Source organism: Verrucosispora sp. NA02020, assembly GCF_013364215.1.
Classification (GTDB): Bacteria; Actinomycetota; Actinomycetes; order Mycobacteriales; family Micromonosporaceae; genus Micromonospora.
The window spans coordinates 3,959,323-4,074,122 of sequence record NZ_CP054923.1; the positions used below are offsets into that span (position 1 = coordinate 3,959,323).

The 114,800-nt window shown below is 72.4% G+C and carries 103 protein-coding genes and 1 pseudogene (2 of these 104 only partly in view); 71 read left to right on the plus strand and 33 right to left on the minus strand.

From position 1 onward, the window contains the following. Both HUT12_RS17100 and HUT12_RS17105 read left to right on the plus strand, forming a co-directional pair. Positions 1-624, plus strand: partial view of a diacylglycerol kinase gene (locus HUT12_RS17100; RefSeq protein WP_176094017.1) — the 3' portion only. Its footprint begins 321 nt before the window's first position; 624 of the gene's 945 nt are visible here — the last part of the coding sequence; the start codon falls outside the window, past its left edge; the stop codon is at positions 622-624. Positions 625-1,094: 470 nt separating this feature from the next. Next, positions 1,095-2,456, plus strand: coding sequence for an IS4 family transposase (locus HUT12_RS17105; RefSeq protein ID WP_176092250.1), 1,362 nt, complete (start codon positions 1,095-1,097; stop codon positions 2,454-2,456). 118 nt (positions 2,457-2,574) lie between these two features. On the opposite strand, the gene HUT12_RS17110 is transcribed toward HUT12_RS17105, so the two are convergent. The 3 genes from HUT12_RS17110 to HUT12_RS17120 all read right to left on the minus strand — a co-directional run bounded on the left by HUT12_RS17110 (position 2,575) and on the right by HUT12_RS17120 (position 10,519). Then, positions 2,575-4,980 (minus strand): family 43 glycosylhydrolase, encoded by a 2,406-nt coding sequence (locus HUT12_RS17110; RefSeq protein WP_236145670.1) that lies wholly within the window; start codon positions 4,978-4,980, stop codon positions 2,575-2,577. 95 nt (positions 4,981-5,075) lie between these two features. Further along, positions 5,076-7,526 (minus strand): glycoside hydrolase 43 family protein, encoded by a 2,451-nt coding sequence (locus HUT12_RS17115; protein ID WP_176094018.1) that lies wholly within the window; start codon positions 7,524-7,526, stop codon positions 5,076-5,078. Positions 7,527-7,777: 251 nt separating this feature from the next. After that, positions 7,778-10,519: a beta-L-arabinofuranosidase domain-containing protein gene (locus HUT12_RS17120; RefSeq protein ID WP_176094019.1), complete on the minus strand. Its 2,742-nt coding sequence runs from the start codon at positions 10,517-10,519 to the stop codon at positions 7,778-7,780. 454 nt (positions 10,520-10,973) lie between these two features. On the opposite strand from HUT12_RS17120, the gene HUT12_RS17125 reads away from it, so the two are divergent. The 17 genes from HUT12_RS17125 to HUT12_RS17205 all read left to right on the plus strand — a co-directional run bounded on the left by HUT12_RS17125 (position 10,974) and on the right by HUT12_RS17205 (position 31,441). Continuing rightward, positions 10,974-12,182: an MFS transporter gene (locus tag HUT12_RS17125; RefSeq protein WP_254876858.1), complete on the plus strand. Its 1,209-nt coding sequence runs from the start codon at positions 10,974-10,976 to the stop codon at positions 12,180-12,182. 49 nt (positions 12,183-12,231) lie between these two features. Next, positions 12,232-13,122, plus strand: a complete 891-nt coding sequence (locus HUT12_RS17130) for a bifunctional helix-turn-helix transcriptional regulator/GNAT family N-acetyltransferase (protein ID WP_176094020.1) — start codon at positions 12,232-12,234, stop codon at positions 13,120-13,122. A gap of 62 nt (positions 13,123-13,184) precedes the next feature. Then, positions 13,185-14,813: an acyl-CoA dehydrogenase family protein gene (locus HUT12_RS17135; protein ID WP_131052924.1), complete on the plus strand. Its 1,629-nt coding sequence runs from the start codon at positions 13,185-13,187 to the stop codon at positions 14,811-14,813. 245 nt (positions 14,814-15,058) lie between these two features. Beyond that, positions 15,059-17,170, plus strand: a complete 2,112-nt coding sequence (locus tag HUT12_RS17140) for a cellulose binding domain-containing protein (RefSeq protein ID WP_176094021.1) — start codon at positions 15,059-15,061, stop codon at positions 17,168-17,170. Between the two features lie 133 nt (positions 17,171-17,303). Next, complete coding sequence (locus HUT12_RS17145; RefSeq protein WP_176094022.1) at positions 17,304-18,197, plus strand: dienelactone hydrolase family protein; 894 nt, start codon at positions 17,304-17,306, stop codon at positions 18,195-18,197. A 234-nt stretch (positions 18,198-18,431) separates the two neighbouring features. Continuing rightward, positions 18,432-19,259 (plus strand): ABC transporter ATP-binding protein, encoded by an 828-nt coding sequence (locus HUT12_RS17150; protein ID WP_131052921.1) that lies wholly within the window; start codon positions 18,432-18,434, stop codon positions 19,257-19,259. After that, complete coding sequence (locus HUT12_RS17155) at positions 19,256-19,981, plus strand: ABC transporter ATP-binding protein (protein ID WP_176094023.1); 726 nt, start codon at positions 19,256-19,258, stop codon at positions 19,979-19,981. The genes HUT12_RS17150 and HUT12_RS17155 overlap by 4 nt, the downstream gene beginning before the upstream one ends. A 16-nt stretch (positions 19,982-19,997) precedes the next feature. Beyond that, complete coding sequence (locus tag HUT12_RS17160) at positions 19,998-20,876, plus strand: branched-chain amino acid ABC transporter permease (protein WP_176094024.1); 879 nt, start codon at positions 19,998-20,000, stop codon at positions 20,874-20,876. After that, positions 20,873-21,997 carry a branched-chain amino acid ABC transporter permease gene (locus HUT12_RS17165; protein ID WP_176094025.1) on the plus strand — a complete coding sequence of 375 codons (1,125 nt, stop codon included), beginning with the start codon at positions 20,873-20,875 and terminating at the stop codon, positions 21,995-21,997. The genes HUT12_RS17160 and HUT12_RS17165 overlap by 4 nt, the downstream gene beginning before the upstream one ends. Positions 21,998-22,011: 14 nt before the next feature. After that, positions 22,012-23,283, plus strand: coding sequence for an ABC transporter substrate-binding protein (locus HUT12_RS17170; RefSeq protein ID WP_176094026.1), 1,272 nt, complete (start codon positions 22,012-22,014; stop codon positions 23,281-23,283). Between the two features lie 120 nt (positions 23,284-23,403). After that, positions 23,404-24,051 (plus strand): TetR/AcrR family transcriptional regulator, encoded by a 648-nt coding sequence (locus HUT12_RS17175; protein ID WP_176094027.1) that lies wholly within the window; start codon positions 23,404-23,406, stop codon positions 24,049-24,051. A gap of 58 nt (positions 24,052-24,109) precedes the next feature. Further along, a complete protein-coding gene (locus HUT12_RS17180) occupies positions 24,110-26,911 on the plus strand; it encodes a LuxR family transcriptional regulator (protein ID WP_254876859.1) in 2,802 nt (933 codons plus the stop codon). Positions 26,912-27,064: 153 nt separating this feature from the next. Next, positions 27,065-28,036: an ABC transporter substrate-binding protein gene (locus HUT12_RS17185; RefSeq protein WP_131054560.1), complete on the plus strand. Its 972-nt coding sequence runs from the start codon at positions 27,065-27,067 to the stop codon at positions 28,034-28,036. A gap of 66 nt (positions 28,037-28,102) precedes the next feature. Continuing rightward, positions 28,103-28,903, plus strand: coding sequence for an ABC transporter permease (locus tag HUT12_RS17190; protein ID WP_176094029.1), 801 nt, complete (start codon positions 28,103-28,105; stop codon positions 28,901-28,903). Beyond that, positions 28,900-29,724 (plus strand): ABC transporter permease, encoded by an 825-nt coding sequence (locus HUT12_RS17195; RefSeq protein ID WP_176094030.1) that lies wholly within the window; start codon positions 28,900-28,902, stop codon positions 29,722-29,724. The genes HUT12_RS17190 and HUT12_RS17195 overlap by 4 nt, the downstream gene beginning before the upstream one ends. Next, positions 29,717-30,517, plus strand: coding sequence for an ABC transporter ATP-binding protein (locus tag HUT12_RS17200; protein ID WP_201272434.1), 801 nt, complete (start codon positions 29,717-29,719; stop codon positions 30,515-30,517). The genes HUT12_RS17195 and HUT12_RS17200 overlap by 8 nt, the downstream gene beginning before the upstream one ends. Positions 30,518-30,553: 36 nt before the next feature. Further along, positions 30,554-31,441, plus strand: a complete 888-nt coding sequence (locus tag HUT12_RS17205) for a PaaX family transcriptional regulator C-terminal domain-containing protein (protein ID WP_176094031.1) — start codon at positions 30,554-30,556, stop codon at positions 31,439-31,441. Here the strand turns inward: HUT12_RS17205 and HUT12_RS17210 are convergent. Genes HUT12_RS17210 through HUT12_RS17225 form a run of 4 tightly spaced genes read right to left on the minus strand, consistent with a single transcriptional unit; the run spans position 31,347 to position 35,244 of the window. Beyond that, on the minus strand, positions 31,347-32,888 hold the full coding sequence (locus HUT12_RS17210) for a long-chain fatty acid--CoA ligase (protein ID WP_131054556.1): 1,542 nt from the start codon (positions 32,886-32,888) through the stop codon (positions 31,347-31,349). The genes HUT12_RS17205 and HUT12_RS17210 overlap by 95 nt on opposite strands. 54 nt (positions 32,889-32,942) lie before the next feature. Next, positions 32,943-33,395 carry a MaoC family dehydratase gene (locus tag HUT12_RS17215; RefSeq protein ID WP_131054555.1) on the minus strand — a complete coding sequence of 151 codons (453 nt, stop codon included), beginning with the start codon at positions 33,393-33,395 and terminating at the stop codon, positions 32,943-32,945. 16 nt (positions 33,396-33,411) lie between these two features. Beyond that, positions 33,412-34,293, minus strand: a complete 882-nt coding sequence (locus HUT12_RS17220) for an amidohydrolase family protein (RefSeq protein WP_131054554.1) — start codon at positions 34,291-34,293, stop codon at positions 33,412-33,414. A 24-nt stretch (positions 34,294-34,317) separates the two neighbouring features. Beyond that, on the minus strand, positions 34,318-35,244 hold the full coding sequence (locus HUT12_RS17225; protein WP_176094032.1) for an SDR family NAD(P)-dependent oxidoreductase: 927 nt from the start codon (positions 35,242-35,244) through the stop codon (positions 34,318-34,320). 83 nt (positions 35,245-35,327) lie between these two features. On the opposite strand from HUT12_RS17225, the gene HUT12_RS17230 reads away from it, so the two are divergent. After that, positions 35,328-35,789, plus strand: coding sequence for a MarR family winged helix-turn-helix transcriptional regulator (locus HUT12_RS17230; protein ID WP_176094033.1), 462 nt, complete (start codon positions 35,328-35,330; stop codon positions 35,787-35,789). A 77-nt stretch (positions 35,790-35,866) separates the two neighbouring features. On the opposite strand, the gene HUT12_RS17235 is transcribed toward HUT12_RS17230, so the two are convergent. The 7 genes from HUT12_RS17235 to HUT12_RS17265 form a co-directional block, all read right to left on the minus strand. Beyond that, positions 35,867-37,963 (minus strand): DUF6351 family protein, encoded by a 2,097-nt coding sequence (locus HUT12_RS17235; protein ID WP_176094034.1) that lies wholly within the window; start codon positions 37,961-37,963, stop codon positions 35,867-35,869. A gap of 204 nt (positions 37,964-38,167) precedes the next feature. Continuing rightward, complete coding sequence (locus HUT12_RS17240; RefSeq protein WP_176094035.1) at positions 38,168-39,052, minus strand: PaaX family transcriptional regulator C-terminal domain-containing protein; 885 nt, start codon at positions 39,050-39,052, stop codon at positions 38,168-38,170. Between the two features lie 68 nt (positions 39,053-39,120). Next, positions 39,121-39,915, minus strand: a complete 795-nt coding sequence (locus tag HUT12_RS17245; RefSeq protein WP_176094036.1) for an IclR family transcriptional regulator — start codon at positions 39,913-39,915, stop codon at positions 39,121-39,123. A gap of 24 nt (positions 39,916-39,939) precedes the next feature. Beyond that, positions 39,940-40,884: a PDR/VanB family oxidoreductase gene (locus HUT12_RS17250; protein ID WP_131052763.1), complete on the minus strand. Its 945-nt coding sequence runs from the start codon at positions 40,882-40,884 to the stop codon at positions 39,940-39,942. After that, complete coding sequence (locus HUT12_RS17255) at positions 40,881-41,099, minus strand: hypothetical protein (RefSeq protein ID WP_131052764.1); 219 nt, start codon at positions 41,097-41,099, stop codon at positions 40,881-40,883. The genes HUT12_RS17250 and HUT12_RS17255 overlap by 4 nt, the downstream gene beginning before the upstream one ends. After that, positions 41,096-42,139 carry an aromatic ring-hydroxylating dioxygenase subunit alpha gene (locus tag HUT12_RS17260; RefSeq protein ID WP_176094037.1) on the minus strand — a complete coding sequence of 348 codons (1,044 nt, stop codon included), beginning with the start codon at positions 42,137-42,139 and terminating at the stop codon, positions 41,096-41,098. The genes HUT12_RS17255 and HUT12_RS17260 overlap by 4 nt, the downstream gene beginning before the upstream one ends. A gap of 77 nt (positions 42,140-42,216) precedes the next feature. Next, entirely contained in the window at positions 42,217-42,960 is a 744-nt protein-coding gene (locus HUT12_RS17265; RefSeq protein ID WP_176094038.1) for a FadR/GntR family transcriptional regulator, read from the minus strand. 357 nt (positions 42,961-43,317) lie between these two features. Between HUT12_RS17265 and HUT12_RS17270 the strand changes: the two genes are divergently transcribed. After that, positions 43,318-44,904: an alpha/beta hydrolase-fold protein gene (locus HUT12_RS17270; protein ID WP_176094039.1), complete on the plus strand. Its 1,587-nt coding sequence runs from the start codon at positions 43,318-43,320 to the stop codon at positions 44,902-44,904. An 83-nt stretch (positions 44,905-44,987) separates the two neighbouring features. On the opposite strand, the gene HUT12_RS17275 is transcribed toward HUT12_RS17270, so the two are convergent. The 3 genes from HUT12_RS17275 to HUT12_RS17285 are packed head-to-tail and all read right to left on the minus strand — an operon-like array spanning position 44,988 to position 48,182. Continuing rightward, positions 44,988-46,064: a zinc-binding dehydrogenase gene (locus tag HUT12_RS17275; protein WP_176094040.1), complete on the minus strand. Its 1,077-nt coding sequence runs from the start codon at positions 46,062-46,064 to the stop codon at positions 44,988-44,990. After that, positions 46,061-47,479 (minus strand): aldehyde dehydrogenase family protein, encoded by a 1,419-nt coding sequence (locus HUT12_RS17280; protein ID WP_176094041.1) that lies wholly within the window; start codon positions 47,477-47,479, stop codon positions 46,061-46,063. Before HUT12_RS17280 ends, HUT12_RS17275 begins: the two co-directional genes overlap by 4 nt. 37 nt (positions 47,480-47,516) lie before the next feature. Further along, positions 47,517-48,182 carry a TetR/AcrR family transcriptional regulator gene (locus HUT12_RS17285; protein WP_131052770.1) on the minus strand — a complete coding sequence of 222 codons (666 nt, stop codon included), beginning with the start codon at positions 48,180-48,182 and terminating at the stop codon, positions 47,517-47,519. A 129-nt stretch (positions 48,183-48,311) separates the two neighbouring features. On the opposite strand from HUT12_RS17285, the gene HUT12_RS17290 reads away from it, so the two are divergent. The 3 genes from HUT12_RS17290 (at position 48,312) to HUT12_RS17300 (ending at position 51,339) form a co-directional block, all read left to right on the plus strand. Beyond that, entirely contained in the window at positions 48,312-49,487 is a 1,176-nt protein-coding gene (locus HUT12_RS17290) for an acyl-CoA dehydrogenase family protein (RefSeq protein WP_131052771.1), read from the plus strand. 17 nt (positions 49,488-49,504) lie between these two features. Then, a complete protein-coding gene (locus HUT12_RS17295) occupies positions 49,505-50,701 on the plus strand; it encodes a macrolide family glycosyltransferase (RefSeq protein ID WP_254876860.1) in 1,197 nt (398 codons plus the stop codon). 140 nt (positions 50,702-50,841) lie between these two features. Beyond that, positions 50,842-51,339: a GNAT family N-acetyltransferase gene (locus HUT12_RS17300; RefSeq protein WP_176094042.1), complete on the plus strand. Its 498-nt coding sequence runs from the start codon at positions 50,842-50,844 to the stop codon at positions 51,337-51,339. Between the two features lie 54 nt (positions 51,340-51,393). Here the strand turns inward: HUT12_RS17300 and HUT12_RS17305 are convergent, their stop codons facing one another. From HUT12_RS17305 to HUT12_RS17315, 3 genes are all read right to left on the minus strand, one after another. Continuing rightward, complete coding sequence (locus HUT12_RS17305; RefSeq protein ID WP_176094043.1) at positions 51,394-53,256, minus strand: adenylyl cyclase; 1,863 nt, start codon at positions 53,254-53,256, stop codon at positions 51,394-51,396. Positions 53,257-53,516: 260 nt separating this feature from the next. Beyond that, positions 53,517-54,974, minus strand: coding sequence for a PepSY domain-containing protein (locus tag HUT12_RS17310; RefSeq protein ID WP_176094044.1), 1,458 nt, complete (start codon positions 54,972-54,974; stop codon positions 53,517-53,519). Positions 54,975-55,071: 97 nt separating this feature from the next. Continuing rightward, entirely contained in the window at positions 55,072-56,070 is a 999-nt protein-coding gene (locus tag HUT12_RS17315) for a YafY family protein (RefSeq protein ID WP_162520281.1), read from the minus strand. A 63-nt stretch (positions 56,071-56,133) separates the two neighbouring features. On the opposite strand from HUT12_RS17315, the gene HUT12_RS17320 reads away from it, so the two are divergent. Beyond that, on the plus strand, positions 56,134-57,315 hold the full coding sequence (locus HUT12_RS17320; RefSeq protein ID WP_131054904.1) for an epoxide hydrolase family protein: 1,182 nt from the start codon (positions 56,134-56,136) through the stop codon (positions 57,313-57,315). Positions 57,316-57,318: 3 nt separating this feature from the next. Here HUT12_RS17320 and pobA read toward each other — a convergent pair whose 3' ends face one another. Further along, positions 57,319-58,488 carry a 4-hydroxybenzoate 3-monooxygenase gene (pobA, locus tag HUT12_RS17325; RefSeq protein ID WP_176094045.1) on the minus strand — a complete coding sequence of 390 codons (1,170 nt, stop codon included), beginning with the start codon at positions 58,486-58,488 and terminating at the stop codon, positions 57,319-57,321. A 320-nt stretch (positions 58,489-58,808) separates the two neighbouring features. Between pobA and HUT12_RS17330 the strand changes: the two genes are divergently transcribed. The 9 genes from HUT12_RS17330 to HUT12_RS17370 all read left to right on the plus strand — a co-directional run bounded on the left by HUT12_RS17330 (position 58,809) and on the right by HUT12_RS17370 (position 66,660). Continuing rightward, complete coding sequence (locus HUT12_RS17330; RefSeq protein ID WP_131054906.1) at positions 58,809-59,627, plus strand: CoA transferase subunit A; 819 nt, start codon at positions 58,809-58,811, stop codon at positions 59,625-59,627. After that, positions 59,624-60,391: a CoA-transferase subunit beta gene (locus HUT12_RS17335; protein ID WP_176094046.1), complete on the plus strand. Its 768-nt coding sequence runs from the start codon at positions 59,624-59,626 to the stop codon at positions 60,389-60,391. Before HUT12_RS17330 ends, HUT12_RS17335 begins: the two co-directional genes overlap by 4 nt. Positions 60,392-60,441: 50 nt before the next feature. Beyond that, on the plus strand, positions 60,442-61,185 hold the full coding sequence (pcaH, locus tag HUT12_RS17340; protein ID WP_131054908.1) for a protocatechuate 3,4-dioxygenase subunit beta: 744 nt from the start codon (positions 60,442-60,444) through the stop codon (positions 61,183-61,185). After that, entirely contained in the window at positions 61,178-61,747 is a 570-nt protein-coding gene (gene pcaG, locus HUT12_RS17345) for a protocatechuate 3,4-dioxygenase subunit alpha (protein ID WP_131054909.1), read from the plus strand. The genes pcaH and pcaG overlap by 8 nt, the downstream gene beginning before the upstream one ends. Next, positions 61,722-63,059 (plus strand): 3-carboxy-cis,cis-muconate cycloisomerase, encoded by a 1,338-nt coding sequence (pcaB, locus tag HUT12_RS17350; RefSeq protein WP_176094047.1) that lies wholly within the window; start codon positions 61,722-61,724, stop codon positions 63,057-63,059. The genes pcaG and pcaB overlap by 26 nt, the downstream gene beginning before the upstream one ends. Further along, the gene (pcaD, locus tag HUT12_RS17355) at positions 63,056-63,838 is read left to right on the plus strand and encodes a 3-oxoadipate enol-lactonase (RefSeq protein ID WP_176094048.1); all 783 of its coding nucleotides are present in this window, start codon (positions 63,056-63,058) and stop codon (positions 63,836-63,838) included. The genes pcaB and pcaD overlap by 4 nt, the downstream gene beginning before the upstream one ends. Beyond that, positions 63,835-64,215: a 4-carboxymuconolactone decarboxylase gene (pcaC, locus tag HUT12_RS17360; protein WP_176094049.1), complete on the plus strand. Its 381-nt coding sequence runs from the start codon at positions 63,835-63,837 to the stop codon at positions 64,213-64,215. The genes pcaD and pcaC overlap by 4 nt, the downstream gene beginning before the upstream one ends. After that, positions 64,212-65,000, plus strand: coding sequence for an IclR family transcriptional regulator (locus HUT12_RS17365; RefSeq protein WP_176094050.1), 789 nt, complete (start codon positions 64,212-64,214; stop codon positions 64,998-65,000). The genes pcaC and HUT12_RS17365 overlap by 4 nt, the downstream gene beginning before the upstream one ends. A gap of 88 nt (positions 65,001-65,088) precedes the next feature. Beyond that, positions 65,089-66,660, plus strand: coding sequence for a Na+/H+ antiporter (locus HUT12_RS17370; RefSeq protein ID WP_217706020.1), 1,572 nt, complete (start codon positions 65,089-65,091; stop codon positions 66,658-66,660). 120 nt (positions 66,661-66,780) lie between these two features. Here HUT12_RS17370 and HUT12_RS17375 read toward each other — a convergent pair whose 3' ends face one another. Beyond that, positions 66,781-68,016 carry a CdaR family transcriptional regulator gene (locus HUT12_RS17375; protein WP_176094052.1) on the minus strand — a complete coding sequence of 412 codons (1,236 nt, stop codon included), beginning with the start codon at positions 68,014-68,016 and terminating at the stop codon, positions 66,781-66,783. 84 nt (positions 68,017-68,100) lie between these two features. On the opposite strand from HUT12_RS17375, the gene HUT12_RS17380 reads away from it, so the two are divergent. Both HUT12_RS17380 and HUT12_RS17385 read left to right on the plus strand, forming a co-directional pair. Then, a complete protein-coding gene (locus HUT12_RS17380; RefSeq protein ID WP_131052816.1) occupies positions 68,101-69,192 on the plus strand; it encodes a ferredoxin reductase in 1,092 nt (363 codons plus the stop codon). A 17-nt stretch (positions 69,193-69,209) separates the two neighbouring features. Continuing rightward, the gene (locus HUT12_RS17385; protein ID WP_131052815.1) at positions 69,210-70,361 is read left to right on the plus strand and encodes an acyl-CoA desaturase; all 1,152 of its coding nucleotides are present in this window, start codon (positions 69,210-69,212) and stop codon (positions 70,359-70,361) included. Between the two features lie 24 nt (positions 70,362-70,385). Here HUT12_RS17385 and HUT12_RS17390 read toward each other — a convergent pair whose 3' ends face one another. Then, positions 70,386-70,562 (minus strand): hypothetical protein, encoded by a 177-nt coding sequence (locus HUT12_RS17390; protein WP_162854349.1) that lies wholly within the window; start codon positions 70,560-70,562, stop codon positions 70,386-70,388. A 72-nt stretch (positions 70,563-70,634) separates the two neighbouring features. After that, entirely contained in the window at positions 70,635-71,378 is a 744-nt protein-coding gene (locus HUT12_RS17395; RefSeq protein ID WP_176094053.1) for a spermidine synthase, read from the minus strand. 104 nt (positions 71,379-71,482) lie between these two features. On the opposite strand from HUT12_RS17395, the gene eccB reads away from it, so the two are divergent. Continuing rightward, the gene (gene eccB, locus HUT12_RS17400) at positions 71,483-72,859 is read left to right on the plus strand and encodes a type VII secretion protein EccB (RefSeq protein ID WP_176094054.1); all 1,377 of its coding nucleotides are present in this window, start codon (positions 71,483-71,485) and stop codon (positions 72,857-72,859) included. A 78-nt stretch (positions 72,860-72,937) separates the two neighbouring features. Here the strand turns inward: eccB and HUT12_RS17405 are convergent, their stop codons facing one another. Then, the gene (locus HUT12_RS17405; RefSeq protein WP_176094055.1) at positions 72,938-73,543 is read right to left on the minus strand and encodes a bifunctional 2-polyprenyl-6-hydroxyphenol methylase/3-demethylubiquinol 3-O-methyltransferase UbiG; all 606 of its coding nucleotides are present in this window, start codon (positions 73,541-73,543) and stop codon (positions 72,938-72,940) included. A gap of 23 nt (positions 73,544-73,566) precedes the next feature. Next, the gene (locus HUT12_RS17410) at positions 73,567-74,169 is read right to left on the minus strand and encodes a bifunctional 2-polyprenyl-6-hydroxyphenol methylase/3-demethylubiquinol 3-O-methyltransferase UbiG (protein ID WP_176094056.1); all 603 of its coding nucleotides are present in this window, start codon (positions 74,167-74,169) and stop codon (positions 73,567-73,569) included. Between the two features lie 104 nt (positions 74,170-74,273). Between HUT12_RS17410 and HUT12_RS17415 the strand changes: the two genes are divergently transcribed. The 10 genes from HUT12_RS17415 (at position 74,274) to HUT12_RS17460 (ending at position 83,132) form a co-directional block, all read left to right on the plus strand. Continuing rightward, the gene (locus HUT12_RS17415) at positions 74,274-75,635 is read left to right on the plus strand and encodes a hypothetical protein (protein ID WP_254876861.1); all 1,362 of its coding nucleotides are present in this window, start codon (positions 74,274-74,276) and stop codon (positions 75,633-75,635) included. Positions 75,636-75,759: 124 nt separating this feature from the next. Then, positions 75,760-76,404: a phosphate signaling complex protein PhoU gene (gene phoU, locus HUT12_RS17420; RefSeq protein ID WP_131052810.1), complete on the plus strand. Its 645-nt coding sequence runs from the start codon at positions 75,760-75,762 to the stop codon at positions 76,402-76,404. Between the two features lie 192 nt (positions 76,405-76,596). Next, positions 76,597-77,673 (plus strand): phosphate ABC transporter substrate-binding protein PstS, encoded by a 1,077-nt coding sequence (gene pstS / locus HUT12_RS17425; protein ID WP_131052809.1) that lies wholly within the window; start codon positions 76,597-76,599, stop codon positions 77,671-77,673. A gap of 85 nt (positions 77,674-77,758) precedes the next feature. Then, on the plus strand, positions 77,759-78,748 hold the full coding sequence (gene pstC / locus HUT12_RS17430) for a phosphate ABC transporter permease subunit PstC (RefSeq protein WP_236145691.1): 990 nt from the start codon (positions 77,759-77,761) through the stop codon (positions 78,746-78,748). Then, positions 78,748-79,662: a phosphate ABC transporter permease PstA gene (gene pstA, locus HUT12_RS17435; protein WP_131052807.1), complete on the plus strand. Its 915-nt coding sequence runs from the start codon at positions 78,748-78,750 to the stop codon at positions 79,660-79,662. Before pstC ends, pstA begins: the two co-directional genes overlap by 1 nt. A 1-nt stretch (position 79,663) precedes the next feature. Then, complete coding sequence (pstB, locus tag HUT12_RS17440) at positions 79,664-80,527, plus strand: phosphate ABC transporter ATP-binding protein PstB (RefSeq protein WP_131052806.1); 864 nt, start codon at positions 79,664-79,666, stop codon at positions 80,525-80,527. A gap of 113 nt (positions 80,528-80,640) precedes the next feature. Beyond that, the gene (locus HUT12_RS17445; RefSeq protein ID WP_176094057.1) at positions 80,641-81,390 is read left to right on the plus strand and encodes a response regulator transcription factor; all 750 of its coding nucleotides are present in this window, start codon (positions 80,641-80,643) and stop codon (positions 81,388-81,390) included. Then, positions 81,387-81,992, plus strand: coding sequence for a hypothetical protein (locus tag HUT12_RS17450; RefSeq protein ID WP_176094058.1), 606 nt, complete (start codon positions 81,387-81,389; stop codon positions 81,990-81,992). The genes HUT12_RS17445 and HUT12_RS17450 overlap by 4 nt, the downstream gene beginning before the upstream one ends. 144 nt (positions 81,993-82,136) lie before the next feature. Then, complete coding sequence (locus HUT12_RS17455; protein WP_131055936.1) at positions 82,137-82,520, plus strand: DUF2267 domain-containing protein; 384 nt, start codon at positions 82,137-82,139, stop codon at positions 82,518-82,520. Positions 82,521-82,649: 129 nt separating this feature from the next. Next, entirely contained in the window at positions 82,650-83,132 is a 483-nt protein-coding gene (locus HUT12_RS17460) for a type II toxin-antitoxin system PemK/MazF family toxin (protein ID WP_131055938.1), read from the plus strand. Positions 83,133-83,147: 15 nt separating this feature from the next. Here HUT12_RS17460 and HUT12_RS17465 read toward each other — a convergent pair whose 3' ends face one another. Further along, a complete protein-coding gene (locus HUT12_RS17465; protein ID WP_176094059.1) occupies positions 83,148-83,792 on the minus strand; it encodes a flavodoxin family protein in 645 nt (214 codons plus the stop codon). Positions 83,793-83,875: 83 nt separating this feature from the next. Further along, a complete protein-coding gene (locus HUT12_RS17470) occupies positions 83,876-84,523 on the minus strand; it encodes a GGDEF domain-containing protein (RefSeq protein WP_176094060.1) in 648 nt (215 codons plus the stop codon). A 254-nt stretch (positions 84,524-84,777) separates the two neighbouring features. Here HUT12_RS17470 and HUT12_RS17475 point away from each other — a divergent pair, with 254 nt between their 5' ends. From HUT12_RS17475 to HUT12_RS17495, 5 genes are all read left to right on the plus strand, one after another. Beyond that, positions 84,778-85,017, plus strand: coding sequence for a DUF397 domain-containing protein (locus HUT12_RS17475; RefSeq protein ID WP_131055942.1), 240 nt, complete (start codon positions 84,778-84,780; stop codon positions 85,015-85,017). 134 nt (positions 85,018-85,151) lie between these two features. After that, a complete protein-coding gene (locus HUT12_RS17480) occupies positions 85,152-86,039 on the plus strand; it encodes a helix-turn-helix transcriptional regulator (RefSeq protein ID WP_176094061.1) in 888 nt (295 codons plus the stop codon). A gap of 98 nt (positions 86,040-86,137) precedes the next feature. Then, positions 86,138-87,193, plus strand: a complete 1,056-nt coding sequence (locus tag HUT12_RS17485) for a LacI family DNA-binding transcriptional regulator (protein ID WP_131055946.1) — start codon at positions 86,138-86,140, stop codon at positions 87,191-87,193. 3 nt (positions 87,194-87,196) lie between these two features. Continuing rightward, positions 87,197-87,403, plus strand: coding sequence for a hypothetical protein (locus HUT12_RS17490; protein WP_176094062.1), 207 nt, complete (start codon positions 87,197-87,199; stop codon positions 87,401-87,403). Positions 87,404-87,515: 112 nt separating this feature from the next. Next, on the plus strand, positions 87,516-89,048 hold the full coding sequence (locus tag HUT12_RS17495; protein ID WP_176094063.1) for a serine/threonine-protein kinase: 1,533 nt from the start codon (positions 87,516-87,518) through the stop codon (positions 89,046-89,048). 6 nt (positions 89,049-89,054) lie between these two features. On the opposite strand, the gene HUT12_RS17500 is transcribed toward HUT12_RS17495, so the two are convergent. Next, positions 89,055-89,762, minus strand: a complete 708-nt coding sequence (locus tag HUT12_RS17500) for a carbon-nitrogen hydrolase family protein (RefSeq protein ID WP_176094064.1) — start codon at positions 89,760-89,762, stop codon at positions 89,055-89,057. A gap of 137 nt (positions 89,763-89,899) precedes the next feature. On the opposite strand from HUT12_RS17500, the pseudogene HUT12_RS17505 reads away from it, so the two are divergent. Beyond that, positions 89,900-90,676 (plus strand): annotated as a pseudogene (locus tag HUT12_RS17505) (DedA family protein); the annotation flags it as partial. A 377-nt stretch (positions 90,677-91,053) separates the two neighbouring features. Then, positions 91,054-91,476, plus strand: coding sequence for a protein-tyrosine phosphatase family protein (locus tag HUT12_RS17510; protein ID WP_131054944.1), 423 nt, complete (start codon positions 91,054-91,056; stop codon positions 91,474-91,476). Between the two features lie 77 nt (positions 91,477-91,553). On the opposite strand, the gene HUT12_RS17515 is transcribed toward HUT12_RS17510, so the two are convergent. Beyond that, positions 91,554-93,827: an excinuclease ABC subunit UvrA gene (locus HUT12_RS17515; RefSeq protein ID WP_131054943.1), complete on the minus strand. Its 2,274-nt coding sequence runs from the start codon at positions 93,825-93,827 to the stop codon at positions 91,554-91,556. A 180-nt stretch (positions 93,828-94,007) separates the two neighbouring features. Here HUT12_RS17515 and HUT12_RS17520 point away from each other — a divergent pair, with 180 nt between their 5' ends. Beyond that, a complete protein-coding gene (locus HUT12_RS17520) occupies positions 94,008-94,736 on the plus strand; it encodes a MerR family DNA-binding transcriptional regulator (RefSeq protein ID WP_131054942.1) in 729 nt (242 codons plus the stop codon). Between the two features lie 17 nt (positions 94,737-94,753). Here HUT12_RS17520 and HUT12_RS17525 read toward each other — a convergent pair whose 3' ends face one another. Then, complete coding sequence (locus HUT12_RS17525; protein WP_131054941.1) at positions 94,754-95,485, minus strand: class I SAM-dependent methyltransferase; 732 nt, start codon at positions 95,483-95,485, stop codon at positions 94,754-94,756. 159 nt (positions 95,486-95,644) lie between these two features. After that, a complete protein-coding gene (locus tag HUT12_RS17530) occupies positions 95,645-96,886 on the minus strand; it encodes a hypothetical protein (protein ID WP_254876862.1) in 1,242 nt (413 codons plus the stop codon). A 314-nt stretch (positions 96,887-97,200) separates the two neighbouring features. Here HUT12_RS17530 and HUT12_RS17535 point away from each other — a divergent pair, with 314 nt between their 5' ends. The 3 genes from HUT12_RS17535 to HUT12_RS17545 all read left to right on the plus strand — a co-directional run bounded on the left by HUT12_RS17535 (position 97,201) and on the right by HUT12_RS17545 (position 100,681). Then, on the plus strand, positions 97,201-98,487 hold the full coding sequence (locus tag HUT12_RS17535) for a D-alanyl-D-alanine carboxypeptidase family protein (protein WP_176094065.1): 1,287 nt from the start codon (positions 97,201-97,203) through the stop codon (positions 98,485-98,487). A 144-nt stretch (positions 98,488-98,631) separates the two neighbouring features. After that, positions 98,632-99,810 (plus strand): D-alanyl-D-alanine carboxypeptidase family protein, encoded by a 1,179-nt coding sequence (locus HUT12_RS17540; RefSeq protein ID WP_176095833.1) that lies wholly within the window; start codon positions 98,632-98,634, stop codon positions 99,808-99,810. Between the two features lie 190 nt (positions 99,811-100,000). Beyond that, positions 100,001-100,681 (plus strand): M15 family metallopeptidase, encoded by a 681-nt coding sequence (locus tag HUT12_RS17545; RefSeq protein ID WP_254876863.1) that lies wholly within the window; start codon positions 100,001-100,003, stop codon positions 100,679-100,681. On the opposite strand, the gene HUT12_RS17550 is transcribed toward HUT12_RS17545, so the two are convergent. After that, positions 100,659-101,480 carry a helix-turn-helix domain-containing protein gene (locus tag HUT12_RS17550; RefSeq protein ID WP_176094066.1) on the minus strand — a complete coding sequence of 274 codons (822 nt, stop codon included), beginning with the start codon at positions 101,478-101,480 and terminating at the stop codon, positions 100,659-100,661. The genes HUT12_RS17545 and HUT12_RS17550 overlap by 23 nt on opposite strands. 130 nt (positions 101,481-101,610) lie before the next feature. Here HUT12_RS17550 and HUT12_RS17555 point away from each other — a divergent pair, with 130 nt between their 5' ends. From HUT12_RS17555 to HUT12_RS17610, 13 genes are all read left to right on the plus strand, one after another. Then, entirely contained in the window at positions 101,611-101,979 is a 369-nt protein-coding gene (locus tag HUT12_RS17555) for a nuclear transport factor 2 family protein (RefSeq protein ID WP_176094067.1), read from the plus strand. A gap of 211 nt (positions 101,980-102,190) precedes the next feature. Beyond that, a complete protein-coding gene (locus HUT12_RS17560) occupies positions 102,191-103,120 on the plus strand; it encodes an ion transporter (RefSeq protein WP_254876864.1) in 930 nt (309 codons plus the stop codon). A 202-nt stretch (positions 103,121-103,322) separates the two neighbouring features. Continuing rightward, the gene (locus HUT12_RS17565; protein WP_176094068.1) at positions 103,323-106,145 is read left to right on the plus strand and encodes a Na+/H+ antiporter subunit A; all 2,823 of its coding nucleotides are present in this window, start codon (positions 103,323-103,325) and stop codon (positions 106,143-106,145) included. Further along, positions 106,142-106,615 carry a Na(+)/H(+) antiporter subunit C gene (locus HUT12_RS17570; RefSeq protein ID WP_131053580.1) on the plus strand — a complete coding sequence of 158 codons (474 nt, stop codon included), beginning with the start codon at positions 106,142-106,144 and terminating at the stop codon, positions 106,613-106,615. Before HUT12_RS17565 ends, HUT12_RS17570 begins: the two co-directional genes overlap by 4 nt. Continuing rightward, positions 106,612-108,186 (plus strand): Na+/H+ antiporter subunit D, encoded by a 1,575-nt coding sequence (locus HUT12_RS17575; RefSeq protein ID WP_176094069.1) that lies wholly within the window; start codon positions 106,612-106,614, stop codon positions 108,184-108,186. Before HUT12_RS17570 ends, HUT12_RS17575 begins: the two co-directional genes overlap by 4 nt. An 11-nt stretch (positions 108,187-108,197) precedes the next feature. After that, the gene (locus HUT12_RS17580) at positions 108,198-108,812 is read left to right on the plus strand and encodes a Na+/H+ antiporter subunit E (RefSeq protein WP_176094070.1); all 615 of its coding nucleotides are present in this window, start codon (positions 108,198-108,200) and stop codon (positions 108,810-108,812) included. Next, positions 108,809-109,072: a monovalent cation/H+ antiporter complex subunit F gene (locus HUT12_RS17585; RefSeq protein ID WP_176094071.1), complete on the plus strand. Its 264-nt coding sequence runs from the start codon at positions 108,809-108,811 to the stop codon at positions 109,070-109,072. Before HUT12_RS17580 ends, HUT12_RS17585 begins: the two co-directional genes overlap by 4 nt. Further along, positions 109,069-109,446 (plus strand): monovalent cation/H(+) antiporter subunit G, encoded by a 378-nt coding sequence (mnhG, locus tag HUT12_RS17590; protein WP_176094072.1) that lies wholly within the window; start codon positions 109,069-109,071, stop codon positions 109,444-109,446. Before HUT12_RS17585 ends, mnhG begins: the two co-directional genes overlap by 4 nt. Positions 109,447-109,845: 399 nt before the next feature. Next, complete coding sequence (locus HUT12_RS17595) at positions 109,846-111,045, plus strand: RtcB family protein (RefSeq protein WP_131053585.1); 1,200 nt, start codon at positions 109,846-109,848, stop codon at positions 111,043-111,045. A gap of 136 nt (positions 111,046-111,181) precedes the next feature. Continuing rightward, positions 111,182-112,408: a glycosyltransferase 87 family protein gene (locus HUT12_RS17600; protein WP_254876865.1), complete on the plus strand. Its 1,227-nt coding sequence runs from the start codon at positions 111,182-111,184 to the stop codon at positions 112,406-112,408. Next, positions 112,405-113,430: a glycosyltransferase family 2 protein gene (locus HUT12_RS32860; protein ID WP_254876866.1), complete on the plus strand. Its 1,026-nt coding sequence runs from the start codon at positions 112,405-112,407 to the stop codon at positions 113,428-113,430. Before HUT12_RS17600 ends, HUT12_RS32860 begins: the two co-directional genes overlap by 4 nt. Continuing rightward, complete coding sequence (locus tag HUT12_RS32865) at positions 113,427-114,422, plus strand: lysylphosphatidylglycerol synthase domain-containing protein (RefSeq protein WP_254876867.1); 996 nt, start codon at positions 113,427-113,429, stop codon at positions 114,420-114,422. Before HUT12_RS32860 ends, HUT12_RS32865 begins: the two co-directional genes overlap by 4 nt. A 55-nt stretch (positions 114,423-114,477) precedes the next feature. Then, on the plus strand, positions 114,478-114,800 hold the 5' portion of the coding sequence (locus HUT12_RS17610; protein ID WP_176094073.1) for a trans-aconitate 2-methyltransferase. 301 nt of this gene lie beyond the right edge of the window; 323 of the gene's 624 nt are visible here — the first part of the coding sequence; it begins with the start codon at positions 114,478-114,480; its stop codon lies off the right edge, out of view.

The window sequence follows — 114,800 nt, forward strand, 5'->3', positions numbered from 1 at the left end:
ACCGGCAACGACTTCGCGATCGAGACCGGATTCCCGAGCGATCCGCGCGCGGCGGCGGACGTGATCGCGGCGGCGCTGCGCGCGGGCCGCAGCCGTCCCGTCGACCTGGCCAGGATGACCGGGTACGACGACACGGTGCGCTGGTACGGAGCTGTGCTCGCGGCCGGTTTCGACGCGATCGTCAACGAGCGGGCCAACCGGATGCGCCGGCCGAAGGGCGCACGCCGCTACGATCTGGCGATCCTGGTGGAGTTGGCCCGGCTGCGCCCACGCCGGTACACGCTCACCCTCGACGGTGAGCGGGTCGACGTCGACGCGGTGCTGGTGGCGGTCGGCAACAGTGCCAGCTACGGCGGCGGGATGCGGATCTGCCCGGACGCGGACCCGACCGACGGGCTGCTCGACGTGGTGGTCGGTGGCCGGTTCGACCGTCGTACGCTGATCCGCGTCAAGCCGCGCATCTACGCCGGCACGCACGTGGACCACCCGCTGGTGCGCACCTACCGCGCCCGCACGGTCACGGTGGCCGCCGAGGGCATCACCACGTACGCCGACGGCGAGCGTTCGCTACCCCTCCCGGTCACCGTCACCGCCGTCCCCGCCGCCCTCCACCTCCTCCACTGACCCGCTCCCACCCCGCCTGCACTCCCCTGCACCCCCGCACTGCCCGCGTCACCCACCCCGCATCACCCTCCGCCCTCGCCAGCACACCCTCCCCGGCGCAAGCCAGCCCCCACACCCGCCCCGACGTTCCGCACCTCACGCTGACCCCGCCGATCATGGAGTCGCGGCGGCCGAGAATGCTGGCAAAAGCCGCGAACCAGCGACCACGACTCCATGATCGCGTGAGCCGCCCACGCCCGCCTCGTCGATCAAGAAGTTTGATCGCGCCCGGGGGCGGCGGGTGACGCAAACTCCTTGATCAACCGGACGGGGGGAGGCGGGGGGAGGGCGGGTGGGGGTGGGGGGTTAGGGGCAATGCCGCTCAGTTAGGGCGGTGTGGTGGATGTCAAGCGGGGTGTAGACGTGGACGGCGGGGTCTCGGTATAGAGGTTTGTCACTCCAAGACAGCCTCTGGACCGGGAGCCCCGCCGTTGGAACAGTCTGCCATCACGTCCACGATCAGGGTGGCTGCGGGGCGGTTCGCGCCGGGCCATCTGGGTGAGTTGACGCAGCAGGTGCCGTTCGAGATGGTCGATGCCGTTCTGGCTGAGGCCGGTGGTGTGCAGTCGCGGGTGCGGGATCTGCCGTCGCGGGTGGTGGTGTATCTGCTGCTCGCGGCGGGGCTGTTCGCTGAGGTCGGTTACCGGCAGGTGTGGGCTCGGTTGGTCGCTGGGCTGGACGGGTTGACGGTGGCGCTGCCGACGTCTTCGGCGTTGTCGCAGGCTCGCCGTCGGGTCGGGGACAAGCCGCTGGTGGCGTTGTTCCGGTTGCTGTCGGGTCCGCCGGCGGGGGCCGCCCGGTGGCGGGGTCTGCTGGTGTGCGCGATCGACGGCACCAGCATGTTCGTGCCCGATACGGCGGCTAACCTGACGGTCTATCCGCGTCAGGCGGGCAGCCACGGTGGGTCGGGGTATCCGATGCTGCGGCTGGTCGCCGTCGTGGCGTGCGGCACCCGCGCTGTCATCGACGCGGTGTTCACCCCCATCAGCACTGGCGAACTCACGTGTGCGGGGCGTCTGTTGGGCTGCCTGCGCCCAGGCATGCTGCTGCTGGCCGACCGTGGGTTCGCCGCCCGTCAGATGATCGAACAGTTCGCCAGCACCGGCGCTGACCTGCTCATCCGCGACAAGGACGACCGGCGGCTGCCCGTCATCCGCCGCCATCGCGACGGGTCCTGGCTGTCTGTCATCGGCACGATGACGGTCCGGGTCGTTGACGCCGAGATCGTCGTGAGCATGAACGGTAAACGCCACGTCGGCCGGTACCGGCTGATCACCACCCTCACCGACCAGCGCCGCTTCCCGGCCATGGACCTGGTCACCCTCTACCACCACCGCTGGGAGATCGAGACGACATATCTGGAGTTGAAGTCCACCCTGCGGGGCGGACGGGTCCTACGAGCCCGAACCCCGAACGGGATCAGTCAAGAGGTCCACGCCCTGCTCACCACCTACCAAGCGGTCCGGCTGGCAATGGCTGACGCCACCGCCAGCCGGCCCACGACCAACCCCGACCGGGCCAGCTTCACCATCGCCGTCCACGCCGCCCGAGACCAGATCACCCAAGCCGCTGGTGTCATCGCCGGCACCGTCATCGACCTCGTCGGCACCATCGGCCGCGCAATCCTGGCCGACCTGCTACCCCCACGCCGCACCCGAATCAGCCCCCGCGTGGTCAAACGCGCGATCTCCAAACACCGCGCCAAAGGCACCATCGACCGCACCAACTACCACGCCACCATCAACATCAACATCCTCGAAACAGCAGCATTGACAACCCGCCCACCGCCCTAACTGAGCGGCATTGCCGACCAGCAGGGCCCCGGCGGCACCCGCCGCCAACAGCCGCCTGCGATTGTCCGTTCTCATCTGCATCTCCGCGTCACTCGTGATCGACAGTGGGTAGGGATGATCAGCAGGTGGCAGCGGGGTGCTCGACGGTGCGTACCGTCGTCACGTCCCTGCCGTCGATCGACCCGGTCACCCGGACGGTCGCCGTGCCTGCCTGCGTCGCCGCCGTCCGGCTGTTGAACTGCTGGAACGCGCTCGCGCCCGGCGCCACGGCCGACACCGACCGCTGCCCGTACGCGCTCTCCAGCACCACGTCCACCGCAGCGTCGTGGTCGTTGCGCGCCTGCACCGCCACGTACGCCTTACCGCCGACACACCGCGTCTGCGCGCTGACCGTCACCGGCAGGTCGGCGGTGGCCGCCTCGAACGCCCAGGTGTCGATCTCGAACAGGTCGCCACCCGCCGGTCCGGCGTAGGTGAAGTACACGTCGTGCACGCCGGCCACGCCGTCGAGCTCGGTGCTGAGCTCCGTCCACTCGCCGATCGGCCCGTCGACCGGGATGGTCGCCACCACCGGGGCGGTCACGTCACCGAGCCGCAGTTGGATCGATCCGCCGGCCACCAGCGGCCGGACCTTGGCGGTCAGGCTCCTGGCCCCGGCCCCGAAGTCGACCGAGGAGAGCGCGGTCCAGTCGCCGTTGTCGATGTCACGGACGACCAGGTTGGGTGCCTCGTCGCCGAACTGGGCGGACCCGCCGTCGATCTTCACGGTCGCGATGCCCTTGCTCCAGCCGAAGGTCTCCGCCTCGAACACCCGGTACGGGTCGAAGTTCCGGACCTGGTCGACACCGGCGTAGTCGCCCACCACCTGCCGGATGGTGCCGTCCTCGTTGAAGCTGAGTTCCTGGATGTGCGGGCTGCGGTAGCCCTGGGTGGTGTTGCCGTTGATGCGCTTGTTCAGCGTCGGGCCGTGGTACGTGAAGTAGTACTTGCCCTCGTACTCGAAGGCGGACTGGTGGTTGTTGCCGCCGGTGCCGGTGCCGAAGAACTGCGACTGGTTCGGGAACAGCACGCCCGCGTAGGTCTCCTTCGGCCAGACCATCGGGTCGTCGGAGATCATGTAGCCGATCTGACCGCCGCCGGGGTACCCGGGCAGCGGCGTCTGGTTGCCACCGAAGTCGTTGCCGCCGAAGTGCGACGAGTACGACAGGTAGTACTTGCCGTCGCGCTTGAACACCTGGGCCGCCTCGAAGGCCACCGGGGCGTCCACGACCGCCGCCGTGCCCTCGGTCGACACCATGTCGTCACCGAGCTTGATCGACCGCAGGTTCTTCGGGTTGTTGAACCGCTCGGCCGCCGGCATGCTGGTCGCCGCCGGACCGCCGCCGAAGTAGAGGTACGCCTCGCCGTCGTCGTCCACGAACGGCGCCGGGTCGAACTTCCAGGCGACCGCCTCGGCACCCGGGGTGCGGCCGTCGATCAGCGTGCTGGTGCGCTCGCTGGTCCACGGGCCCACCGGCGACGCACCGGTGATCACGTTGCTGGAGCCGCCGCCGTTGGCGTAGTACAGGAAGAACTTCTCCTGCCCGTCGACGATCTTCTTGGCCATGCCCGGCGCCCACGAGTTGTTCGTGAACGGTGCCACGCCGTTCGGCCCGGCGACCTGGATCTCACCGTGGTCCGTCCAGTTGACCATGTCGGTCGTGGAGATCACCGTGATCTGGTTGATGTCGCCGTAGTTGATGCCCGGCGAGACACCGGTGGTCGGGTTCGGGGCGTACCCCTGGGTGTCGTTGGTCATGTACATGTAGACCCGGCCGTCGTGGACGAAGCCGTACCCGTCGGCGCCGAACTTGTGGCCGATCAACGGGTTGTGCTCACCGGGCAGCTTGCCGACCACCTCGATGGTCTTGGACGCGGGCGGCGGCGGCGCGGCGCCGACCACCGATACGTCGTCGAGCGTGAAGTCCATGAGGTGCAGGTTCGCATCGGCGCCCGGGTCACTCGTCCACGGGGTCTCGAAGAACAGGCGCGCGGTGCCGACGCCCTGGCTCGCCGGGATGGTGAACTGCCCGTTGACGTGCGCCCACTGTCCCCGGGTCGCCGTCACGCTCACCAGGTTGGTGTAGGTGGAGCCGCCGTAGTGCATGGTGGCGAAGAACTGCTTCGTCGCGGGCGAGGCCGCGTTCTCGTACTTGAGTCGGGCGCTCAACGTGTACGTCTGCCCGGCCTGGACCTTGCCGGAGAGGTCCTGCATCGGACCGGACCCGGTGGTCGTCCGGTTGGTGACCCGCACCGCGCTCGACCCGGAGTAGGCGTCGGTGGTGAGGGAGAGGGTCGCGCTGTCGGTGGCGTTGCCGTTGTTGACGAACCAGTTCGCCAGGCCGTTCTCGAACCCGCCGTTGACGACGAGATTCGTGTCGGCGGCCTGGACCGGTGCCGCCGCGACGAATCCGGCGAGCATCACGCCGGCCGTCGCGATGGCGGCGACCCGTCGGCGGGCCCCCGTTCGTGGACGCGGTGTCACGAGATGTCCTCCTTGAAGTGGAACGGGCAGGGGAGTTCATCGGCACCCCGGAACCGGCGTGGAACCGGCTCCGGGGCAGATCGGATGGGTGGGGATCAGCCGCCGCAGGTGGTGGCCGGGTACGCCGCGGTGCGGACGGTGGTCACGTCCCTGCCGTCGACCGTCCCGGTCACCCGGACGGTCGCCGTACCCGCCGGGGCGGCGGCGCCGCGGGCGGCGAACTGCTGGAACGCGTGGGCACCCGGTGCCACGTCCGGAACCGACCGCCGGCCGTACGCGCTCTCCAGCACCACGTCCACCGGAGCGTCGTGGTCGTTGCGGGCCTGCACCGCCACGTACGCCTTACCGCCGACGCACCGCGTCTGGGCGGTCACCGTGACCGGGAGTGTGGCACTGCGCAGCACCCCGAGCCGGGCCAACTGGTAGCTCAGCGCCCGTTCCGGCGCGTCGATCTGGTTCTGGGTGCCGAACGTGCCGGCCCGGGCCGTCGTGGCGGCGGCGAGCGTGGCACGCATGGCGGCCCAGGCGTCGGCCGGGTACGCCGACTCGTCGAGCGTGGCCGCGTACGCGATGGCCGCGTCCAGCGCGCCGGTGTCCAACGGCCGGTTCTGCGCGGTGAGCGTGTCGCTGAGCAGGTAGTGGTCGAAGTCGACCTGACCACCGGTCTGCTGGGTGGCGTAGTTGAACAGGCCGACCCGGTGCCCCATGAAGTGGGCCAGACTGCCGTCCAGCGTCTGCGGACCCACCCGGTTGCCCATCTGCGTCCAGGTCACCCCGTCCAGGCTGTAGTGGAACGTGGTCCAGAGCTGCCCGGTGGGCGAGGCGAAGTCGAGGTCCGCCTTCACGTGCACCTCGGTCGCGTCGCCGAGCGGCACCGTCGTGCCGGGCAGGAAGTTCTCCAGCGTCGCCTGGTCGAGGTCGACGGCGAAGGGCTGCCCCCGGTTGACCACGCCGAGCGTGTTCACCCCACCGGCACGCTTGACCGCCACGTACGAGAAGCCCCGGTTGTAGGCGGCCAGACCCGCGACGTCGCCGTCGGTCATCCGGGAGATGTCCATCCTGGTCTCGACGGACTGTCGGGGCCCGAAGGTCCGCTGCGACAGCGTGTTGCGGGCCTCCTCGAACCAGGCCAGCTCGGCGCGGTTGGAGAGCTTGGTGTAGACGTAGCCGCCGGTGACCACCTTGCCGGTGGTCAGCCGCAGCCAGCCCGCCCGGTCGGTCAGCGACCAGTGGCGGTTGTCCGGCGCGTGGTTCCACTCCCAGGCCATGTCCAGCCGCGATCCGTTGGGCCTGATCTCCTCCTCGATCTCCGGCGTCGGGGCGGTCCACTCCTCGTCCATGTACGCCCTGTGCGGTGCGTCGTTGGCGAAGTCGTCCGAGACCACGATGGACTTCTGCCGCTCGAACCGCTCCTGCTCCGGGCTGAGCGCGATCGGCTTGGCGAACGCGCCCTCCACCGGCACCACACCGTTGGTGCCGAAGGTCGGCCAGCCGTCCTCGGACCAGGTCGCGGGGATGAGCGCCGGGATGCGGCCGATCGGGAAGGTGTCCCGGAAGAACATGCCGTGCCAGTCGGTCTGACCACCCTCTCGGGCGATCGGCACGAGGCTGCCCTGCGCGAAGCCGTTGGAGTTGAGCACGCCGCGCGCCTCGTAGGTGTTGACCCCGCCCTCGGAGGTGTGGCGCCCGAGCAGCTCCGGCGAACGGAGCATGACGACCTGACGTCCCTGGCCGGAGGGCCAGGTGATGATGACGGCGTAGTAGTAGCCGTTGATGTGGTAGAACTGGGCGCCCTCGAAGAGTCCGCCGATGAAGGGCCGGCCGGCGTAGTCGTTGGCGGTGAAGACGTTCGGGTAGTCCTGCACGACGGCGGTCAGTGCGGAGTTGAGCCGCACCGCGCTGATGTTTCCGTTGCCGTAGAAGATGTACGCCGTACCGTCGTGGTCGAAGAAGAGGGACGGGTCGTGCAGGCCGCGACCGAGGGCCGTGCGCTGCCACGCGCCGTTCTCGATGTCGTCGGTGCGATAGATGTAGGCGCCGCCGAGGTTGTTGGTGTTGAAGGCGACGTAGAACATGCCGTCGTGGTAGCGCAGAGACGACGCCCACTGGCCCTGGCCGTACGAGTTCTGGCCGTTGCGCAGCGAGAACGAGTCGCCGATGCTCGCCCGGTCGAAGACGTAGTTGACGATCTCCCAGTTCACCAGGTCGTACGACTTCATGATCGGCGCACCCGGGCTCAGGTGCATGGTGGTGCTGATCATGTAGTAGATGTCCCGGCCCTCGGCGTTCTCCGCGGCCGGCACCCGTTCGACGCCGATGTCCGGCACGTCTGCCCGGAGCAGTGGCACGGTGTAGGTGCCGTCACCCCGGTCGGTCGAGGTGTACGACGATCGGGGCGACCAGGGCTCGGCGGCCTGCGCGGTGCCGCCGGTGGTGACCAGTCCGGCGCCGAGCAGCGCGGCGGTCGCGGTGAGGGCGGTGGCCCGCCGACGCCGGATCGCGGCGCGGGACCGCTGGGCCGGGGCGCGACGGCCGACGGTGAGCATCCGTCTGAGGAGGGGCCGGAGGCGGGGCGTGCGAGAGCCGACGAACACCTGCATACGAGCTCCAGAGGCGAGGTGACGGGCCCCTAGCTTGTTAGCGCTAACATGGATCGTCAAGAGTTTCCGCGATACTCGTCTGAAATGTCCGCGTAACACCGTCGTCGATGCGTACTGGGCGCGCTCCCATGGGCCGGGCCGTCCGGTGCGGGTGTCGAGGGTGGCTCTGACGCGCCTCGACACCCGCACCGTCCTGGCTAGACGAACCGCCAGAGGTTGGCGTTGCCGCCGGTGTCGTCGGCGAGCACGATCTGGGCCCCCTGGGCGGACGAGGAACCGCTGACGCCGAGAACGCGACCGCCGGTGCCGGACTGGATCCGGAAGGCGCCGGCGGAGCCGTACCGCAGCCGCCATCGGTTGGCTCCCGCGCCGTTGTCGGCCCACTGCACCACCCGCGTGCCGGCCCCGGTGCCGCTGTTCTCCAGCCCCAGCACCTTGCCGCTGTGCGAGTTGCGGAACCGCAGGTAGCCGTTGCTGTCCACGAGCGCGGTCCAGAGGTGGTCGGCGGTGCCGGTGTCGCCCCACTGGATCACCAGACCACCGTCGGCCGTGGACATGTTCTGCACGCCCAACACCTGGCCGCTGCCCACGTTCTGGATCCGTCGCGCACCGTTGGGGAGGAACCGCCACTGGTTGTCCGGCGTGCCGTTGTCCGGGTCCTGCACCACCCGGGCGCCCTGGGCCGTCGAGCCGTTGAGGACGGCGAGCAGCTTGCCGGTGTGCCCGTTGCGGATCTTGTGGGAGCCGTCGCCTACGTCCACCACCGTCCACCGGTGGTCGGCGGTGCCGGTGTCGCCCCACTGCAGGACCTGGGCGTTGTCGGCGGTGGACATGTCCTGCACGCCGAGGACCTTGCCGCTGTGGGCGTTGCGGAACCGCACCGCCGCGCCGTCGACCACGAGCTGCCAGTCGTGGTCGGCGGTGCCGGTGTCGCCCCACTGCAGCGCGGGGGCGCCGTCGGCGGTGGACATGTTCTCGACCCCGAGGACCAGTCCGCTGGCGACGTTGACCAGCCGGAACGTCGCACTACCGGTGCCGCCCTGGCCGCCGGCGCTCCAGTAGACGGTGTAGTTGTGGCCGTGCGCGTCATAGAACGGGATCAGGTTGACGGTGGCGCCGTTCGCGGTCGCGGTGAAGGTGAGCGCCGTGCTGCTGGTGCGGGTCACCGAGGCGGTCACCAGGGCGGGCAGCGCCGACAGCGCGGTGTTGCCGTAGTTGCCGGAGAGCACCGCCGGGCCGTACCGCAGCGCCACCACGGTCGAGTTGTCGTTGGTCGGCTCCGCGACCACCCGCATCGGCAGGCGGACGGTCACCGTGTCGCCCGAGGACCAGTTGCGGGTCAGCGCGGCGTACGTGCCCGGTGCGGTGGCGATGTTCTGCGCCGTGCCGTTGACGCTGACCGTCGCGCCCTGCGTCCAGGCCGGGATGCGGATCCGCATCGTCCACGATCCGCCGACGCTGCCGGTGACGGTCAGCGTGGTGGTGTCGCCGGCCGGGAAGCTGGTGGACTGGGTGACGGTGATGCCGCGCTGCGACCAGGTCAGCACCGACGGCATGAACAGGTTCACCGTCAGCGTGCTGCCGTTGTGGAAGTAGATCGCGTCCATCAGCGTGGTGTTGCTCTCCAGGCCGGTGCCCTGGCAGCACCAGAAGGAGTTGTAGTCGGTGCTCCAGGTGCCGCCGCCCCAGGCCGGACCCACGCCGCGACGGCCACCCGGTTGCAGCGGCGTGAAGTAGGTGACGTGGCCGTGGGCGTCGGCCGGGTTCTGCGCCCCGATCAGGTGGTTGAGCAGCGCCCGCTCGTAGAAGTCGAAGTACGCGACCCGGTTCGGGTCGAGCAGCCACAGCTCCCGGGTCAGCTTGAGCATGTTGTACGTGTTGCAGTGCTCGCAGGTGTCGTTGCGCAGGTACCCGGCGATGGCGTTCGGTGCCCGGAAGTGTTCGGCCTGGCTGTTGCCGCCGATCGCGTAGGTGCGGGTGTTGACGGTGAGGTTCCAGGCGTTGCCGGCGATGTCGCGGTACCGGGTGGTGCCGGTCGCCTTGAACTCCCGGGCCGCACCGATCCACTTCGGGATCTGGGTGTTGGCGTGCAACCCGTTGAGCTGGTCGGAGTTGGCGGCGAGCGGGTTGAACACGGCGGCGTGGTCGAAGCGCTGGGCAGCGGCCAGCCAGCGCGCGTCGCCGGTCTGCTGGTACAGGTCGGTCAGCACCGCGTTCATGCCACCGAACTCGGTGCCCAGCATGGCCTGCATCTGCGCGGAGCTGAGCCGCCCGGTACGCCAGTCCACCCAGCCGGCGAGCGCCAGCAGCACCTCGCGGGCCTGGGTGTTGCCGATGTGCCGCCACACGTCGAGCAGCCCGGCCATGGTCTTGTGGATCGTGTAGTACGGCACGTTGCCGTTGCTGAGCGTGCGGTTCTCCACGGCGGTGAAGTCGGACTCGGGATAGCCGCAGAGGTATCCGGTGTTGAACCCGGCCGCCGCGTTGTTGGCCTGGCACTTGGCCAGCTCGGCCACCATCAGGTTGGCCTTGTCGCGGCACGTCGTGTCGCCCAGCACGGCCCACATCTGTGCCCAGGCGGTCAGGAAGTGCCCCTGGGAGTGGGTCCGGAAGGGGAAGGACGGCGCCTCCCACCCGCCGAGCGCCGCAGCGCCGCCGGTGGAGAGGCGGTGGTTGGCGCGGAAGTTGTAGAGCAGCCGGTTGACGTCGACGAAACGCAGGTAGGTCAGCGTCCGGTTCTGGTTGTCCAGCCACCGGCTCGCGGTCAGCCGGACCTGACCCGGGTCGAAGGCGTACGCGGAGACGCCGATGTCGGGCCGGGCCGGAGGGATCGCCGCACCTGCGGCCTGGCCGCCCAGCACGGGGCCGACGGTGCCGGCGACGGCCGCCACGCCGGCGGCCTGGAGCAGGTGACGACGGTTCAGGGACGGGTGGGGCATCAGGACCTCCGGAGTCGGGACGGGCGTCGGTCGGGCTCGTCCGGGGGCGGGGTGGCGGCCGGTCGAGCCGTACGGGAGGCCATGTCCGGGCGGGGGGTGCCGGTGTCGAACCCCCGGCGGCGGGCCACGGGCGGACCCGTCACGGGGGCGGCGTCGTGTGCGGTCCGTGACGACGTGGGTGCCTCGGACGTCTTGCCGCCGAGGTCCGACAACCTATGCACCTAGTTCGATGTTAGCGCTAACGTAGCGGTCTGTTAACACGTGCGCAAGCCTCCGATTTCCGGGAGATGGCACCGGAAACCGGTCGGCAACGCGCCTGCGGCCGGGTGCCTGCGAAGCCGCGGAGCCGTTTGACCCTCGACCCGGTCGAGGCCGCACTCTCCGTGCCGGGAAGCCGGGCCGGCGCCGCACCCGGTGGCGCCGCCGGTCCCGTCGACGGGGGGGGAACGTGAAAGTGGCGGGTGGTCGGGCGACGGTGCCCGGCACGTACTGGGCCTGGCTCGGCGGGACTGCGGTGAGCCTGGTCGGCGTACAGGCCCTGGCGTTCGCGATGGCCTTCGTGGCGGCCGGGTACGGCGGTCGCTTCGCCGCCCTGGTGCTGACCGCGATCAACCTGCCCCGGGCGCTGCTGCTGATGGCCGGTGGTGCGGTGGCGGACCGGGTCGGACCCTGGCGCGTCATGATCGTCTCCGACGCGGCGATGGTGGTGGTGACCCTGTCGCTGGCCCTCGCCGCCTGGTCGTCGACCGACCCGCGCCCGCCGCTGCTGATCGCCGCCCTGGCCACCGGCGTGGTGGACGCCTTCCACCTGCCCAGCAGCGGGTCGATGCCGCGTCGCCTGGTGCCGCCGGCCGTCCTGGCGCCCGCGATGTCGGCACGCCAGCTCGCCGGTCAACTGGCCCTGTTCGCCGGCCCGGCCCTCGGCGGTCTGCTCCTCGCGTCGGTCGGCCTGGCCGGTGCGGCGCTGGTCAACGCCGCGACCTTCGCGGTGATGCTGTCGATCCTGGTCGCCCTCCACCGCCGGTACCGGTCGACCGACGACGCATCCGCGTCCGGTCCGGAGGCGGCACCGGTGTGGCGGGCCGCCCTGGACGGGCTTCGCGTCTCCGCCACCCACCCCGCCCTGCGCCCCACGTTGCTGCTCACCGGAGCCGCCGCAGGGTTCCTGCTGCCGGTCTCGTCCCTGGTGCTGCCGTTGCTGGCCCGCGAGCGCGCGTGGTCACCGTCGGCCACCGGCACGGTCGTCGCCGGCCTCGCTGCGGGTACCGCCGTCGTCGCAGTGACGGTGCTGGTGCGAGGCGCGGCATCCCGGCCGGGCGCGACGGCGGTCGCCGGACTGCTGACGGCCGCCGTCGGGATGGTCGCCCTGGCGGTGGGCGGCGCGCCGGGATGGTCGGTCGCCGCCGCGGCCACCGTCGGCGTCGGGTCGGGCCTGTTCGCCACCCACGTCGGCCCGCTGATCCTGGCCGCCGCCCCGGCGACACACCTGGCCCGGGTGCAGTCCGTGCTGGTACTAGTGCAGAGCCTGCCGCTGCTGCTGACCACGGCGCTGCTCGGCACCGTCGCCGAGATCGCGGACGCCTCGCTGGTGCTCCACGGCTGCGCCGGAGCGCTCACGGTGTCCGCCCTGACCGCGTTGGCCTCACCGGTGCTGCGCGGATGACGGGGCCGGTCCTGGTGCGGTCCAGATCACCTGACTAAAGTCAGCAATCGTGGATCGTGGACTGGTCGACGTGGTGCGGCGCTTCAACCGCACCGTCACCCAACGGGTCGGCGCACTCGACGACGACTACCTCGCCCGCCACCGGCCCCTGGGGCAGGCGCGGCTGCTCTGGGAGATCGGTCCGGCCGGAGCCGAGGTGGCCGCGCTGCGTACCCGGCTGGATCTCGACGCCGGTCACCTGAGCCGGCTGCTCCGCACCCTGGAAGCGGCCGGGCTCGTCGTGGTCGGTCCCGGCGACGGCGACCGGCGCGTCCGTGCCGCTCGCCTCACCGAGGACGGGCACGCCGAGTGGAACCTGCTCGACCGCAGGTCCGACGAGTTGGCCTGGTCGATGCTCGCGCCGCTGACCGACGGGCAGCGCGGCCGGCTCACCGCCGCCATGGCCGAGGTCGAGCGGCTGCTGATGGCGTCACTGGTCGACATCGCACCCTGTCATCCCCGCGACCCCCGGGCGCGGGCCTGCCTGCGGGCGTACGTGCGGGAGCTGGACGAGCGCTTCGAGGCGGGTTTCGACCCGGGCGGCGACGACGAGCCCGACCTCGTCGAGCCGGACGGATTGTTCCTGGTCGCAACGCTCGCCACCGAACCGGTGGGCTGCGGCGGACTGCGTTTCGACCCCGGCGCGCCCGCCGAGATCAAACGCCTGTGGGTGTCCGGGTCGGTACGCGGACTCGGGGTCGGCCGGAGGTTGCTCACCGAGTTGGAGCGGCACGCCGTGGCGGGCGGGGCGGACGCCGTACGCCTCGACACGAACGGCGCTCTCACCGAGGCGATCCGGCTCTACCGCAGCGCGGGCTACCACGAGATCCCGCGCTACAACGCCAACCCGTACGCGCACCACTGGTTCGCCAAGTCCCTGACGGCCACGGGCCAGGGTTGACGGCTCCGCCTCGGGAAACTGGATGATGGTTCGCGCCCGCACCGCCGAGGGGAGTCCCGCACGTGGCCACGCACGAGGTGTTCAACCAGGTTCCGCCGTTGGTCGGTCACGACGTCGCCGACGACCCGGCGCTGCTGGCCGGACTGGCCCGCGAGGGCGCCGACTGGGCAACGGCAGACCTGCATGAACTCGGCCGACTGGCGGGCGGCGAGGCCGCCGCCGAGCACGGTCGGCTGGCCAACGAACACCCGCCGACGCTGCGCACCCACGACCGCTACGGCCGCCGGGTCGACGAGGTGGAGTTCCACCCGTCCTGGCACGAACTGATGCGGACCGCCGTCGGCCACGGGCTGCACGCCGCGCCCTGGGCCGACCCGCGCGCCGGCGCACACGTCGCCCGCGCGGCGGGGTTCTACACGTGGCGGCCGGACGCCGGTCACGGGTGCCCGATCTCGATGACCTATGCCGCGGTGCCGGCGCTGCGGCACGCACCGGAGCTGGCCGACCGCTACGAGCCGCTGATCACCGCCCGGGTGTACGACTTCGGGCTGCGTGAGCCACTGGGCAAGCGGGGACTGCTGGCGGGCATGTCGATGACGGAGAAGCAGGGCGGCTCCGACGTCCGCGCGAACACCACCACCGCGCGCCCCCAGGCCGACGGCAGCTACCGACTGGTCGGGCACAAGTGGTTCACCTCGGCACCGATGAGCGACCTGTTCCTGACGCTGGCCCAGACCCCGGAGGGACCGACCTGCTTCCTGCTGCCCCGGGTGCTGCCCGACGGCAGCCGCAACCCGATGCGGCTGATGCGCCTGAAGGACAAGCTGGGTAACCGGTCCAACGCCTCCGCCGAGGTCGAGTACGACGACGCGGTCGCCTGGCGGGTCGGTGACGAGGGGCGGGGTGTCCGCACCATCATCGACATGGTCAACCTGACCCGGCTGGACTGCGTGATCGGCGCGGCGGCCGGGATGCGGCAGGGCGTGATCACCGCGGCGCACCACGCGGCGCACCGGCGGGCCTTCGGCCGCTATCTCGCCGACCAGCCGCTGATGCGCAACGTCCTGGCCGACCTGGCGGTCGAGTCCGAGGCGGCGACCGTGCTGATGATGCGCCTCGCCGGGGCGACGGACCGCTCCGTGCGAGGTGACGCGGTGGAGACGGCGTTCAAGCGGATCGCCCTGGCCGTCGGCAAGTACTGGGTCTGCAAGCGGTGGCCGGGGCACGCCGCCGAGGCCCTGGAGTGCCTGGGCGGCAACGGTTACGTCGAGGAGTCCGGGATGCCCCGACTGTTCCGCGAGTCGCCGCTCAACTCGATCTGGGAGGGCTCCGGCAACGTCGCCGCGCTGGACGTGCTGCGGGCGTTGACCGGGCAACCCGAGGTACGGGCCGCGTTCGAGGCCGAGGTGGGCATGGCGGCCGGGGCGGACTCCCGGCTCGACGCGGCGGTGCACCAGCTCCAGGTCGCCCTGGACGACCCGGTGGACCTGGAGGTGCGGGCCCGTCGGGTGGTCGAGCAGTTGGCCCTGGTGGTGCAGGGCGCGCTGCTGGTGCGCCACGGTCATCCGGCCGTCGCCGACGCCTTCTGCGCCTCCCGCCTCGGCGTCGACCGGGGGCACGCGTACGGCACTTTGCCGGCCGGCGTCGACTTCGCCGCGATCATCGACCGGGCCACCCCCAAGGTGGCCTGACCGCCGACGTCGCCACCGAATCGGTCCGGCGCGTCGTTGAGTCCACGTCGGAGCGTGTGGGATTCTGATGCGTCGATGCCGGTCGCGTGAGCGCGCTGACCGTCGCCTCAGGGGCACCCGGAGCCGCCACGGCCTCCCGGGAGGCGGCGGACGAGCTGTTGTCGTGGCGTCCGCCCGCGTCCGGAGCTGCCTGCCTCGGACGCCGGGCCGGGCGGGTCGCCGCCGTGAACACACGAAGGACGACCATGACCATCTCGAACAGGCACGGTGTTCGACCCCTGAACCCGCCGTTGCGACTCTCCCGGCGCGGCCGAGCGGCCCTGGCGGCGAGCCTGCTGCTCGCCACCGGCGCGCTGCTCGGTGTCGCGCCGCCCAGCGTCGGCGCGGCGACGGCACCGGTGGCGGTGACGGTGAACGCGCGGGCCGGGCTGGCCGCCGTGCCGGACACCGCCCTCGGCGTGAACCACGCCATCTGGGACTCGCAGTTGGGCACCACGGAGACGTCGGACCTGCTGCGCGCGGCCGGCGTGCAGATGATGCGGTACCCCGGCGGTTCGTACGCCGACATCTACCACTGGCGTGACCACACCGCACCGGGTGGGTACGTCGCGCCGAACACCGACTTCGACACCTTCATGGCCGGGGTACGCCGGGCCGGCGCCCAGCCGATGATCATCGCGAACTACGGCACCGGCACGCCGCAGGAGGCGGCCGAGTGGGTGCGGTACGCCAACGTGACCAAGGGATACGGCGCCCGCTACTGGGCCGTCGGCAACGAGAACTACGGCAACGGCCACTACGGATCGGCCTGGGAGGCCGACGAGCACCCGGACAAGAGCGCCACGTACTACGCGAACCTGGTGGTCGACTACGCCGACGCGATGAAGGCCGTCGATCCGGACATCAAGGTCGGCGCGGTGCTGACCATGCCGGCGAACTGGCCGGACGGGCTGACCGCCGGTGCCGACCCGGGACCCTGGAACCAGACCGTCCTGTCGATCGCCGGACCGAAGATCGATTTCGTCGACGTGCACTGGTACCCGGGTGGCAGCCCGGCCGAGTCGCTGCCCCGGACCAGCCACATCACCGACGCGGTGCACCTGCTCCGGCAGCAGATCAGCCGGTACGCCGGACCGGACGCGGACCGCATCGGCATCAGCCTCACCGAGGTGAACGTGACCGCCGAGGGGATGACCAGCCAACCGGCCGCGTTGTTCCTGGCCGACGCCTACAGCGGGCTGCTCGCCAACGGGGTCTTCACCGTGCAGTGGTGGAACGTGCGCAACGGCATCGGCAAGGTGACGACCGTGGCCGGGCAGACCGACTACGGCGACTTCGGGATGCTCTCCAGCGGCACCTGCACCTCGGACGGGTCGGTCTGCGAGCCGCCGCTGAACACGCCGTTCGCGTCGTACCACGGGCTGACCATGATGAGCCGGTTCGCGCGGACCGGCGACCAGTTCATCCGGGCCGGCACCAGTGACCCGCTGGTCGCCGCGCACGCGGTGCGCCGCGCCAACGGGGAGGTCGCGGTGCTGCTGATCAACAAGGACCCGGAGAACGCGCGGGAGGTCAGCGTCGACTACGCCGGGTTCGCCCCGTCGGCCGCCGCGCCGACCGTGCACACCCACACCAACGGCGCCACCGCCGTCACCACCGCGCAGTCCGGCAGCGCGACCAGCCGGATCCTGCCGCCGTACTCGCTGACCACGCTCGTGGTGCGTCCGGCCGCCGCGCCGGGTGGTCAGCCGGGCGCACCCGGCCGACCCACGGTCGACGACGTCACCCACCGCAGCGCGACCATCTCCTGGCCGGCGGCCACCCGGGGCGCCGCCCCGATCGCCAAGTACGAGGTGTACCGGCAGTACGGCGCGGTCAGCGAACAGCTCGGGGAGACCTCGGGCACCAGTCTCACCGTGGACAACCTCGCCCCCGGCGCCCGGTACACGGTCAACGTGCTGACCCGTGACACCGCGGGTCGGGTCTCCTGGTCGTCCCCGCCGCTCACCTTCACCACCGGCAGCCCGGCGAGCAGCACCTGCGCCGTCCGCTTCGCCAGCACCACGGACTGGGGCAACGGTTACGTGGCCGACGTCGAGGTGGCGAACACCGGGACGAGTGCGGTCGACGGCTGGACGCTGACCTGGACCTGGCCGACGAGTTGGCAGCAGGTCAGCAGCGGCTGGAACGCGAACTGGGAACAGGTCGGCACCGCCGTGCGGGTGACCGCCACCGACGACAACCGCCGGATCCCCGCCGGGGGGACGGTCGGCACCGGGTTCGTCGGGGCGTACAGCGGCCCGAACGTGACGCCGACCGCCTTCCGGCTCAACGGCACGCTCTGCTCGGTGCGGTGAACCGGGCCGGGGTCGCCGGTGGGCAGCGTCCACCGGCGACCCCGATGACTGGCGATTTTGCCGATGCGGTGCTGGTCGGACATCTCGAACACTGATCGCAGTCGATACCGCCCGGACCGAGGGAGTGCCCGACGTGCGATCCTCCACCACCACCCGTTCCCGTTTCCGTCCCCTGGTGGCCCGGCTGGCGACGGCCGCCGTGCTGGCCGCCACCGGCGGCCTCGTCGCCACCGGCGCGCCCGCCCACGCCGCCAGCCCGTACGAGCGCGGGCCGGCACCGACCGACGCGATCCTGGAGGCGAGCCGAGGCCCGTTCGCCACCTCCTCGACGAGCGTCTCCTCGTTGAGCGTCAGCGGCTTCGGCGGCGGCGTGATCTACTATCCGACCAGCACCAGCGAGGGCACCTTCGGTGCGGTCGCCATCTCGCCCGGCTACACCGCCTCCTGGTCGAGCCTGGACTGGCTCGGCCCCCGGATCGCCTCGCACGGGTTCGTGGTGATCGGCATCGACACCATCACCCGTCTCGACCAGCCGGCCAGCCGGGGGCGCCAACTCCTGGCCGCGCTGGACTACCTGACCCAGCGCAGTTCGGTACGCGGCCGGGTCGACGCCAGTCGGCTGGCGGTGGCCGGTCACTCGATGGGCGGCGGTGGCAGTCTGGAGGCCGCCGCGAGCCGACCGTCGTTGCAGGCCGCCGTGCCGCTGGCACCCTGGAACCTGAGCAAGAACTGGTCGAACCTGCGGGTGCCGACGCTGATCATCGGCGCGGAGAGCGACGGCGTCGCCCCGGTCGCCTCGCACTCCGAGCCCTTCTACACCAGCATCCCGGCCTCGGCGGAGAAGGCGTACCTGGAGCTCAACAACGCCGGGCACTTCTTCCCGAACACGGTGAACACGCCGACCGCGAAGCAGGCGGTGTCCTGGCTCAAGCGGTTCGTCGACGACGACACCCGGTACGAGCAGTTCCTCTGCCCGGGACCGAGCGGCCTGGCCGTCGAGGAGTACCGCAGCACCTGCCCGCACTGACACCGACGCCGGGGCGGCCGTCGCCGGCCGCCCCGGACGGGCGCCGCCGGTCCGCCGATCGGCGGCTTCGCTGTGCATGGACAGTGCACAAAGGCCGACTGATGGCACGTCCCGTCGCATCGGGCGGCGGCCTTGCCTGCGCGGATGTCACGGACGGCGAGGGCTTGACGTCAACTTTGTGAAACGTACACTCCGAGTGTAATTAGTTTGGCGCCGACGCGAGGAGGTGGGTCGATGACCGACGGCCTCGCGATGCACGGCATCGGCGTGCGGTTCGGCGGCCTCACGGCGCTCGACGACGTCTCGCTGCGGGTCTCCCCGGGCGAGGTGGTGGGCGTGATCGGTCCCAACGGCGCCGGCAAGACCACGCTGTTCAACGTGGTCTGCGGCTTCGTCGCCCCGCACCGGGGCACGCTCACCCTGGACGGTCGACCGCTCCGGCCCGCACCGCACCGACTCACCCGGCTGGGCATCGCCCGGACGCTCCAGGGGACCGGCCTGTTCACCGGCCTCAGCGTGCTGGAGAACGTGATGGCCGGTGCCACGCACACCAGCCGGACCGGCCTGCTACCGGCGTTGCTCGGGTTGCCCCGCAGCGACCGCGACGAGCGCCGGCTGCGTCGGCACGCGATGACCGTCCTGGACGAACTGGGTGTCGCGGGGTACGCCCCGGCGGCACCCGACACCCTGCCCCTCGCCATCCGCCAACGCGTCGGCCTGGCCCGGGCACTCGCCGCCCGCCCCCGGCTGCTGCTGCTCGACGAGCCCGCCGGAGGGCTCGGCGGCGAGGACGTGGACGCCCTGGCGGACCTGGTTCGCGCGCTCCCGCACCGGGCCACCGACCCCTGTGCCGTCCTGCTGGTGGAACACCACATGGACCTGGTGATGGCGGTCTGCGACCGGATCGTGGTGCTCGACTTCGGCCGGGTCGTCGCGACCGGAACGCCGGAGCAGGTCCGCGAGGACCCGGCCGTGCTGGACGCCTACCTCGGCGCGGCCGTGCCCCAGAACGCGGCGACGGTGCCGCAGGACGCGGCGCGCCCCGGTGGGGCCGAGTCGTGAGCGGGCCGGCGGCCCTGCTGAGCGTCGAGGCGCTGGCCGTCGGGTACGGCCCGGTGCCGGTGCTGCACGATGTGGACCTGCGGGTCGCCGCCGGCACCATCGCCGCCGTGCTCGGCGCCAACGGCGCCGGCAAGACCACTCTGCTGCGGGCCCTGTCCGGCGTGCTGCGTCCCACCGCCGGCACGGTCCGCTTCGCCGGTGAGGACCTGCGCGGCACCCGGGTCGAGCACCTGGTCCGGCGCGGCGTGGCGCACGTGCCGGAGGGGCGTGGCGTGATCGGCGAGTTGACGGTGGAGGAGAACCTGCGGCTGGGCGCGCTGTGGCGGGCGGACCGGGCGGACGCCGCCCGCGCCCTCGACGAGGTCTACCACCTCTTCGCGCCGCTGGCCCGGCGGCGACGCCACCTCGGCCACCAGCTCTCCGGCGGTGAACGGCAGATGCTGGCGCTCGGACGGGCCCTGGTGGCCCGACCCCGGCTCCTGCTGCTCGACGAACCGTCGCTCGGCCTGGCACCCCGGGTCGTGGCGCAGACCATGGCGCTGCTGCGGCGGCTCCGCGACGACACCGGGCTGACCGTGCTGCTGGTCGAGCAGAACGTCCGCAGCGCGCTCGCCGTCGCCGACCAGGGCATCGTGATGGCGCTCGGCCGGGTGGTGCTCACCGCCCCGGCGGACCGGCTCCGCGCCGACACCGACCTGCGCCACGCCTACCTCGGGTTCTGACGCAGAAGGAGGATCGTTGGACCGCTTCCTCTTCCTCACCCTCGACGGCCTGTCCCGAGGGGCGGTCCACGCGGCGTTCGCCCTCGCCCTGGTGCTCATCTGGCGGGCCGGTCGCATCGTCAACTTCGCCCAGGGGGCGATGGCCGTCGCCGCCGCGTACGTCGCGTACGCGGTGACCGCCGCCACCGGCTCGTACTGGGCGGGGTTCGTCGCCGCGCTGGTCGCCGGCGTGCTGCTCGGCGCACTCGTCGACGTGGCGGTGATGCGGCTGGTGGACCACCGGTCACCGCTCAACCCGGTGATCGTCGCGCTCGGGCTGGTGCTGCTGATCCAGGCCGTCCTCGGCATGATCCACGGCAACGAGTACCTGCCGGTCCAGGCACCGTTCAGCCGGACCGCGCTGACCGCCGGCGGGCTGGCCGTGCTCTCGCCGTACGACCTCTTCGTCCTCGCCACCGTCGGCGTGGTCGGCGCGACCCTGGTCTGGATCTTCACCCGGACGGCGGTCGGGTTGCGGATGCGCGCGGCGGCGTTCGCGCCCGAGGTCTCCCGGCTGCTCGGGGTCGACGTGGCCGGGATGCGGACCCTCGGTTGGGCGCTGGCCTCCGGTGTCGGTGCCCTGGCCGGGATGCTGGTCGTGCCGACCGAGTTGGGCCTGCACCCGCACGCGATGGACCTGGTCTTCGTCACCGCGTTCACCGCGGCGGTGGTCGGCGGGCTGGACAGCCCGCCCGGCGCCGTCGTCGGCGGCCTCGGCGTGGGCCTGCTGCTCTCCTACGTCAGCGGGTACGCCGGTGGCGACCTCATTCCCCTCGCGGTGCTCGCCCTGCTGCTGGCGGTGATGCTGCTGCGACCCGGTGGCCTGTTCGCCCCGGTGAACGCGAGGCGGGTGTGAGCGCCACCCGGGTGGCGTCGCCGCCGCGTCCCGCCGTCGACCCGCCCGCCGGACCCCGCTCGGTGCCCACCCTGCTGCGACACCTCGCCGTCGCGCTCGTCGCCGCACTGGCGGTGCTGGTCCTCAGCTACCAGCTCGACCCGTTCCGCAACTTCCAACTCGCCACCGTGGCCGCCTACGTCTGCGCGACCGCCGGTCTGACCGTCCTGACCGGACTGTGCGGGCAACTCTCCCTGGGGCACGGGGCGTTGATGGCCGTCGGCGCCTACACCGTCGCGCTGTGCCAGCACGCCCTCGTCGACCGGGGCCTCACCTCCGGTGCCCTGCTGCCGGTGTCGCTGGGTGTGGCGGTGCTGGTCACCGTGCTCGTCGGAGCGGTCGTCGGGGTGGCCGCCGCCCGGTTGCGCGGCCCGTACCTGGCCGGGCTCACCCTGGCCGTCGCGGTGGTGGTGCCGGCCTCGGCGGTCACCTTCGACGGTCTCCTCAACGGGGAACAGGGCCTGACGGTGCCGACCGCCCCCGCCCCGGCGGCCCTGGGCTCCGCCTTCCCCTACGAACGGTGGCAGCTGTGGCTGGCCGCCCCGGCGGCACTGCTCTGTCTGGTGCTGCTGGCGAACCTGGTCCGCAGCCGGTACGGCCGTGCCTTCCGGGCGGTACGCGACGACGAGGTGGCCGCCCGCCTCGCCGGCATCCACGTGGCGCGTACGCAGGTCGTGGCGTTCGTGGTCAGCGCCGCCGCCGCCGGTCTCGGCGGTGCCCTGCTGGCGGTGCTGGCGCAGAGCGTGTCGCCCGGCGCGTTCGGCCTGACCCTGTCGCTGTTCCTGGTGATGGCCGTGGTCATCGGCGGTCTCGGTCGCCTGGCCGGCGCGGTGTGGGGCGCCGTCGCGCTGGTCGCCCTGCCCGACCTCGCGCACTCGGTGACCGACCTGCTCACCCTCGCCCCGACGACCGCCCGACGGCTGGAGGGCAACCTGCCGTTGGCGATCTTCGGCAGCACGTTGATCGTCGTCATGATCGCCGCGCCCGGTGGCGTGCAGGGCGCGCTGTCCCGCCTGGGCCGGGCGCTGCGGAAGCGACGGCCGACACACCCCACCCACCACCCCGCACCACCGGACCGATGAAAGGTCGGTGTCCCATGCGATCCACGACCCGGCGCTCCCTCGCCACCGCCACCGCCGTCGTCCTGCTGGCCGGCTCCGTGGCCTGCGGCGGCGACGATCCCGCCGGCACCGTCCCCGGTGTCACCGACACGGAGATCGTCGTCGGCACCCACATGCCGCTCACCGGTCCGGCGTCGGCCGGCTACTCGAAGATCGCCCCCGCCACGAAGGCGTACTTCGACCACGTCAACGCCAACGGCGGCGTGCACGGCCGGAAGATCACCTACAAGGTCGTGGACGACGGGTACAACCCGGCGAACACCCAGCAGGTGGTCCGGCAACTGGTGCTCCAGGACCGGGTCTTCGCGATCCTCAACGGCCTCGGGACGCCCACCCACACCGGCGTGCTCGACTTCCTGCACACCAACCGCGTCCCGGACCTCTTCGTCGCCTCCGGCAGCCGCAACTGGGACCAGCCCGACCGCTACCCGGGCACGTTCGGCTTCAACCCGGACTACACCGTCGAGGGCAAGATCCTCGCCCACCACGTCCGGACCACGCTGCCCGGCCGGAAGGTCTGCTTCCTCGGGCAGGACGACGACTTCGGGCGGGACGCCCTGGTCGGGGTGGAGCAGGTGCTGGGTGCCGGTGCGATCGTGGCCCGCCAGACGTACGTCACCAGCAACACCAACGTGGCACCGCAGATCGGCGCGTTCAAGGCGGCCGGCTGCGAGGTCGTCATCCTGGCCACCGTGCCCGGCTTCACCGCGCTCTCCGTCGGCACGGCCGCCCGGTTGGGCTTCCGGCCGCAGTGGCTGGTCTCGAACGTCGGCGCCGACCAGCCGACCCTGGCCCGCCAGCTCGGCGACGCCGCCGGCCTGCTGGAGGGGATGGTCGGGCTCAACTACCTGCCGATGCCCACCGACACCGCCGACCCGTGGATCCAGCTCTTCAGCAGGGTGAACGCCGAGTACAACGGCGGCGCGGACCTCGACGGCAACGTCGTCTACGGCATGGCGGTGGGTTACCTCTTCGTGCAGGTGCTGCTGGCCGCCGGGCCCGAGCTCACCCGGGACGCGCTGCTGGCGGCCGTCGCCGAGGGCGGCTACCAGGGGCCGGGTGTGGCGCCGCTGCGGTTCTCCGCCACCGACCACTCCGGGTACGGCGGCGGCCGGTTGAGCCGGGTCGACGGGGGCGTGCAGCGCTACTTCGGCCCGACGTACCAGACCGACGAGGAGGACGGGCCGGTCGCGGAGTACACCGTGCCACCGGTGACGCCCCCGGCCGACGGGGTGCCGACGATCTGACCGCCGATACTCCGACCCGCCGGACACACGGCACGGCATATCGGGCGCAAACCCCCGCCGTGGCACGCGTCTAGACTCGGCTCGCACAACGGAACGTGACGGTGGGGGAGGCGGGCGCGGATGGGTGGGGCCGAGGCAGCGGGTCGGGCGGCGACACCGACGGCGGCCGAGGCGACAGGCCGCGTCGACGGACGGACCGCCCGGGCCGAGCGCACCCGGGCGGCCATCGTGGAGGCGCATCTCGCCCTGATCTCCGAGGGTGACCTGCGCCCGACCGGTGAGCGCATCGCCGAGCGGGCCGGGATCTCGCTGCGGACCCTCTGGACCAACTTCAAGGACATGGAGACCCTGTTCGAGGCGAGTGGCCGGGAGCTGCTCCGCCAGCAGGACGCCGCCTGGCGGCCGATCTCGCCGACGTTGCCGCTGGCCAAGCGGGTGGACGCGTACTGTCGGCAGCGGGCCAGGCTGTTGCAGCTGATCGCACCGGCGGCACGGGCCGCCCAGATGCGCGAGCCCTTCTCCGCGCAACTCCGCCGCAACCGGCTCAAACACCTGGCCCGGGTGCGCGGCGAGGTCGAGGAGCTGTTCGCCGCCGAGTTGGCGCGCGCCGGTGCCGGTCGGGAGCAACTGGTCCTCGCGGTGGTGGCGGCGAGCACCTGGCCGGCCTGGTCGACGCTGCGCGACGGTCTCGGTCTCGGCGTGGACGCCGCCCGTGCCGTGCTGTCCCGCACGGTGGAGGCCCTGTTCAGGACCGTCGTCGAACCCTGACCCCCTTTCCAAGCCGCCCGACGTGGGTGAGACTCGATGCATGGTTAATGCATCACGAGTGCAAATAACCTTCATCTGCGGACGGCAGCACGAGTGCCGACAGATCCAGGACCTGCTCGCCACACCACCGGGGGCGGCGCTGCTGCTGCACGGTGAGCCCGGCGCCGGCCGCACCACCCTGCTGGCGTACGCCCACCGGCACGCCGACGGGCGGACGGTGCTCAGTGCGGCCGGGCTGGCCGACGAGGCGGAGCTGCCCTACGCGGGCCTGCAACGGCTGCTCGACCCGGTCCGTGACCACGCCGTCGACCTGCCCGAGCGGCAGCGTCGGGTGCTGCGCCGCGCGCTGACCGGGGACGGCTGCGGCGACGACGACCAGCTCGTCCTCACCATGGCCGTACTCGGACTCCTGGGCCGGGCCGCCCGGGAGCGTCCGCTGCTGTGCACCATGGACGACCTGGACACCGGCGACGCGCCGACCGCCCGGATCCTGGCCTTCGTGGCCCGGCGGTTGCGGCACCTGCCGGTCACCCTGCTGCTCACCGCCGGTGACGGCAGCCGGGTGGCCGGGATACCCAGCCGCCGGCTGCCGCCGCTGGACGAGACCGCCAGCCGTGCGCTGCTCGCCGACCGGTGCCCCGGCCCGCCGCCGCCGGAGCCGGTGCTCGCCACGCTGGCCGCCGTCGGCGCGGGCAATCCGCAGGCCCTGGTGGACCTGGGCGACGCGCTCACCCCGGGCCAGTGGCTCGGACGGGAGCCGCTGCCGGGGGCGCCGCCCACGGACGGCAACCTCGGCCGCGCGTACCGGGCCATGCTGGACCGGCTGCCCGCCGACACCCGGCGCGTCCTGCTGCTGACCGCACTCGCCGCCGACATCGGCTCCGGCGTGCTGGCCCGTGCCGCCCGGGCCGCCGGCACCGCCGTCGAGGCGCTCGCTCCGGCCGAGGCGGCGGGGCTGGTGCGGACCGACCCGTACGGTGACGTCGCCTTCGCCCGGCCGCTCGCCCGCGCGATGGTCGAGGCCACCGCCTCGGCGGCCGACCGGCGGGCGGCGCACCTGCTGCTCGCCGCCGCGTGCGGCGCTCCCGGTCAGCGGCTGCGGCGCGTGCTGCACCGGGCCGCCGCCGCCGACGGCCCGGACCCGGCCCTCGCCGCCGACCTGGCGGCGGTCGCCATCGACGGCGGCTACTCGGTCGGCGCGGCGGCGGCGCTGGCCCGGGCGGCCGAGCTGACCGACGACCCGGCGCTGGCCGCCGAGCGGCGGGTCGCCGCCGCCCGGCACGCCTGGACGGTCGGGCGTACCGGTCAGGCCCGCGCCCTGCTGCGCGCGGTGCCGCCGCCCGGCGCACCGGAGGAGGCCGCCGGTGCGGGCGGGCCGAGCACGCCCCGGGACGTCGACCCCGGCGGCCGGGCCGCGCTGCTGCGCGGCGAGATGCGTCTGCGCTGCGGCGCGCCGTCCGCCGCGCTGCCCGTGCTGCTGGCCGCCGCCGACGCGCTGACCGGCACCGATCTCGCGGCGGCCCGGCTCGCGCTGCTGCGGGCCGGCGAGGCGGTGTGCTTCTCCGGGGAGCAGTACCGCTACGCCGAGGTGGCACGTCACCCGGCCGCGGCGCGTCACGACGCCGACGGCCCGGAGGCGGAACTGTTGACCACGATGATCGCGGGGGTCGCCGCGACACTACGGGGCGAGCACACGCGCGGCGGCCCGCTGCTGCGCCGCGCGGTCGTCCTGGGCGGCCGGTCCACCGTCGCCCTCACCCCGACCGCGCTGACCGGTGCGGCCGTCGCCGGCCTGCTGGTGGCCGTGGACGCCGCCGCGCACCGGCTCGCCGACCGTGCGGTGGACCTGGCCCGGAACCGGGGCGAGGTGTGCCTGCTGCCGCGCGCCCTCGAACTGCGGGCGATGAGCGAGTACTGGTTGGGTCGGCACGACGCGGCGGCCCGTAGTTGCCGCGAGGGGTTGCTGCTGGCCCGCTCCGGTGACCAGCACGCCAGTGCCGAGGTGCACCTCGGTCTGCTCGCCGTGCTCGCCGCGGTCCGCGCCGACCGGGACACCGGGCTGCGGTACGTGGCCGAGATCGGGGACAGCGCCCCGGCGGGAAGCCGCCCGTACGCGCTGGCCCAGTGGGCGCTGTCCGTGCTCGACCTGGTCGACGGCAGGTACGCCGACGCCGCCGACCGGCTCACCGCGCTGGCCCGTCCGGGCACCGGCCGGGGTCAGGTCCTGGTGCAGGTGATGGCCACGCCACACCTGGTGGAGGCGGCCGTCGGCGCCGGTCGGCCCGCGCAGGCCCGGACCGCGCTGGCGGTCTTCGACCGCTGGGTCGGCAGCACGGCCAGCTCCTCGCGACGGGCGCTGTCCGCGCGGTGCCACGCACTGCTGGCGCCCCGGGGCAGCGCCGAGGCCGAGGAGCTGTTCCGGGCCGCCCTGCGACTGCACCCGGCCGACGTCGCCACCTTCGAGCGGGCCCGCACCGAGTTGTTGTTCGGGCGGGAGCTGCGGCGTCGCCGCCGTCCACGCGACGCCCGGGCGTACCTGCACCGCGCCCGGCAGGCGTTCGTGCTGCTCGCCGCGCACGCCTGGGCCGAGCAGGCGACGGCCGAGCTACGCGCGGCGGGGGAGTCGGTCGGGGTGCCGCAGCGTCCGGCCGAGCGGCTGCTCACCGGCCAGCAGCTCCGCATCGCGCGGTTGGTCGCCGAGGGTGCGACCAACCGGGAGATCGCCGGGCGGATGTTCCTGTCCACCCGCACCGTCGACCACCACCTGCGCAACGTGTTCCACCGGCTCGGCGTGCGGTCACGCACCGAGCTGACCCGGGCGCTGGACGGCACACCGCCGCAATATTCAACCTATTCATGACGGGCGTCAGAAATTATTGACATCTGGTGCTCGGGTGACTGACCATGGCCACCACGGCAGGGTGACCCCACTCACACCCGAACGCGTCCGCACCCCCGAGGCATCCGCCGTGTCGACGCACCCCACCACCCCCGCCCAGGAAGGGCCCCGTCCATGAAGAAGGTCATCACTTACGGGTTGGTCGCCGCCGTCGCGATCGCTCTCACCGCCTGTACCGACTCCGACGCGACCGGCTCCGAGCCGGCCGACGGCGACCTGCGCCAGGTGCGGGTCGCGGCGCTGCCCATCACCGAGACCGCCGCGTTGTGGGGCGGCATCAAGGCGGGCATCTTCGCCAAGCACGGGCTGGGGGTCGAGGTGCTCCCCGCGCAGGGCGGCGCCCAGGCGATCCCGGCGCTGATCAACGGTGACATCGAGTTCGCCATCGGCCAGCCGTTCGGTCCGTTCCGGGCCGACCTGCAGGACCTCGGCGTGGTGATGATCGGCAACTACGCGTCCTCGTACGCCGACGGCGACGACATCAATGCCGTCGTGGCGTCGGCGGCCTCGGGCATCACCCGGCCCGCCGAACTCGCCGGCAAGCGGGTGTCGGTGAACAGCCTGGGTGCGGCCGGTGACGTGACCATCATGGCCGCGGTGGAGAAGGACGGCGGTGACCCGTCCACGATCAAGTTTGTCGAGGTCGCGTTCCCGGACACCCCGGCCCAGCTGGAGGCCGGCAACATCGACGCCGCCTGGGTGCCGGAGCCGTTCGTCACGCAGCTGCGCGGCCGGGGAGACACCTTCGTGGTCGCGCCCTACCAGTCGGTCGTCCCGGGGCTCGCCACCCTGACCACGATCACCACGAAGGAGCGGACCGAGTCCGACGCCGAGCTGATCTCCGCCTTCTCGACGGCCATGAAGGAGACGCTCCAGTGGGCGCAGGACCCCGCCAACGAGGCGGACGTCCGGCAGGCCATCAAGGACAACCTGCAGCTCCCCGAGCCGGTGGCGGACTCGGTGCGGCTCCCGGAGTTCGGCTGGGAGTTGGACCGGGAGAGCCTGACCACGCTCGCCACGCTCGCCGGGAAGTACCAGGTGCTCGACCGGCAGCCGAACCTCGACCGCCTCATCCAGCAGCAGTAGCCCTCGCGGTCCCGCCCTTCCCGGTCACCGGCCGGGAAGGGCGTCGCCGCCGACCACGGGAGCGACATGCACGTGCTATACATCCGGCGGACACGCCCGCCGCGCAAGGTGCTGCTGGGCGCCGCGGGTCTGGCGGGATTCCTCGTCGTCTGGCAGTTGGTGCCGACGCTCGGCCTGGTCAACTCGGAGTACCTGCCGTACGTCACCGACGTGCTGGTCCGGCTCGCCGAGGAGTTCCGCGATGTCGCCTTCTGGCGCCGGCTCGGCCACACCATGACCTCGTGGGCGATCGGGCTGACCGTGGCGACGGTCGCCGCGCTCGTCCTGGGCACCGTCGTCGGGCTGGTGCCCGTCCTGCGTCGCGCGACCCACACGATGGTCGAGTTCCTGCGTCCGATCCCCTCGGTGGCACTCATCCCGCTGGCCGTGCTGATGTTCGGCATCCAGATGAAGGCCGCGCTCGTGATCATCATCTACGCGTCCTTCTGGCAGGTGTTCGTCCAGGTCATCTACGGGGTCGCGGACGTCGACGCGGTGGCCCGGGACACCGCGCGCAGCTTCCGGCTCACCCGGCGCGAGCGCCTGGCCTACCTCGTGCTGCCCACCACCCTGCCGTACCTGATGACGGGTGTCCGGCTGGCCGCGGCGGTGGCGCTCATCCTCGCCATCACCTCGGAGATGGTGATCGGCAACCCCGGTCTGGGGCGGATGATCGAACTCTCCCGCTCCGCCGGTGACGCGGTCGGCCTGTACGCCCTGGTGGTGGTCACCGGCCTGCTCGGACTCCTGGTGAACCTCGTCTTCCGGTTCGTCGAGCGGCGCTCGTTGTCCTGGCACCAGTCCGTCCGTGGGGAGGAGCCCCGATGACCACGCGTGTCGACCGGACCACCGCCCGGCCGCGCGGGCACGGTGTCGCCCACCGTGTCGCGTCGAGCTTCCTCTATGCGCTCGGGCTGCCCTTCCTGCTCCTGGTGCTCTGGGGCGCGGCGTCGACCGTGTCGACGAACCGGTTCTTCCCCGGCCCGCTCACCATTCTCGAGGCGTTCCGGGAGACCTGGATCGGCCCGGCGTTCGTCCACGACGTGCTGCCCAGCCTCTATCGGCTCGCCCTCGGGATCGCCGCCTCGATCGTGATCGGCGTCGCCCTCGGCACGCTCATCGGACTGTTCCGGTGGCTGAGCGAACTGCTGGAACCGCTGCTGGAGTTCTTCCGGGCCATCCCACCGCCGGTGCTGATCCCGGTGATGATGCTGCTGCTGGGCATCACCGACACGATGAAGGTGGTGGTCATCGTCTCCGGCGCCGTCTGGCCGATCCTGCTGAACACCATCGACGGTGTCCGGGCCACCGACAGCGTCATGTCCGAGACCGCCGACTCCTTCCGGATCACCTGGTGGGAGCGGCTGCGGTTCCTCGTGCTGCCGGCGGCGAGCCCGCGCATCATGGCCGGTGTCCGGCAGGGGCTCTCGGTGGCGCTCATCCTGATGGTGATCTCGGAGATGTTCGCCTCGTCCGCCGGGCTGGGCTACCGGATCGCGTACTTCCAGCGGAACTACCTCATCGCCGAGATGTGGAGCGGCATCCTCCTGCTCGGACTCGTCGGCGTCCTGCTCGCCGCGACCTTCGGTGTCGTCGAACGGCGGGTGCTGCGTTGGTACCACGGAATCAGGGAGGTCAACCGTGCCTGACCGGAACATGTTGCTGAAGGTGGAGCACCTGCGGAAGGTGTACGAGTCCGCGTCCGGGGACGTCGAGGCGATCGGTGACGTCAGCTTCACCATGGCCGCCGGTGAGTTGGTCTGCGTCGTCGGCCCGTCCGGCTGCGGCAAGACCACGCTGCTGAAGTGCCTGGCCGGGCTGCTGCGACCGACCAGCGGGCTGGTCGAGATGCACGAGGCGCCGGTGACCGGCCCGAGTCCCGCCATGGCCGTCGTCTTCCAGGAGTACGGCCGCAGCCTCTACCCGTGGCTGACCGTGCGGGGCAACGTCGAACTGCCGTTGCGCCACAAGAAGTTGTCCCGGGCGGCGCGCGAGCGGCTCGTCACCGACGCCATCGAGGCGGTGGGCCTCGGGCACGCCGCCCGCAGCCACCCCTGGCAGCTCTCCGGCGGGATGCAGCAGCGGGTGGCGATCGCCCGCGCGGTCGCGTACGAGCCGGAGGTGTTGATCATGGACGAGCCGTTCGCCGCAGTCGACGCCCAGACGCGCGCGGACCTGGAAGACCTGGTGCGCGAGTTGCACGCGACCCGCAAGATATCGATCGTCTTCGTCACGCACGACATCGACGAGTCGGTCTACCTGGGCGAACGGGTTCTAGTATTGTCCAAGTCGCCGACCTGGGTGCAGGAGGATCTCGCCATCGACCTGCCGCCGGAGCGTGACCAGATCACGACTCGCGCGCTACCCCGCTTCACGGAGCTGCGGACCCACGTCTACGACCAGATCCGGCGCGCCAAGGGCGCCCAGACCGTCGCCCCGTGACCGTCGCCGGGTCGGAGCCGTCCGAGAGGGAGGACTGTGCGCAGTCGTCAGCCGAAGCAACTGCTGCTCGCGTTCTTCGGTGAACACGTCGTCGACGACGAGCCGGGGCCGGTGCGCGCCAGTGTCCTGATCGGGGTGCTGGAGGGGGCCGGCGTGGCCGCCCCGGCGACGCGGGCCACCCTCGACCGACTCGTGCAGACCGGCATCCTCGCCCGCAGCAAGAGCGGCCGGGAGATCCAGTTCTCGTTGACCGAGCACGGCGTGGCGGTGCTGCGCGAGGCGACCGAGCGGGTCCGTGGCCCGCGCCCGTTCGACCCGCAGGGCACCGGCTGGACCCTCGTCACGTTCACCATCCCGGAGGGGCAGCGGACCCTGCGTCACCGGCTGCGCTCCACGCTGACCTGGGAGGGCTTCGCGCCGCTGCGCGACGGGCTGTGGCTGGCACCCGGCGAGGTCGACCTCGCCGGATCGCTGGAGCCGTTGTGCCAGGACCTGCCGCCGAACACGGTGATCGCCTTCCACGCCCGCGAACTGGCCGGGTTCCCGATCGCCGAGAGCGTCCGGGCGGCCTGGGACATCGAGGCGATCCGGCGCGAACACCTGGCCTTCATCGAGGTGTGGGACGACCCGGACGCGGCGACGCAGGCGCCCAGCGCGCTGACCGTCCGCACGATGCTGGTGGCGGACTGGCTCGCGTTGCTGCGCGCCGACCCGCGACTTCCGCGCGAGTTCATGGACGCGCAGTGGCCGGCGGCCCGGTCGACGCAGGTCTATCGGCGGATGCACGAGCGGCTGGCCGACGCCTCGGCCGCCGAGTTCGCCGCGCTGGTCACCACTCGCGCTGCCACCACCCGCCGAACCGGCTCCGCAGGTCCGCCTTCCGCACCTTCCCCGACGCGGTCCGCGGCAGTTCGTTCACGATGACCACGTTCTTGGGCAGCTTGTAGCGGGCCACCTTGCCGTTCAGGAAGTCGCGGACGGTGTCGACGTCGACGGCGGCGCCCTCGCGGATCGTCATGATCGCCCAGGGCACCTCGCCCCAGCGCTCGTCCGGGACGCCGATGACCGCCACGCCGGTCACCCCGTCGATCTCGCCGAGCAGCACCTCGACCTCGGCCGGGTAGATGTTCTCCCCACCCGAGATGATCATGTCTTTGAGGCGGCCCGCGACGTGCAGGTAGCCGTCGTCGTCCAGGTAGCCGAGGTCGCCGGAGCGGAACCAGCCGTCCGTGGTGAACGCCCCGGCCGTCGCCTCGGGCATCCGGTGGTAGCCACGGAACACGTTCGGACCGGCTATCTCGATCTCGCCGATGCTGCCGGCGGGAGCCGCGCCGCCGTTCTCGTCGGCGACCCGTACCTCGGTGAAGAAGTGCGGCAGGCCCACGCTGCCCTGCTTCGCGCGGGTCATGGTCGGCGGCAGCGAGGTGGCCCCCGGTGACGCCTCGGTCATGCCGTACCCCTGCGAGAACGACAGACCCCGCTCCTCGTACGCGTTCAGCACCCGGACGGGCACGGCCGAGCCGCCGCAGGTGAGCTTGCCCAGCGTGGACAGGTCGGTGGAGGCCCAGTCCGGGTGGTCGGCCATGAGCTGGAAGGTGGTCGGCACGCCGCTGAGCATGGTGACGCCGTGCCGGGCGATCTGGGCGAGCGCGCGTCCCGGCTCGAAACCCTTCTCCAGCACCAGGGTGCCGCCCTTGAGGATGACCGGCAGCGCGCCCATGCCGAGCGAGGCGACGTGGAACAGCGGCGAGATCATCAGGGCGATGTCGGTCGACACCACGTCGTAGTCGACGATGCAGTTCAGCGCCGTCCAGGTCAGGTTGCCGTGGGTCAGCACGGCACCCTTGGCGCGACCGGTCGTGCCCGAGGTGTAGACGATCGCGGCCGGGTCCCGCATCGTCACCCGGACCGGCGTGTCGTCCCGGGGTGCCGTGGCGGCCAGCCGGGACAAACCCGGAGTCTCGGCGCTCCCCGGGCCGGTCGGCACCACGTGCGCCGGGCGGGACGCCGCCGCGACCGAGGCCACCCGGGCGGCGAACTCGGGATCGTGGATCAGCACCCGCGCACCGCTGTCGCTGAGCACGTGGGTGATCTCGGGGGTCGCCAGCCGGGTGTTGACCGGCACGAAGGCGGCACCCAGCCGGGTGACGCCGAACATCACCTGGAGGAACTCGGGGCTGTTCTCACCCAGGTACGCGACCGTGTCGCCCTTGCCGACGCCGAGGTGCCGCAACGCCGCCGCGACGCCGTCCGTGGCGTCGGCGAGCTGCCGGTACGTCATGGTCGCCTGCTCGCCGTGGACGAGCGCGATCTTCTCCGGTGACTTGAGTCGGCGCTTGGCCAGCCAGCCGCCGATCCCTTGGTGGTGCATCAGCAGTCTCCTGGTGGTGGAGGGCGGTGGCCGGGCGGCTGTGGTCCCGGCAGGTCAGGCGTAGAAGCGGTAGATCCCCCGGGCGACGACTGCGGGCTTGCCGCCGCCGTCGATCTCGATGGTCTGGTCGACGGCGATCTGGTAGCCGCCCGCCACCTCGGTGACCTCGGCGACGACGGCCCGCATCCGGACCCGTGACCCGACCCGCACCGGTGCCGGGAAGCGCACCTTGTCCAGGCCGTAGTTCACCTTCGTGGACACACCGGTCACGTCGAGCAGCTCGGTCCAGAACGGCACGGCGAGGGAAAGGGTGAGGAAGCCGTGGGCGATCGGCGCGCCGAACGGGCCGTCCTTGGCCCGTTCCGGATCGACGTGGATCCACTGGTGGTCGTCGGTCGCGTCGGCGAACAGGTCGATCTGGTCCTGGGTGACCGTGCGGTACTCGGTCTGCCCGAGGTCGGTGCCGCCGAGGCCGGCGAGCTGGTCGTAGGCGATGGTGGTGGTCACGGGGGTCCTTCCGTCGTCATCCGGCCAGGCGCAGCAGCCGGGCGGCGTTGTCCTTCAGGATGCCGGGCAGCACGTCGGGCTTGAGGTCGGTGCTCGCCACGTCCCGCAGCCAGCGGTCCGGGGTGAGCAGCGGGTAGTCGGTGCCGAAGAGCACCCGGTTCTTGAGGATCGAGTTGGCGTGGCGCACCAGCTCGGCCGGGAAGTACTTCGGGCTCCAGCCGGACAGGTCGATCCAGGTGTTCGGCTTGTGCGTCGCCACCGACAGCGCCTCGTCCTGCCAGGGCACCGACGGGTGGGCCATGATGATCTGGAGGTCCGGGAACTCGGCGGCGACCGGGTCGAGCAGCATCGGGTTGGACAGCCCGAGCCGGAAGCCGTAGCCGCCGGGCAGTCCCGCGCCGATGCCGGTCTGCCCGGTGTGGAACAACGCCGGCAGTCCCGCCTGCTCGATCAGTCCCCACAGCGGCGCGTACTCCTCGTGGCTCGGGTCGAAACCCTGCACGGTGGGGTGGAACTTGAACCCGCGTACGCCCTCGTCCTCGATCAGCCGGGCGGCGAGTTCCAGGGCCGCCTCGCCGGTGCGCGGGTCGACCGAGCCGAACGGCACGAGCACGTCGGCGTGCTGGGCGGCGGCGCGGGCGATGTCGGCGCTGGACAGCGGCGGGTGCGCCAGCTGCGTCCGCGCGTCGACGCTGAACACCACGGCGGCCATGTTCCGTTCGCGGTAGTACTGCGCGACCGCGTCCACCGCCGGACGCGGGCCGTCGGTGCGGAAGTACTTCGAGGCGGCGGCGACGAGCGGATCGGGCAGCGAGGCGTGGCCGTGGTCGTCGATCTCGATGTGCACGTGCATGTCGATCGCGGTGACGGCGTCCAGGTCGATCGCGGGCTGGTACATGCTCGGGAACCTTCGTCCGGCGGGTCAGGAGGCGGTGTCGCGGAACTCCTCGGGCAGCTCCGGGAAGCGCTCGCCGACGCTCTGCGACGCAGCGGCGAACTCGGTCGGCCACGCGGCGACCAGCGCGTCGTAGGACCAACCGCCCTCGTGGTGGGCGGTCAGCGCGACCTCCGGGTGGGTCCAGATCTGGATCCGGTCGCCGCCCACGCCGATCACCTGGCCGGTCACCTCGGCGGCGCTGTCGGAGCCGAGGAAGGCGACCAGCCCGGCCACGTCGTCGGAGGTGCCGAACCCGAGGTCGTGCCGGAAGAAGGCGGGCATCGGCTCCCCGGCGGCCTCGGCGCGTACCGCGGCGGCGAAGTAGGGGACCGTGGCGGTCATCGCGGTCGCGGCGACCGGGACGACGGCGTTGACCGTGATGCCGGCTCGCTTGAGCTCCAACGCCCAGGTCCGGACCATGCCGACGATGCCCGCCTTGGCGGCGGCGTAGTTGGTCTGGCCGAAGGTGCCGCGTTGGCCGGTGGGGGAGCCGATGCAGATGATCCGCCCGCCCTCGCCGGCCTGGCGCATGTGCCGCACGGCCTCGCGCACGGTGGTGAAGGTGCCCCGCAGGTGCACCCCGATCACGGTGTCGAAGTCCTCGTCGGTCATCTTCCAGAGCACCGTGTCGCGCAGCACCCCGGCGTTGGTGACCAGGACGTCCAGTCGGCCGAAGCTCTCGACGGCGGCGGCGACCAGGGCCTGTGCGGTCTCGGTCGGACCGACCGGTGCGACCACGGCGACGGCGCGTCCGCCGGCCGCCCGGATCGCCGCGACGGCGTCGGCGGTCGCCTGCTCGTCCACGTCGTTGACCACGACCGCGGCGCCCTGCGCGGCCAACTGCCGTGCGTAGGCGAGGCCGAGACCGCGTCCGGCTCCGGTGACGATTGCGACTTTGCCGTCCAGGGACATGGGCACTCCTTCGCGTCGAGGTCGATCGGAACATGGACCGTTGAAAAAGTCAATTATTGGTAAGGCTTGCTATCATCGTCGCCGTGCCCCCTCCCGAGAGAGCCCGACCGGCCGGCGGCCTGCGGGACAGCGTGCTCGGCCGGGATCTGAGCTTCCTGCTGGTGCGCGCCAACGCGCTCACCCTCGCCGCGGCCAACGCCGCCCTGGCCGAGCACGGACTGAAGGCCCGCTCGTACTCGGTGCTCGCGCTGGCCGCCGACGACACCCGGCCCACCCAGCGGGAGCTGGCCGAGTTCCTCCGGCTGGACCCGAGCCAGGTGGTGGCGCTCATCGACGACCTGGAGAGACGCGGTCTGGTCGAGCGCCGCACCGACCCCGCCGACCGGCGCGCCAACGTCCTGGTCGCCACCGACGAGGGGCGCGAGCTGTTCGCCCGCGCCCAGTCCTCCGCGCACGCCGTGGAGCTGGGCCTGCTGGCCGCGGTCACCCCCGAGGACCACGCCCGGCTGGCGCAACTGCTGCGCCTGCTGGCCTTTCCAGACTGAACCGGTGACGGACCGAGCGGTGCCGGAGCGAGCCGGTGCCGGGCGGCGGGGGATGACACCGCCCGACACCGGTGCGCTCAGAAGCGGATCCAGGTGCCGGTCAACGGGACCTGACCGACGCCGGGCCGGGACCAGTCACAGACCCCGTCCGGGAAGACCGCCCGCAACCGCTGCCACTGCTCGTCGGTGAAGTCGACGCCGTACGCCGCCCGGTCCAGCGGCGCAAGCCGGCACTTGAGCACGGCGGAAGTGGTCGGCCCGCCCGCCTCCACGCGCGGGTTGCGGTGGAACGGGAAGAGCTGGTTGCACCGGGCCGCCGGGTCGAGGGTCAACGTCTCCACGATCCGCTCCCCGTCCGCCGCGACGCAGTGGTCCGCCAGCCCGGCCGGCCGGGACAGCCGGGTCAGTGCCGTCTCGTCCAGATGGGGTCGGCTCGCCGCCAACGCCGTCCGGGCGGTCAACCAGGCGTCCATGTCCACCAGTGCCTGCGTCTGACTCGTCGACGCGGGCGCCCCGGACGCGCCTGTGACACTGATGTGGTTGTCCGCGTGACCGTTGGCCGCGAGCAGTCGCTCCCGCATGGTCCAGGAGCGGAAGCGGTCGTGGAAGTCACCGCTCGGGTCGGTGTAACCACGGGTCTCGATGATCGGCGTCCACCGCAGACCACCGTCGAACTGGTTGACGCGTCCGGTCGCGTACGCCACCTCGATCGCGTCGACGTTCGCCGAGGTGCGGTGCGGGGTGCGGGTGCCCTCGACGTCCAGACCACCGATGCCCTCGTTGAGCCGGACGAACTGCTCCGGGCTGATCACCCCGGCGTCCAGGGTGCGCAGCCCGTACTGCACGCCGACGGTGTCCGGGACGATCGGCCGCCCGGCGCCGGTGGTCGGGTCGACGCCGTACACGTTGGAGATGAAGTCCGCCATCGCGCAGCGGATGCCGTCCGGGTTGGTCACCGGGTGGTAGCGCAGCCCGGCGGGAACGTGGCTCGGGCAGGTGGCGGGCCAGTCGACGCTGTCGAAGTTCTGGTAGCCGCCGCAGGTGTTCGGGCTGGCGAAGCCGGTCACCGCGGTCCGCTGGGCGGTGGAGAGCCCGGCCGCCGGGGCCGCCTGGGAGATGAACCGGCACTCGTGCCCGGTGAGGGTCACCGAGCGCTCGTCCGGGTAGCCGATCTGGCCGATGACCCCGTCCAGGATCCCCGGGTACGCGTTGGCGATCAGCAACTGCTGCATGGTGCCGGCCGAGCCGCCCCAGCCCATGGTGAACAGCGGTACGCCGTACGACTCGACGAAGTGTTCCTTGACCATCATCGCGGTCTCGGCGGAGGTGACGTCGTTGCAGTTGTTGGCGAAGACGTTGAACGTCGCGCTGGCCACCGCGTAACCCCTGCTGAGCAGGCTGTGGTTCATCACCCCGCCGGTGCTGGTGGCCTGGGTGTACCCGATGCCGCAGGCGCCGCCGAAGGTGTAGACCAGCCGGTCGTTCCATCCGTCGGTGGCCGTCCACGGGTCCGGCGACGCGGTGCCCGGCCGGTGCAGCAGGGCGATCTCGTACACCGCGCGGTTGATGGTGCCGCGCTCGACCCGGACCACGTACGGCACGGTGCGGCCGTCGCTGGTCGTGGTGGTGGCCACGTCGGCCGGGAGCGGGCCGTCCGGCAGCGCGACGAAGCTCCCGGCGGTGGTGCGGTACTGGTAGGTGACCCGGGGTTGCGCCACGTGGCAGTCCGCGTCCACCGGGCCCAGGTTCCACGGGTTGCCCGACGCGGTGCAGAACAGCGGGATGTGCGGGCCGGAGATGACCGGTCCGGCGGCCGGATGGTTGCGCAGGGTCAGCGTGGCGCGGGGGCGGCCGTGGCCCTGCCCGTTCGCGCGGACCTCGAGCTCGTTGGCGCCCAGCGCCAGCCCGTCCACGAGACCGAGCAGCGTGCGCTTGTCGTCGGTGGCCCGGAACCGGTCGGTGACGTCCCGGCCGTCGAGCCGGACCTTCACGTGGTGTGGGGGTACGGTGCGCGGCACGGCGACGCGCACCAGCGCGTCACCGCCGCTGACGGTGTCGGCCCGTCCGGACAGGACGGTCACCTCGAAGGCACGCTCGGCGGGACCTGCGTGGGGTGGCGGCGCGGCGAGGGCCGGTGCGGTGGAGCCGGCGAGCAGCGCCGCCGTGGCGGCCACGGCCAGCGCTCCCTTCCATGATCGTGGTCTGGTGCGCTCCTGAGGTCGATCGGTGGGCATGACGGGACCCCTTTCAGCCGGAGACGGACGGCTGGACCTGCTGGTCAGGCACGTGTGGCGAACATAATGCGAAATCTGATCGCGCGTCAACGATTCTGCATCGTATCTATGGATGGCGAAGATCGGCGGCGTTGTCGCCTCTGCTCAGCCCCGCTCGGGAGTCCGGACCAGTTCCTCGAAGCGCTGCTGCGCCGGCTCGGCCAGCGCCGTCGCGGTCCGCAGGAACATCACCCGCGCCTGTGCCCGGGGAAAGGACGCCGGCAGGAACCGGGCCGGCAGGTCCGGATCGTCGCCCACCAGCGCCCGCCAGTCGTTGACCAGCTCGGTCCGCGCGACCAGCGCCGCCGACGGGCCCACCGCACCGGCGTCGGCCTGCCGCGCCACCGTCCGGTGGCGCTCCAGGAACCGCTGGTACCCGTCGGCGAGCACGTCGATGCGCCAGGCGGCCTCCAGCCGGGCGCGGGTGCTCGGCAGCAGCTCGAAGTCCCGCGACCGCAACACCACCGCGTCGGTGACACCCAGCTCGCCGAGCTGCTCGTGTACCTCGTCGAACCGGTCGTGCGGGGTCACCCAGGTCGCGTCGTACAACGGCCAGAACGTCAGCCAGCGCAGCCGGGCCCGCAGCAGCCGGCGCTGGTGCGCGTCGTCGAGCGGCAGGGTGAAGGCGAGCAGCGTCCAGACCCCGTCCCAGTCGTCTGAGTCGCTGCTGGCGAAGATGCGCCGGGCACCCCGGCGCAGGGTCTGCGACGCCGACTCGGTCAGCCGGTAGCTGGTCCGCCGGCCCTCCTTGGTGCGTTCCAGCATGCCGCGCTGGGTCAGGCGGGCCAGCGTCGCCCGGGCGTTGGCCGGGGCGATGCCGAACTCGGCCAGCACCGCGACCAGCCCACCGGAGGGCAGCGGGGACCGGCCGGCGTGCCAGTGGTCACCGAGGAGCGTCACCAGCAGCCGCTGCGCGCGGGCCCGACCCACCGCCGCCCGATCCGACGGCGTGGCCGGCTCCGGCTGCCACACCCGGCCCTCGGTCAACACGGTGCGCCGGGTGACCCGGTCGGGCCGGTCCGACGGGCCGCACAGGGGACAACACGCATCCGGACAAACTACTGCCCACGGGGGCGTCGGGGTAACGGCGCCGGCCGGGTCGACGCGGACGGGCGACCCAGCGACCGGGAGACCACCCGACCGGCCGCCTGCACCAGCGGCGCCAGCGCCAGCGGATCGGCCCGGTCGTACGCCACCACCAGCGAGATCGCCGCCACCACCCCGTCCGGCCCGGCGATCGGCGCGGCGACGGAGAGGGCGTCCATGGTGACCTGCCGGTCGCTGATCGCGTACCCGGCGCGGCGCACCTCGGCGAGCTGGCGGCGCAACCGCACCGGATCGGTGACGGTCAGCTCGGTGTACCGCTCCAACGGCGCGGCGAGGACCCGCTCCTGCACCTGCGCCGGTGCGTGCGCCAGCAGCACCAGCCCCACACCGGTGGCGTGCAGCGCGAAGCGACCGCCGACCCGGGTGAGCACCGGCACCGCGTGCCGTCCGGCGATCCGCTCGATGAAGACGAGTTCGAGGTCCTGCCGGACGGCGAGCTGGACGTTCTCGTGGGTCACCTCGTACAGGTCCTCCAGCACCGGCAGCGCCAGCTCGCGCAGCCCCAGCCCGCGCGGCGCCAGCGAACCGACCTCCCACAGGCGCAGGCCGACCCGGTAGCGCGCGTCGTCACCGCGTTCCAGCGCGCCCCAGGCCACCAGCTCGGCGACCCGGCGGTACGCGGTGGGCAGCGGCAGCTCGGCCCGCCGGGCCAGCTCGCTCAGGGTCAGCGCCGGCTCGCCGGGGCTGAACGCGTCGAGCAGCGCCAGCACCTTGCTGGTGACCGAGCGTCCGGGCCGTGCCTGCACCCCGCCATCATCCCCGCCGACCGGTCACAGCTCCAGCACGAGCCGCCGGGTACGCGCCCGGGACACGCAGATCAGCATGGTGTCCCCGGCAGCCCGTTCCGCCTCGGTGAGCAGGCTGTCGCGGTGCTCCGGCGTGCCGTCGAGCACGGTGGTCTCGCAGGTGCCGCAGGTGCCCTCGCGGCATGAGGAGAGCACCTGCGTACCGGCCTGCTCCAGCGCCGCCAGGATCGAGGTGCCCGGCGGTACGTGCACCGTCCGGCCGGAGAGCGCGAGGTCGACCTCCACGGCGTGTTCGCCCGTGCCGGCCCCGGCCGCCGGGGCGAACCGCTCGACGTGCAGCCGACCGGGTGGCCACGTCCGGCAGCGCTGCTGCACGGCGTCGATCAGCCCCTCCGGCCCGCAGCAGTAGACGACCGCGTCGGCCGGGTCACCGATCAGCGTGTCCAGGTCGAGCAGGCCCGTCTCGTCCTGCGGACAGAGGCGCACCCGCTCGCCGTACGCCTGCCGCAGATCGGCGGCGAAGGCCATGGAGCTGCGGCTGCGTCCGCCGTACACCAGTCGCCAGTCGGCACCGGCGGCGTCGGCGGCGGCGACCATCGGCCGGATCGGCGTGATGCCGATGCCCCCGGCGACGAAGAGGTACCGGTCGGCCTCGACCAGCCGGAAGGCGTTGCGCGGCCCGACCACCCGCACCGTCGCGCCGGGCGGCAGGCGTTCGTGCACGTGCCGGGAACCGCCACGCCCCTGCGGCGCCAGGTGCACCGCCACCTGGAGCGCGGTGCGGTCGGCCGGGTCGCCGCAGAGCGAGTACTGGCGCACCAGCCCGGGGCCCAGGTCCAGGTCGACGTGCGCGCCCGGGGTCCAGCCCGGCACCTCGCCACCATCCGGGCGGCGCAGGGTCAGCACCACCACGCCGGTGGCCACCGCCTCCCGGCCGGCGACCACCAGCGTCGTCTCCGTCGCGGTCATGCCGGCACCACCACCCGCTGCGTCGGTGCCGGTGCGGGTGCTGCCGGTGGCCGGTGGTCCCGGGGATGGGCGAGCAGCCACTCCCACAACTGCACCGGCTCCTCGGCGATCCGCTCGGCACCGCAGTGGCAGATGCCGCGCAGCGTGTCGGTGCCCGGCAGCCAGTGGATCCGATAGACCCGGTCGCCGGTGAGCCCGCCGGCCGGCGCGGTCACCGGGGCGCCTCCACCGTGGACGACTCGACCATCCGGGCGAGCAGCCGTCGGGCGGCCAGCCCGCCGGTGTCGATGTTGATGCTCAGTTCCTGGTAGCGCTCCGGCTCGCCGGTGATCACCCGCTCCAGGATGTTCAGGGCGGTGACGTCCTGCATGACCACGGTGTGGTTGCTCTGGTAGAGGTACTCGCTGACCGACTCGTCGTCGACGGCGAAGTCCCGCGCCACCGCCCAGAAGTCGTACGTGGTGTGCGCGGTCGACGGGGTGATGGCGTACACGATCTCGGCGTGGAACGCCTGGTCGTCGTCGCCCTCGGCCGGCGGGTAGACGCCCTGCGGGGCGATCCGGCTGTGCAACACGTACAGGCAGGGCGGGTGGTACTCGATGTCCTGCCAGCGGGTGATCCGGCCCTGGATGCCGGTCGAGCGGGCATAGAACGGCGGGCACTCCGCGTCGTCCATGTGCCGGCTGACGTAGACGACGCCCCGATCCTCGTCCACCTCGGTGGTGATCGGCGTGTTCGCCACCTCGGGCGTACCGATGTAGCCGCCGTGCAGGTACGTCTCGTGGGACAGGTCCATCAGGTTGTCCACCAGCAGGCTGTACCGGGCGTCCAGCGGCGCCATGCCACGCACCGTCGTGTAGCGGGGGTCCCCGAGCCAGGGTGCCCGGGGGATGGTGGAGGCGTCGGCCCGGTCCCGGTCGCCGATCCAGACCCAGACCAGGGTGTCCTGCTCCACCACCGGGTACGCGGCCACCCGCGCCGTCCGGGGGATGCGCTGCTGCCCGGGTACGAAGACGCAGGCGCCGCTCGGATCGTAGGTGAAGCCGTGGTATCCGCAGACCACGGTGTCCCCGTCGAGGCGGCTCTCCGACAGCGGGTACCGCCGGTGCACACACCGGTCGGCGAGCGCCACCGCCGCGCCGGACTCGGTGCGGTAGAACACGAGCGGCTCGCCCAGCACGGTACGGGCGAGCAGGTCGCGCCCGACCTCGTTGCTGAAGGCGGCCACGTACCACTGGTCACGTGCGAACGTCATCCGGGCCTCCTGTCGACGTACGACGGTCAGTCGGATGGTCCCGGGCGTACCCCCTCGGCCGGGAGCCGCGTTCTCACTCAGTGAAAGTCGGGGCGATCCGCGTCGGCGTTGCCGATCGCGTCGCGTACCTCCTCGACGAGTGCCCGCATGGCGGTCTCGGCGCCCCGGGCGTCCTCGGCGGCGACCGTGTTGGCGACCTGCTCGTGCAGGTCCAGGGCGACCGGTCGCGGGCACTTGGGCATCAGCCCGTGCTCGGTCCGGCCGGCGAGCACCTCGGCGATCACCCCGGTCAGCGCGGTGAACATCTCGTTGAGGCAGGCCTGGAGCAGCAGTGCGTGGAATTCGACGTCGGCGGCGAGGAACGCGTCGAGTTCCCCGGCCTCGCCGAGCTGACGCATCTGGGCGGCCAGCGCGCGGAGTCGCTGTCGCTCCTCGGCGGTGGCGTGCCGGGCGGCCCCGGCAGCGGCGAGTGGTTCGACCGCCACCCGCAGCTCGGTGAGCGTCCGTAGCTGCGCGGCGCGGCCGGGACCTTCGAGCCGCCAGCGGATCACGCGTGGATCGAGCACCCGCCACCGGTGCATCGGCTGGACCACCAGGCCGACCCGGCGGCGCGAGGCCACCAGGTGCAACGACTCCAGGATCCGCATCGCCTCCCGCATCACGGTGCGCGAGACGCCGAAGCGGTGCTGCAACTGCTCCAGGGTGAGCGCCTCTCCGGCGACGTGCCGACCGCTGGTGATCTCCAGCCCGAGCGCGTCGAGCACGGCGTCGTGCAGCACGGGCGCTGTGGGCCGCGCCGCGTCGCGTGTCGCCTCACCCATCAAGGATCCCCGATCACTCGCTTCCGGAGAGACTAGCGCGCCGGGCACCGCTGGCCGTCCGGTGCGGCGCGGAATGGCGGCGAAAGGTGTCACCAATGTGTTTACAAAGATATCACCTTTGTGTGACGATCACGTTAATCAGCAGGTGGCGCCGCACGACGGGCCCGGTGCGACCCCGCACCGCACCGGGATCGGAGCGCCCTGGCCGCCGTCCGGTCCCCGTCGGTCCACTCCGGACCGTCACGGACCGGCCACGAACACCAGGGGAGAACCGACTCGTCGACACGCCACCACTGGTCGCCCGTACGGCATCCCCGGGACGAACCGGTCGACCAGCCGATGAAGGGAAACGCACACATGCCCGTTGCTCATCCTCACCCCGCGCCGACCCGCCGGCTCCGCCGCGCGTTGGCCGTCTCGGCCGTCGCCGGCCTGACGGTCGCCTCCGGAGCCCTCGCGGCTCCCGCAGCGTCCGCTGCCCCGGCGGCCGCCCTCGGACCGAAGGTCGTGCAGACCAACCAGGCACCCACCGGTCACTCGGTCACCTTCCGCTACCGGGCTCCCGCCGGTGTGCAGTCGGTCCAGATCTACGGCGAGTGGTGGTTCTCCCAGCCCGCGAGCGTGACCTGCGTGGGCTGCGGTGACGCCCGCACCGGCGCGCAGTGGCAGCCCGGCGACATCCTCGCCGACCCATGGCGTCCGCTGCCGATGCAGCAGGGACGCGACGGGGTGTGGACGTTCACCACGCCGCTGCCCTCCGGCACCTTCCGGTACGCGTTCACCCACGACTGTGACAGCCCGACGGCCAGCGGCTGCACCCTGCACCCGGACCCGGCCAACCCGCTGGAGGTCACGCCGCACGCGACCGCGCCGGGTGCGCTGCTCAGCCGGGTCTACGTGCCGAACAGCAAGCGCTTCCCCACCTACGACAACAGCTACCAGGCGCCGGTCGACCGCAAGAAGGCCGGCAAGCTGGAGCAGCGCTGGTACCACTCGCCGCTGTCCACCGACCCGGCGGGCAAGCACGACGTGGTCGTCTACCTGCCGCACGGCTACGACGCTACGCGCGCCACCCCGTACCCGACGCTCTACCTCAGCCACGGCGGCGGCGGCAACGCCACCGACTGGACCATGGAGGGCGTGGCCCACGAGATCCTGGAGAACGCGATCCGGGACCGTAAGGCGCTGCCGATGGTGATCGTCTCGACCGACTTCAACGGCCTGCCCGACGGCAACCAGGGCTACGTCGACGAGCTGCGGAACAACGTCATCCCGTTCGTGGAGAAGAACTACCACGTCTCCACCCAGGCCCAGGACCGCGCCTTCGGGGGTCTCTCCGCCGGTGGTGCCCGTGCCATCACGCTGCTGTACGACAACACCGACCTGGTCGGCTACCACGGCGCGTGGGGTGCGGCCGGCGGTGCGGTGAACCCCTCCGCGGAGCAGGTGGCGCGGATGAAGGCCGTGCCCGGCGGCATCCACGTCGGCACCGGCCTGCAGGACTGGCTGATCAACATCGCGCCCGACTCGGTCGCCCGCACCGAGAACTGGCGTGCGGCCGGTGTCGAGGTGACCGAGTTCAACATCGACGGTGTGCACGTCTGGGACGTGTGGCGGCAGATGCTCAACGACTACCTGCGGACCGTCGCGTTCCGGAGCACCACCGTCGACCTGGACGTCGAGTCGATCCGGGCCGGCAACTCGCACCGGTACCGCGTCATCGCCACCGCCGAGGTGGCCTCGGTGACCAACAGCGACCGCAAGCCCTCCGGCAAGGTCGACTTCTACGCCGGCGACAAGCGCCTCGGTTCGGCGACCGTGCGCAACGGCGTCGCCGAGTTCAAGGGCAACGTCAGCGGCCCGCTGACCGAGCCGGTGACCGCCCGCTACCAGGGTGACAGCCTCTACAACACCGCGCAGAGCAGCCCGGCCCAGGCCGGCTGACCCGACGCGCCCGACCGGTCCGTGGTGGCACTCCTTCGAGGGATGTCATCACGGACCGTCGTCGTCCACCGGCCCGGAGGTGCTCAGTCGAACTCGACCACCGTCCGGGCGCCCTCGCCCCGTGCCATCCGGGCGAACGCCGCCGGCGCCTCGTCGAGGGTGGCCCGGTCGGTGACCAGGTAGCTCAGGTCGAGCGTGCCGTCGAGCACCGCCCGCGCCAGCTCGGGCACGTCCCGGTCGGGGTCCGAGGAGCCGTAGACCGAGGAACGCAGCGTCCGCGCGGAGTGGAAGATGTCCAACGCGCTCAGGCCGACGATGTCGTCCTTGCCGCCCATCCCCACCACGACGACCTGGCCACCCCGGCGGGTGCTCTGCCAGGCGCTGCGGATCGTGGCGGACCGCCCGACGCACTCCACCGCGTGGTCGACGCCCCGGCCGCCGGTCAGTCCCCGGACCGCGCGGACCAGCGAGTCGTCCGCGAGCAGGAAGTCGGTGGCGCCCGCGGCGGCGGCCAACTCGGCCTTGGCGGGGGCGACGTCCACCCCGATCACCACAGCCGCACCGGCCGCACGCGCGGCGGCCACCGCCGACAGCCCGACCCCGCCGAGACCGATCACCGCGACCGAGTCGCCGGCCGCCACCCGCGCGGTACGCCGCACCGCGCCGACCCCGGTGAGCACCGCACAGCCGAGCAGTGCGGCGGCCGGGAACGGCAGCGCGGACGGCACTGCCACGGCGGCCTCCTGCGGCACCAGCACCTGCTCGGCGAGCGCGCCCAGCCCGAGCGTGACGTGCAGCGGCCGACCGTCCACGGTGTGTCCGCGCGCCACGGCCGGTGCCCCGTTGCGCCGGCACAGCCAGGGCTCGTCGCGCCGGCAGAACCAGCAGGAACGGCAGGCCGGTGCCCAGTTGAGCACCACGTGGTCGCCGGGGGCCACCCGGTCCACGCCGTCACCGACCTCCGCCACCACGCCGGCCGCCTCGTGTCCGAGCAGCAGCGGGTACGGCGCGGTCAGGGTGCCGTCCGCCATGGACAGGTCGGAGTGGCACACACCGGAGGCCCGGGTGCGGACGCGTACCTGGCCGGGGCCGGTCTCCGGCAGCTCGACCGGCTCCACCCGCAGCGGTGCGTCGGCGGCCCTGGCCACCAGACCTCTCACCGCTGGATCGCCTTGATCTCGCAGAACTCCGCCAGCCCGTGGCTGCCCAGCTCGCGCCCGAGACCGGACTGCTTGTAGCCGCCGAACGGGGCCATCGGGTTGAACGGCGCCCCGTTGATGTCGACGGCACCGGTGCGCAGCCGCCGGGCCACCCGCAGCGCCCGTTCCTCGTCGGCGGACCAGACCGCGCCGGCCAGACCGTAGCGGGAGTTGTTGGCGACCGCCACGGCGTGGTCGTCGTCGTCGACCGGGATCACCGCCAGCACCGGCCCGAAGACCTCCTCCTGCGCGAGGGCGCTGTCCGGGTCGACGTCGGCGATCACCGTCGGGGCGACGAAGAAGCCCCGGTCCGGCACCGGGGCGTCGGGCCCACCGACGACCAGCCGGCCGCCGTCGGCCAGGCCCCGGGCGACGTGCGCGCGGACCCGGTCCCGCTGCTGCGCCGAGACCAGCGGACCGAGCCGGGTGGCCGGTTCGAGGGGGTCGCCGACCTGGTAGCCCTCGGCGGCCTTGGCCACCAGGTCGAGGGCCTCGTCGTAACGGGCCCGCTGCACCAGCATCCGGGTCCACGCGGTGCAGGTCTGCCCCGAGTTGAGGAAGGCGTTGCCGACACCGACCTTGACCGCGGTGGTCAGGTCGGCGTCGTCCAGGATCACGTTGGCCGACTTGCCGCCGAGTTCCAGCGCGACCCGGGCGATCCGGTCGGCGGCGAGGTGCGCGACGCGTCGACCGGAGGCGGTGGAGCCGGTGAAGGAGACCAGGTCCACGTCGGGGTGGGCGGCGATGGCCTCGCCCACCACCGGACCGGTGCCGGTGACCAGGTTGACCACGCCCGGCGGCAGGCCCGCCGCGTGCACGGCGTCGAAGAGGAGGTACGCCGTCAGCGGCGTCAGCTCGCTCGGCTTCAGCACCACCGTGCACCCGGCGGCCAGCGCCGGCGCGAGTTTGGCCACGATCTGGTGCAGCGGGTAGTTCCACGGGGTGATCGCGCCGACCACACCCACCGGCTCGCGGACCACCAGTGAGTTGCCGACCGTCTCCGGTGCCGGCGGCCGGGCGGCCAGGTCGACGTAGCTGCGCAGCACGGTCAGCGGCAGGCCGGTCTGCACCCGGGTGGCGACCTTGAGCGGAGTGCCGAGCTCCCGCACGACGGTGCGGGCGATGTCGTAGGCGCGCGCGGTCAGCTCGGCGTGCAGTCGGTCGAGGTGGGCGGCCCGGTCCGCCGGGTCGGTCGCGGACCAGCTCCCGAAAGCCGCGCGGGCGGCGGCCACCGCCCGGTCCACGTCCTCGGCGGTGCCGGCCGGGACGGTCGCGACGATCTCCTCGGTCGTCGGGTCGTGCACCTCCAACGACTCCGCGCCGCTCGGGGGCACCCAGCGCCCGTCCAGGTAGAAGTCCGTCCGTGCGAGATCCATGCGGCCCTCACCTCGCCTAGCAGTGGAAGTTTTGACCCTAGTACGCCTCGTCGGTCGACGGGAGGGGTGGCAGCGGGCCGACGGCGCGTTCGTAGCTGTGGGACAAGCCCTCGATCAGGGCGTCCAGGCCGAGCGTGAAGGCGCCCTCGTCGACCTGTTGCTGGTGCTCGGCGAGCCGGTGCGCCTGGCTCAGGTGCGGGTACTGGTCGGCGTAGACGCTCGGGTCCTCGACGAAGCCCCGGGCGAACGAGCCGAGCGCCGAGCCGGTCACGAAGTAGCGCATCAGCGCGCCGATGTGGGTGGCCCGCGCCGGTGGCCAGCCCGCCGTGACGAGCCCGCCGTAGACGGCGTCGGCCATCGCCAGCGCCGCCGGTCGCCGCCCGGGACCCTGCGCCAGGTGCGGCACGATGTTCGGGTGGGCGGCCAGGGCCGCCCGATAGGTGTGTCCCCACCGGCGCAGCGCCACCCGCCAGTCGACCGCGCCGAAGTACGACACGTCCACCCGGCCGGTGATGCTGTCCGCCACCGCGTCGAGGATCGCGTCCTTCGTGGCGAAGTGGTTGTAGAGCGACGGTCCCCGGACGCCGAGTTCGGCGGCGAGCCGGCGGGTGGAGAACCCGGCCAGCCCGTCGGCGTCGATCAGCGCCACGGCGGCCTCGACGATCCGCTCCCGGCTGAGCAGCGCCTGTCGTGGCCGGGGCATGGGCTTCCTCCTCGGGTGGGTGCTCTGTGGCGGAACTCTGCCACACCGCAGGTCTGGACAGCCGAAAACTTGCAGCGCTAGTTTAAACGCAGAGACGTCACCAGCCCAACCGAAAGGACGGGTGAGCACATGGACTTCGGACTGTCCGACGAGGAACGGGCCATCCGCGACACCGCCCGCGACTTCATCGCCCGCGAGGTCATGCCGCTGGAACAGGAGCTGCTGCGCCGGGAACGGGCCCACCAGCCCGGCCTGGAACGCGCCGAGCTGCGCGAGTTGCAGCTCAAGGCGCGTGCCTTCGGCTTCTGGGGCCTGGCCACCCCGCAGCGGTACGGCGGCATGGAACTGCCCGCCGTCGTCCAGTCGCTGATCTGGACCGAGATCGGCCGTACGTTCGTGCCGTTCCGGTTCGGCGGTGAGGCCGACAACATCCTCTTCCACGCCACCGACGAGCAGCAGAAGGAGTTCCTGCTGCCCACCATCGAGGGGGAGCGGCTCTCCTGCTTCGCCATCACCGAACCGGGCGCCGGCTCGGACGCGGCCAACATCCGGTTCAGCGCCCGCCGCGACGGTGACGACTGGATCCTCAACGGCGAGAAGACCTTCATCACCGGCGGCAACGAGGCCGACTTCGCCATCGTCATCGCCGTCACCGATCCCGAGCGGGGCGCCCGCAACGGCGGGGCGACCGCGTTCCTGGTGGACCGGGCGATGGGCTGGCGGTCGGAGTTCATCCCGACGATGGGCGAGGGCGGGCCGGCGTCGCTGGTCTTCGACGACGTACGCGTGCCGCACCGCAACATCCTCGGCGAGATCGGCCAGGGCTTCGCCCTCGGCATGGAGTGGATCGGCAAGGGGCGGTACACCATCCCCTCGCACGCCGTCGGCATCGCCGAACGGGCGCTGCGGATGGCTATCGAGCACGCCAACACGCGCGAGACCTTCGGCAAGAAGATCGGCACCAACCAGGCCATCCAGTGGATGATCGCCGACTCGGAGACCGAGCTGGAGGCGGCCCGGTGGCTGATCCTGCGTGCCGCCTGGACGGTCGACGCGGGCCTGGACCCGCGACACGCCTCCTCGATGGCGAAGCTCTACGGCGCCGGCATGGTCAACCGGGTGGTGGACCGGGTGCTCCAGATCCACGGCGGCATGGGCTACACCCGGGAGCTGCCGATCGAACGCTGGTACCGGCAGGTGCGGCTCTATCGCATCTTCGAGGGCACCGACGAGATGCAGCGGCTGATCATCGCCCGCGACCTGCTGCGGGGGTACACGAAAATCGGCGGGCATCTGGCCGGGTAGTCGTCAGAATCGTCGTCATGTCCGCTCGCCACATCGCCATGATCGGCAGCACCGCGCCGAGTCACGTCTATCCCTCGCTGGCCCTGATCCGCGAACTCGTGGACCGGGGCCACCGCGTCACGTACGCGATCGGCGCACCGTTGACCGACCTGGTCGCGTCGGCCGGCGCGGAGCCGCTCGCCCACCCGACGATCCTGCCGCTGGGCGACACGGCCTGGCCGGAGGACCCGGGTGCGGCGATGCGGATCTTCCTCGACGAGGCCGTGGCGGTGCTGCCCCGGCTGACCGCCCGCTACGACGAGGACCGGCCGGACCTCGTGCTGTACGACATCGGCGGGCTGGCGGGACCGCTGCTCGGCACCAGGTACGGCGTACCGGCCGTGCAACTGTCGCCCGCGATGGTCGCCTGGGACGGCTACGACGAGGACATGGCGGAGTTCTTCACCGCCCTGCGTGCCTCGGAGTCCGGGCGCGACTACTACGCCACGCTGGACCGGTGGCTTGCCGAGAACGGCGTCCACCAGGACGGGCACGTGTTCCTGAGCCGTCCGCCGCACGTCCTCGCCCTGATCCCCGAGGCGATGCAGCCGCACGCCGACCGGGTGTCGCGCCAGCGCGTACGGTTCGTCGGCCCGTGCCTCGACCCCGCCCGGCTCGACGAACCGGGCTGGACGCCACCGGCCGACGGACTGCCGGTGCTGCTGGTCTCCTTCGGCACCGCGTACAACGACCAGATGCCGGTCTACCGCGCGTGCCTGAGCGGGTTCGCCGACTCCCGCTGGCACGTGGTGCTCGCGGTCGGCGACAAGGTGGACCCGGCCGAGCTGGGTCCACAGCCGGCCAACGTCGAGGTGCACCGCCGGGTGCCGCAGGTGATGGTGCTGGGGCACGCCTCGGCGTTCGTCACCCACGCCGGGATGGGCGGCTGCACCGAGGCGCTCTGGTGCGGCGTACCCACGGTGGCGATCCCACAGGCGGTGGACCAGTTCGCCAACGCCGACCGGCTGGTGGCGGCCGGCTGCTGCCGGCGGACGAGGTCACCGCGCAGACCCTGCGGACGGCCGTCGACGCGGTCGCCGACGACCCGGAGCTGCGGCGACGGCTGGACACGCTCCGGTCCGAGGTGCGGGCGAACGGCGGGGTGCGGCACGCGGCGGAGGCGGTGGAGAGCTTCCTGGCCGACCGCTGACACCGTCGTGGCGGTGCGCGGGTGATCGTGGCGGTGCGCGGGTGATCCGGCGTCAGCGTGGCGGTGTGGCTGTTGCCGGGTCGGCGTGTCGGACAGCCACACTGCCACGATGATCGGGGCGGGCGTGGGTGCCGGCTCGTTGTGCATGACGGGGATGGGAGTCTCATGGCCGACGTCAGGCTTCGACCGATGCGGGGTGGGGACGCCGAGCGGGTGTTGGCGATCTATCAGGCCGGGTTGGACGGCGGGCAGGCCAGTTTCGAGACCGTCGCGCCGACCTGGGCCGCCTTCGACGCCGGTCGGCTGCCGGCACACCGGCTGGTCGCGGTGGACGCCGACGGCGCGCTGCTCGGCTGGATCGCGGTGTCGCCGACCTCGACCCGGGCGGTGTACGCCGGGGTGGTGGAGCACTCCGTCTACGTGGATCCGGCAGCCCAGGGTCGTGGCGTGGCCGGGCTGCTGCTGGACGGGTTGATCGCCTCGACCGAGGCGGCCGGTGTCTGGACCATCCAGTCCGGCGTCTTCCCGGAGAACGTCGCCAGTCTGGCGCTGCACCGGCGGGCCGGCTTCCGTGTCGTCGGCACCCGGCAACGGGTGGGCCGGCACCACGGCCGCTGGCGCGACGTCGTCCTCCTGGAACGCCGCAGCCCGGTCGTGATGTAAGGAGGGGTCCCCTGCTATGCACCAGGCGTTAGCAGGGGACCCCTCCTTTCACTCCTACGGGTACTGGCGCAGGTAGACGGGTGCGCCGACCCGGTCCATGTCGGCGGCCTCGCCCACCCCGTTGACCACGTGGTCGATGGTGCCGGCGCTCAGGTTCACCGTCATGATGTGGTGCAGCCGGACACCGGGCCGCACCGGCACCTCGAATCCGTTCTCGGTACGGATCGACGGGTTGTTCTGGTTGAACACGTACACGCCGCCGCCGTACAGGGTGTGGTGCCGCACCCGGTCGGCGACCTTGTAACCGGCCCACCCGTTGACCGTGCCGTTCATCCAGTCCGCCTGCGTGGGCGGGTCGTACGGCAGCTCGTTCTGGTAGAGGACCGTGGTGCCGTGCTCGCCGTTCCAAACGGTGTTGTACCGCTGGAAGTGCTCCACGAACAGGCCGGTGGCGGTGACGTGGTCGCCGTTGATGACCGCGCCGTACCGTCCGGTGTTGGTCCGCCAGCGGTCGGTGTCGCCGTTGACCCCCTCGGTGAAGCCCTCCACACCGTGGTCGCCGCGCCACACCCAGGTGTGGTCGATCAGGACATGGTCGCTGTTGACCTCCAGCGCGGTGTCGGTCTTGCCGATGTGCGGTCCGCCGATCCGGAAGTACACGTCGGAGAGCGTCGTCGGGTTCTTCGGCGTGCTGTGGTCGCGGCCGTGCTTGCGGCCGACCCGCAGCAGCACCGGCGACTCGGTGAGGCCGGCGTCGATGGTGACTCCGGCGACCACCACGCCGGGCACCCCGGCGACGTCGAGCGGTACGGCTCCCTTGACGGCGGTGAGCGTGGCGTGTCCGATGCCGAGCACGACGGTGTCGGGCCGGCGTACCTCGATGCTGCGGGCCACGTCGTACACGCCCGGGGTGAGCAGCAGGTGCCTGCCTCGGGCGAGCTGCGAGTTGATCGTCTGCACCGAGTCGGACGGCTTGGCGACGAAGAAGTCACCGATCGGGATGGTGCGTCCCGGCGTCAGCCCGTTCGCCCAGGTGACACCCCGGGTGTCCCGGCGGGCGGCGGGCACCCGGACCTGGTACTTGCCCTTGGCGTCGACGAACAGGTACGGCTTCTCCCGGCTGACCGGTGTGGTGTCCAGGGTGGTGTACGGCGGGTCGGGGAACCCGTCGTCGTCGGGGGCGCCCACCACTCCGGCGAAGACCTGGTTCCACACCCCGTTGGACCAGCTCTCGACCTCGCTGTTGCGGGTCAGCCACTGCTGCTGGGAGCCGTTGGTGGTGGCCGGCAGCCGGGAGTCGGCGATGAAGCCGCCGCTGGCGTACTGCGGCCCGTTGGTGCAGTAGTCCATCAGCGAGAGCCCGCCGCCGCTGATGTCCAGTCGGCGCATCGACACCGCCTGGGAGACCGCCCAGAAGTTGGCCGAGGCACGGCAGTCGTCCTGACCGGTGGCGTTGACGCGCAGCGACAGGTTGGACAGCGTGCGCCAGAAGTTGACCAGCGCGATGCAGTTGCCGGTGCCCCCCTCGGTCAGGCACCGGTTGTACGCCTCGATCTTGCCGTTGATGACCACGTCGGTGGGGGAGGCGCCGAGCCCGGAGATCTCGGTGTAGTAGCCGACCTTGATCTGGAGCGGCTGCGCGGCCGTGCCGTAGCTGCCCGGCCGGAACAGGTACGCGTGCCGGGTGGTGCCCATCTCGTTGTCGACCTGCGCGGCGTGGGCCGCGTCGAGGGTGGCCTGGATCCGGCTGACCGGCATGCTCGGGTCGAAGATCGTGACGTTCGGCCCGAAGTCCGGGGTGACCGGGCGGGGCGGTCCCGCACCGGCCGGGGTGGTGGTGGAGACGGCGGCGGTGGTCAGCACGAGGCCGAAGGCCAGCGCGCGACCGAGCCGCCGGCGGTGTGGTCGAGTCGGCATGCGTTCGTCCTTCCCGTCGGGACGGCGTGATCTCCGGCCCGACGACGCGGTGGACCCCGTTGCGTGAGAGCGCTCTCTCGCTGGGGCGGACTTGTATCACGGTGTGAAGAAATCGGGGTCGAGATGTTTCTACCCCGTAACCGCGCCACGCGCCATGGTCGGGACGCATCGATTTCCGTGGGGTTCCACCACGTGGGCCCGGCAGAGAGCCGACGGTGCCGTCCCGGGCGGATCACGACACCCGGCCGGGACGGCACGCCTCACCGGGTGGCGGGCGTCGCGGTCCGGCCGCGCCGCCGGGCGGCCAGCCCCAGGGCGGTGTCGACGACCAGGAAGCCGAGCAGCGGGACGCCGAACCACGGCAGCGCCCAGCCCAGCGCGACCGTCACCGGTACGCCGACCAGCAGCACCCACGGCGGCAGCCCGCGCAGACCGCCACGGGCGGGTGGCGCCCCGGCATACGCCCGTCGGTCGGTGCGGGTGGGGCGGCGCTGCCACCACATCCGGTAGCCCCAGACGATGACGCAGAGCAGGCCGATGGCGAGCGCGGCGAGCAGGACCTGGTTGACCACCCCGAAGAGCAGACCCATGTGCGCCTGTACGCCGAGCGCGCTCACCTGGGCCAGCAACGGCCAGTCGGCGAAGTCCAGGCGCGCGGTCACCGTGCCGTCGGCCGGGTCGACGGCCACCTGGTCCCGGCCCACCGGCCAGGTGTTGTCGGTCTGGGCGACCGCCCACGCGCTGCCCGGCTCGCCCGGGGTGATCTCGATCGGCCCGTCCAGACCGGCGGTGCGGGCGGCGGCCTCCACCCGGTCGAAGGCGGCCGGGTCGGCGGCCCCCACGGGTGCCCCGCCGTGGTCGTGTGCGCCGCCGGAGTCGGCCGGTACGCCGGACAGGCCGGTCGACAGCGCGGGCCGGCCGGCGTCCATGGCGTCCAGGCCGGCGGCGAAGTTCCCCCCGGCGAACCGGGACCAGGTCAGCCCGGTGGCGGAGAGCACGAGCAGACCCACCGCGAGCCAGACGCCGGTGGTGGCGTGCCAGCTCCGGGTACGCCGGACCCCCTTGCCGGCGGAGACGTCCGGCACCAGCAGGTGCCTCACCCGAGCGCGTCCGCCGCGCCGACGCCACCACAGGGCGATCCCGCCCAGCGCCAGCACCCACAGCCAGCTCGCGGCGATCTCGGAGTAGTGCCGTCCCAGGTCACCGAGGTGCAGGTGGCGGTGCAGGTCGTCCAGCCAGGTGGTGGCGGGCGTGGAGCCGAACCAGGTGGTCAACTGTCCGCGTACCTCGGCGGTGTACGGGTCGACGTAGACGGTGTGCTGCTTGTCGCCCAGCTCGGGCAGCGCGAACACCACCCGGGTGGTGTGCTCGCCGGTGCCGGGGGAGACGCCGAACAGGCTGCCCTCGGGATGGAACGCCCGCGCGGCGGTGATCTGCTCGGCCAGCGGCCTCGGCTCACCGACGGAGGCGACGGTCAGCTCGTCGGCGTAGAGGATCCGGTCCAGTTGCGGGGTGACGGTGTACGCCAGGCCGGTCAGGGCGGCGACGACCAGGAAGGGCGCGACCAGGACGCCCGCATAGAAGTGCAGGCGGACCAGGAGTGCGGCCAGCGGCGAGGGGCGGCGTGGTGCGCGGGCGGGCGACGGTTCGGCGGCGGGCCGTTCCGGGCCGGGCGTGGAGTCCGGTGTGGAGGCACCGGAGACTTCGGTCAGAGACATGACTTTTCCGATCGGACTAGAAGGTCTTTCCGCGGACGCGCCCGTGCCCTTCGGGTCGCTGTTGCTGCCGTCGCCCGGTCGCCCGCCGCTCTGCCCTCTAGTCGGCCGCCGGGCCGTCGCAGTTCCCGCCACTCTCGCCGTCCCCGCCCGAGACGCCCCGGTGGCAGCGCTCGCCCAGGTCGCGCAGCGCCGTCACCAGCTCGGGCGGGCCGGGCACGGTGAAGTCGACGCCGAGGACCGCGATCATCCAGGCCAGGTCTGCGGCCGTCGCCGCGCCGAGGTGCAGCAGGCAGCGGTGGTCGTCGACCGCCTCCACCGCACCCATGCCCGGCCAGACCCGCTCGGCCACCACGGCGGCGGGCGCGTGCATCGTGACGGTGGTCCGGACCGGGTACGGGCCGGTCGACAGCGTCCGTGCCAGGTAGGCGCTCGCGTCCGGGTCGGGCAGCTCACGGGCGACGAACCGGGGCCCGGTGGGCGTACGCGGACGTAGCCGGTCGACCCGGAACGAGCGCCAGTCCTCGCGGTCGACGTCCCAGGCGACGAGGTACCAGTACCGGCCCCAGCTCACCAGCGCGTGCGGCTCGACGGTGCGCCGCGACCGGTCGCCGTGATGGCTGGTGTAGTCGAACCGCAGCCCCTCCCGACGGTGACACGCGTCGGAGACTGCCACCAGCACGTCCGGGGAGACCGTCGGGCCGGGACTCTCGGCGCGTACCGTGGCGCGGTGCAGCCCGCTGACCCGGTGCCGCAACCGGGACGGCAGCACCTGCTCCACCTTGTGCAGGGCGCGCAGGGCGGTCTCGCCGATGCCGCTGACCGCACTGGCGGTGGCGGTCCGCAGCCCGATCGTCACGGCCACCGCCTCGTCGTCGTCGAGCAGCAGCGGTGGCAGCGCCGCGCCGGCACCGAGCCGATAGCCGCCGGTGCCCTGGGTGGCGTGCACCGGGTAGCCCAGCTCGCGGAGTCGGTCGACGTCCCGGCGCACGGTCCGCGCGGTGACCCCGAGCCGCGCCGCCAGTTCCGCGCCGGACCACTGACGGTACGTCTGCAACAGCGACAGCAACCGGAGCAGGCGTGCGGAGGGCGTCGACATGTGATCGAGGATGCCACCGGCTTAGGACCGGAACTGACCTAACCGGCTCCTAGCGTCGACCGCATGACCGACGACATCGTCCCGTTCCACCTGGACGTCCCGCAGTCCCAGCTCGACGACCTGCACGCCCGGCTGGCCACCACCCGCTGGCCCGCGCTGCCCGACGTCGGCTGGACCCGGGGCGTACCGGTGGACCAGCTCCGGGACCTGGCCGAGTACTGGCGTACCCGCTACGACTGGCGCGGCCACGAGGCGGAGCTGAACACCCTCCCGCACCACCGCACCGAGATCGACGGGCAACCGCTGCACTTCCTCCACGTACGCTCGCCCGAGCCGGACGCGCTCCCGTTGCTCCTGCTGCACGGCTGGCCGGGCTCGTTCCTGGAGTTCCTGGACACCGTCGGGCCGCTGACCGACCCCCGCGCGCACGGCGGCGACCCGGCGGAAGCCTTCCACCTGGTGATCCCGTCGCTACCCGGATTCGGCTTCTCCGCACCGCTGTCCGGGCCCGGCTGGGGCAGCGAACGGATGGCCGGCGCGCTGGTCGAGCTGATGCGCCGGCTCGGTTACGCCCGCTACGGCGTGCAGGGCGGCGACACCGGCTCGTACGTCGCCCCGGCGATCGGTCGGCAGGCGCCGGAGCGGGTGGTCGGCGTGCACGTCAACGCGCTGCTCACCTTCCCGTCCGGGGTCGAGGGCGAACTCGACGGACTCACCGACGTCGAGCAGGCCAGGCTGGACGCGTTGACCGCCTACAACGACGGGTACCTCCAGATCCAGGCGAAGTCACCGCACACGCTCGCCTACGGGCTGCACGACTCGCCGGTGGGCCAGCTCGCCTGGATCGTCGAGATGTTCCACCGGCTGACCGACCTGCCCGCCGACGGGAACCTCGACGACGTGGTCGACCGGGACCGACTGCTGACCAACGTCACCCTGTACTGGCTGACCGGCACGGCCGGCTCCGCAGCCCAGGTCTACTACGAGGACATCACCGCCGCCACCTGGTCCGACGAGGCGTGCGGCGACGACGCGGCGGGCGACTGGGGCGTGGGGGAGCCGTCCACCGTGCCGACCGGGGTGCTGGTGTCCCGGTCCCGTGACGTCACCGTGCGGCGGCTCGCCGAACGCGACCACCACGTGGTGCACTGGGCCGAGTACGACACCGGCGGGCACTTCTTCGCCCTGGAGCAGCCGCAGGTCTTCGTCGCCGACTTGCGCACCTTCTTCGGCGCCCTGCGGTAGGGCTCAGACCTGCGGCAGGCCCACGTAGTTCTCCGCCAGGCTGGTCGCGTACGCGTCGGAGGTGGTCACGTACCGCAGGGTCGCCGACTGGATCTTCGCCTCGTACGGGTCGTCCGCGTCGAGCCGGTGCAGCATCGAGGTCATCCACCAGGAGAACTGCTGGGCCCGCCACACCCGCCGCAGCGCGGTGGCCGAGTACCCGTCGAGCAGGTCGGTGCTCCCGTCGGCGTACCAGGCGGCGAAGGCGTCGCCGAGCAGCGCGACGTCGGCCAGCGCCAGGTTCATGCCCTTCGCGCCGGTGGGCGGCACGATGTGTACGGCGTCACCGGCCAGGAAGAGTCTCTGCCAGCGCATCGGCTCCACCACCAGGCTGCGCAACGGCGTGATCGACTTCTCCAGGACCGGTCCCTCGTTGAGGCGCCACCCGGGCACGGTCTCCAGCCGGGTCCGCAGCTCGGCCCAGATCCGTTCGTCCGGCCAGTCGGCGATGTCCGAGTCGGCGGGCACCTGGAGATAGAGCCGGGAGATCTCCGGCGAGCGCAGGCTGTACAGCGCGAAACCCCGCTCGTGGTGGGCGTAGATCAGTTCGTCCACCGCGGGCGGGGCGGCGGCCAGCACCCCCAGCCAGGCGAACGGGTACGTCCGCTCGTACGTGTGCAGCACCCCGTCGGGCACGGCCGCGCGACTGATCCCGTGGAAGCCGTCGCAGCCCACCACGAAGTCGCAGTGCAGTTCCGCCTCGACGCCCTCGTGCCGGTAGTGCACCACCGGCGCGGAGTCCAGGCCGGACAGGCGTACCGCCTCGGCCTCGAAGAGGATCGTCGCGTCGGCGGCGAGCCGGGCGGCGATCAGGTCCTTGACCACCTCCTGCTGCCCGTACACGGTGATCGCCCGGCCGGTCAGCTCGGTCATCGGCACCCGGTGCGACTCGCCGTCGAAGCGCAGCTCGATGCCCTCGTGCCGCATCCCCTCCCGGTCCAGCCGCGCCCCCAGGCCGGTCCGGCGCAACAGGTCGACCGAGCCCTGTTCGAGCACTCCCGCGCGGACCCGGTGCTCCACGTACTCCCGGCTGCGGCTCTCCAGCACCACCGAGTCGATGCCGTGCCGGTGCAGCAGGTGCGACAGCATGAGACCGGCCGGTCCCGCCCCGACGATGCCGACCTGGGTGCGCATCCGTGCCTCCTCGACCTGTCTGGCGTGCCGTGCGCGTACGCGCGACGGCCGGGCGTCACGGCGTTCCGGAGGACACCCCGTCCCGTCGCGGGGGAGGGGTCACCGGCTGTTCGCAAGCCGAACGTCCGTTCTCATCAGGAACGTTGGCACGCGGGTCGGGGCCGAGTCAACGGGCGTGCCGCACCATTTCCCGGCCGCGCCGCGCCGCCGGTCGGGTGCGTTGACGGGGTCGACGGCGGACCGCTACGTTCGAGATAAGTACGCGCGTCCGTATGCCGAACAGGCTGGCGGGCCGCGGAGATCGGGAGGTGGAGAGGCCCATGGCGAAGCTCGTCTCGCTGGCCGACGGCGTCGCGGACCTGGTCCGCGACGGTGACACGGTGGCGCTGGAAGGATTCACCCACCTGATCCCGTTCGCCGCCGGCCACGAGATCATCCGGCAGGGGCGGCGTGACCTGACCCTGGTCCGGATGACCCCGGACGTCATCTACGACCAGCTCATCGGCGCCGGCTGCGCCCGACGGCTGGTCTTCTCCTGGGGCGGCAACCCCGGCGTCGGCTCGCTGCACCGCTTCCGCGACGCGGTGCAGAACTCCTGGCCGGTCCCGCTGGAACTGGAGGAGCACAGCCACGCCGGGATGGCCAACCGGTACGTCGCCGGGGCCTCCGGGCTGCCGTTCGCGGTGATGCGCGGCTACACCGGCACCGACCTGCCCCGGCACACCGACAACATCCGCACCGTGGACTGCCCGTTCACCGGCGAGACGCTCACCGCCGTGCCCGCCCTGCGCCCCGACGTGACCGTGGTGCACGCCCAGCGCGCCGACCGCGCCGGCAACGTGCAGATGTGGGGCATCACCGGCGTGCAGAAGGAGGCGGTGCTCGCCGCCGACCGGTCGCTGGTCACCGTGGAGGAGATCGTCGACGAGCTGACCCCGGTGCCGGGGCAGGTGGTGCTGCCCGGCTGGGTCGTGGACGCGGTGGCCCGGGTGCCCGGCGGCGCCCACCCCTCCTACACCCAGGACTACTCGGTCCGCGACAACGACTTCTACCGCGCCTGGGACGCGGTCAGCCGGGACCGCGACACCTTCCAGGAGTGGATCGAGCGGCACGTACGCGACGTGGAGGTGCCGGCATGACCGACGGGTACACCGCCGACGAGATGATGACGGTCGCCGCCGCCCGGCAACTGCGCGACGGCACCGCCTGCTTCGTCGGCATCGGGCTGCCCAGCACCGCGGCGAACCTGGCCCGGGCGACCCACGCCCCCGATCTGGTGCTCGTCTACGAGTCGGGCTGCCTCGGCGCCAAGCCCGACCGGCTCCCGCTGTCCATCGGCGACGGCGTGCTCGCCGACACCGCCGACGCGGTGGTCTCGGTGCCCGAGGTCTTCAACTACTGGTTGCAGCCCGGCCGCATCGACGTCGGGTTCCTCGGCGCCGCGCAGCTCGACCGGTACGGCAACATCAACACCACCGTCATCGGCGGCGACTACCGCGACCCTGCCGTGCGACTGCCCGGCGCCGGGGGCGCACCGGAGATCGCCGCCTCCTGCCGGGAGGTGGTGGTCGTGGTGCGGCAGAGCCGCCGGACGTTCACCGACCGCGTCGACTTCGTCACCTCCGTCGGCTACGGCGACGGGCCCGGCGCCCGGGCCCGGCTGGGCCTGCGTGGCGGCGGCCCGAAGACCGTCATCACCGACCTCGGTGTGCTCGAAGCCGACCCGGCCACCTGCGAACTCACCCTGACCCGACTGCACCCGGGGGTCACCGTGGCACAGGCGAGGGCGGCCACCGGCTGGCCCGTCGCCGTCGCCGACGACCTGGCCACCGGCACGCCGCCCAGCGCCACCGAACTCACCGCGCTGCGCGCTCTCGAGGCGACCGTCCGGTCGACCCGGTGAGCGGGCGGCCCCGGCGGGGACCCGCCGACACCGAGGGGAGAACCCACGCCATGACCCGAGACAGCGGCGCCCGGCTGGTGCTGCCGAGCTATCGACGTGACGACGTCGAGGCCCATCCGCCCCTGCTCAGCCCCGGTTACCGCTCCACGGTGGCCCGTGCCCCCGCCCAGCCCCTGGTCCACCTGCCGCAGCGACTCACCGAGATCACCGGCCCGCTGCTCGGTGACGGACGCATCGGCGACCTCGACCACGACCTGACCCGCCAGCACGACGGCGAACCGCAGGGGCAGCGGATCATCGTGCACGGCCGGGTACGCGACGGCGACGGGCGCGCCGTGCCGCACACCCTGGTGGAGATCTGGCAGGCCAACGCCGCCGGTCGCTACCGGCACGCCGCCGACACCTGGCCGGCCCCGATCGACCCGCACTTCACCGGCGTCGGGCGGGCCCGCACCGACGCCGACGGGCGCTACGAGTTCGTCACCGTGCTGCCCGGCGCGTACCCGTGGCGCAACCACGACAACGCCTGGCGACCCGCGCACATCCACTTCTCGCTGTTCGGGCGCGCCTTCACCCAGCGCCTGGTGACCCAGATGTATTTTCCCGGCGACCCGCTGTTCTTCCAGGACCCGATCTTCAACTCGGTCCGCGACCCACAGGCCCGGGAGCGCATGGTCGCCCGGTACGACCACGACGCGACCCGACCCGAGTGGGCGCTGGCGTACGCGTTCGACATCGTGCTGCGCGGCCGGGAGGCCACCCCCTTCGAGGACGAGGACGACCACGATGACTGAACGTCTCGGTGTCACGCCCGCCCAGACCGTCGGGCCGTACCTGCACATCGGCCTGCGCTGGGCGGACGGGGCGTACGTGGTGCCCGAGGGCACCCCGGAGGCGTTCTGGATCCGGGGCCGCATCGTCGACGGCACCGGCGCACCGGTGCCCGACGCCCTGGTGGAGAGCTGGCAGGCCGACCCGGACGGTCGCTTCGACCACCCCGACGACCCGCGCGGCGCCCGGCCGCCGTCGGTCGCCGGCTTCCGTGGCTTCGGCCGCGCCGAGACCGACCCGCAGGGGGAGTACGCGCTGCTCACCGTCAAGCCGGGACCGCTGCCCGCCCCGGAGGGCGGGACCGAGGCACCGCACCTGACCGTCTCCGTCCTCGGGCGCGGGCTGCTGCACCGCCTGGTCACCCGGATCTACTTCCCCGGCGAGCCGACCAACGCCACCGACCCGGTGCTGCGTACCGTCGACCCCGACCGTCGGGACACGCTGCTGGCCCGCCCGGCCCCGGACGGCTACCGGTTCGACATCCGTCTGCAGGGGGAGCATGAGACCGTCTTCTTCGCCCTCTGACACCCTGCTGCGGGGCCTGTCCGGCACACCGGACGTCGATGCCGAGCTCGGCGACACCGCCCTGCTGCGGGCGCTGCTGGACGTGGAGGCCGCGCTGGTCCGGGCCGCCGCCGACGCCGGACTGGTGCCCGCCCCGGCCGCCGAGGCGATCGCCGCCGGGTGCCGCGCCGACGCGTACGATCCGGTGGTCCTGGGCGCGGCGGCGGAGGACGCCGGCAATCCGGTCGTACCGCTGGTGCGGGAACTGACCGCCGCCGTCGCCGAGTCGGCCCGCCCCTGGGTGCACTACGGCGCCACCAGCCAGGACGTGCTCGACAGCGCGCTGGCGCTGGTGCTCTCGCGGGCGCTGACGCCGCTGCTGCGGCACCTCGACGCGGCCGTCGACGCCGTCGCCGGTCTCGCCCGTGCCCACCGGGACACCCCGATGATCGGGCGGACCCTGGGCCAGCAGGCCGCGCCCACCACCTTCGGGCTCAAGGCGGCCGGTTGGCTGCTCGGCCTCGTCGAGGCGCGCCGCCGCGTACTCCAGGTGCGCGACAGCCTGCCCGCGCAGCTCGGCGGCGCGGTCGGCACGCTCGCCGGGTACGGTCCGGCCGGCCCGGCGGTGGTCGAGCGCTTCGCCGCCCGGCTGGGCCTGGCGGCGGCTCCGCTGCCCTGGCACACCCGCCGGCAACCCGTCCTCGACCTGGCCGCCGCGCTCGGTGGGCTGCTCGCCGCCGCCGGCAAGGTCGCGCTCGACGTCGGTCTGCTCGCCCAGACCGAGGTCGGCGAGCTGTCCGAGGGCGGTGCGGGACGCGGCGGCTCCTCGGCGATGCCGCACAAGCGCAACCCGGTCGACTCGATCCTGGTCGGCGCCGCCGCCCGACGGGGTCCCGGGCTGGTCGGCACCCTGTTCGCCGCTGCCGGGCAGGAACACGAGCGCGCCGCCGGTGGCTGGCACGCCGAGTGGGAGCCGCTGCTGGACCTGGTGCACCTGGCCGGCGGGGCCGCCGCCCGGACCGCCCGGATGCTGACCCACCTTCGGGTGGACCCGCAACGGATGCGGGCCAACCTGGACGCCACCGGCGGGCTGCCGATGGCCGAGGCGGTCGCCGCCCGACTCGCCCCGGCGCTGGGCCGCGCCGCCGCCCACGACCTGGTCCGCCGGGCCACCACCGGCCCACGTTTCCGGGACGCCCTGCTCGCCGACGCACAGGTGCGGGCCCACCTGTCCGAGGCCGACCTCGACGCCGCCCTGGACCCGCGCGCCTGGCTCGGGTCCGCCGGCCACCTGGTCGACCGGGCGCTCGCATACGGGAGGTCCGGCTCGTGACCGACGTGCTGCACGCCACCGTGGACGGTCCGCCGGACGCGCCGGTGCTGGTGCTGGGCAGCTCGCTGGGGACCACCGGCGCCATGTGGCAGCCGCAGGTGGCGGCGCTCGCCACCCGGTTCCGGGTGCTCCGGTACGACCATCTCGGTCACGGCGCCTCACCCGCGCCCCCCGGGCCGTACACGATCGACCTGCTGGGCCGGAAGGTGCTCGGGCTGCTCGACGACCTGGACGTCGAGCGGGTCCACTACGCGGGGCTCTCCCTCGGCGGCATGGTCGGCATGTGGCTGGCCGCGTACGCGCCCGAGCGCATCGACCGCCTGGCCCTGCTCTGCACCTCGGCGGCGCTCGGCCCGGCCGACGGATGGCGGTCCCGCGCCGCGACCGTCCGCGCCGGTCTGCTGCACACGGTCACCGACGCGATCGTGTCCCGCTGGTTCACCCCCGCGTTCGCCGCCGCGCACCCCGACACCGTCGCCGACTACCAGGACATGCTGGCCCTCACCCCGCCCGCCGGGTACGCCGCCTGCTGCGAGGCGATCGCCGCCATGGATCTGCGTCCCGCCCTCGCGTCGGTACGCGCCCCCACGCTCGTGGTCGCCGCCGCCGACGACCCGGCGACCCCGCCCGCGCACGCCGCCGACATCGCCGCGCGGATCGACGGTGCCCGGCTGGTCGTGCTGGCCGACGCCGCCCACCTGGCCAACGTCGAACGACCCGAGGCCGTCTCCCGCCTGCTGACGAGCCACCTCGACCCGGAAGGCAGGGCGACGCCGTGACCGACGCGCAACGACACGAGGCCGGGATGGCGGTACGCCGGCAGGTGCTCGGCGACGCCCACGTGGACCGGGCGGTCGCCGACACCGACGAGTTCACCGCCGACTTCCAGGACCTGATCACCCGGTACGCGTGGGGTGAGATCTGGACCCGGGACGGGCTGGACCGGCGTACCCGCAGTTGCATCACCCTCGCCGTCCTCGCCACCCAGCACCACGACGCGGAACTGGCGATGCACGTACGCGCCGCGCTGCGCAACGGCCTGACCCCGCAGGAGGTCGGTGAGGTCCTGTTGCAGGTGGCCGTCTACGCTGGCGTACCGGCGGCGAACCGGGCGTTCAAGGTGGCCCAGGAGACCCTGCGGCAGGAGGCCCAGTGACCGACGCGGCGACCACGCGATCCGGCGAGTTCGTCCAGTCGCTGGAACGCGGTCTCGCCGTGATCAGGGCGTTCGACGCGGAGCACCCGCAACTCACCCTCAGCGAGGTCGCCCGCGCCACCGGGCTGACCCGCGCCGCCGCCCGACGGTTCCTGCTCACCCTGGTCGAGTTGGGCTACGTGCACACCGACGGGCGGTTGTTCTCGCTGCGCCCACGCATCCTGGACCTCGGCTACGCGTACCTCTCCGGCCTGGGTCTGCCGGAGGTGGCCCGGCCGCACATGGCGGCCCTGGTCGCGCAGGTCCACGAGTCGTGCTCCGCCTCGGTCCTCGACGGCGACGAGGTGGTCTACGTGGCCCGGGTGCCCGCCAAACGGATCATGACGGTGGGGATCAGCGTCGGCACCCGCTTCCCCGCGTACGCCACCTCGATGGGCCGGGTGCTGCTCGCCGCACAGCCCGCGCAGTGGCTGGACGACTACCTCGCCACCGCGACGCTGCGCCCGCTCACCCGTCGCACCGTCACCGACCCGGCCAAGCTGCGCACCATCCTCACCAGGATCGCCGCCCAGGGGTACGCCCTGGTCGACCAGGAACTTGAGGAGGGGCTGCGGTCGCTGGCCGCCCCGGTACGCGCCGACGACGGCACCGTGATCGCGGCGGTCAACGTCTCCGCCCACGCCAGCCGCGGCACGTTCGACGCGATCCGCAGGGAACTGCTGCCGCCGCTGCTCGCCGCCGCCCGGCGCATCGAGGAGGACCTGGCCGGGGGAGCACTCCGCTAGGCAGGCTCCCTCGTCTGCGGGTCGGCTGAATCCGCCCGGAACGCCCGGTCGGCGTACCACCATGTGGTGGACGACGAACGGGGGCGACGTGAGCGAGCTGTTGCTGATCATCACGTTGGGCGTCACCGTGCTGGTCGGCACCACCCTCGGCGGTCGCTACCGGGTCGCGCCACCGGTCCTGCTCATCTGCATGGGCGCGCTGCTGGCGCTGCTACCGCCGTTGTCACACGTCATCCTGCCCCCCGAGGTGGTGCTGCTGCTGTTCCTGCCGGCCATCCTCTACCGGGAGAGCCTGACCACCAGCCTGCGCGAGGTCCGGGCGAACATCGTGGTGATCACGCTGCTGGCGGTCGGGCTGGTCGGCGTCACGATGGTGGTGGTGTCCCTGGTCGTGCAGCGCTTCGGCGTCGACCCGGCGGTGGCCTGGGTGCTCGGCGCGGTGCTCGCCCCGACCGACGCCGCGGCCGTGGCCGGTCTGGCCAAGCGGATGCCCCGGCGGCTGCTCACCACGCTGCACACCGAGAGCCTGATCAACGACGGCACCGCCCTGGTGCTGTTCGCCGTGGCGCTCGGGCTGCTCGGTGGCGGTGCCGCGCCGACCGTCTTCGAACTCGTCGAGCGGGTCGGCCTGTCGTTCCTCGGTGGCATCGCCGCCGGTCTGCTGGTCGGCACCGTGGTGATCCTCATCCGCAAGCGCCTGGACGACCCGTTGCGGGAGGGCGCGATCAGCGTGCTCACCCCGTTCGCCGCGTTCTTCCTCGCCGACGTCGTGCACGAGAGCGGCGTACTCGCGGTGGTGGTCTCCGGGTTGATGCTGACCGCGGCCAGTCCCCGGGTGGTCCGGGCCCGGTCGCGGGTGCTGGCGCTGTCGTTCTGGGACCTGACCACCTTCCTCATCAACGGTGGACTCTTCGTGCTGGTCGGCATGCAGATTCCCCGGGCGGTACGCAGCGTCACCAGCGTGTCGCTGCTGCGTGCGCTCGCTATCGCGGTGGTGGTGGCCGTGGTGCTGGTGGCGGTGCGGATGCTCTGGCTGCACCTCACCGCGATCGTCGCCCGGCTGGTGGACCGACGTGCGGTCGCGGTCAGCCGTCGGGTGAACTGGCGGGTCCGTACCGTCGCCGGGTGGGCCGGGTTCCGGGGCGCGGTCTCGCTGGCGGCGGCGCTCGCCGTGCCGCTCAGCATCGACGGGGACCGGGTCCCGGAACGGGACCTGATCATCTTCTGCGTGGCGGCGGTGATCCTGCTGACCATGCTGGTGCAGGGCACCACGCTGCCGTTCCTGCTGACCTGGGCGGGGCTCACCGGTGACCCGGAACGCGAGGACGAGAGCCGGCAGGCGCGGGTCCGCGCCACCCAGGTCACCCTCGACGCGCTGCCGGACATCGCCGAGCGGATCGGTGCCGACGCGGACATTCTGCGGCGGATCCAGGACGAGTACTCCGGGCACCTGGACGCGGCCCAGGCCGAGCCGGAGGACGACACGGCTGCCGTCCAGGAGGCGGAGCGTCAGCTACGGCTGGCCGCGCTGGACCACAAGCGCCGTGAGATCACCCGGATGCGCGACTCCCGGGAGATCGACGACGTGGTGCTGCGCGAGTTGCAGGCGCACCTGGACGTCGAGGAGATCCGCCTGCTCGGGCCGCGCACGCTCGAATGACCGCGCGCTCAGTGCAAGGAAGGGTCCCCTGCTAACGCCTGGTGCATAGCAGGGGACCCTTCCTAACACATCACGACGACACACATCACCACGACCGCGCCGCGAGGGTCGGTGGGCCGCTCAGGGGGTCGCGGCGGGCGGGACGGGTGCCGGCAGCGCCAGTGCCACGGTGAGGTCCAGCAGGCAGTGCGGGTCGGTGAGCCGCTCGCCGTAGAGCTGGCGGAGCTGACCCATCCGGTACCGGACGGTCTGCGGGTGGACGAAGAGGTCGGCGGCGACGTCGTCGCGTCGCCCCTGGTGCAGCAGCCAGGAGCGCAGTGTCTCGGCGAGCCGCTCGGCACTGGCCGGGGGCAGCGCGGCCAGTGGTTGCAGCACCCGGGCACGCAGGTCGGCCAGAGCCTCCAGGTCGGCGCTGAGCAGCAGTTCGGCCAGATGGTGCTCGGTGTCCACCGGCTCCCCGTCGTCGGGCGGCGCGATGCCCAGGGCGTTGAGCCGCAGCACCCGCTCGTAGGACGAACTGGCCCGGACCCACGAGCGGGCCGGGCCCAGCACGGCGCGTCGGCCCTGCAACACCCGGGCGAGCTGCCGTCGCCGGTCGCCGTGCATGTCCGGTACGAGCAGCACGGCGGTCTCTGCGCCCGACTCCCCGGCGGGCAGTTCCTCGTTGCTCTCCAGGGTGTGCTCGTCGAGCAGGGCCAGTGCGCCGCGCAGCTTCGTCTGCGGCAGCAGCACGACGGTCAGCGTCTGCGGCAGCGGCCAGTCGGCCCGCTCCGCGCTGCGCACCAGCACGTCCTCCGGCTCGCCGAGGAGCAACTGCTGGGTGAGACGTTCCAGGTTCCGCCGCCGGGCCCGCCCGACGCTGGCCAGCTCGTCGGCGTGCCCGGCCACGCTGGCCGCGGAGAGTTCGTCGATGTAGGCGAACATCAGCTCGGCGAACTCGGCGACCGCAGCGGCGGGTGACCCGATCGCCACCGTGGTGGCGGCCAGTTCCCGCCAGGAGACCCGGGCGCCGATCCGGTACGCGGCCAGCAGCGCGTCCACGCTGCGACCCGACCGGGCCTCGCCGCTGCCCAGCGCGTACGCGGCCTCCAGCGCCGGGACCAGCGGTGTGCTGGGATCGCCGCCGTGGGACCGTTCGAGCAGTTGCAGGAAGGTGCCCAACGCGATCTGCACCGCGTTCTCGATCTTGTCCCGCATCTGTCCGGTCAGGGTGCCGGAGTAACTGGGCACCTCCGCCGTGATCGCGGTGACGGTCCGTTCGGCGACCAGCGGCAGGCGCTCGCGCAGCTCACGGGCTACCCGCTGGTCCAACTCGATGCGAGCCGCCCGGTGGCTGGTGCCGGAACTTTCCGCCACGTTGTTCTCCCCGCACAAAACGGATGGGTCGCTTTACCTTCGCCGGCCAAGATTTTATGCCCAGCACACGGCGACCATCGTTCTATGACCGCCACCGTTCCGCGACCCGGCGCCAAGGTATCCCTTCGACGCCGTCTGTGGCGACTCGCCGAGTCGGTGACCACACCGGTACTGCCCGGGGACTACCTCGACCTGGTCGCCCCGCTGCGGGCCAGCGCCGACCTGCGCGGGCGGATCGTCGAGGTGCGCCCTGAGACGGCGGACGCGGCGACCGTGCTGATCCAGCCGGGCCGCAGCTGGCGTGGCCACGTCCCCGGCCAGTACGTGCGCCTCGGCGTCGACGTGGACGGCGTACGCCAGTGGCGGGCCTATTCGGTGACCTCGGCACCCGGCCGCCGCACCGACCCGATCTCGGTGACCGTCAAGGCGATCCCCGACGGCGTGGTCAGCAACCACCTGGTGCGGCGGGCGCGCCCCGGCACGCTGGTGCAGCTCGACCAGGCACGCGGCGACTTCGTGCTGCCCTCGCCGGCGCCGGAGCGGGTGCTGTTCCTTACCGCAGGTAGCGGCATCACCCCGGTCGCCGGGATGCTGCGCTCGGGCGCGCTGGACGGCAGCGACGTGGTGCTCGTCCACTCGGCGCCGACCGCCGACGACGTGGTCTTCGGCCCGGAACTGCGTGCCCTCGCCGCACGCGGCGCCCTGCGGCTGGTGGAGCGCCACACCTCCGTCGAGGGCCTGCTGGACGTCGCCGAACTCGACACGCTCGTCCCCGACCACCTGGAGCGCCGGACCTGGGCGTGCGGCCCGCTCGGTCTGCTCGACGCGGCCGAGGCACACTGGGAGGCCCGTGGGCAGGTCGAGCGCCTGCACACCGAACGCTTCCGACCCACGATCATCACCGCCGGTGACGGCGGCACGGTCACCTTCACCAACTCGTCGGTGACGGTGGCGGCCGACGGCACCACCCCGCTGCTCGACGCCGGTGAGAACGCCGGCGTGCTGATGCCCTCCGGCTGCCGGATGGGCATCTGCTTCGGCTGCGTGCTGCCACTTCGCCAGGGCGCTGTCCGCGACCTGCGCAACGGACAGCTCACCACCGCCCTGCCGGGCGACGGCGTACGCGTGCAGACCTGCGTGTCGGCCGCGGCCGGGCCCTGCGAACTCGAGATCTGAATCGGAGAACCGCCGCCGTGACCGTGATCCAGAAGAAGGCCAACAACCCGATCGCGCACCTCACCGCCGAGGACATCGAGAACCTCGGCCGGGAGCTCGACGCCCTGCGGGAGCGGGTGATCAACTCCCGGGGTGAGCGGGACGCCGCGTACATCCGCAAGGTCATCTCGACGCAGCGCAAGCTGGAGGTCGGCAGCCGGGTGGTGCTGCTGTTCTCGCTGTTCCCGCCGGCCTGGATCATCGGCACCGCGGGTCTGTCGGTGGCCAAGATCCTGGAGAACATGGAGATCGGGCACAACGTCCTGCACGGTCAGTGGGACTGGATGCGCGACCCGAAGATCCACTCGACGAGCTGGGAGTGGGACCACGCCACCCCCGCCTCGCAGTGGAAGGAATCGCACAACGAGCTGCACCACCGCTACACGAACGTGGTCGGCAAGGACAACGACCTCGGGTACGGCATCATGCGGGTGGACGAGGACCAGCCCTGGCACCCGGCCTACCTGGGCCAGCCGGTCTACAACTTCGTCAACGCCTGCTTCTTCGAGTACGGCGTCGCCGCGTACGACCTCGACCTGGCCAACAACCTCAAGGACGGCAAGCACAAGAGCCCGGAGTTCCGGGCCCGGCTCCGCGCGGTCGGCCGCAAGATCCGCCGCCAGGCGCTCAAGGACTACGTGGTCCATCCGCTGCTGTCCGGCCCGTCGTTCTTCCACACCATGGCCGCGACCTTCACCGCCAACCTGGTCCGCAACGTGTGGAGCCACTCGGTGATCATGTGCGGGCACTTCCCGAAGGGCGTGGAGACCTTCGAGAAGACCTCGATCGAGGGGGAGACCCGGGGCGAGTGGTACCTGCGGCAGATGCTCGGCTCGGGCAACATCAGCGGTAGCAAGCTGATGCACATCATGACCGGCAACCTGTCGTTCCAGATCGAGCACCACCTCTTCCCCGACCTGCCCAGCAACCGCTACCAGGAGATCGCCCCCGAGGTGCGGGCGCTCTTCGACAAGTACGGCCTGAAGTACGTCACCGGCTCCCTGCCGCGACAGGTGCTCTCCGCGTGGGGCAAGGTCTTCCGCCTCGCCCTGCCGAACCGCCGCCGCCGCACCGAGACGACCTCGGACGACCGACCGGCGACGCCCGCGCTGGCCGCCGCCGGCGTCTGACACCGCCGACTTCCGAGCCGCCGGTCAACGGCGGCTCGGATAGTTCTGGGCCGACCGCCGCCCCTTGACGAAAGCCAGCACGATCACCGCGACGAGCGCGATGACACCGATGATGAGCAGCCAACGGACCGCTTCGAGAAGCAGCCCGAGCAGGACGAGCACACCGGCCACCACGCCGACCACCCAGAGCAGGGCACGCATCTCCACCTCCTGGACGGGTCGCCCGGACGATCCGGGCGGCCTGCCTGGTCAGCTACCCCGTCCGGCCCGGCCTCATGCCTGCCCGACCAGGTCGGGGCCGGTCGTGGTCTGCGCCACATAGACCGTGTTGGCCGATTCGCCGCCGGTCAGCGGGTTCGCGAAGCGCACCACGTGGCTGTGGTGGGTCGGGAAGACCTCGGCGAGCACCCGCTCGAACCCCGGCTCGGGCGGGTCGTCCGACCAGAGCGCGAACACCCCGCCCGGCCGCAGCAACCGCGCCAGGCGACCCAGCCCCGCCGGAGTGTAGAAGTCGGCGTGGCTCGGGTGCAGCACATGCTGGGGGGAGTGGTCGACGTCCAGGATGATGGCGTCGAAACGACGCCCCGGCGCGTCGGGGTCGAGGCCCTCCCCGCCGGCCACCCGGGCGAAGAAGTCGGCCCGGGCCAACCGGGTACGCGGATCGGTGGTCAGCCCGGCGGCGAACGGCAACAACTCGCGCCGGTGCCAGTCGATGACGTCCTCGAGCGCCTCCACCACCAGCAGTGCGCCCACCCGTTCGTCGGCCAGCACGGTCCGCGCCGTGTACCCGAGCCCGAGACCGCCGACCGCCACGTCCAGACCGGTCCCGGCGAGCGGCGCCAGCCCCAACCGGGCCAGCTCGACCTCACCGGCGGTGAAGAGGCTCGACATCAGGAACTCGTCGTCGAGTTTGACCTCGTACACGTCGAGGTCGAGACGGAGGTCCCGGCGTCGGCGCAGGCTGATCTCACCGATCGGGGTCGGACGCCAGGCCAGTTCCTCGAAACGTACGCTCACCGGCCGGATGCTACGCGGTTGCCGACGGGTGGTGACGCACGGTCCACGCGACATCGACACGCCGCATATCCTGTGCGCCGACCGTCTCGCGCGGAGGAGATCGCATGCCGTCGCGGCAGGACCAGCTCCACTCGTACCAGTTCACCCTCCAGCGGGTGGTGGCGGCGCTGGTGATGCGCGAGACCGACCCGGTGCAGTCACCGATGCGTCGGCTCGCCGGTGCCGCGCTGGCCAGCGTCCTGGTGGCGGTCGTCGGGCTGGGGGCGTTCGCCCTCTACGGCCTGTTCACCGGGGGTGGCGCGACGTGGCGGGACACCGCCGCCGTCATCGTCGAGAAGGAGTCCGGTGCCCGGTTCGTCTACCGCGAACAACGCCTGCACCCGGTGCGCAACTACGCGTCGGCGCTGCTCATCGTCGGTGCGGAGCAGCCGAGAACCGTGGTGGTGTCACGCCGTTCGCTCGACGGGGTGCCGCGTGGCGTACCGCTGGGCATCGGCGACGCACCCGACTCGCTACCGGACACCCGGCGGCTCACCACCGCGCCGTGGACGGTCTGCTCGTCGGTGGCGACCCCGGCCGGAACCGAGCGGCCCCGCTCGGTGCTGATGATCGGCGCCGGGGCCGACGACGGTCGGCCGCTCGGCGCGTACGCCCTGCTGCTGCGCGCCCCCGACGGCGCGCTGCACCTGCTCTGGCAGCAGCGACGGCACCTGGTCCGGGACACCGACCGGGTGCTGGCCGCGTTGGCGGTCACCCGGGCGCGGGCCGTTCCGGTGGCTGCGGCCCTGCTCAACGCCGTCCCGGCCGGGACGGACCTGAAGCCGCTGGAGATACCCGGCCTCGGTGACCGCTCCGTCGGCGTCGCCGGTGCGCGGGTCGGCGACGCGCTGGTGGTGCGCAACCCCGGTGGCGGACGGCAGTACGCGGTGGTGCTCCGCGACGGTCTGGCCGGCATCACCGAGTTGCAGGCCGCGCTGCTGCTGGCCCGGACCGGCCAGCGCGAGCCGGACCAGGTCAGCCTCGGTCGCTTCGCCGCCCTGCCGCAACTCGACGACCTCGCCCCGAACGGAGCCGGCGCGCCACCCGAACTGCCGCCGCCGCTGGCCACCGAGGACGCGTCGACGCTCTGCGCGCGGGTCGGCGACGACACCGGCCCGGTCGACGTACGCCTGGGCGTGGCCCTGCCGGAGCCGGCCGCCGCCCCGCACCGACCGACCGGTCAGGTGGCCGAGCAGGTGGTGGTGGAGCCGGGACGTGGCGCGGTGGTCGAGTCCGTCGCCGCACCCGGTGCCACCGGCGGGGCGGTCTCGCTGGTCACCGACCTCGGACGGCGGTACGTCCTGGCCGACGCCGCCGTACCGGCCATGCTCGGCTACGGCGACGTGCGACCGGTCCGGTTGCCTGCGGGCGTGGTCGACCTGGTCCCCGCCGGAGCCTCCCTGGACCCCGAGACGGCCCGCCAGGCCGCCACCCCCGACTGAGCCCGGTCCGGTGCAAGGAAGGGCCCCCTACTAACGCCTGGTGTATAGGAAGGGTCCCCTCCTTACACCTCAGGGCAGTTATGGGGTGGGGCGGCGCAGGATGGTGACGGCGAAGTCGGCGTCGTCCCGCCACGGACGCAGGTCCCAGGTCGCGAAGCGGTGCTCCAGGCGTAGCCCGGCGGCGACCACGTCGGCGTCGAAGTCGGGCAGCGGATAGCCCCGGTCGGTGCCGAATCCGATCGCCGCCACCCCGTCCGGGCGCAGGTGCGCGGCGACGCGCCGCAGCACGGCGACCTCGGTGCCGGCCGCCACGAAGGCCATCACGTTGCCGGCCAGGACGGCCGCGTCGAAGGGCTCGGGTTCGCCGGCCGCCGCGAGGTCCAGCTCGGTCAGGTCGGCGATCAGCCAGCGTGGTCCCGGATGGTCGGCGCGGGCCGCCTCGACCAGGACCGGATCGGCGTCCACGCCGACCACGGTGTGCCCCCGGGCGGCCAGCTCGGCACCGACCCGGCCGGTGCCGCAGCCGGCGTCGAGGATCCGGGAGCCCGGCGGCACCAGCGCGTCCAACAGCCGCGCCTCCCCGGCCAGGTCGATCCCGTCGGCCGCCATGCGGCGGAACCGGTCGACGTACCACTGGGAGTGCTCGGGGCCGGTGTCGGTGGCCCACCGGGTCGGGTTGCCCATGGGCCCACCGTAACCGGCGGGCCTCAGGGCAGCCGGGCGACGGTCACGAACTCGTTGTACGTGAACGCCCGCCCGGCGATGCGGGGGAACGGGAAGGAGTACTGCCGTAGCACGGTCAGCCCGAGTTCGCGGCAGGTCTCGGCCGCCTCGGCGAAGCCGACGAACCGGACGTGCGACGCGTCGCTGTCGTACCCGCGCTCCTGCGGGGTGATGAAGACCGCCCGGCCGCCGGAACGGACGAACGGCAGGTACGACGCGACCACCTCGCGGGCCTGCTCGGCCGGCATGTGTTCGAGCAGGTGCGCGGCGAGCATGGAGTCGAACGCGTCCGTCCGGGCGTGCGCGCTGCGGAAGAACTCATCGGTGGTGTACGCCTCCAGCCCGAGCGAGCGGGTGTGCGCCACCGAGGTCGGGTTGTGGTCGACGCCGACCGCGCCGGCGCCCAGGTTGACCAGGTTGCGGCCCAACCCGGACCCGACATCGAGGGTACGGCCGAGGCCGAGCCGTCGCAGGTTCCACCGGTACGGCGCCTGCACGTCCAGGAGTCTCTTCCACCGGGCGCCACTGAGCTGCTGCAACCGGTGGGTGTAGTCCTCGCCCTCGGTTCCCGTGGGACCCTGGTGCATCGATGGGCTCCTTCGCGTCGATCGTTCGCGCGCCCCCGTGCGCAGTGACTGGTGCCACGATCGTCTAGCCTAGCGAGGAGCGTAGCGCTACCTGGATGTGACTCATGGTTAACCGGACTGTTCCGTCGAGCGGGCCGAGCCCTGCCCCGGCCGACCTGGCCAGTGGGCGGTACGCCGCGCTCCGGCAGTCGGCGTGGGCCACTCTGGACGGCAACTGGGAACACGACCACACCGTGCCGTCGCGCAGCCTCTATCCGCACCAGTGGAGTTGGGACTCGGCGTTCATCGCGATCGGCTGGGCCCACGTCCGGCCCGAGCGCGCCTGGTCGGAGCTGTCCAGCCTCTTCGACGCCCAGTGGCGTGACGGCCGGGTGCCGCACATCGTGTTCAACCCGGCGGTGCCCGCCACCGCGTACTTCCCGGGTCCGGTCTTCTGGGCCTCGACCGAGGTCGAGGGTGCCCCTGCGGTCGCCACCTCGGGTCTGGTCCAGCCGCCGGTGCACGCGCTGGCCGCCTGGCACGCCTACGAGCGGGCGCCGTCCCCGCAGGCCCGGGACGCGTTGCGGCGGCTCTATCCCCGGCTGGTGGCGCAGCAGCGGTACCTCGCCACCCACCGCGACGTCGGCGGGGCCGGGCTGGCGGCCGTGGTGCACCCGTGGGAGTCCGGCCTGGACAACAGCCCGGCCTGGGACGAACCGCTGGCTGCGGTACCCGCCGAGGCGTCGGTCATGCGGGCGTACCGGCGGCGCGACACCGTGCACGCCGCCGCCGCGCACCGGCCGACGGACCTGGACTACGCGCGGTACGTCGCCGTCGTCACCGCCTACCGGGCGGCGGGTTACCGCGACGAGGGGCTTGCCGAGCGGCATCCGTTCCTGGTGGAGTGTCCGCTGTTCAACGCCGCGATGGGCGTCGCCGAGCACGCGTTGGCGCGCATCGCCGGGGAGGTCGACGCCGACCCTGGACCGCACCGGGAGAACGCGACCCGCATCACCGCGGCGCTGGTGGACCGGCTGTACGACCCGGCCACCGGTACGTTCCACGCCCGCGACCTGCGCACCGGTCGGTTGACCCCGGCCCGGACGGTGCTCGGGCTGACCCCGCTGATCCTGCCCGACCTGCCGGCACGGCAGGTCGAGGCGGTGCTGGCGGAGGCCACCTCGGCGCGCTTCGGTCTGGCCGCCGGGATGGATCGGCCGCTGCCCAGCCACGACCGCACCGCGACCGACTTCGAGCCGCTGCGCTACTGGCGCGGTCCGAGCTGGATGAACGTGAACTGGCTGGTGCGGCACGGCCTGCTGGCGCACGGGCAGGACCGACTCGCCGCCGGCCTGCGGGCGTCGATGATCGGGCTGGTCGAGACCGCCGGTTGTCACGAGTACTTCCACCCGGAGACCGGCGCGGGTCTCGGCTCGGCGGGTTTCGGGTGGACGGCGGCACTGCTGCTGGACGTGCTGGCCGACTGACCGCCGCCGGGGCCGGGCACCACGGATGCGCGTGGCAGGTAGCTTTGCGGGCCGGGCCTTGCCCCCGGCGCGGCGGTGACGTGCCACCGGCGGGTGGGACGGCCTGGACGGACGGAGGGGCGCGATGAGCCGGGACAGCTACGACGAGCAGCTCGACCGACTCACCGGCGTGCTGGCCGCGATGAGTCGCGACGCCAGCGCGGCGATCCGGGGTGCCAGCACCGCCCTGCTCGACATCGACCGGGGCGCCGCCGACGCGGTGATCACCGCCGACACGGTGCTCGACCAGCGGCGGGCCGAGGTCGAGGCGATGATCCCGCAGGTGCTGGTCCGGCACCAGCCGGTCGCGTCCGACCTGCGGCTGGTGGTGTGCGCCCTGCGGATCGCCGGCGCCCTGGAACGGATGGGTGACCTCGCGGTGCATGTCGCCAAGGTGGTCCTGATGCGGTATCCGGTGGGTGTGGTTCCGGCACCGGCGGTCCCGGTGATGACCGAGATGGCCGACGCGGCGGCCCGGATCGCCGACAAGACCGCCGTCGTGCTGGCCACCCGCGACCGGTTGGACGCGATGCAGCTCGGGCTCGACGACGACGAGGTCGACGCCGCCCAGCAGCGGTTGCTGTCGCAGCTCGTGGCCGGCTGGCCGTACGGGGTGGAGTCCGCCATCGACCTGGCGCTGGTCGGCCGCTACTACGAGCGGTACGCCGACCAGGCGGTCAACGTGGCGCGACAGGTCGTCTACCTGGCCACGGGCACCATCCGGCTCTGACCGGGGTCCCATTCCGGGCATCCGGCACGTCGCCCCCGGAACGTCACATCCCGACTCCGGTCCGGCCACCGGTCGAGCCGTCAAGTTCACTTTTCGTTCACCTGGGTCCGGGAGTCCGGCTACCTGCGCCTCCTACCTTGACTCGCGTACGGCCCGGACGGGCTGATGCACCCCGATAGGAAGGCTTACCTGGTGAACCGCAACGTGCTCTCGCGGCGCGTCCTCGCCGGCGTCGCGCTTGCCGCGCTCGCGCTTACCGGCTGTGGAAGCAATGACAACGGCACGGAGCCGGGCGGAAGCGGCGGCGACAGCGCCTACGCGAACCTCTCCGGCGCGTTGAACGCCTCCGGCGCCAGCTTCCCGGACGCGTATTACCAAGAGGTCATCGAAGAGTTCAAGGGCGTTGCCTCCAACGTCACGGTCACCTACAACGCGACCGGCTCCGGCACCGGCAAGAAGCAGTTCGGTGAGGGCCTGGTCGACTTCGCCGGCACCGACAGCCTGGTGAAGGAGACCGACGGCGTGGCCGCCGACTCGTTCCTCTACGTGCCGACCGTGGCGGCGCCGATCACGATCTCCTACAACCTCCAGGGCGTCGAGAAGCTCCAGCTCAGCCCGGAGACGCTTGCCAAGATCTTCCAGACCGACATCAAGACCTGGGACGACGCCGCCATCAAGGCCGACAACCCGGGCGTCGAGCTGCCCAGCACGCCGATCGTCGTCGCGCACCGCTCGGACGGCTCCGGCACCACCAACAACTTCACCAAGTACCTGGCGGCTGCCGCCGGCTCCACCTGGAAGCTCGGCAGCGGTGACACGGTGGCCTGGCCGGCCAGCACCCAGGGCGGTGAGAAGAACACCGGTGTCGCGCAGATCGTCAAGCAGACCAACGGCGCGGTGGGCTACGTCGACCTGAGCGACGCCAAGGCCACCCAGCTCACCTTCGCCGCCATCAAGAACAAGGACGGCCAGTTCGTCGCGCCGTCGATCGAGGGCACCACCGCCGGCCTGGAGGGCGCGGCGGTCGAGGCGGACCTGAGCTACAACCCGCTCGACGCCGCCGGGGCCAGCTCGTACCCGATCACCGCACCGACCTTCATCATCGTCAAGACCTCGTACGGCGACGCCGCAAAGGCCGAGCTGGTCAAGGGCTTCCTCACCTACCTGCTCAACGAGGGCCAGGACCTGGCTCCGGAGATCGACTTCGCGCCGCTGCCGGACTCCCTCAAGGAGAAGGCGCTGGCCCAGGTCGAGAAGATCCAGGGCTGATCAGATCAAGATCGCTGGGCGTTCCATCCGGGGACGGGATCGACACGATCCCGTCCCCACCAGGGGTACCTGAGCTGGAGTGAAGATGACCGTGACAACCAAGTCCCCCGACCCCCGGCCGACGCTGGCCCAAAGCGGTTCCAGCGCCCTCGGCGACCGGGTCTTCTCCTGGTGGACCCTGGGCACCGGCCTGCTCGTGCTGGCCGTGCTCGGGCTGATCCTCGTCACCACCGTGACCGAGGCGTGGCCGGCGTTCGACGCGATGGGGCTGCGCTTCATCACCGAGCGGGTCTGGGACCCGAATCCGGCGACCGGCGACGCCATCTTCGGCGCGCTGTCGTTCGCGTTCGGCACGGCTGTCTCGTCGCTGATCGCCCTGTTGTTCGCGGTGCCGGTCTCGATCGGCATCGCGCTGTTCCTCACCGAGTTGGCGCCCCGGCGGCTGCGCGCCCCGGCGGTGACCGTGATCGACCTGCTGGCCGCCGTGCCGTCGGTGGTCTTCGGCCTGTGGGGCATCCTGGTCGTCGCACCGGCGCTGGTCCCGATCTATCAGGCGATCCACGACGTGCTCGGCGGCGTGCCGGTGCTCGGCAGCCTCTTCGGCCCGGTGAGCAGCGGTCGGAACTTCATGACCGCCGGCATCATCCTGGCGATCATGGTGACGCCGATCATCACCTCGATCACCCGCGAGGTGTTCGGCACCGTTCCCCGCGCCGACAAGGACGCGGCCCTGGCGCTCGGCGCGACCCGCTGGGAGATGATCCGGGGCGCGGTCTTCCCGCACAGCTTCGGCGGCATCGTCGGCGCGGTGATGCTCGGCCTGGGCCGGGCGATGGGGGAGACCATCGCGGTGGCCCTCGTCATCGGCGGTTCGACCCAGATCACCGCCAACCTGTTCGCCTCCGGCAACACCATGGCCGCGGTCATCGTGCAGCAGTTCGGCGAGTCCACCGGCACCTTCACCGCCGCCCTGATCGGCCTCGGTGTCGTGCTGTTCGCGATGACGGTACTGATCAACGTGCTCGCCCAGGTGGTCGTCCGCCGGGCCGAGGCGCGGATGAAGGGAAGCAGGTAATGACCGTCACCGCACCACCGGCCCAGCGGGCCGCAGCCGGCGGGCCCGACCTGACCAGGGCGGCCCTCTCCGGCCGTCGGCGGTTTCGCAACCACCTCGCGACGGGGGCCATCTGGACCGCCGTGCTGCTCGCCGTCGTCCCGCTGGCCCTGGTGACCTACGAGGTCGTCGCCAAGGGCTCCGGGGTGATGAGCCTGTCCTTCCTGACCGAGGACATCCCGAACTCCTACCGCCGCGACGGCGGTGGCATGTCGGCGGCGATCGTCGGCACGCTCACCATCACCGGCATGGCCGCACTGATGGCCATCCCGCTCGGCGTCTTCGGCGCGATCTACCTCAACGAGTACGGCAAGCAGAAGCCGCTGGCCCGGATCATCCGGCTGATGGCCGACGTGATGACCGGCGTGCCGTCGATCGTGATGGGCGTGTTCATCTACATCGCCTGGGTGCTGATGGTCGGCAAGCAGACCGGCTTCGCCGGTTCGTTGGCGCTTGCCTGCCTGATGCTGCCGGTGGTGATCCGCAGCAGCGAGGAGATGCTCCGGCTGGTCCCCGAGGAGCTGCGGCAGGCGAGCATGGCGCTGGGCGCGCGCAAGTGGCGTACCACGCTCACCGTCGTGCTGCCGGCGGCGATCTCCGGCATCACCAGCGGCTCGCTGCTGGCGGTGGCCCGGGCCGCCGGTGAGACCGCCCCGATCGTCATCGTCACCGGCATCGTGTTCGCGCCGAACTGGAACCTCTTCGACGGCACCAACACCGCGCTGCCCGCGCAGATCTTCCGCAACGCCAGCCAACCCTTCGAGGCGGCCCAGTCCCGGGCCTGGGGTGCCGCCCTGACGCTCATCGTGATCGTGCTCGGCTTCACGATCATCGCCCGACTCATCGCAAGCCGGTTCGCCATCAAGGAGCGCTGACATGGCCAGTAACGACACCGACCTCACCACCCGGCCGTCCGTCGCGGTGCACGCCCCCGGCACCACCGCCGCGGGTACCGTGTCGTCGACCGCACCGGTGATGCAGCTCCACGACGTCAGCGTCTTCTACGGCAGCTACGAGGCCGTGCGGGGCACCTCGATGCCGATCCAGCAGAACCAGGTCACCGCGATGATCGGGCCGTCGGGCTGCGGCAAGTCGACGGTGCTGCGGGCGCTCAACCGGATGAACGACCCGATCCCCGGCGCCCGGGTGGGAGGCGAGGTCCTCTTCCACGGCCAGAACCTGTACGCCAAGGAGGTCGACCCGATCCAGGTCCGCCGCCGCATCGGCATGGTCTTCCAGAAGCCGAACCCGTTCCCCAAGTCCATCTTCGACAACGTCGCGTACGGGCTGCGGATCAACGGCATCAAGGGCCGGCTCGACGACCACGTCGAGGAGGCGCTGACCCGTGCCGCGCTCTGGGACGAGGTCAAGGACAAGCTGCGCAAGAGCGCCCTGGCGCTCTCCGGCGGCCAGCAGCAGCGGCTCTGCATCGCCCGGACCATCGCGGTCAAGCCCGAGGTGATCCTCATGGACGAGCCCTGCTCGGCACTCGACCCGATCGCCACCGCCAAGATCGAGGACCTGATGTTCGAGCTGGCGAGCGACTACACCATCGTCATCGTCACGCACAACATGCAGCAGGCCGCCCGGGTCAGCCACTACACCGCGTTCTTCACCGCCGAGGTGGACGACAAGCAGGTGCGGCACGGCCGCCTGGTCGAGTTCAGCCAGACCGGCAAGCTGTTCACCAACCCCGCCGACAAGCGTACGGAGGACTACATCACCGGCCGCTTCGGCTGAGCCGGAGCGACGGTGCAACGGCGGGCCGCACGCCGTCCTGCCGTGCGGCGGACCGTCCTGCGCGGCGTGTCGACGTCGCGCCGGGCCCGAACCTGAACCGGAGCCGGTGTGCGATGAACATCCTCGTCGAGGCCACCAGGGGTGACCACCGAGCCGACGGGCGATTCGTGCTGCTCGTGGTGGACGACGACGAGAGCGTCGGCGCCGCGCTGGTCGCGCAGTTGGCCGACCACCGGGTACGCGGGCACCACTTCCCGCATGCCGCGGAGGCGCTGCTGGCCACCGGCGCCCTGCAACCGGACGCGGCCGTGGTCGCCGCCGGACTGGCCACCATGAGCAGCGCAGACCTGGTACGGCTGCTGGCCGGTCGGGCCGGTATCCCGACCGTGGTCGGGGTGGGCGACGACGACGGGGGCGTGGCCGTGGCCGCGCTCAAGGCGGGTGCCACCGCCGGTGTCCGGCGTCCGTACCGGGCCGAGGAGGTCCTGCCGATCCTGCGGGCCATCCGCCCGGACACCTCCGGCGCGCTCGACCCGCCGATCGAACTCGGTGGCCTGCAGGTGGACCCGGCGACGTTCGAGGTGAGCCTGGACGGTCGGGCGATCGCCCTGCCGTTGAAGGAGTTCAAGCTGCTCTACTTCTTCATGAGCCACGCCGAGCGTACGGTCACCCGCGAGCAGTTGCTCACCGCCGTGTGGGGCGGGCTTCCCGACGACAGCTCCAACACGCTGACCGTGCACATCAAGCGACTGCGTCGGCGTCTCGCCCTCGACGGCGACCGACCTCCGGTGATCGTGACCGTACGCGGCCTGGGCTACCGGTTCGTGCCCGCCGCGGCCCCGGCCATCCGTCCGACCTCGTGACCGCCCCCGCACCGCCGCCGTACCCGCCGACGACCGGGTGGGCGCCGGCCCCGCCGACGGGTACGGCACCGGACGGGATGGTCCTGGTGGCGGTGCCGCTGGCGTACGTGCCGCACGTCGCGCGCCTGCTGGCCGAGCTCGACGCCGGCCAGCGCTCGGGTCCGCCGCGTACCCGCATCGACTCGCCGCCGGGCCCGCCCGTCGCCGACTGGACGGTCGAGGACCTGCGTCGGCTCAGCCGGGGACGCAGCGCCACCCACCGGACGGTGGCCGCGGTGCTCGACGCGCTCGCCGCCGCCCCCGACCGGCTGTTCACCGTGCGGGACCTGGCCCAGGCCACCGGCCGTCCGCGCAAGAAGATCGTCGGGGCGATGGCGGGACTGACCCGGCTGTTGAAGGCGCACTACGACTACGCGGGTCGGGGACTTCCGTTCGCCCGGGTGGACGGGCGGCCGGAGGCGCCACGGGAACTCTGCTACACCGTGGACGCGCGGCGGGCGGCCTGCTGGCGCGAGGCCCGCTCGCCCCGGACACCGGAGAGCGGCTTCCCGGAACAACCCGTGCCCGCGACCGCACCGGGCCCGGCACACCCCGCAAGCTGAACTCCGTCGGGCGCGCGCCGCGGGTAAGCAGGGGTCCCCTGCTATACACCAGGCGTTAGCAGGGGACCCCTGCTTACCCGCCCAGGGCGGTTTGTCGGGGGGTGCCGGGGGTAATCGGCGCGGCGCCGACGACAGGAGGGCGCCGTGCGGTTTCCCCTATTCGTCGCCGCGGTGTCGCGCCGGTCGGGTCTGCCGTCCGAGCAGGCCGCCGCCGTGGCCCGTGCGGTGCTGGACACCGTCGTCGAGCGGATGGCGGGCGCGGCGACGACCGCCGACCCGACCGGGTACCTGCCGGACGAGCTGACCGGCGAACTGCCCGCCGGATCCGGTCCGACCCGGCCGGCGGAGTTCCTGCGCCGGGTGGCCCAGCGGGCCGGCGTGGACGCCCCGACGGCCTCGGCCGGGGCGGAGGCGGTCTTCGCCACGCTGCGCGAGACGGTCACCGTGGACGAGTTCCGGCAACTGGTGGCGCGCCTGCGGACCTCGCCGGGTGGTCCGTTCGACGGGCCGGGCGGACGCCTGCCCTGACGCGGCACCGGCCTCGGGGCGGGGGAGGACCTGCCGCCACCCGGCACGCCCGGCCGGGCGGACCGTTTCGCGGCCCGGTGGTGTCTCCCTGCCCGTGGGGCGGTCGGGGGCAGCGGATAGGCTGCCGCCGTGGCAGGTCTGTTGAGGAGTATGGCGGCCCGTGTCGGCGCGGTGATCCCGGGTCCCCGGCGTAGCGGGCCGACCCCGGCGAAGACCGCGCGACCGCGTCAGGTCACCGCGTTGCAACGCCGCGTGCTGTCGTACGCCCCGGAGCCGGACGGTCAGGCCGATCCGGGCGAGATCGTCTGGACCTGGGTTTCCTACGAGGACGATCCCCGGCAGGGCAAGGACCGCCCGGTGCTGGTGGTCGGACGGCACAGCCGGACGCTGTTCGCGCTGATGCTGTCCAGCCGCAGCGACCGTGACGGCGAACGGCACTGGCTGGCGCTCGGGCCCGGCGAGTGGGACCGGGAGAAGCGGCCCAGCTGGGTACGGCTGGACCGGGTGCTGACCATGCGGGAGGACGGCATCCGCCGGGAGGGCGCCGTGCTGGACCGGGCCCGGTTCGACCGGGTCGGCCAGGCGTTGCGCGCCGGGTACGGCTGGCAGTGACCTTCCCGCCGGCGCTCAGCCCGATTCGGGGCCGGTGGCCGCGTGCCGGGTGTCCGGCGGCGGGTACGGCTGCTCGGCGAGCAGTCGCGCGAGGTGGGCGCTGTTGAGTGCCAGCGCCGAGGTCGTCCGGCCGGTGGTGTCGGGCTTCGGGCGTACGTCGAGGTAGTCGGTCTTGTGCAGCGCCTCGCCGACCCAGTACGTCGCCCCGGCCGCCGGGCAGGTGAAGCCGACCTCGTTGAGCGCCTGTTGCACCTGGCCGATGGTGTGGTGTGCGCCGTCCTCGTTGCCGACCACGGCCACCGCGCCGACCTTGCCGTAGGTGAGTAATCGGCCCTGCTCGTCGGTCTCGGCGAGTTCGGCGTCCAGCCGTTCCAGCACCATCTTGCACACGCTGGACGGCTGCCCCAGCCAGATCGGCGTGGCGATCACCAGGATCTGCGCGGCGAGCAGCTTCGCCCGGATGTCCGGCCAGCCGTCGCCGTCGCCCTCGTCGGTGGAGACACCGAACCGGACGTCGTGGTCGACGACGCGGACCAGGTCGCCCTCGACGTCCTGTTCGGCGAGGGCGTCGAGGACCTCGCGCCCGAGCGCCTCGGAACTGGTGTGCGCCGGTGAGCGTTTGAGGGTGCAGTTGAGCACCAGGGCCCGGATGTTCGCCACGATCGTCCCTCCGGCCGTCGTTCCGCTGATTCCGGTCCGTTACCCGCCTTCGGCACGGTCACGCCCCGATTCCGGGACGGAGGTCAGCACTCGGCGAGGTGGGGGCTGTCGCGCAGTTCCCGGCGGGCCCGGCCGGCGCCGATGCCCTTGGCCTCGTACATCGCCGCGTCGGCCCGGTCGAGGGCCTCGTTGAGCTGCGCGCCCTGCACCGGTGCGAGGCCGACCGAGGCGGTCACCCGGAGGGTGACGGCGCCCAGGGGGATCGGTGCGGCGAGCATGTCGCAGAGCCGTCGGGTGGCGTGGTCGATCCAGCGGCGGTCCACCGTGGGGGTGGCCAGCAGCCCGGCGAACTCGTCCCCGCCGAGCCGGGCGACCAGGTTGTCCCCGGCGAAGGTGGCCAGCCGCTCGGCGACGCTGATCAGCACGTGGTCACCGGCGGCGTGTCCGTACCGGTCGTTGATCTGCTTGAAGTCGTCCACGTCCAGCACCACGGCGACCAGCGGGCGACCCGCGCTGTCGGTGAGCAGTGTGGCGGCGAGGCGGTAGAAGGCACGCCGGTTCGGTAGGCCGGTCAGCGGATCGTGGCTGGCGGCGTGCCGCTCGGCGGTCAGCTCTGCCTGGAGGCGGCCGATCTCCGTCTCGGCGCGTACGGCCCGACGTCCGAGTTGCCAGGAGGAGAGCAGGGCACCGACGGCGCAGATACCGGACGCGACAGTGAGCGGATCCGGCACGCACCTCTCCCTTCGCCGCGAGCACGTCCCGCGTCCGGCCGACGGGTGTGTGCCAGACACCTCGTTTCCCCTGGTGGCGGCCGAGATCGCGTGACAGAAAGTGAGCGGATGGGCACCGCTCACTTGCGCTATCATGCTCGCTGTCCAATGCAGATGCAATAGCAGATGCACGTGCAGATGAGTTGACTCCATCCCTTTTGCCGCTACCGCTCCTCCCACGGCACCGGCGCCTACCGGAGAGAACCGACGCCACCATGCAGCAGCCCCCGAACGGCGTTCCCGTCGCCCAGTTGCCTCCCCTCGTCTGGCAGAAGAGCCAGCGCAGCAATCCCAGTGGAAACTGCGTCGAGCTGGCGGAACTGCCCGAGGGGGCGGGGATCGCCATGCGCAACTCCCGCCACCCGGAGGGGCCGGCGCTGATCTACACCGTGGACGAGATCGCCGCGTTCGTGCTCGGCGCCCGGGACGGGGATTTCGACCATCTGATCGACTGACCGTCCATCCCACGGCTGGGATTCGCCGCGCGCGGGACGGAGGTTCATCTCACTGATGGTTCATGGCATGCTTACACGTCGGTCGGACCGGTCCGTCGGTTCGATCGACGACGAAGGCGTGCGGAGGGCGGCAGGTGACCATGGTTTCCGCGGAGGAGGGTCCGGCGGCGGGCCCCACCGTGCTGCGGATGCTGCTGGGTGCCCAACTGCGGCGGTTGCGTGAGTCGCGCGGGGTCACCCGGGAGAAGGCCGGCTGGGAGATCCGCTCCTCCGAATCGAAGATCAGTCGGATGGAGCTGGGTCGGGTCGGGTTCAAGGAACGCGACGTCGCCGACCTGCTCACGCTCTACGGCGTCACCGCCGAACAGGAGCGCGGCGCGCTGCTCAAGCTGGCCCGGGGCGCCAACAACCCGGGCTGGTGGCACCGCTACGGCGACGTGCTGCCGTCGTGGTTCCAGTCGTACCTGGGCCTGGAGGCGGCGGCGGCGCTGATCCGCAGCTACGAGGTGCAGTTCGTGCCGGGCCTGTTGCAGACGCGCGAGTACGCCCGCGCCGTGGTGCTGCTCGGGCACGGCCAGGCCTCGCCGGCGGAGATCGACCGCCGGGTGGACCTGCGGATGCGTCGGCAGGAGGTGCTGCACCGGGCCAAGCCGCCCCGGCTCTGGGCGGTGGTCGACGAGGCGGCGCTGCGCCGTCCGATCGGTGGCCCGCAGGTGATGCGGGGCCAGTTGGAGGCCCTGCTCAAGGCCACCCGGACGCCGAACGTCCGGGTGCAGGTCATCCCGTTCGCCGCCGGTGGGCACGCCGCCGCCGGTGGCGCGTTCACCATCCTGCGCTTCGGCGACCAGGACCTGCCGGACATCGTCTACATCGAGCAGTTGACCAGCGCGATCTATCTGGACAAGCGCGAGGACCTCGATTTCTACGCGGTGGCGATGGAGCGGCTCTGCGTCGAGGCCGAGCCGCCGGAGCGTACGGCGGAGATCCTGGAACGGATGATCGCCGACCTCGACCCCAGCTGACCGATCCGCGCCGGGGCGGCGTGGATTGACACCTGACGAACTGCTGGCTAATCTCTGGATCGATCCAGTTACTGAATCGATCCAGAACGGGGTGGCGCATGAAACCGACCCTGCGGGCCGTCGCCGAGGCGGTCGGTGTCTCGCGCAGCACCGTCTCCAACGCCTACAGCCGTCCCGACCAGCTCTCCACCGAGTTGCGGGCACGCATCCTGGAAGCCGCCCGGCAGATGGGCTATCCCGGGCCCGACCCGACCGCACGATCGTTGCGCCGGGGCTTCGTCGGCGCCATCGGCGTGCTGTTCACCTCGCGGCTGTCGTACGCGTTCACCGATCCCTTCGCGGTCCGGTTCGTCACCGGCGTCGCCGAGGCGGCCGAACGTCATGACAGCAGCCTGTTGCTGGTGCCGTTGCCGCCGGACCCGGCCGGTGCCCGGCGGGCGGTGGAGAACGCCGCCGCCGACGGGTTCTGCGTCTACTGCGCCGGAGGCGAGGAAGGCATTCTCGACACCATCCGTGGTCGCGGACTTCCCTTCGTCACCACCTCGTCGCGGCCCCGCGCGGACGACCGGTGGGTCGGCATCGACGAGCGGGCCGCCGCTCGCTCGGTCGCCGCACACCTGGTCGACCTCGGCCACCGACGGGTCGCGCTGCTCGGCCACGACGTCCTGCCGCGCGCCGACACCGGTCTGCTACGCGTCGCCGACGTGGCCGACGTGCCGCACCCCACCACCCGCGACCGACTCGCCGGCTTCGCCGACGCCTTCGCGACCGCCGACGTGCCCTGGACCGACCTGACTGTGCTCACCGCCCAGGACAACACCCGGGACGCCGGGGCCACCGCCGCCCGCGCGCTGGCCGCCCTGGCCGAACCACCCACTGCGGTGCTGGCCGCCTCCGACGTGCTCGCCCTCGGCGCGCTCGACGCGCTGCGCGAGCAGGGCGGGCGGGGGCGACAGGTCTCCGTCACCGGCTTCGACGACATCGCCGAGGCCGCCACGGCCGGCCTGACCACGGTGCGCCAACCCGCCGAGCAGAAGGGCCGCACCGCCGCCGAACTGCTCCTCGACCCGCCCGGGGACGCCCGTGCGCGTCAGATCCTGCTGCCCACCACGCTGGTCGTCCGGACCAGTTCCGGACCTGCCCCGAGGAGCTGAACCATGGAACAGCCGACCGGCTTCGTGTTCGCCATCGACGCGGTCACCCGCCACGTCAACTCCGCCCGGCCGGACGCGCCGATCCGTCCCGATCCGCCCCGCACCGCGCGTTTCGCCGCCGGTCGTCGCCGCGCCGCCACGGCGCTGCGCCGGCTCGCCGACCAGATCCAACCGCCCGCGTTGCCCAGTCCGACGAACTGCGTCCGGTAGAAGCGGCCGGCGACGGGGCGGGAGCGGCGAGGCGGGTCCGCGATCCCCGGACCGTTGCCGACCAGGCCGCTCGGGTGGTGTGCGGGGCGGTGCACCAGGCAGACTGGGACCGATGTCAGCCTTCACCTCCAGCCTGCGGTTGCACGACCGCTACGTGCTGCGCGACCGGATCGGCCTGGGCGGGATGTCCGAGGTCTGGTGGGCCGACGACGAGATCCTCGGCCGTCCCGTCGCCGTGAAGGTCCTCGCCGGCTCGTTCGCCGTCGACCCGGACCTGCGGGCCGTCCTCCGGCGTGAGGCCCGCGCCGCGGCACGCCTGACCCACCCGCACGTCACCCAGGTCTACGACTACGGCGAGGCCGCCCTCGCCGGTGGCACGGTGGTGCCGTTCCTGGTCATGGAACTCGTCGACGGGCAGAACCTCGCCGACCGGCTCGCCGACGGCCCGCTGCCCTGGCCGTCGGCGCTGCGCACGGCCGCGCAGGTGGCCGCCGCCCTGGCCGCCGCGCACCGCATCGGCGTGGTGCACCGCGACATCAAGCCGGGCAACGTGATGCTCACCGAGACCGGCGCCAAGGTGCTCGACTTCGGCATCGCCGCGCCGGCCGGGCCACCGCACCCCGGTCCCGGCCCGACCGGCGAGCCCATGATGGGTACGCCCGCGTACACCGCGCCGGAACGCTTCGGGTCCGGGGCCCCGGACCCGGCCAGCGACGTGTACGCCCTCGGCGCGCTGCTCTACCGCACCGTCACCGGTGAACCCCCGCTGCCCGTGCACAGCTGGGAGGACGCCCTGGTGGTGCACGCCAACCGCCGTCCGGTGCCGCCGCCGCGCGTACCCGGCCTGCCGGCCGAGCTGGCCGACCTGATGCTGGCCTGCCTCGATCCCGATCCGGGGCGCCGCCCCACGGCGGGCCAACTGGCGGCGCGGTTCGCCGCCGGCGCGAGCGGTGCGCCCTCGTCGGCCACGACCGTGCTGCCGATCGTCACGGCCACCGCCCCGGTGGACCCGTCCACCGGGGCCCGCACGGCGGCCGACGCACACCCGTCGACGCTCGTCGACCGGACCGGCACCTGGTCGGCGACGGCCCGACCGCCCTCCGGCGCCCGGTCCACGCCGGACAGTCCCGTCCGGGGCCTTCCCGGCCGCCCACGGCGTCCCCGACGCCCGGTCGGGGCGGTGGTCGCGACCGGTCTGGCCCTGGTGGTCGGCGTCGGTACGGCGGTCGCCCTGAGTGGCGGCGGCGACGGAGTGCCGGCGGCAACGCCCAGCACCGCTCCGGCCGCGCCGCCGCCGACCTCCGCGCCCCCGCCGACGTCTGCCGCCCCACGACCCAGCCCCACGCCGTCGACCAGCCGACCCGAGCCGGTCAATCTGCGGCAGACCGCGGGCGAACTCATCGCGCTGCTCGTCGAGGGGCAGTTCACCGGCGACATCGACCGCAAGGTCGCCGACCGGCTGCGCAAGGACCTGGCCGAACTCGCCACCGGTAAGCCCAAGGACCGCGAGAAGCGTATCGAGAAGGTGCGTGACCGCCTCGACGACGAGGTGGAACGCGGCCGCGTCCCGGCCGACTTCGCCGACCGCCTGGAGCGGCTGCTCGACCAGGTCGAGGACTCACTCGACGACGAGGACGACGACTGACCGGCCTCAGGTGAGCGTGACCCGGGCGAACTCGCCCGGCGTCGTGCCCGCGCGGGCCAGCACCGCGCCGTCGGACGCCCAGATCGCCGAGCGCCCGGCGGTCTCCACAAAGCCACCGCCGGTCGAGCCGGCGAAGCTCGCCGTCGCGACCACCACCCGGTGCGTGGTGGAGATCCGTAGCGCCCGCTCGTCCTGGACCGCCGTGTCGGCAGCGTGGTCGACGACCGACGCGACGTAGACGTCGACGCCGAGGGCGCAGGTCCGGGCGGCGTGTTCCGGCACGCCGGTGTCCTTGCAGATCGCCAGGCCCAGCCGCCAGCCGTCGACGGTCAGCACGACCGGCTCCGGGCCGGGCGCGAACCGCCGGGCCTCCACCGTGCCGAGCGACATCTTCCGGTACGCCACACGCGCGCCGGTGTGGTCCACCGCGAGGGTGGCGATGTGCTCACCGGCCACCGGCGCGCCGGCCAGCGCCAGCGTCCCCGTCTGGGTGCACGCCTCGACGAGCGGTGTCAGCCGCGGGTCGGTCGGGTCGAGCGCCGGCGCGTCCAGTTCGTACCCGGTCAGCGAGAGTTCGGGGAAGACCACCACCCGGGAGGCCGCGGCCCGGACCAGCGCGGCGTGTGCCGACACGTTCGCCTCGACGTCGTAGGCCACGCACGGCGGCTGGGCGGCGGCGATCCGCAGCGGGCTGCGCGCGGGAATGCCACTCATGCCGAGTAGCTTAGAGCGACCGGTGACAGGGCGTGGGGGACGAGGCGGCCCTGGTGCCGATCGCTCTCCGAGGTCGCTCGGTCCTGGATCGACGGGTGATTGTGCGATTCCCCGCGTGAGTTCGTAGCGTGTGGGCCATGATTCATGCCCCGCATGCTCCGTCTGCCGCCGACGTCGTCGGCCAGTCCGCACCACCCGAGGACGGCCTGGTCGGCCTGGTCACCGATCTGATGGAGCGACTCGGTGCCCCGGGGGCGGGGCTGGCCGTGGCGTTGGAGAACCTCTTCCCGCCCATCCCCAGCGAAGTGATCCTGCCGCTCGCCGGCTTCGCCGCCGCACAGGGCCGGATGAGCCTGGTCGCGGCGATCTTCTGGACCACGCTCGGCTCGGTGGTCGGTGCCCTGGCGCTCTACTGGATCGGTGCGGCGCTGGGGCGGGAGCGGACCCGGGCGATCGCGGCCAAGCTGCCGCTGGTCAAGCTCAGCGACGTCGACCGGACCGAGGAGTGGTTCCTCCGGCACGGCGTCAAGGCCGTCTTCTTCGGCCGCATGATCCCGATCTTCCGCAGCATGATCTCCATTCCGGCGGGCGTGGAACGGATGCCGCTGCTCACCTTCACGCTCTACACCACGCTCGGCAGCCTGATCTGGAACACCACGTTCGTGATGGCCGGTTACCTGCTCGGCGACAACTGGCACCTGGTCGAGGGGTACGCCGGCATCCTCCAGAAAGTGGTCATCGTGGCCTGCCTCGCCGGGCTGGTGTGGTTCGTGGTCACCCGGTTGCGGCGCTCCCGGCGGACCGGCGGGCTCCGCGCCAACGACACCGCGTCCGCGGTGGCCGAGACCGCGCCGACCGGGACCCCCGACCCGGAGGGACGGGGCACCATCTACCGCAGCGCCTGGGCTGACGACCGGCCCGTGACCGACCAGCGCGTCCGGCCGGACGACGGGCCCGTGGCGGACCAGCGTGGGTGGGCCGACAACCCGGCCGTGGCCGACCAGCCGGGTTGGGCGGAGAACCGGCCGGTGGCGGACCAGCGTGGGTGGGCCGACAACCGGCCTGCGGCGGACCAGCACAGTGTCTGGGGGGACCGGCCGGTGGCAGAGCAGCGTGGGTGGGCCGAGAACCAGCCGGTGATGGACCAGCACCACGCCTGGGGAGATAATCGGCCCATGGCGGACCAGCACCCCGGGTGGGCAGACGACCGGCCCGGGACCGACCAGCGCACCTGGGCTGACGACCGGCCCGTGCCGGACCAGGGGCGTCCGGACCAGTCGGGACACCGGTGGTGAGCGCCGAGCCGCAGGACTGGGCCGCGCAGACCGGGGTGGTCACGCTGCCCGGCGGCGTACGGGTGCGGGGGCGACGCATCGCCGACCCGGCCACCCCGGCCGACTTCAGCCTGCTGCTGGCTCCCGGCCCGACGCCCGCATGGGCGCACCGCCGGGTGCGCTGGCCCGACTTCTGGATACCGGTGGACCGCGCCGACGCCCTGGAGGCCCTGCGGGAGGCGTTGCGCCGGGGATACGCGGGCGAGCGGGTGGAGGTGGCCTGCCGGGGTGGTACGGGTCGGACCGGCACCGCGTTGGCCGCGTTGGCGATCCTCGACGGGTTGCCCGCCGAGCAGGCGGTGGACTGGGTCCGGGCGGCCTACCGGCCCCGCGCGGTCGAGACTCCCTGGCAACGTCGCTGGCTGCGTCGCCTGACCTGACACCCCGCCGACGACCCTGATCGGGGTGCCCCGCCCGGCACCCGCGCGATGCGACGGTGCCGGGCGGGGCACGTCCGTCAGCGGGCCACGTACTCGCGCAGGTGCCGGGCGGTGAGGGTGTCGCCGTGTGCGACCAGGTCGGCGGGGGTGCCGGTGAACACGACCCGTCCGCCGTCGTGACCGGCGCCCGGCCCCAGGTCGATCAGCCAGTCCGCGTGCGCCATCACCGCCTGGTGGTGCTCGATGACGATGACCGTGTTGCCGGCGTCCACCAGCCGGTCGAGCAGCGCCAGCAACTGGTCCACGTCGGCCAGGTGCAGGCCCGTGGTCGGCTCGTCCAACACGTACGTGCCGGCCTTCTCGGCCATGTGGATGGCCAGCTTGAGCCGCTGCCGTTCGCCGCCGGAGAGGGTGGTCAGCGGCTGGCCCAGGGTGAGGTAGCTCAGCCCCACGTCGGCGAGCCGGTCCAGGACCACCCGGGCGGCACCGCCGGGGAAGAAGTCCTGCGCCTCGCTGACCGACATGCCGAGCACCTCGCTGATGGTGCGACCGCGCAGCCGGTAGGTCAGCACCTCGTCGGTGAAGCGCCGACCCTCGCACCGTTCGCAGACCGAGGCGACGCCGGCCATCATCGCCAGGTCGGTGTAGACCAGCCCGATGCCCTTGCAGGTCGGGCAGGCGCCCTCGGAGTTGGCACTGAACAGCGCCGCCTTCACCCCGTTGGCCTTGGCGAACGCGGTGCGGACCGGGTCGAGTAGGCCGGTGTACGTGGCCGGGTTGCTGCGCCGAGAGCCCCGGATCGGTGCCTGGTCGACCACGACCACCCCGTCGCGGCGGTGCAGCGAGCCGTGCACCAGGGAACTCTTGCCCGAGCCGGCCACCCCGGTCACGACGGTCAGCACGCCGAGCGGGACGTCCACGCTGACGTCGCGCAGGTTGTGCAGGTCGGCGTGGCGGATGGCCAGCTGTCCGCTGGGGGTACGGACCTGTTCGCGCAGGCGTACCCGGTGGTCGAGGTGCCGGCCGGTGCGGGTGTCGGAGCGGCGCAGCCCGGCCACGTCGCCGGTGTAGCAGATCCGGCCGCCGCCGGTGCCCGCCCCGGGACCGAGGTCGATCACGTGGTCGGCGATCGCGATGGTCTCCGGCTTGTGCTCGACGACGAGGACCGTGTTGCCCTTGTTCCGGAGTCGCAGCAGCAGGTCGTTCATCCGGGCGATGTCGTGCGGGTGCAGGCCGACGGTGGGTTCGTCGAAGACGTACGTGATGTCGGAGAGGCTGGACCCGAGGTGCCGGACCATCTTGACCCGTTGCGCCTCACCGCCGGAGAGGGTGGCCGACTCGCGGTCGAGGCTGAGGTAGCCCAGACCGATCTCGACCAGCGAGTCCAGCAGTTCCCGCAGGTTCCCGGTCAACGGGGCGACCGAGGAGTCCTCGATGCCCCGGACGAACGCGGCGAGGTCGCTGATCTGCATGGCGGCGCACTCGGCGATGTTGCGTCCGGCGATGCGGGAGGAGAGCGCGGCGGCGTTGAGCCGGGTGCCGTCGCAGTCGGTACAGGTGGTGAAGGTGACCGCCCGGTCGACGAAGGCGCGGATGTGCGGCTGCATCGACTCCCGGTCCTTGGCCAGGTAGAGCCGGCGCACCTTGACGATCAGACCCTCGTACGTGAGGTTCGTGCCGCCCACCTTGATCTTCGTGGCCGGTTTGCGGAGCAGGTCCTCCCACTGCTGCGGGGTGAAGTCCTGGAGCTTGACGTCCGGGTCGAAGAGACCGGAGCCGACGATGGTCTGCCAGTACCAGGTGTCGACCGCGAAGTTCGGCACGGTGACCGCGCCGTCGTTGAGGGACTTCTCCACGTCCACGAGTTCGTTGACGTCGAGGTCGGAGACGCGGCCCAGGCCCTCACAGGCGGGGCACATGCCCTCGGCGAGGTTGAAGCTGAACGCTCCGGCGCCACCGACCTGCGGGGTGCCGAGCCGGCTGAACACGATGCGCAGCATCGCGTACGCGTCGGTGGCGGTGCCGACGGTGGAGCGGGAGTTGGCGCCCATCCGCTCCTGGTCGACCACGATCGCCGGGGTGAGGTTGCGCAGCGAGTCCACGTCCGGCCGGGAGAGGTTGGGCATGAACGACTGGAGGAACGCGCTGTAGGTCTCGTTGATCATTCGTTGCGACTCGGCGGCGATGGTGCCGAAGACCAGCGACGACTTACCGGATCCGGAGACGCCGGTGAAGACGGTCAGGCGACGCTTCGGGATGTCGACCGAGACGGAGTCGAGGTTGTTCTCCCGTGCTCCGCGTACCTCGATCACGTCGTGACTGTCGGCGGCGGACCGTGCTGGCTGCTGCATGCGAACCCTTCGCGAGATCGTGGACGGACTCCCGCCCCGGAAAGAAGGAGCTGGGATGGCCTGGCCAGGTTCAAGTGTCTCATGGACCTGCCCGTGGAGACTTTCGTCGACGGTGAGCGCCTACGAGCGGCGAAAGGTGCCGCAAAGTCTCAAACAACCATGAGGCGCTAGGGTGAACCGGTGGCGGGACGACGGACGACCGGGCGACTGCGCGCGGTCGACCTCGCCGCAGCGGTCGGCATCTCCGTGCAGCAGGTGCGCAACTACGTCGATCTCGGGGTGCTGCCGCCGGTGGAGCGCACACCGAGCGGCTACCGAATCTTCACTGCGGCGCACCAGCGGGCGCTGACCGTGGCGCGGACGGTCGCGGACGGGCACGGCTGGGCGCGTACCCGCCAGATCATGGCGGCGGCGCACGTGGGTGACCTGCCGACGGTGCTGGCCGCGCTGGACGCCGGGCACGCCGAACTGGACCGGGAACGTGCCGAGATCCGTCGGGTGCTCGGCGCCTTCGAGACGGTGGTGAGCGCCTCCGCCCCGCCGGTCCCGGTGCCCCGTCGGGCCGCCCGGGTCGGCGCGGTCGCCGACCTGGTGGGTGTCCGCACCTCGCAGCTACGGGCCTGGGAGGCGCGTGGTCTGCTCCGGCCGGGCCGCGAGCCGGGCACCGGCTACCGGCGCTACGACGAGGCCGAGCTGCGCGCGGCCCAGGTGGTGGCGCTGCTGCGCCGGGGTGCCTACCCGTTCGAGATCATCACGGCGGTGCTGGACGAGCTGAGGAGCACCGGCAGCCCGCTGCGGGTCCGCGCGGAACTCGCCCGGCGGGAACAGGACCTGCACCGACGCAGCCTGCGTCGGTTGGCCGGCTCCGCCGCGCTGCACGACTACCTGCGGCACCTCGGCCTGTGCTGATCCGCGCTCCGGTCGGATCAGCGCAGCACCAGCAGGTCGAGGTGGTCGACCACCGGTGCCGGGGCACTGCCCCGGACCGCCTGGCGTAGCCGGGCCATGCCGGCCCGGAACTCGGATTCGGTGATCAGGTGCAGGGGGGTGTGCGCGCGGCGGTCGATCCGGTCGGCGTACTCGGCCAGCGAGGTGGCCACGGTCTGGGCGACCGGCTCGACGCTGCTCACCGGGAACCCCGCCGCGGCGAACGCGGAGCGCACCCGGGACAGGCTGGGGAACTGGTCGAGCACCCGGATCGCCTCCGGGAACCACTCGAAGAGGGCGACGAGCTGGTGCCGTCCCGGGAAGGGGGAGCGGATCAGCACCGGAGCGCCCGGACGCAGCACCCGGCGCAACTGCCGGGCCACGGCGTCGAGATCGGGTACGTGGTGCAGCATCGTCGAGAGCCAGGCACCATCCACACTGGATGCGGCCAGCGGGAGCGCGGTCGCCTCACCGGCGAGCATCGGCCGGTGCGGGCACCGGTCACGCATCGCCGGGGCCGGCTCCACCGCCAGCACGCGTACGCCGTACCAGCCGGCGAAGGTGGTGGCCCAGGCTCCCGTACCGGCGCCGAGGTCCAGCAGCGTCGACCCGGGGTGTGGTCGCAGGTGCTCCCGGACGGCGTGTCGCCAGTGGGTCAGGCCGGCGGGTGCCAGCTCGCGGGTGGCGGCGAACGCGGCCGCCTCGGCGTCGTCGTACGAGATCAGACCCACGGTCACCCCTCCGACCGCGGCCGGCGGCTCCGGCCCCGCTCTGTAACGTTTTGTAGTCGCTTGGTGACTGAGGGGTCAACCAGTTGTGAGAGATGCCGCAAAAAGAGATGGTGGGCGATGGCTGCAGCCATCGCCCACCATCCGTGGTGTTCCGTCAGGTCAGCTGACCGAGCAGGGTGCCAGGTTGACCAGCTCGGCGGGCCGGTTGCCGTCGACCCGGCCGATCGCGGTGGCGATCCGGTTCAGGGCGGCGACACGCCGGTCCTTCAGCGGGCCGACGACCGTGTTCTGCACGAAGTTCGCTCCACCCTCCGGGCGTACCGCGAGCTGGGCGAGACGGGCGTTGGCGTCCGCGATCTGGTTGTCCAGGTTGGCCAGCTCGCGCTGCACCTCGGCGGCGGCCTGAGCGGGTACGGCCGGCAGGCGGTCGGCGACACTCGGGCAGTTCACCCGCTGCGCCACGCCGGCCCCGGCGTTGCCGTTGTTGCCCGCGTTGCCGTTACCGGCGTTGCCGTTGTTCCCGGCGTTCCCGTTACCCGCGTTGCCGCTGTTGCCGTTGACCGCGCTGGGGGTACCCGGGGTGTTCAGTCCGCAGGTGGCGAGGCTGGCGAGGTTCGGGCGCTGGCCACCGGCCCGGTTGATGTTGATGCCGATGCGGTCGAGGGCGGCGGTGCGCTTGCTGGCCAGTGGGCCGAGGATGGCGAGCTGAACGAAGTTGGCGCCGCCCTGGGGGTTGGCGGCCTGGGCGGCGAGGCGGGCGTTGGCCTCCTCGATCTGCTTGTCGAGGTTGGCCAGTTCCTGCTCGACGCCGGCGGCGGCGGCGGCGGGTACGCCGGAGAGCTTGTCCCGGACGGTCGGGCAGTTCGCCGTCTGCGCCGCTCCGGCTCCGGCATTGCCGGTGTTGCCGCCGTTGTTCGCGTTCCCGGCACCGATGTTGCCGTTGCCCGCGCCGCCGTTGACGGCGCTGGGGGTGCCTGCGGCGTTCAGTCCGCAGTTCGCGAGGCTGGCCAGGTCGGGGCGCTGGCCACCGGCCCGGTTGATGTTGATGCCGATGCGGTCGAGGGCGGCGGTGCGCTTGCTGGCCAGTGGGCCGAGGATGGCGAGCTGAACGAAGTTGGCGCCGCCCTGGGGGTTGGCGGCCTGGGCGGCGAGGCGGGCGTTGGCCTCCTCGATCTGCTTGTCGAGGTTGGCCAGTTCCTGCTCGACGCCGGCGACGGCGGCGGCGGGTACGCCGGAGAGCTTGTCCCGGACCGTCGGGCAGTTCGCCGTCTGCGCCGCCCCGGCGCTGTCGTCGGCGGAGGCCAGCGTCAAGCCCGCGCCGAGCAGCGCGACCGCGAGGATGCCGACGCCGCCGACTTTCAGGGCGGCTTGCTTCCGCTGCTTCTGGGTACGCCTGACCATGATTCTCTCCTCATGAATGACCGCCGGGCGGGCCGACCGCGTCGGCGGCCGCCGGCTGAAGCGCCGTGGGAAGCCCGGGAGCCTCGACAGCGGCGGCCGTTCCGCATGCCGGAGCCTGTCCCGGGGTGACCGTCGGACGCGCTTCGGGAGCGCTCCCGCCGCAGGTCCGAACGTTGTGGTGTGTTCGGCTGTGGATACGGGGGGCGCGCGGGATCGGTTCAACCGGTGCGTGTGGAAGATCGGCACCATCGCGTCGAGTCGGCGGTCCGACCGATCGGGTGCGGCCGCCGATCGTGCCGTTAGTCTGCGTCTTCATGAGCGTCCGGGCCTTCTCCGTCGCCGTCGTCGTCCTCGCGATCGTGGCGATCCCCGCGACTGCCGGTGCGGCTGCGATCACCGACCGTGTCGCCGCCGTGTCGCCGCCGCCTGCTGCGCCGGCCGCCACGCCGACTGCTGCGGTGCCCTGCCCGAAGGCCGTCGCGCCGAAGGTGACCCGCTCGCCCCGGCCGACCCCGCCACCGTCGGACCCGGAGCACCGGGTGGTCGGCGGGGAGCCGCTGGCGACCTCGGGACTCGTCGTGCCGCCGGGCGTACCGGCCCCGCCGAGGGTGACCGCGACCTCGTGGCTGGTGGCCGATCTGGACACCGGCACCGTGCTGGGTGGCTGTGGCCCGCACGAGTACGCCACCCCGGCCAGCGTGCAGAAGCTGCTACTGGCCGCGACCATGCTGCCCCGGCTCGATCCGCAGCAGGTGATCAGGGTGACCCCGGAGGACCTGGAGATCGCGCCCGGCTCCTCGGCGGTCGGGCTGCTGCCCGGTGGCCGGTACCGGGTGGAGACGCTCTGGTTGGGCCTGCTGTTGCAGTCCGGCAACGAGGCGGCCAACGCGCTGGCCCGCCTCGGCGGTGGCCCGGACGGTGCGGCGGGCGGGGTGCGGGCGATGAACGAGTACGCCCGGCACCTCGGCGCGTTGCAGACCCACGCGGTCACGCCGTCCGGGTTGGACGGTCCGGGGCAGTTCACCAGCGCGTACGACCTGGCGCTGATCGCCCGGGCCTGCTTCGCCGACCCGACGTTCCGCCGGTACGCGCTCACCGAACGCACCCGGATCCCGGCCCAGCGGGGGCTGGGCGCCAGGGGTTTCCAGATCCAGAACGAGAACCAGCTCGTGCACCGCTATCCGGGTGCGCTGGGCGGCAAGACCGGCTTCACCGACTACGCACGGCACACCTACGTCGGCGCCGCCGAGCGCGACGGTCGCCGGTTGGTGGTCACGCTGCTCGGTGCCGAGCCCCGACCGCAGCGCGGCTGGGAGCAGGGTGCCGCCCTACTCGACTGGGGTTTCCGGCTGCCCCGGGAGGCCGGCGTGGGTCGGCTGGTGGAGCCGGGGGAGTGGGACGCCGCACGAACGCCCGTACCGCCTCCGCCGGCCCTGCCCGCGCCGGCCGAGGCGCCGCCGGTGAGCACCACGACCTCGGCCACCGTCGACGACCGCCCGGGCGCGGGCACGGTCGTGGCGCTGGCGGTCGGCGCGGCCGTGATCGCCCTGGCGGTGGTCGCCGCCCGCCGGATCCGCGCCTCCGGTCGCACCCGCGACTGACCCGACGATCCGCACCACCCGCCGGCCGGCGGACGCGCCGACCGCGTGTGCGATGGTCGATTTGCCGGACCAGTCGGTAATCACCCGATAGTGTCGCTGGATGTGAGAGTCCGAGCCCTGGTCGTCGCGGTGGCGACGGCGCTCATGACCACACCGCTGCCGGCGACCGTGGCGGTGGCGGCACCCGTGCCGTGTCCACGTCCGGCACCGCCGGCTCCCGGGCCGTCGCAGCCGGTCACGCCGTCACCGGACCCGGTGCAGCGGGCGGTGGGCGGCGCGCGGCTGGCCACCCAGGGACTGGTCGTGCCGACGACGGTGCCCCGGCCGCCCGAGGTGGCCGCCACCTCGTGGCTGGTGGCCGACCTGGACACCGGTGCGGTGCTGGGCGGCTGTGGCCCGCACGAGTACGCCACCCCGGCCAGCGTGCAGAAGCTGCTACTGGCCGCGACCATGCTGCCCCGACTCGACCCGTACGACATGGTCACCATCACCGCCGGGGACCTCGACATCGAACCCGGCAGTTCGGCCGTGGGGCTGGTGGAGGGCGGCCGGTACCGGGTGGAGACGCTCTGGCTCGGTCTGCTGCTGCGGTCCGGCAACGAGGTGGCGAACGCGCTGGCGCGGGCCGGTGGTGGGCCGGACGGCATGGCGGGCGGGCTGCGCGCGATGAACGAGCGGGCCCGGGCACTCGGCGCGTACCAGACGCACGCAGTGACCCCGTCCGGGCTGGACGGTCCGGGGCAGTTCACCAGCGCGTACGACCTGGCGCTGATCGCCCGCGCCTGCTTCGCCGACGAACAGTTCCGGCGGTACGCGGCCACCCGGGAGGCGAACATCCCGCCCCAGCCGGCGCAGGGCACGAAGGGCTTCGCCATCGACAACGACAACCAGTTGCTCTACCACTATCCGGGTGCGCTGGGCGGCAAGACCGGCTACACCGACCTGGCCCGGCACACCTACGTGGGCGCGGCCGAGCGGGGCGGGCGTCGACTGGTGGTCACCCTGCTCGGCGCGGACGTCGTCGACAAGCGGGGCTGGGAGCAGGGTGCCGCGCTGCTCGACTGGGGGTTCGCGCTGCCCCGGGACACCTCGGTCGGGGTGCTGGTGAGTCCGGGCACCGCCACGTCCGCCGTACCGTCGGCCTCGGTGCCGCCGCAGGCGCTGCCCGGCGGGGCCGCAGCGGAGCCCGCACCGCGGACGCTCGGCGCCCCGCTGCGGTGGGCCTCGCTGGTCGTGCTCGCCGTCGGCGTGACGCTGCTGGCCGGCGCGCTCGTCACCCGGCATCGCCGCCGTGCCGCCCACCGTGGCCGCCCGGCCCGCTGAACCCGCCCGGTCCGCGTCGACAACACACCGGGCGACCGGTCCGGCCCGGTGCCGGCTCGGTCGGTGGGCGGTCGTCCCGACGGCCGTGGTGGGACTGGTCGCGGGGCTGGGCGGGTGCGGGCGGAACGCGCCGACGCCCGAGCCGTCCCGCACGCCACCGCCGGCGTCGGCACCGGCGCGGCCGGGCCTGGTGGTCCTGTCTGACCTGGACGGACGCATCCTCACCGACATCCGCTACGCCACCGCGCACAACTTCGTCGGTCGCCCGGTCGACGGCTACCAGGAGCCGCTCTGCCTGCTCACCGCGGCGGCCGCGCGGGCGTTGCGCCGGGTGCAGGACGCCGCCCTGGCCACCGGTCACCGCCTCAAGGTGTACGACTGCTACCGCCCGCAGCGTGCCGTGGACGACTTCGTGGCCTGGGGCGCCGACCCGGGGCGGCAGGAGACCAAGGCGGAGTTCTATCCCCGGGTGGCCAAGTCCGCGCTGTTCGACCGGGGCTACCTCGGTGCCCCCACGTCGCACAGCCGGGGCAGCACGGTCGACCTCACGCTGGTCGAGGAGCCGCCGCCCGAGCGGTCCGGGCCCGTCCCGGGTCGGCCCCCGGCCGCCTGCACCGACCCGTACGGCCGGCTTTCCACCGACGGCAGCGTGGACATGGGGACCGGCTTCGACTGCTTCGACCCGCTGTCGCACACCGACTCGACGGCGGTCGGCGCCACCGCACAGGCGAACCGGCGGTTGTTGCGGGACCTGATGACCGACGGCGGTTTCGTCGGTTACGACCGGGAGTGGTGGCACTTCCGCTACCGCGACGAGCCCTGGCCGGACACCTACTTCGACCTGCCGGTCACGCGCTCGTCGGCGGACTGAGCGGGGCGAGGTCGCGCAGCGCCTCGGCGGTGGCCGGGTCGGCGGGGAAGAACGCCTCCACGGCCAGCCCGGAGACCGTCACGTCCAGCGGCGTGCCGAAGAGCGTGGTGGTGCTGAAGAAGGAGAGTTCGCTGTCGTCGTGCCGGAAACGCAGCGGGACGGCGACCCGTGCGGCGAGGTCACCGACCGGCTCGGCGGGTCCCTCGCCGCCGGGGTAGCCGCGCAGCTCGTCGTGCAGCGCGGTCAGCACCGGGTCGCTGGTCGTCTGGGCCTGGTGACGCAGTCGCCGGAGCAGATGGGCGCGCCACTGCGCGAGGTTGAGGATGCGCGGTGCCATGCCGTCGGGGTGCAGGCTGAGCCGCAACACGTTGACCGGCGGGGTGAGCAGGTCGGGATGGGCGTCGGCGGTGAACAGGTCGATCGTGGGGTTGGCCTCGAGGAGGTGCCAGTGCCGGTCGACGAGCACGGCCGGGTACGGGTGGTGCCCGTCGAGGATCCGGCGGACGGCGGTGCGGACCGGGGCCAACTCCGGGTCGGCCAGGTCGTGCGCGGGGAAGGCGGGCGCGTACCCGCCGGCCAGCAGCATCACGTTGCGGGCGGCCAGCGGCAGGTCGAGTTGTTCGCCGAGCCGCATGAGCAACTCCCGGCTCGGCCGGGAGCGGCCGGTCTCCACGAAGCTCAGGTGCCGGGTCGAGACGCCCGCCTCGATCGACAGGTCGAGCTGGCTCAGCCCGCGTACCCGCCGCCAGTCGCGCAGCAGCGTGCCGACCGGACGGCTCGGCGAGGTCACAGTGGTCACCCCGCCGACCCTAGTGAGGGCTGGTCGCCCGAACCATTACCCACGAGGTAATCGACACCATGCACGGCGGCCGGGAAACATCGGTCCCGGCACCGAGAGCCGGGCCGTATGTGGCGACGAGGAGACGGGGATGGCTGTCGAGTTCGACGAGCTGGTCGAGCGGTACCTGGCGATCTGGAACGAGACCGACCCGGCGCGGCGACGCCGGGAGATCGACGACCTGTTCGCCGCCGAGGGGCGTTACGTCGACCCGCTGGTGGTCGCGGAGGGGCGCGACGCCGTCGACGCGACGATCGCGGCGGTGCAGGACCGGTTCCCCGGGATGACGTTCCGTGCGGTGGGTCCGGTCGACGGCCACCACCAGCAGGTCCGCTTCACCTGGGAACTCGGCCCTGAGGGTGTCGAGGCGCCGATCGCCGGATTCGACGTGGCGACCGTCGACGACGACGGCCGACTGACCCAGGTGCTGGGGTTCCTGGACCGGGTCCCGGTGGCGTAGCCCCCGGACCGGCGACGGCCGGTCCGGAGTGGACGGGGGATGTCGCACCGGTGGGGGCACGCCGGTGCGACATCGCGCTCCGCGGAGGCCGGGCAGTCTGGCCCACGGCGTCCCGTACGCTGTGGGCCATGACTGCTGTACGTCGATGTCATCGTGACGCACGGTGGCCGGACGCGCCGGTCCCAGACCTCCCGTCGGGGTCGGTTGTCGGGTGATTGTCACGCGTGTGCCGGTCCAGCGGGGTGGGCCGGTGGAGCTGCCGCCCGAGTCCCGGCTCGCCCGCGCCTGCCACGAGATCGCCGCCTCGCGGTCGTTCGAGGTCACCATCGTCGCGGTGATCCTCGCCAACGGGGTGGTGCTCGGTCTGGAGACCTATCCCGATCTCGGCACGGCGGGCACCGCGCTGCACGGCGTCGAGTGGTTCTTCCGGACGGTCTTCGTGGTCGAGATCGCCATCCGGCTGCTGGCCTACGGTCGCCGCCCGCAGGACTTCTTCCGGCACGGCTGGAACGTCTTCGACTTCCTGGTGATCGCGGCGATCTTCGTCCCGGGCCTGCATGGCGACTCGGCGCTGTTGCGGGTCGTCCGCGTGTTGCGGATGGTGCGGCTGGTGCGGTTCTCGCCCGGCCTGCGCATGATCGTCGCGGCGTTGTGGCGCAGCCTGCCCGGTATCGGGGGGTTCCTCGCGCTGGCGATGGTGACGCTCTATGTGTACGGCATGGCCGGATGGTTGATCTTCAAGGACGCCTACCCGGAGGAATACGGGGACATCGGGCGGTCGTTGTTGACACTGTTCGTCTTGCTCTCCCTGGAGACGCTGCCGGACCTGATCGAGCAGGGCATGGAGTTCTCGCCGTGGACCGTGCTCTACTACGTGAGCTTCGTGGTGATCACCGTCAACCTGCTGCTCAACATCCTCATCGCGGTCTTCGTCAACTCGATGGAGGAGGCCCGGCGGTTGGAGATGACCGAGGGGCTCGCCCCCGGCTACGACCAGGACGGTGACGGGGTGCCCGACGAGTTGGACCGGATCGCGATCAGCCAACGGCTGGACGACCTGCGCACCCTCATCGTCGAGCTGGAACGAGAACTTCGTATCGACCGCGATGACGGGCGACTCCGACGTGCGGGACGAGACTGAACGTCCGTTAAGGTGTGATCGGATCTCCTGGTGGGCCGCAGGTTTCGCGCGTGGGTCGGGTTGTGAACCGCACGTGAACTCGCACACGAGCCGGGGCGGTCTGTCAGGGTGACACACCTTTGATCCGGATCACGGCAGATGCGGATTGCGGTCCTTACCGGATAGGGTCGTCACACCGACGAATGATCTCTGGGGAGGGTGTGTGCTGGTACTGGTGGCGGTCCATGCGCTGACAGCTGTGATCGCCCCGGCGCTGGTGCGGACCTGGGGACGGCACGCCCTCTACCTGGTGGCACTGGTGCCTGGCGCGACGCTGGTGTGGGCGTTGACTCACACGAGCGGGGTCCGCTCCGGTGAGCCGGTGGTGGAGACCGTCTCCTGGGTACCGCAGTTGGGGCTGGAACTCGCGCTACGGATGGGCACGCTGTCCTGGCTGATGGTCATCCTGGTCGGTGGGGTGGGCGCGTTGGTGCTGGCGTACAGCGCCCGCTACTTCCGCTCCGACGACCCGAGCCTGGGACGCTTCGCCGCCGTGTTCGTCGCCTTCGCCGGCGCGATGCTCGGCCTGGTCGTCTCCGACGACCTGCTGCTGCTCTACGTGTTCTGGGAGCTGACCACGGTCTTCTCCTACCTGCTGATCGGCTACGACCCCGCCAAGCGGGCCAGCCGACGGGCGGCCATGCAGGCGTTGCTGGTGACGACGCTGGGCGGCCTGGCGATGCTCGCCGGTTTCGTCATGCTCGGTCAGCACGCCGGCACCTACCGGTGGTCCGAGGTCGCCGAGAACCTGCCCGGCGGCGGCTACCTCGCGGTGGCGGTGGTGCTGGTCCTGCTGGGCGCACTGAGCAAGTCGGCGATCTTCCCGTTCAGCTTCTGGCTGCCCGGCGCGATGGCGGCACCCACGCCGGTCAGCGCATACCTGCACGCCGCGGCGATGGTCAAAGCCGGTGTGTTCCTGGTCGCCCTGATGGGCCCGGCGGTCGCCGAGGCCGGACCGTGGCGTCCGGTGCTCCTGGTCGCCGGTCTACTCACGATGTTCTTCGGCGGCTGGGCCGCGTTGCGCCAGACCGATCTCAAGCTGCTGCTGGCCTACGGCACGGTCAGCCAGCTCGGCCTGCTGATGGTGATCCTCGGTGGCGGCACCCGGGACACCGCGCTGGCCGGAGTGGCGATGGTGCTGGCCCACGCCCTGTTCAAAGCGACCCTGTTCCTCACCGTCGGCGTCGTCGACCACATCACCGGCACCCGTGACCTGCGCGAACTCAGCGGACTCCGGCGCCGCGCACCCGCCCTGGCCGTGGTCGCCGGTCTCGCGGCCGCGTCGATGGCCGGCCTGCCCCCGATGGCCGGGTTCGTGGCCAAGGAGGCGGCGGTCGAGGCGCTGCTGCACGGCGGCACCGCCAACCTGGTCGTCCTCGCCGGGGTGATCCTCGGTTCGGTGCTGACCGTGGCGTACACCCTGCGGTTCATGTGGGGTGCCTTCGCCGACAAGCCCGACACCCCGGACACCGAGTCCACGCCGGTGTCCTGGTCCCTACTCGCCCCGGCCGCCGTGCTGGCGGTCGCCGGTGTCACCGCCGGCCTGTTCGCCCCGGCGGTGGACCGCCTGCTCGCCCCGTACGCCGACCTCTACCGCTCCGCCGAGCCCGGCTACCACCTGGCGCTCTGGCACGGCCTGACCCCGGCGCTGGGTCTGTCGGTGCTGGCCATCGCCGCCGGCGCCGGCCTGTTCCACCTGATGCGGCGGGAGCGGGTACGCGCGACGCTGCGCCTGCCGTTCGACGGCGCCAGCGTCTACAAGAAGGCCATCAGCGGCATCGACCGCCTGGCGGTCGAGCTGACCGGTGCCACCCAGCGTGGTTCGTTGCCGTTCTATCTCGGCGTGATCCTGGTGGTGCTGGTCGTCCTGCCCGGCGGCACCCTGATCGCCGGGAGCCCCTGGCCGCAGCGCTTCCACCTGTGGGACACGCCGTTGCAGGGGGTCGCCGCCGCCGTCGTCGTGGTCGCCGCCGTGATGGCCGCCCGCGCGCTGCGCCGGCTCACCGCGATGATCCTGGTCGGCGTCGCCGGCTACGGCATCGCGCTGTTGTTCGTCCTGCACGGTGCGCCCGACCTGGCGTTGACCCAGTTCCTGGTGGAGACCGTCACGATCGTGATGTTCGTGCTGGTGCTGCGCCGCCTGCCGGTGAAGTTCTCGGAACGGCCGATCCGGGCCAGCCGCCGGGGACGTGTCGTGCTCGGCATCGCCGTCGGTGCCGTCACCGCCGGCATGGCGTACGTCGCGACCGGCGCCCGCCAGGCAGTCCCCATCTCGGTGGACTTCCCCGACGAGGCGGTCTCCTACGGCGGCGGCAAGAACGTGGTCAACGTGACCCTGGTCGACATCCGGGCCTGGGACACCATGGGGGAGATCGCGGTGCTCGTGGTGGCCGCCACCGGTGTCGCCAGCCTGATCTTCCGTCATGCCCGTGACCTGGACCGGCGCGGTCAGATCCCCGGCGGGAACCCGACCGAGTCGACCCGGCCCCGGTGGCTGACCACGGGTGCCACCGCGCGTTCCCAGTCGGTCATCCTCCAGGTGGTCACCCGACTGCTGTTCCACGCCATCCTGCTGTTCTCCATCTACCTGCTGTTCAGCGGCCACAACGCCCCGGGCGGCGGTTTCGCCGCCGGTCTGGTCGCCGGCCTCGCCCTGGCCGTGCGCTACCTGGCCGGTGGGCGTACCGAGCTCAACGGCGCGGCACCGGTCGACGCCGGTGCGGTCCTCGGCGCCGGACTCTTCGTCGCGGTCGGCACGGGCGTGGCCGCGATGTTGCTCGGTGGGGAGTTCCTCCAGACCGCCCTGCTCGACTTCTATCTGCCGGTGCTGGGGCACATCCACTTCGTCACCTCGGCCTTCTTCGACGTCGGTGTCTTCCTGATCGTCGTCGGGCTGGTGCTGGACATCCTGCGCAGCCTGGGTGCCGAGATGGACCGCCAACACGAGACCGAGGACGCCGAGATCCGCGAGAAGGAGCTGGTGTGACACCCAACCTCACCTACGTCATCGTGGTGGGCGTCCTCGTCGCCGCGGGCGTGACGTTGCTGCTGGAGCGCAGCCTGACCCGGGTGCTGATGGGCGTCATCCTGCTCGGCAACGGCGCCAACATGCTGCTGCTCACCGGCGGGCGCGCCGGCACCGCGCCGATCGTCGGCGACAGCCCGCAGGAGGAGATGAGCGATCCGTTGCCGCAGGCGATGATCCTCACCGCCATCGTCATCACCCTGGGCATGACCGCCTTCCTGCTCGCCCTGGCCTACCGGAGTTGGCACCTCAACGGGCACGACGAGGTGCAGGACGACGTCGAGGACCGCCGGATCATGGATCTCGCGGAACGCGACGAGGGTCCGGGCGATGCCGACGCCGGCACCGGTGACGACGATGACGACGACGACGCGAACACCGAGACGGAGCGGTCCCGGACCGCCTCGGTCGACGCGGGGAGGGCCGGATGACCTACCTCGTTCCGCTGCCGGTGGTGATGCCGCTGCTCGGCGCGGCAATCACGCTGCTACTGCTGGGCCGTCCACGTGCCCAGCGGTGGGTCAGCCTCACCGTGCTCACCGCCACCGTCGCGGTCGCCGCGATGCTGCTGGTCCGCTCCAGCATCGACGGTCCGCTCGTGGTGGAGGTCGGCGGCTGGGTCGCCCCGATGGGCATCGTGCTGGTCGCCGACCAGCTCGCCGCGCTGATGCTGGTGGTCTCCGCCTCGGTCACCCTCTGCGTGCTGGTCTACAGCATCGGGCAGGGTATGGCCGACGGCAACGAGGAGACGCCGCTGTCGGTCTACCACCCGACCTATCTCGTGCTGACCGCCGGTGTGTGCAACGCGTTCCTCTCCGGTGACCTGTTCAACCTCTACGTCGGATTCGAGATCCTGCTGGTCGCCAGCTACGTGCTGCTGACCCTGGGCAGCACCGAGACCCGGATCCGGGCCGGCACCACGTACGTCGTGGTCAGCCTGCTCTCCTCGGTGATCTTCCTGGTCGCCATCGGCCTGGTGTACTCCTCGACCGGTACGCTCAACCTGGCCCAGCTCGTGGACCGGCTGGACGCGCTGCCCGACGACATGCGCCTGCTGTTGCAGGGCATGCTGCTGCTCGCCTTCGGCATCAAGGCGGCGGTGTTCCCGCTGTCGGCCTGGCTGCCGGACAGCTATCCGACCGCCCCGGCCCCGGTCACCGCGGTCTTCGCCGGCCTGCTGACCAAGGTCGGTGTGTACGCGATCATCCGGACCGAGACGCTGCTGTTCCCCGGTGGCCGTACGGCCACCCTGCTCCTGGTGGTAGCGGTGTTGACCATGCTGGTCGGCATCCTCGGTGCGGTGGCGCAGTCCGACATCAAGCGGTTGTTGTCGTTCACCCTGATCAGCCACATCGGGTACATGCTGTTCGGCGTCGGGCTCACCTCGTCGCTGGGCCTCTCCGCGGCGATCTTCTACGTGGTGCACCACATCACCATCCAGACGACCCTGTTCCTCGCCGCCGGCCTCGTCGAACGTCGCGGCGGCAGCACCGCCATGGACCGCCTCGGCGGCCTGGCACGACTGTCGCCGGTGTTGGCCATCCTCTTCTTCGTGCCCGCGTTGAATCTCGCCGGCATCCCACCGTTCTCCGGGTTCCTCGGCAAGGTCGGCCTGGTGCAGGCGGGTATCGCCGACGGCGGCGTGCTGGCCTGGATCCTGGTCGCCGGCGGTCTGGTGACCAGCCTGCTCACCCTCTACGCGGTCGCCCGGGTCTGGAACCTCGCGTTCTGGCGGGCACCGCACCCGGACATGCCGGACTCCGGTGACGCCGACCGGGCCTCCCGCACCGAGGGTGCGATCCAGCCGCAGGTGAACACCACCGGCCAGAGCGGCGCCGTGCTGCCCGGTCTGATGATCGCGCCGACCGTCGCCCTGGTGGCGCTCGGGCTGGCGCTGACCGTGGTGGCCGGTCCGCTCTTCGACCTCAGCACCGACGCCGCCGACGACCTGCTGCGGCGGACACCCTACGTCGAGGCCGTCTTCCCAGGGGGTACGCCGTGAGCCCCGACCAGATGACCCCAGCCCCGCCGACCGACTCGCCGAACCCGCCACTGACCCGGGCGGCGCGACGCCGCAACCGCATCATCGCGGTGACCGTGCTGGTCGTCGTCTGGGTGCTCCTCTGGGGCCACTTCACTGTGGCGAACATCCTCAGCGGACTGGTGGTGGCCGCCATCGTCATCGCGGTCTTCCCACTGCCGCCGGTGACGTTCGCCGGTCGGCTCCACCCGGTGGGGATGCTGCGCTTCTGGGCGCGGTTCCTCAGTGACCTGGTGGTCGCCTCCATCCAGATCGCCTGGCTGGCGTTCCGTCCCGGGCACGTCCCGCGCAGCGCCATCATCGCGGTGCCACTCCGGGTGAACACCGATCTCAACCTCACCCTCACCGCCGAGGCGCTGTCGCTGGTGCCGGGGAGCCTGATCCTGGAGGCCGACCGGAACACCGGCACGCTGTTCGTCCACGTCATCAACGTGAACAGCATCGACGAGGTGGAACAGTTCCGGCGCGAGGTGCTGGCGCTCGAAGCCCGCATCATCGAGGCCATCGGCTCCGCCGACGAGCTGCGTAGCGTTCGCCAGAACCCCGACCCGACCCCACCGGCCGACCTGGAAGGGGCCGCGTCATGACCGTCGTCGCCGTGACCGTCACCGTGCTGCTCGCGGTGGCGGGCGGACTCACCCTGATCCGCATCATCCGGGGCCCGTCGATCCTCGACCGGGCCGTGGCCACCGATGTCCTGCTGGCCATCATCGTGACCGCGATCGCCGTCGAAGCCGCCTACAGCCGCGACGCCACCGCACTGCCGGTGCTGGTGGTCCTCGCGGTCCTCGGCTTTGTCGGGTCGGTCAGCGTCGCCCGATTCGCCGCGCGGAGAAACACCAAATGAGCCTGGACGCCATCCTCGACATCGTCGCCGCCGTCTTCCTGGTCAGCGGCGCGCTGCTCAGCCTCGCCGCCGGGGTGGCGCTGGTGCGCTTCCCGGACCTGCTCACGCGGATGCACGCCGCGGCCAAGCCGCAGGTCCTCGGGCTGCTGCTGGTGCTGGTCGGCTGCGCACTGCGGCTGCGGACCGGGGTGGACATCACCACCCTGGTGCTGGTCGGCGTCTTCCAACTGGCCACCGCGCCGGTGGCGGCGCACATGGTCGGCCGGGCCGCGTACCCGCACGACGACATCCGTACCGATCTGCTGCTCACCGACGAACTCGCCGACCACCTTGACCGGGTCGGCGGCGATCAGGGCGGAGGCGCGCGCGTCTGAGCGTCGCTCAATATCGTTTGCGGCCCACCGGCGGTGGTCCCTACTCTTCTCGGCATCAGGTCACATCGGACCGGAGCCGAGAGGAGTACGCCGTGTCGACAGACGTCAGACCGCAGGACGGTTGGCCGACCCGGGGTGAACCCTGTCGGCTCGGGAAATCGCCGGCGCTGACCGGCGCCCGCCGCCTTCCGCCTCGGGGCTCGGAGCGCCGCAGCTAGCGCGCGTCCGCCCGTTCGTCGAGGCCGCCCACCCGCCACGGGTCCGGGCGGCTTCGTCCTACCCACCTACTTCTCCACTCGTCGCGCCGGTGCCGGAGGGCATCGGTGGCGCACCCCTGCCCGGCGTCGGCCGTGGTCGGGCCGTGCCCGGGCGAGGAGCCACACACTTCGGGGGTACGTCATGGGATTCAGTCTGCTCGCGGGAACGCGGGCGCCGGTACGGGTCTGGACCGACCCGTACGCCATCGAGCCGCAGGCCGCACGGCAGCTGCGCAACATCGGGGCGCTGCCGTGGGTGCAGGGCGTCGCGGTGATGCCGGACGTGCACTTCGGCAAGGGCGCCACGGTCGGGTCGGTCATCGCCATGCGGCAGGCCGTGTCACCGGCCGCGGTCGGGGTCGACATCGGGTGCGGCATGTCGGCGGTCCGCAGCTCGCTGACCGCCGCCGACCTGCCCGACGACCTCGCCGGGCTGCGCCGGGCCATCGAGGACGCCATTCCGGTCGGCTTCGCCAAGCACGACGACCCGGTGGATCCGCGCCGGATCCGGGGCCTGGAGCAGCGCGGCTGGGACGACTTCTGGCGGGGCTTCGGTGACCTGGACCGGCGGGTGCAGCAGTTGGAGGCGCGGGCCCGGCGGCAGGTGGGCACGCTCGGCGGCGGCAACCACTTCATCGAGGTCTGCCTGGAGGAGGGCGGGACGGACCCGGGCCGGGTCTGGCTGATGCTGCACTCCGGCTCGCGCAACATCGGTAAGGAACTGGCCGAACGGCACATCGCGGTGGCCCGCCGGCTGCCGCACAACGCGGATCTGCCCGACCGGGACCTGGCGGTGTTCCTCTCCGGTACGCCGGAGATGGACGCCTACCGCCGGGACCTGTGGTGGGCGCAGGAGTACGCACGGCGCAACCGGGCCGTGATGCTCGCCGTGCTGATGAACCTGATGCGGGACCGGTTCCCGCAGGTCGGCTACGACGAGCCGATCAGCTGCCACCACAACTACGTGGCCGAGGAGCACTACGAGGGGGTGGACGTGTTGGTGACACGGAAGGGCGCGATCCGGGCGGGACGTGGCGAGCTGGGCATCATCCCCGGCTCGATGGGCACCGGTTCGTACATCGTGCGGGGCGGCGGGAACGACTGGGGGTACTGCTCCGCCTCGCACGGCGCGGGACGGCGGATGTCCCGGGCGCAGGCGAAGCGGACGTTCAGCACGGCCGACCTGGCGGCACAGACGGCGGGGGTGGAGTGCCGCAAGGACGCCGGGGTGGTCGACGAGATCCCCGGTGCGTACAAGGACATCACCGAGGTGATGGCGCAGCAGAAGGACCTGGTCGAGGTGGTCGCCCACCTCAAGCAGGTGGTCTGCGTCAAGGGCTGAGACCCCGGCCCGGCGTCCGCGGGGGGCGGACGCCGGGCCGGGGTTCACCCGCACCGTCGGTAATCCAGATCAGTTACAGAAACGGGTACCGCATCGATTGTTACCGTCGTCCCGCCGACGTCTGAAGGGGGATGCGGTGACGACCCTCTCGCCGACGACAGACTCCCGGCCGGCGCGCCGACTCGCCACGGTGCTGCCGGCCGCCGCGTTGCCGCTGCTCGCGGTGCTGGTGGCCGCCGCAGCGGTCGCCGTGCACCACGGCACGGGACGGTTCTGGGGCGACCTCGCCGTCTACCGGGCGGGCGCGGTCGCCGCCGCCGGTGGCGACGGCGCCCTCTACGACGTGATCCACCGGGGGACCGACGGCATCGACCTGGGCTTCACGTACCCGCCGTTCGCCGCGCTGCTGCTGCAACCGCTGGCGTACCTCGACGCCGCCACCGGCATCGGCCTCTGGACGCTGGCCACCGTCGCCGCCGTGGCGGCCGTGGTCCGGGTGACTCTGCGCGCCGCCGGGGCGGACACCGGACCCGGACCGGTCCTGCTGGGCACGGTCGCGGTGCTCCCGGTCTTCCCGGTGGCCGGGCACCTCCAGGTCGGTCAGGTGGGGCTCTTCCTGGCGCTGCTGGTGCTGCTGGACCTGACCGGCGATCCGGACCGCCGTTGGCGCGGCCTCGGTGTCGGCGTCGCGGCCGGGATCAAACTCACCCCGCTGCTGTTCGTGGTCTACCTGCTCTGCCTGCGTCGCTGGCGGGCCGCCGGAGTGGCGCTGGCCGCGTTCGCCGCCACCGTCGGGCTCGGGCTGGCCTGGCGGCCAGCCGACTCGGTCCGGTTCTGGGGCGGCGGCCTGTTCGACACCGCCCGGGTCACCGGTGATCCCCGGACCGTGTTGAACCAGTCGCTGCACGGCGCGCTGGCCCGGATCGGCGACACCGCCGACGTCCGGGCGGTCTGGCTGCCGCTGGCGGCACTGACGGCGGTGGCCGGACTGGTCGTCGTGGTCCGATGCGTCCGCGCCGGTCACGAACTCCTCGGAGTGCTGGCCGCCGCGACCACCGGCCTGCTCGTCTCGCCGATCTCCTGGCACCACCACTGGATCTGGTGCGTACCGGCCCTGGTGCTGCTGGCGGTGCGCGGCCGGCGGAACCGGTACGCGGTCGCCGTCGCGGTGCTGCTCTGGACCGCGCTGGTGGCCAGCGCCGCCTGGACGGTGATCGGGCTGCGTGGCGTCGACCTGCACTTCCGTGACTGGCAACTGCTGCACAGCAACCTGTACGTGCTCGTCGGGTACGCGGCGTTGGGCTGGCTGGCGTGGCGGCCGGACGGTGCACGCTCCGACGGCGGGGAGGGGTGGCACCGGTGAGGGTGTCGGTGGTGGTGCCCAACTACAACAAGGAGCGAACCCTCGGCGACTGCCTGTCGGCGGTCTACGCGCAGACCGTTACGCCGGCCGAGGTGATCGTGGTGGACGACGCCAGCACCGACCGGTCCCGGCGGATCGCCGCCGGATTCGGCTGCACCGTGCTGGCTCTGCCGGTGAACGGGGGAGTGTCGGCGGCCCGCAACGCCGGTGCCGCCCGGGCCACCGGTGACGTGCTGCTCTTCGTCGACTCGGACGTCGCCCTGGCCCCCGGCACGCTGGCCGCGGCGGTGCGGGTACTGCGGGAGCATCCGGACTGCGGCGTGGTGCAGGGCATCTACGACCTGCGCCCGCTCCACGACGACGGGCCGGTCGAGGCGTACAAGACACTGTTCGAGCACTTCTGGCGACGCCGGGCCACCGGGGTCACGTCCACCACCATGTTCGCGCTGACGGCTGTGCCGAAGGACGTCTTCGAGCTGGTCGGTGGCTTCGACGAGCGGCTGCGTGACGCCGAGGACGTGGAGTTCGGCACCCGGCTGCCGGCGCGCTACGAGATCCGGGTCAGTGCCGAGATGGTCGGCCGCCACGACGACGTGGACCGGCTCCGGCCGTACCTGTCGGAACTGTTCCGCCGCGCGGTGACGTACGCCGACGCGGTCGTCGCCGCCCGCTGGGAGCCGCCGGTCGCCGACGGACGCCCACCGCACCGGGTCGACGTCGGCGCGGTGGTCGGCATGGCCGGCACCGGGCTGGCCGTGGCCACCGCGCCGCTGGTCCTGGTGACACCCGGGCTGGTGGTGTTGCCGCTGGCCCTGCTGGTGACCGTCGGGGTGGCCGACCGGGCCCTGCTGGCGTTCGCGGCGCGGCACCGGGGGCCCCGGTTCGCGCTCTACGCCGCCGGAATGCGCCTGCTCACCCACCTGACCGAGTTCGTCGGGATGGGGCTGGGGATCTGCGCCGCGCTGTCGCGTCGGGTACGCGCCCGGGGCTACCGTCCGGTCACCGTGGAACCGCGCCGGTGAGCGGCGGCTGGTGGCGGTGGCTCAACCGGGCCTTCACCGTCGCCTTCGTGGTGGCGCTGGCCGTCGGTCTGGTGCTCTTCGTCCGCTCCCAGGACTGGACGCCGGTAGCGACGCTGGCCGGTCGCCTGGACCCGTGGCGGGTGGGCGCGGCGGTCAGCGCGGCCCTGCTGGTCAACGCCGTCGGGCTGCTGCTGGGGGTGGCGTCCTGGCGGGCCATCTTCGTCGACCTGGGTGCGCCGGTGGACCGGTGGACCGCGTACCGGCTGTTCTTCGTGGGGTTCCTGACCAAGTTCGTGCCCGGTCGGTTGGTCGCCCTGCCGGTGCTGCTGCGGATGGGTCGGGAGATCGAGGTCGGGCCGGTCCGGCTGGCCGGGGTGTTCCTGTTGAGCTGGGCCGTGGTGGCGATGACCGGCATGACGCTGGGGGTCGCCGCCGGTCCGGCGCTGCTCTCCGGCGCCACCTGGTGGCTGCTGCTGGCCAGCGTCCCACTGCTCGTGCTCGTGGTCCGGCCGGACCTGCTCGACAAGGCGCTGGTCCTGGTGGCCCGGCTGCTGCGGCGTCCACCGCCGCAGGTGCGCGCCTCCCCGGCGGGCCTGCGACGGGCCATCGGCGCGCAGTCGCTGTCCTGGTTCGTCTCCGGGCACCACCTGTGGCTGCTCGCGGTGGCGGCCGGCGCGCCGCCGCTGCGGTCCTACCTGGTCTGCGTAGCCGGGTTCGCCGCCGCGACCGTCGCCGGGCTGGCCGTGATGGTGGCCCCGGACGGCCTGGGTGTCCGCGAGGCGGTGCTGATGCTCGGGCTGTCCACCGTGCTGCCGGTGGCCGTGGCCACCCCGGTGGTGCTGGTCAGCCGGTTGGTCTGCGCGCTCAGCGAGGTGGCCGTCGGTGGGGGAGGGCTGCTGCTGGCCCAGTATCTGCACCGGCGCCGGTTGCGGCGCGACGGTCCGGTGCTCACCGGGCCGGTCCCGGTCGAGCGGTCGGCACCGGTCGGGTGAGCCGTTCGTGTTGACAGCCGCCGGGCGGGCCCGGCGGAGGAGGTCGGTGAGGGACGTGTCGAGACTACGGACGACGGCGGGACTGCTGGGGGCACCGGTGCGGGCGCTGGTACGGCGCAGTCCACGGCTGAACGCGGTGCTCTGGGACGCCCAGTACGCGTTGGGGATGTGGGGATACCTCGACGAGGCCGGCGACGGGAGCGTGCCGCTGTCGCTGATCGAGACGTGGGCGCCGCAACCGGCGATCCTCGACCTGGGCTGCGGCACCAGCGTCAACCTGGCGTTGCGCCGGGGCCGCTACCGGCACTACCACGGGGTGGACATCAGTCGGCGGGCCATCGGGACGGCCCGGGCGCTGCGTCGGCCGGACGCGTCCTA

Bases quoted from the DNA above. Each gene is read 5' to 3' on its own strand.
- phoU (WP_131052810.1), top strand. From the start codon at position 75,760: ATGAGCCGGGACAGCTACGACGAGCAGCTCGACCGACTCACCGGCGTG.
- HUT12_RS17310 (WP_176094044.1), bottom strand. From the start codon at position 54,974: ATGTCTCTGACCGAAGTCTCCGGTGCCTCCACACCGGACTCCACGCCC.
- HUT12_RS17320 (WP_131054904.1), top strand. From the start codon at position 56,134: ATGACCGACGACATCGTCCCGTTCCACCTGGACGTCCCGCAGTCCCAG.
- HUT12_RS17490 (WP_176094062.1), top strand. From the start codon at position 87,197: ATGGAACAGCCGACCGGCTTCGTGTTCGCCATCGACGCGGTCACCCGC.
- HUT12_RS17390 (WP_162854349.1), bottom strand. From the start codon at position 70,562: ATGCGTGCCCTGCTCTGGGTGGTCGGCGTGGTGGCCGGTGTGCTCGTC.
- HUT12_RS17265 (WP_176094038.1), bottom strand. From the start codon at position 42,960: ATGGGTGAGGCGACACGCGACGCGGCGCGGCCCACAGCGCCCGTGCTG.
- pcaG (WP_131054909.1), top strand. From the start codon at position 61,178: ATGACTGAACGTCTCGGTGTCACGCCCGCCCAGACCGTCGGGCCGTAC.
- HUT12_RS17595 (WP_131053585.1), top strand. From the start codon at position 109,846: ATGGGATTCAGTCTGCTCGCGGGAACGCGGGCGCCGGTACGGGTCTGG.
- pobA (WP_176094045.1), bottom strand. From the start codon at position 58,488: ATGCGCACCCAGGTCGGCATCGTCGGGGCGGGACCGGCCGGTCTCATG.
- HUT12_RS17195 (WP_176094030.1), top strand. From the start codon at position 28,900: ATGACCACGCGTGTCGACCGGACCACCGCCCGGCCGCGCGGGCACGGT.
- pstA (WP_131052807.1), top strand. From the start codon at position 78,748: ATGACCGTCACCGCACCACCGGCCCAGCGGGCCGCAGCCGGCGGGCCC.
- HUT12_RS17500 (WP_176094064.1), bottom strand. From the start codon at position 89,762: ATGAGTGGCATTCCCGCGCGCAGCCCGCTGCGGATCGCCGCCGCCCAG.
- HUT12_RS17115 (WP_176094018.1), bottom strand. From the start codon at position 7,526: ATGCTCACCGTCGGCCGTCGCGCCCCGGCCCAGCGGTCCCGCGCCGCG.
- eccB (WP_176094054.1), top strand. From the start codon at position 71,483: ATGCCGTCGCGGCAGGACCAGCTCCACTCGTACCAGTTCACCCTCCAG.
- pstC (WP_236145691.1), top strand. From the start codon at position 77,759: ATGACCGTGACAACCAAGTCCCCCGACCCCCGGCCGACGCTGGCCCAA.
- HUT12_RS17495 (WP_176094063.1), top strand. From the start codon at position 87,516: ATGTCAGCCTTCACCTCCAGCCTGCGGTTGCACGACCGCTACGTGCTG.
- HUT12_RS17585 (WP_176094071.1), top strand. From the start codon at position 108,809: ATGACCGTCGTCGCCGTGACCGTCACCGTGCTGCTCGCGGTGGCGGGC.
- HUT12_RS17250 (WP_131052763.1), bottom strand. From the start codon at position 40,884: ATGACCGCGACGGAGACGACGCTGGTGGTCGCCGGCCGGGAGGCGGTG.
- HUT12_RS17315 (WP_162520281.1), bottom strand. From the start codon at position 56,070: ATGTCGACGCCCTCCGCACGCCTGCTCCGGTTGCTGTCGCTGTTGCAG.
- HUT12_RS17270 (WP_176094039.1), top strand. From the start codon at position 43,318: ATGCCCGTTGCTCATCCTCACCCCGCGCCGACCCGCCGGCTCCGCCGC.
- HUT12_RS17540 (WP_176095833.1), top strand. From the start codon at position 98,632: ATGACCACACCGCTGCCGGCGACCGTGGCGGTGGCGGCACCCGTGCCG.
- HUT12_RS17380 (WP_131052816.1), top strand. From the start codon at position 68,101: ATGACCGCCACCGTTCCGCGACCCGGCGCCAAGGTATCCCTTCGACGC.
- HUT12_RS17290 (WP_131052771.1), top strand. From the start codon at position 48,312: ATGGACTTCGGACTGTCCGACGAGGAACGGGCCATCCGCGACACCGCC.
- HUT12_RS17535 (WP_176094065.1), top strand. From the start codon at position 97,201: ATGAGCGTCCGGGCCTTCTCCGTCGCCGTCGTCGTCCTCGCGATCGTG.
- HUT12_RS17280 (WP_176094041.1), bottom strand. From the start codon at position 47,479: ATGGATCTCGCACGGACGGACTTCTACCTGGACGGGCGCTGGGTGCCC.
- HUT12_RS17190 (WP_176094029.1), top strand. From the start codon at position 28,103: ATGCACGTGCTATACATCCGGCGGACACGCCCGCCGCGCAAGGTGCTG.
- pstB (WP_131052806.1), top strand. From the start codon at position 79,664: ATGGCCAGTAACGACACCGACCTCACCACCCGGCCGTCCGTCGCGGTG.
- HUT12_RS17410 (WP_176094056.1), bottom strand. From the start codon at position 74,169: ATGCACCAGGGTCCCACGGGAACCGAGGGCGAGGACTACACCCACCGG.
- HUT12_RS17175 (WP_176094027.1), top strand. From the start codon at position 23,404: ATGGGTGGGGCCGAGGCAGCGGGTCGGGCGGCGACACCGACGGCGGCC.
- HUT12_RS17475 (WP_131055942.1), top strand. From the start codon at position 84,778: ATGCAGCAGCCCCCGAACGGCGTTCCCGTCGCCCAGTTGCCTCCCCTC.
- HUT12_RS17295 (WP_254876860.1), top strand. From the start codon at position 49,505: ATGTCCGCTCGCCACATCGCCATGATCGGCAGCACCGCGCCGAGTCAC.
- HUT12_RS17335 (WP_176094046.1), top strand. From the start codon at position 59,624: ATGACCGACGGGTACACCGCCGACGAGATGATGACGGTCGCCGCCGCC.
- HUT12_RS17580 (WP_176094070.1), top strand. From the start codon at position 108,198: ATGACCCCAGCCCCGCCGACCGACTCGCCGAACCCGCCACTGACCCGG.
- HUT12_RS17330 (WP_131054906.1), top strand. From the start codon at position 58,809: ATGGCGAAGCTCGTCTCGCTGGCCGACGGCGTCGCGGACCTGGTCCGC.
- HUT12_RS17555 (WP_176094067.1), top strand. From the start codon at position 101,611: ATGGCTGTCGAGTTCGACGAGCTGGTCGAGCGGTACCTGGCGATCTGG.
- HUT12_RS17405 (WP_176094055.1), bottom strand. From the start codon at position 73,543: ATGGGCAACCCGACCCGGTGGGCCACCGACACCGGCCCCGAGCACTCC.
- HUT12_RS17260 (WP_176094037.1), bottom strand. From the start codon at position 42,139: ATGACGTTCGCACGTGACCAGTGGTACGTGGCCGCCTTCAGCAACGAG.
- HUT12_RS17150 (WP_131052921.1), top strand. From the start codon at position 18,432: ATGACCGACGGCCTCGCGATGCACGGCATCGGCGTGCGGTTCGGCGGC.
- pcaB (WP_176094047.1), top strand. From the start codon at position 61,722: ATGAGACCGTCTTCTTCGCCCTCTGACACCCTGCTGCGGGGCCTGTCC.
- pcaH (WP_131054908.1), top strand. From the start codon at position 60,442: ATGACCCGAGACAGCGGCGCCCGGCTGGTGCTGCCGAGCTATCGACGT.
- HUT12_RS17285 (WP_131052770.1), bottom strand. From the start codon at position 48,182: ATGCCCCGGCCACGACAGGCGCTGCTCAGCCGGGAGCGGATCGTCGAG.
- HUT12_RS17140 (WP_176094021.1), top strand. From the start codon at position 15,059: ATGACCATCTCGAACAGGCACGGTGTTCGACCCCTGAACCCGCCGTTG.
- HUT12_RS17225 (WP_176094032.1), bottom strand. From the start codon at position 35,244: ATGTCCCTGGACGGCAAAGTCGCAATCGTCACCGGAGCCGGACGCGGT.
- HUT12_RS17515 (WP_131054943.1), bottom strand. From the start codon at position 93,827: ATGCAGCAGCCAGCACGGTCCGCCGCCGACAGTCACGACGTGATCGAG.
- HUT12_RS17185 (WP_131054560.1), top strand. From the start codon at position 27,065: ATGAAGAAGGTCATCACTTACGGGTTGGTCGCCGCCGTCGCGATCGCT.
- HUT12_RS17120 (WP_176094019.1), bottom strand. From the start codon at position 10,519: ATGCCCCACCCGTCCCTGAACCGTCGTCACCTGCTCCAGGCCGCCGGC.
- HUT12_RS17415 (WP_254876861.1), top strand. From the start codon at position 74,274: ATGGTTAACCGGACTGTTCCGTCGAGCGGGCCGAGCCCTGCCCCGGCC.
- HUT12_RS17575 (WP_176094069.1), top strand. From the start codon at position 106,612: ATGACCTACCTCGTTCCGCTGCCGGTGGTGATGCCGCTGCTCGGCGCG.
- HUT12_RS17485 (WP_131055946.1), top strand. From the start codon at position 86,138: ATGAAACCGACCCTGCGGGCCGTCGCCGAGGCGGTCGGTGTCTCGCGC.
- HUT12_RS17305 (WP_176094043.1), bottom strand. From the start codon at position 53,256: ATGCCGACTCGACCACACCGCCGGCGGCTCGGTCGCGCGCTGGCCTTC.
- HUT12_RS17530 (WP_254876862.1), bottom strand. From the start codon at position 96,886: ATGGTCAGGCGTACCCAGAAGCAGCGGAAGCAAGCCGCCCTGAAAGTC.
- HUT12_RS17300 (WP_176094042.1), top strand. From the start codon at position 50,842: ATGGCCGACGTCAGGCTTCGACCGATGCGGGGTGGGGACGCCGAGCGG.
- mnhG (WP_176094072.1), top strand. From the start codon at position 109,069: ATGAGCCTGGACGCCATCCTCGACATCGTCGCCGCCGTCTTCCTGGTC.
- HUT12_RS17445 (WP_176094057.1), top strand. From the start codon at position 80,641: ATGAACATCCTCGTCGAGGCCACCAGGGGTGACCACCGAGCCGACGGG.
- HUT12_RS17210 (WP_131054556.1), bottom strand. From the start codon at position 32,888: ATGCACCACCAAGGGATCGGCGGCTGGCTGGCCAAGCGCCGACTCAAG.
- HUT12_RS17220 (WP_131054554.1), bottom strand. From the start codon at position 34,293: ATGTACCAGCCCGCGATCGACCTGGACGCCGTCACCGCGATCGACATG.
- HUT12_RS17170 (WP_176094026.1), top strand. From the start codon at position 22,012: ATGCGATCCACGACCCGGCGCTCCCTCGCCACCGCCACCGCCGTCGTC.